At 74.5% G+C, this 115,343-nt stretch carries 86 protein-coding genes (1 of these 86 only partly in view); 42 read left to right on the top strand and 44 right to left on the bottom strand.

All coding sequences use genetic code 11. The annotated features are described in order from the left end of the window. The 7 genes from ACFVU7_RS28040 to ACFVU7_RS28010 form a co-directional block, all read right to left on the bottom strand. Window positions 1–195, bottom strand: partial view of a MobC family plasmid mobilization relaxosome protein gene (locus ACFVU7_RS28040; RefSeq protein ID WP_388047774.1) — the beginning only. The gene continues 231 nt to the left of window position 1, outside the view; 195 of the gene's 426 nt are visible here — the first part of the coding sequence; it begins with the start codon at window positions 193–195; its stop codon lies beyond the left edge, outside the window. 179 nt (window positions 196–374) lie between these two features. Next, window positions 375–662, bottom strand: coding sequence for a hypothetical protein (locus ACFVU7_RS28035; protein ID WP_388047772.1), 288 nt, complete (start codon window positions 660–662; stop codon window positions 375–377). 19 nt (window positions 663–681) lie between these two features. Further along, a complete protein-coding gene (locus ACFVU7_RS28030) occupies window positions 682–1,692 on the bottom strand; it encodes a DUF2637 domain-containing protein (protein WP_388047770.1) in 1,011 nt (336 codons plus the stop codon). Beyond that, a complete protein-coding gene (locus ACFVU7_RS28025) occupies window positions 1,689–2,261 on the bottom strand; it encodes a WhiB family transcriptional regulator (RefSeq protein ID WP_388047768.1) in 573 nt (190 codons plus the stop codon). The genes ACFVU7_RS28030 and ACFVU7_RS28025 overlap by 4 nt, the downstream gene beginning before the upstream one ends. Window positions 2,262–2,370: 109 nt before the next feature. Then, entirely contained in the window at window positions 2,371–3,072 is a 702-nt protein-coding gene (locus tag ACFVU7_RS28020; protein WP_388047766.1) for an ATP-binding protein, read from the bottom strand. Next, on the bottom strand, window positions 3,072–4,121 hold the full coding sequence (locus tag ACFVU7_RS28015) for a hypothetical protein (protein ID WP_388047765.1): 1,050 nt from the start codon (window positions 4,119–4,121) through the stop codon (window positions 3,072–3,074). The genes ACFVU7_RS28020 and ACFVU7_RS28015 overlap by 1 nt, the downstream gene beginning before the upstream one ends. A gap of 1 nt (window position 4,122) precedes the next feature. Next, complete coding sequence (locus ACFVU7_RS28010; protein ID WP_388047763.1) at window positions 4,123–4,446, bottom strand: transcriptional regulator; 324 nt, start codon at window positions 4,444–4,446, stop codon at window positions 4,123–4,125. Window positions 4,447–5,343: 897 nt separating this feature from the next. Here ACFVU7_RS28010 and ACFVU7_RS28005 point away from each other — a divergent pair. The 3 genes from ACFVU7_RS28005 (at window position 5,344) to ACFVU7_RS27995 (ending at window position 9,223) form a co-directional block, all read left to right on the top strand. Further along, on the top strand, window positions 5,344–6,291 hold the full coding sequence (locus ACFVU7_RS28005; protein WP_388047761.1) for a zinc-binding alcohol dehydrogenase family protein: 948 nt from the start codon (window positions 5,344–5,346) through the stop codon (window positions 6,289–6,291). Between the two features lie 109 nt (window positions 6,292–6,400). After that, window positions 6,401–7,255, top strand: coding sequence for an IclR family transcriptional regulator (locus tag ACFVU7_RS28000; RefSeq protein ID WP_388047760.1), 855 nt, complete (start codon window positions 6,401–6,403; stop codon window positions 7,253–7,255). An 834-nt stretch (window positions 7,256–8,089) separates the two neighbouring features. After that, the gene (locus ACFVU7_RS27995; protein WP_388047758.1) at window positions 8,090–9,223 is read left to right on the top strand and encodes a prolyl oligopeptidase family serine peptidase; all 1,134 of its coding nucleotides are present in this window, start codon (window positions 8,090–8,092) and stop codon (window positions 9,221–9,223) included. Here the strand turns inward: ACFVU7_RS27995 and ACFVU7_RS27990 are convergent. Next, complete coding sequence (locus tag ACFVU7_RS27990; protein ID WP_388047757.1) at window positions 9,201–10,535, bottom strand: helix-turn-helix domain-containing protein; 1,335 nt, start codon at window positions 10,533–10,535, stop codon at window positions 9,201–9,203. The genes ACFVU7_RS27995 and ACFVU7_RS27990 overlap by 23 nt on opposite strands. A gap of 410 nt (window positions 10,536–10,945) precedes the next feature. Between ACFVU7_RS27990 and queC the strand changes: the two genes are divergently transcribed. From queC to folE, 13 genes are all read left to right on the top strand, one after another. Beyond that, window positions 10,946–11,656: a 7-cyano-7-deazaguanine synthase QueC gene (queC, locus tag ACFVU7_RS27985; RefSeq protein WP_388047755.1), complete on the top strand. Its 711-nt coding sequence runs from the start codon at window positions 10,946–10,948 to the stop codon at window positions 11,654–11,656. Then, window positions 11,653–12,054, top strand: a complete 402-nt coding sequence (locus ACFVU7_RS27980; RefSeq protein WP_388047754.1) for a 6-pyruvoyl tetrahydropterin synthase family protein — start codon at window positions 11,653–11,655, stop codon at window positions 12,052–12,054. Before queC ends, ACFVU7_RS27980 begins: the two co-directional genes overlap by 4 nt. Window positions 12,055–12,056: 2 nt before the next feature. Further along, the gene (locus ACFVU7_RS27975) at window positions 12,057–12,764 is read left to right on the top strand and encodes a 7-carboxy-7-deazaguanine synthase QueE (protein ID WP_387828673.1); all 708 of its coding nucleotides are present in this window, start codon (window positions 12,057–12,059) and stop codon (window positions 12,762–12,764) included. Between the two features lie 160 nt (window positions 12,765–12,924). After that, window positions 12,925–13,707: an RNA-directed DNA polymerase gene (locus ACFVU7_RS27970; protein WP_387828675.1), complete on the top strand. Its 783-nt coding sequence runs from the start codon at window positions 12,925–12,927 to the stop codon at window positions 13,705–13,707. Window positions 13,708–13,717: 10 nt separating this feature from the next. Then, window positions 13,718–14,281 (top strand): formylglycine-generating enzyme family protein, encoded by a 564-nt coding sequence (locus tag ACFVU7_RS27965; RefSeq protein ID WP_387828677.1) that lies wholly within the window; start codon window positions 13,718–13,720, stop codon window positions 14,279–14,281. After that, window positions 14,278–14,721 carry a hypothetical protein gene (locus ACFVU7_RS27960; RefSeq protein WP_387828679.1) on the top strand — a complete coding sequence of 148 codons (444 nt, stop codon included), beginning with the start codon at window positions 14,278–14,280 and terminating at the stop codon, window positions 14,719–14,721. The genes ACFVU7_RS27965 and ACFVU7_RS27960 overlap by 4 nt, the downstream gene beginning before the upstream one ends. After that, window positions 14,721–15,758 (top strand): glycosyltransferase family 2 protein, encoded by a 1,038-nt coding sequence (locus tag ACFVU7_RS27955; RefSeq protein WP_388047752.1) that lies wholly within the window; start codon window positions 14,721–14,723, stop codon window positions 15,756–15,758. The genes ACFVU7_RS27960 and ACFVU7_RS27955 overlap by 1 nt, the downstream gene beginning before the upstream one ends. After that, complete coding sequence (locus ACFVU7_RS27950; RefSeq protein WP_388047751.1) at window positions 15,755–16,702, top strand: radical SAM protein; 948 nt, start codon at window positions 15,755–15,757, stop codon at window positions 16,700–16,702. Before ACFVU7_RS27955 ends, ACFVU7_RS27950 begins: the two co-directional genes overlap by 4 nt. Next, window positions 16,699–17,256, top strand: a complete 558-nt coding sequence (locus ACFVU7_RS27945) for a phosphoribosyltransferase (RefSeq protein WP_388047749.1) — start codon at window positions 16,699–16,701, stop codon at window positions 17,254–17,256. The genes ACFVU7_RS27950 and ACFVU7_RS27945 overlap by 4 nt, the downstream gene beginning before the upstream one ends. Continuing rightward, the gene (locus ACFVU7_RS27940) at window positions 17,238–18,386 is read left to right on the top strand and encodes a glycosyltransferase family 4 protein (RefSeq protein WP_387828687.1); all 1,149 of its coding nucleotides are present in this window, start codon (window positions 17,238–17,240) and stop codon (window positions 18,384–18,386) included. The genes ACFVU7_RS27945 and ACFVU7_RS27940 overlap by 19 nt, the downstream gene beginning before the upstream one ends. Continuing rightward, entirely contained in the window at window positions 18,386–19,249 is an 864-nt protein-coding gene (locus ACFVU7_RS27935) for a 5'-3' exonuclease H3TH domain-containing protein (protein ID WP_387828688.1), read from the top strand. Before ACFVU7_RS27940 ends, ACFVU7_RS27935 begins: the two co-directional genes overlap by 1 nt. Next, window positions 19,246–19,863, top strand: coding sequence for a PIG-L deacetylase family protein (locus ACFVU7_RS27930; RefSeq protein ID WP_387828690.1), 618 nt, complete (start codon window positions 19,246–19,248; stop codon window positions 19,861–19,863). Before ACFVU7_RS27935 ends, ACFVU7_RS27930 begins: the two co-directional genes overlap by 4 nt. A gap of 51 nt (window positions 19,864–19,914) precedes the next feature. Continuing rightward, the gene (gene folE, locus ACFVU7_RS27925; protein WP_074003092.1) at window positions 19,915–20,511 is read left to right on the top strand and encodes a GTP cyclohydrolase I; all 597 of its coding nucleotides are present in this window, start codon (window positions 19,915–19,917) and stop codon (window positions 20,509–20,511) included. A gap of 241 nt (window positions 20,512–20,752) precedes the next feature. Here the strand turns inward: folE and ACFVU7_RS27920 are convergent, their stop codons facing one another. Then, window positions 20,753–22,138, bottom strand: coding sequence for a rhodanese-like domain-containing protein (locus ACFVU7_RS27920; protein ID WP_387828692.1), 1,386 nt, complete (start codon window positions 22,136–22,138; stop codon window positions 20,753–20,755). A 238-nt stretch (window positions 22,139–22,376) separates the two neighbouring features. On the opposite strand from ACFVU7_RS27920, the gene ACFVU7_RS27915 reads away from it, so the two are divergent. Next, a complete protein-coding gene (locus tag ACFVU7_RS27915) occupies window positions 22,377–22,568 on the top strand; it encodes an AlpA family transcriptional regulator (RefSeq protein ID WP_074003094.1) in 192 nt (63 codons plus the stop codon). Window positions 22,569–22,618: 50 nt separating this feature from the next. Here the strand turns inward: ACFVU7_RS27915 and ACFVU7_RS27910 are convergent, their stop codons facing one another. Beyond that, window positions 22,619–23,773, bottom strand: coding sequence for a tyrosine-type recombinase/integrase (locus tag ACFVU7_RS27910; RefSeq protein WP_387828694.1), 1,155 nt, complete (start codon window positions 23,771–23,773; stop codon window positions 22,619–22,621). Between the two features lie 505 nt (window positions 23,774–24,278). Between ACFVU7_RS27910 and ACFVU7_RS27905 the strand changes: the two genes are divergently transcribed. The 5 genes from ACFVU7_RS27905 to ACFVU7_RS27885 all read left to right on the top strand — a co-directional run bounded on the left by ACFVU7_RS27905 (window position 24,279) and on the right by ACFVU7_RS27885 (window position 31,037). Next, complete coding sequence (locus tag ACFVU7_RS27905) at window positions 24,279–24,668, top strand: rhodanese-like domain-containing protein (protein ID WP_388047747.1); 390 nt, start codon at window positions 24,279–24,281, stop codon at window positions 24,666–24,668. Then, window positions 24,665–25,414: a sulfite exporter TauE/SafE family protein gene (locus ACFVU7_RS27900; RefSeq protein ID WP_074003096.1), complete on the top strand. Its 750-nt coding sequence runs from the start codon at window positions 24,665–24,667 to the stop codon at window positions 25,412–25,414. The genes ACFVU7_RS27905 and ACFVU7_RS27900 overlap by 4 nt, the downstream gene beginning before the upstream one ends. 103 nt (window positions 25,415–25,517) lie before the next feature. After that, window positions 25,518–26,084, top strand: coding sequence for a rhodanese-like domain-containing protein (locus ACFVU7_RS27895; RefSeq protein ID WP_388047745.1), 567 nt, complete (start codon window positions 25,518–25,520; stop codon window positions 26,082–26,084). Window positions 26,085–26,408: 324 nt separating this feature from the next. After that, window positions 26,409–28,844, top strand: a complete 2,436-nt coding sequence (locus tag ACFVU7_RS27890; protein WP_388047743.1) for a hypothetical protein — start codon at window positions 26,409–26,411, stop codon at window positions 28,842–28,844. Between the two features lie 108 nt (window positions 28,845–28,952). Beyond that, a complete protein-coding gene (locus ACFVU7_RS27885) occupies window positions 28,953–31,037 on the top strand; it encodes an alpha-galactosidase (protein WP_388047741.1) in 2,085 nt (694 codons plus the stop codon). Window positions 31,038–31,045: 8 nt separating this feature from the next. Here the strand turns inward: ACFVU7_RS27885 and ACFVU7_RS27880 are convergent, their stop codons facing one another. Further along, complete coding sequence (locus ACFVU7_RS27880) at window positions 31,046–31,495, bottom strand: hypothetical protein (RefSeq protein WP_388047739.1); 450 nt, start codon at window positions 31,493–31,495, stop codon at window positions 31,046–31,048. Between the two features lie 91 nt (window positions 31,496–31,586). On the opposite strand from ACFVU7_RS27880, the gene sigJ reads away from it, so the two are divergent. Continuing rightward, window positions 31,587–32,576: an RNA polymerase sigma factor SigJ gene (gene sigJ, locus ACFVU7_RS27875; RefSeq protein WP_388047737.1), complete on the top strand. Its 990-nt coding sequence runs from the start codon at window positions 31,587–31,589 to the stop codon at window positions 32,574–32,576. A gap of 31 nt (window positions 32,577–32,607) precedes the next feature. Here sigJ and ACFVU7_RS27870 read toward each other — a convergent pair whose 3' ends face one another. Together ACFVU7_RS27870 and ACFVU7_RS27865 are read right to left on the bottom strand one after the other, a co-directional pair. Continuing rightward, window positions 32,608–33,660 carry a S9 family peptidase gene (locus tag ACFVU7_RS27870; protein WP_049656514.1) on the bottom strand — a complete coding sequence of 351 codons (1,053 nt, stop codon included), beginning with the start codon at window positions 33,658–33,660 and terminating at the stop codon, window positions 32,608–32,610. A 94-nt stretch (window positions 33,661–33,754) separates the two neighbouring features. Continuing rightward, entirely contained in the window at window positions 33,755–34,975 is a 1,221-nt protein-coding gene (locus ACFVU7_RS27865; RefSeq protein WP_388047735.1) for an MFS transporter, read from the bottom strand. Between the two features lie 54 nt (window positions 34,976–35,029). Here ACFVU7_RS27865 and ACFVU7_RS27860 point away from each other — a divergent pair, with 54 nt between their 5' ends. Next, on the top strand, window positions 35,030–35,815 hold the full coding sequence (locus tag ACFVU7_RS27860; RefSeq protein WP_388047734.1) for an AraC family transcriptional regulator: 786 nt from the start codon (window positions 35,030–35,032) through the stop codon (window positions 35,813–35,815). A gap of 35 nt (window positions 35,816–35,850) precedes the next feature. Further along, window positions 35,851–36,594, top strand: a complete 744-nt coding sequence (locus ACFVU7_RS27855; RefSeq protein ID WP_388047733.1) for an SOS response-associated peptidase — start codon at window positions 35,851–35,853, stop codon at window positions 36,592–36,594. 189 nt (window positions 36,595–36,783) lie between these two features. Here the strand turns inward: ACFVU7_RS27855 and ACFVU7_RS27850 are convergent, their stop codons facing one another. Further along, entirely contained in the window at window positions 36,784–38,445 is a 1,662-nt protein-coding gene (locus ACFVU7_RS27850; RefSeq protein ID WP_388047731.1) for an MFS transporter, read from the bottom strand. A gap of 161 nt (window positions 38,446–38,606) precedes the next feature. Between ACFVU7_RS27850 and ACFVU7_RS27845 the strand changes: the two genes are divergently transcribed. Then, window positions 38,607–39,626, top strand: coding sequence for a helix-turn-helix transcriptional regulator (locus ACFVU7_RS27845; protein ID WP_388047729.1), 1,020 nt, complete (start codon window positions 38,607–38,609; stop codon window positions 39,624–39,626). An 89-nt stretch (window positions 39,627–39,715) separates the two neighbouring features. On the opposite strand, the gene ACFVU7_RS27840 is transcribed toward ACFVU7_RS27845, so the two are convergent. The 12 genes from ACFVU7_RS27840 to ACFVU7_RS27785 all read right to left on the bottom strand — a co-directional run bounded on the left by ACFVU7_RS27840 (window position 39,716) and on the right by ACFVU7_RS27785 (window position 56,654). Next, a complete protein-coding gene (locus tag ACFVU7_RS27840) occupies window positions 39,716–41,374 on the bottom strand; it encodes a thiopeptide-type bacteriocin biosynthesis protein (protein WP_388047727.1) in 1,659 nt (552 codons plus the stop codon). A 34-nt stretch (window positions 41,375–41,408) separates the two neighbouring features. After that, on the bottom strand, window positions 41,409–43,283 hold the full coding sequence (locus ACFVU7_RS27835) for a TOMM precursor leader peptide-binding protein (RefSeq protein ID WP_388047725.1): 1,875 nt from the start codon (window positions 43,281–43,283) through the stop codon (window positions 41,409–41,411). Next, a complete protein-coding gene (locus tag ACFVU7_RS27830; RefSeq protein ID WP_388047723.1) occupies window positions 43,280–44,953 on the bottom strand; it encodes a hypothetical protein in 1,674 nt (557 codons plus the stop codon). Before ACFVU7_RS27830 ends, ACFVU7_RS27835 begins: the two co-directional genes overlap by 4 nt. Further along, window positions 44,950–46,188 carry a hypothetical protein gene (locus ACFVU7_RS27825; RefSeq protein ID WP_388047721.1) on the bottom strand — a complete coding sequence of 413 codons (1,239 nt, stop codon included), beginning with the start codon at window positions 46,186–46,188 and terminating at the stop codon, window positions 44,950–44,952. The genes ACFVU7_RS27830 and ACFVU7_RS27825 overlap by 4 nt, the downstream gene beginning before the upstream one ends. Further along, window positions 46,181–48,880 (bottom strand): lantibiotic dehydratase, encoded by a 2,700-nt coding sequence (locus ACFVU7_RS27820; protein WP_388047719.1) that lies wholly within the window; start codon window positions 48,878–48,880, stop codon window positions 46,181–46,183. The genes ACFVU7_RS27825 and ACFVU7_RS27820 overlap by 8 nt, the downstream gene beginning before the upstream one ends. Window positions 48,881–49,103: 223 nt before the next feature. After that, the gene (locus tag ACFVU7_RS27815) at window positions 49,104–49,301 is read right to left on the bottom strand and encodes a thiazolylpeptide-type bacteriocin (RefSeq protein ID WP_049656540.1); all 198 of its coding nucleotides are present in this window, start codon (window positions 49,299–49,301) and stop codon (window positions 49,104–49,106) included. A gap of 581 nt (window positions 49,302–49,882) precedes the next feature. Next, the gene (gene lanL / locus ACFVU7_RS27810; RefSeq protein WP_388047717.1) at window positions 49,883–52,465 is read right to left on the bottom strand and encodes a class IV lanthionine synthetase LanL; all 2,583 of its coding nucleotides are present in this window, start codon (window positions 52,463–52,465) and stop codon (window positions 49,883–49,885) included. Between the two features lie 55 nt (window positions 52,466–52,520). Further along, entirely contained in the window at window positions 52,521–52,688 is a 168-nt protein-coding gene (locus ACFVU7_RS27805) for an SflA family class IV lanthipeptide (RefSeq protein WP_198959379.1), read from the bottom strand. 177 nt (window positions 52,689–52,865) lie between these two features. Then, the gene (locus tag ACFVU7_RS27800) at window positions 52,866–53,777 is read right to left on the bottom strand and encodes a squalene/phytoene synthase family protein (protein ID WP_388047715.1); all 912 of its coding nucleotides are present in this window, start codon (window positions 53,775–53,777) and stop codon (window positions 52,866–52,868) included. Window positions 53,778–53,914: 137 nt separating this feature from the next. Beyond that, window positions 53,915–54,439: a hypothetical protein gene (locus tag ACFVU7_RS27795; protein ID WP_375877635.1), complete on the bottom strand. Its 525-nt coding sequence runs from the start codon at window positions 54,437–54,439 to the stop codon at window positions 53,915–53,917. A gap of 154 nt (window positions 54,440–54,593) precedes the next feature. Then, window positions 54,594–55,832, bottom strand: coding sequence for a styrene monooxygenase/indole monooxygenase family protein (locus ACFVU7_RS27790; protein ID WP_380742151.1), 1,239 nt, complete (start codon window positions 55,830–55,832; stop codon window positions 54,594–54,596). 171 nt (window positions 55,833–56,003) lie between these two features. Continuing rightward, window positions 56,004–56,654, bottom strand: a complete 651-nt coding sequence (locus tag ACFVU7_RS27785; RefSeq protein ID WP_074003112.1) for a pyridoxamine 5'-phosphate oxidase family protein — start codon at window positions 56,652–56,654, stop codon at window positions 56,004–56,006. 199 nt (window positions 56,655–56,853) lie between these two features. Between ACFVU7_RS27785 and ACFVU7_RS27780 the strand changes: the two genes are divergently transcribed. Beyond that, window positions 56,854–57,642 (top strand): aminotransferase class IV, encoded by a 789-nt coding sequence (locus ACFVU7_RS27780; RefSeq protein WP_388047713.1) that lies wholly within the window; start codon window positions 56,854–56,856, stop codon window positions 57,640–57,642. A gap of 45 nt (window positions 57,643–57,687) precedes the next feature. On the opposite strand, the gene ACFVU7_RS27775 is transcribed toward ACFVU7_RS27780, so the two are convergent. Next, entirely contained in the window at window positions 57,688–58,860 is a 1,173-nt protein-coding gene (locus tag ACFVU7_RS27775) for an MFS transporter (RefSeq protein ID WP_388047711.1), read from the bottom strand. 221 nt (window positions 58,861–59,081) lie between these two features. Here ACFVU7_RS27775 and ACFVU7_RS27770 point away from each other — a divergent pair, with 221 nt between their 5' ends. Next, window positions 59,082–60,446 carry an FAD-dependent oxidoreductase gene (locus tag ACFVU7_RS27770; protein ID WP_388047709.1) on the top strand — a complete coding sequence of 455 codons (1,365 nt, stop codon included), beginning with the start codon at window positions 59,082–59,084 and terminating at the stop codon, window positions 60,444–60,446. A 154-nt stretch (window positions 60,447–60,600) separates the two neighbouring features. Here the strand turns inward: ACFVU7_RS27770 and ACFVU7_RS27765 are convergent, their stop codons facing one another. Next, window positions 60,601–61,218 (bottom strand): TetR-like C-terminal domain-containing protein, encoded by a 618-nt coding sequence (locus ACFVU7_RS27765; protein ID WP_049657543.1) that lies wholly within the window; start codon window positions 61,216–61,218, stop codon window positions 60,601–60,603. Between the two features lie 329 nt (window positions 61,219–61,547). Between ACFVU7_RS27765 and ACFVU7_RS27760 the strand changes: the two genes are divergently transcribed. Next, on the top strand, window positions 61,548–61,763 hold the full coding sequence (locus tag ACFVU7_RS27760; protein ID WP_380782290.1) for a hypothetical protein: 216 nt from the start codon (window positions 61,548–61,550) through the stop codon (window positions 61,761–61,763). Window positions 61,764–61,867: 104 nt separating this feature from the next. Here ACFVU7_RS27760 and ACFVU7_RS27755 read toward each other — a convergent pair whose 3' ends face one another. Beyond that, window positions 61,868–63,925: an ATP-binding protein gene (locus tag ACFVU7_RS27755; protein WP_388047707.1), complete on the bottom strand. Its 2,058-nt coding sequence runs from the start codon at window positions 63,923–63,925 to the stop codon at window positions 61,868–61,870. Between the two features lie 304 nt (window positions 63,926–64,229). Between ACFVU7_RS27755 and ACFVU7_RS27750 the strand changes: the two genes are divergently transcribed. From ACFVU7_RS27750 to ACFVU7_RS27735, 4 genes are all read left to right on the top strand, one after another. Then, window positions 64,230–64,622, top strand: a complete 393-nt coding sequence (locus ACFVU7_RS27750) for a DUF302 domain-containing protein (protein ID WP_375877642.1) — start codon at window positions 64,230–64,232, stop codon at window positions 64,620–64,622. Window positions 64,623–64,632: 10 nt separating this feature from the next. Continuing rightward, window positions 64,633–65,475 carry a universal stress protein gene (locus ACFVU7_RS27745; protein WP_074003118.1) on the top strand — a complete coding sequence of 281 codons (843 nt, stop codon included), beginning with the start codon at window positions 64,633–64,635 and terminating at the stop codon, window positions 65,473–65,475. A gap of 111 nt (window positions 65,476–65,586) precedes the next feature. Continuing rightward, on the top strand, window positions 65,587–66,363 hold the full coding sequence (locus ACFVU7_RS27740) for an NAD(P)-binding domain-containing protein (protein ID WP_388047705.1): 777 nt from the start codon (window positions 65,587–65,589) through the stop codon (window positions 66,361–66,363). A gap of 162 nt (window positions 66,364–66,525) precedes the next feature. Then, the gene (locus ACFVU7_RS27735; protein WP_049652417.1) at window positions 66,526–67,626 is read left to right on the top strand and encodes a branched-chain amino acid aminotransferase; all 1,101 of its coding nucleotides are present in this window, start codon (window positions 66,526–66,528) and stop codon (window positions 67,624–67,626) included. 86 nt (window positions 67,627–67,712) lie between these two features. Here ACFVU7_RS27735 and ACFVU7_RS27730 read toward each other — a convergent pair whose 3' ends face one another. The 8 genes from ACFVU7_RS27730 to ACFVU7_RS27695 all read right to left on the bottom strand — a co-directional run bounded on the left by ACFVU7_RS27730 (window position 67,713) and on the right by ACFVU7_RS27695 (window position 75,497). Beyond that, window positions 67,713–69,293 (bottom strand): long-chain fatty acid--CoA ligase, encoded by a 1,581-nt coding sequence (locus ACFVU7_RS27730; protein WP_388047704.1) that lies wholly within the window; start codon window positions 69,291–69,293, stop codon window positions 67,713–67,715. A 23-nt stretch (window positions 69,294–69,316) separates the two neighbouring features. Then, window positions 69,317–70,258: an alpha/beta fold hydrolase gene (locus tag ACFVU7_RS27725; RefSeq protein ID WP_388047702.1), complete on the bottom strand. Its 942-nt coding sequence runs from the start codon at window positions 70,256–70,258 to the stop codon at window positions 69,317–69,319. Then, window positions 70,255–71,214, bottom strand: coding sequence for a 3-oxoacyl-ACP synthase III family protein (locus tag ACFVU7_RS27720; protein ID WP_388047700.1), 960 nt, complete (start codon window positions 71,212–71,214; stop codon window positions 70,255–70,257). The genes ACFVU7_RS27725 and ACFVU7_RS27720 overlap by 4 nt, the downstream gene beginning before the upstream one ends. Further along, window positions 71,211–72,023: an enoyl-ACP reductase FabI gene (gene fabI, locus ACFVU7_RS27715; protein WP_388047698.1), complete on the bottom strand. Its 813-nt coding sequence runs from the start codon at window positions 72,021–72,023 to the stop codon at window positions 71,211–71,213. The genes ACFVU7_RS27720 and fabI overlap by 4 nt, the downstream gene beginning before the upstream one ends. Beyond that, window positions 72,023–73,273 carry a beta-ketoacyl-[acyl-carrier-protein] synthase family protein gene (locus ACFVU7_RS27710; protein WP_388047696.1) on the bottom strand — a complete coding sequence of 417 codons (1,251 nt, stop codon included), beginning with the start codon at window positions 73,271–73,273 and terminating at the stop codon, window positions 72,023–72,025. The genes fabI and ACFVU7_RS27710 overlap by 1 nt, the downstream gene beginning before the upstream one ends. Continuing rightward, complete coding sequence (locus tag ACFVU7_RS27705) at window positions 73,270–73,524, bottom strand: acyl carrier protein (protein WP_049652425.1); 255 nt, start codon at window positions 73,522–73,524, stop codon at window positions 73,270–73,272. The genes ACFVU7_RS27710 and ACFVU7_RS27705 overlap by 4 nt, the downstream gene beginning before the upstream one ends. A gap of 86 nt (window positions 73,525–73,610) precedes the next feature. Beyond that, entirely contained in the window at window positions 73,611–74,729 is a 1,119-nt protein-coding gene (locus tag ACFVU7_RS27700) for a radical SAM protein (RefSeq protein ID WP_388047694.1), read from the bottom strand. Between the two features lie 48 nt (window positions 74,730–74,777). Further along, on the bottom strand, window positions 74,778–75,497 hold the full coding sequence (locus ACFVU7_RS27695; protein WP_181970378.1) for a Phenylacetic acid catabolic protein: 720 nt from the start codon (window positions 75,495–75,497) through the stop codon (window positions 74,778–74,780). 398 nt (window positions 75,498–75,895) lie between these two features. Here ACFVU7_RS27695 and ACFVU7_RS27690 point away from each other — a divergent pair, with 398 nt between their 5' ends. The 5 genes from ACFVU7_RS27690 to ACFVU7_RS27670 all read left to right on the top strand — a co-directional run bounded on the left by ACFVU7_RS27690 (window position 75,896) and on the right by ACFVU7_RS27670 (window position 93,016). Beyond that, window positions 75,896–76,354 (top strand): PaaI family thioesterase, encoded by a 459-nt coding sequence (locus tag ACFVU7_RS27690; protein WP_388047692.1) that lies wholly within the window; start codon window positions 75,896–75,898, stop codon window positions 76,352–76,354. Between the two features lie 149 nt (window positions 76,355–76,503). After that, a complete protein-coding gene (locus ACFVU7_RS27685) occupies window positions 76,504–76,671 on the top strand; it encodes a hypothetical protein (protein WP_181970379.1) in 168 nt (55 codons plus the stop codon). A gap of 209 nt (window positions 76,672–76,880) precedes the next feature. Continuing rightward, window positions 76,881–78,143 carry an MFS transporter gene (locus tag ACFVU7_RS27680; protein ID WP_387828955.1) on the top strand — a complete coding sequence of 421 codons (1,263 nt, stop codon included), beginning with the start codon at window positions 76,881–76,883 and terminating at the stop codon, window positions 78,141–78,143. 192 nt (window positions 78,144–78,335) lie between these two features. Beyond that, the gene (locus tag ACFVU7_RS27675; protein WP_388047690.1) at window positions 78,336–91,526 is read left to right on the top strand and encodes a MupA/Atu3671 family FMN-dependent luciferase-like monooxygenase; all 13,191 of its coding nucleotides are present in this window, start codon (window positions 78,336–78,338) and stop codon (window positions 91,524–91,526) included. Further along, window positions 91,523–93,016, top strand: coding sequence for a condensation domain-containing protein (locus ACFVU7_RS27670; RefSeq protein WP_388047689.1), 1,494 nt, complete (start codon window positions 91,523–91,525; stop codon window positions 93,014–93,016). Before ACFVU7_RS27675 ends, ACFVU7_RS27670 begins: the two co-directional genes overlap by 4 nt. A gap of 72 nt (window positions 93,017–93,088) precedes the next feature. On the opposite strand, the gene ACFVU7_RS27665 is transcribed toward ACFVU7_RS27670, so the two are convergent. The 3 genes from ACFVU7_RS27665 to tgmA are packed head-to-tail and all read right to left on the bottom strand — an operon-like array spanning window position 93,089 to window position 95,474. Then, a complete protein-coding gene (locus ACFVU7_RS27665; RefSeq protein ID WP_388047687.1) occupies window positions 93,089–94,207 on the bottom strand; it encodes a methyltransferase domain-containing protein in 1,119 nt (372 codons plus the stop codon). Then, the gene (locus tag ACFVU7_RS27660; protein WP_388047685.1) at window positions 94,204–95,199 is read right to left on the bottom strand and encodes an MvdC/MvdD family ATP grasp protein; all 996 of its coding nucleotides are present in this window, start codon (window positions 95,197–95,199) and stop codon (window positions 94,204–94,206) included. The genes ACFVU7_RS27665 and ACFVU7_RS27660 overlap by 4 nt, the downstream gene beginning before the upstream one ends. Then, window positions 95,199–95,474: a putative ATP-grasp-modified RiPP gene (gene tgmA, locus ACFVU7_RS27655; protein WP_117485595.1), complete on the bottom strand. Its 276-nt coding sequence runs from the start codon at window positions 95,472–95,474 to the stop codon at window positions 95,199–95,201. The genes ACFVU7_RS27660 and tgmA overlap by 1 nt, the downstream gene beginning before the upstream one ends. 260 nt (window positions 95,475–95,734) lie before the next feature. On the opposite strand from tgmA, the gene ACFVU7_RS27650 reads away from it, so the two are divergent. Next, window positions 95,735–97,051 (top strand): helix-turn-helix domain-containing protein, encoded by a 1,317-nt coding sequence (locus ACFVU7_RS27650; protein WP_388047683.1) that lies wholly within the window; start codon window positions 95,735–95,737, stop codon window positions 97,049–97,051. Window positions 97,052–97,408: 357 nt separating this feature from the next. On the opposite strand, the gene ACFVU7_RS27645 is transcribed toward ACFVU7_RS27650, so the two are convergent. Next, complete coding sequence (locus ACFVU7_RS27645) at window positions 97,409–98,656, bottom strand: hypothetical protein (RefSeq protein ID WP_388047681.1); 1,248 nt, start codon at window positions 98,654–98,656, stop codon at window positions 97,409–97,411. A 269-nt stretch (window positions 98,657–98,925) separates the two neighbouring features. Here ACFVU7_RS27645 and ACFVU7_RS27640 point away from each other — a divergent pair, with 269 nt between their 5' ends. The 3 genes from ACFVU7_RS27640 to ACFVU7_RS27630 all read left to right on the top strand — a co-directional run bounded on the left by ACFVU7_RS27640 (window position 98,926) and on the right by ACFVU7_RS27630 (window position 103,389). Further along, entirely contained in the window at window positions 98,926–99,456 is a 531-nt protein-coding gene (locus ACFVU7_RS27640) for a GNAT family N-acetyltransferase (RefSeq protein WP_388047679.1), read from the top strand. After that, the gene (locus ACFVU7_RS27635) at window positions 99,453–100,163 is read left to right on the top strand and encodes a phosphotransferase family protein (protein ID WP_388047678.1); all 711 of its coding nucleotides are present in this window, start codon (window positions 99,453–99,455) and stop codon (window positions 100,161–100,163) included. The genes ACFVU7_RS27640 and ACFVU7_RS27635 overlap by 4 nt, the downstream gene beginning before the upstream one ends. Window positions 100,164–100,275: 112 nt before the next feature. Next, window positions 100,276–103,389, top strand: a complete 3,114-nt coding sequence (locus ACFVU7_RS27630; protein ID WP_388047821.1) for an AMP-binding protein — start codon at window positions 100,276–100,278, stop codon at window positions 103,387–103,389. Window positions 103,390–103,450: 61 nt separating this feature from the next. Here the strand turns inward: ACFVU7_RS27630 and ACFVU7_RS27625 are convergent, their stop codons facing one another. From ACFVU7_RS27625 to ACFVU7_RS27615, 3 genes are read right to left on the bottom strand one after another with little or no spacing between them, the layout of a single operon-like run. Beyond that, window positions 103,451–106,585 carry an amino acid adenylation domain-containing protein gene (locus tag ACFVU7_RS27625; RefSeq protein WP_388047676.1) on the bottom strand — a complete coding sequence of 1,045 codons (3,135 nt, stop codon included), beginning with the start codon at window positions 106,583–106,585 and terminating at the stop codon, window positions 103,451–103,453. Then, the gene (locus tag ACFVU7_RS27620) at window positions 106,582–112,113 is read right to left on the bottom strand and encodes an amino acid adenylation domain-containing protein (protein ID WP_388047674.1); all 5,532 of its coding nucleotides are present in this window, start codon (window positions 112,111–112,113) and stop codon (window positions 106,582–106,584) included. Before ACFVU7_RS27620 ends, ACFVU7_RS27625 begins: the two co-directional genes overlap by 4 nt. 55 nt (window positions 112,114–112,168) lie before the next feature. Further along, entirely contained in the window at window positions 112,169–115,240 is a 3,072-nt protein-coding gene (locus tag ACFVU7_RS27615) for an amino acid adenylation domain-containing protein (protein ID WP_388047672.1), read from the bottom strand. Window positions 115,241–115,343 lie beyond the last annotated feature (103 nt).

The raw sequence follows: 115,343 nt of genomic DNA, 5'->3' as shown, positions 1-115,343 counted from the left end.
GGCCACGGCGGCGGCAGCGGTGTAGCCGCCGGGGGCGAGGTCGGCTCGGGCGGCGGCGTGCTGGAGGAGGGACCACTCGGGGTCGCTGAATCGGGGGCAGATGCGGTTGGTGCGCGGCACGCTCTGGCGAAGGCGTCGGCGCGGGGCGGGGCGTGCGGCGGTCGGCTGCTGCTCGTCCTCCCCCTTGGTCGGCACCCCTGGGCCGACTCCCCGGTCGGCGGCAGGCCCCCCTGGGTCTGTCGCCGACCGGGGTGCCTGCGCTCCGTTCGGGGCGCAGGCGGGGTAAGGACTCCTTACCCCACAACTTGCTCCGCCAGGAGCCGTGTTGGGGTCATGCTTCTGTCCCTGCGTGGTGCTGTCCTGGCCTCGCTCGGTCATCGGCCGGCCTCGGTTTCGCGCTGGCGGATGTCGAGGAGGAGGTCCTCGATGAAGTCGAGGGCGAGGACGGGGTGGTGGAGGGTCCAGCGGACAGGGTGCCGACCTCGCTGAACGCTGCGAATGCCATCCGGGCCGGTTTCGACGCGGTGGAGGTGGCCTCGCTGGTGCAGGACGGCGAGCCAGGAGTCCGCCTCGGCCCAGGTGGCGGGGGTGGTGCGCATGATGGGGTGCTCCCGTTCGGCGGTGGCGCGGGTGGTGACCGCCAGGGTGACCTCATCGGTCACCCCGGCAGTCGGGTGTCGGTCAGTTCCGGCCGGCGGTGACCGGCTGACCGTGCTGTTCGCGCAGCTGGGCCATCAGGTGCGTCAGGGTCGCGCTGGACAGCGGTATCTGCTGACCTCGGATCGCCTCGGCGACCACCCGGCGGGTCAGCTTGTCCTCCTCCCTGACCGCCTGCCGGGCGATCTTCAGCAGGTCCTCGGTGTCCAGATCGGGGCGTCGGCCACCGTCCCGGTCGGTGACCGACGCAGCGGTGACCGGCTGACCGTTGGCCTCGGCGAGGCTGACCTGCGGGGCGGTGACCGGCAGCCGGTCGGCCGGTCGGTCAGTGACCGCCCGGGCGGTGTCCTGGTGACCGCTCAGGCCAGAGGGCTTGGTCAGGCTGACCGCGCTGACCGGGGTCAGCTGCGGCCTCGGGGTCGAGGCGGTGACCGGGCGGCTGACCGGCTGACCAAGAGCGGGGTCGCCGCCGCTGTCCTGGCCGACGGTCAGCGCGGCCCGCTGCTCGGTCAGTGTGGCCTCCCCGCTGGCGACCTGACCGGGGTCAGCCTCGACCCGCCGGTCGCCGTGACCGTCCCGGTCAGTGGGGCTGGCCGGTCCGCGGGCGATGAGGATGTAGAGGTGGACGGCGCCGGCCAGGGCGAGCGGGGCGATGGTGGACAGCACCGCGACCACCGTGTCGCCCAGCCGCAGCCCACCGGCTGCGGAGTAGAGATCGTTGAGCCGGACGGCGTGCAGGGCGTTGGCCCACAGGCTCGTCCCGGTGGCCGCGCCGAAGAGCGTCCAGACGTAGGCGCGGGCGCGCAGTGGTGCGGTGCGCAGGACGAGCAGGGCGCGGACGCCGTAGGCGATGAAGCCGTCGACGATGATCGGGAAGAGGTAGGTGAGGAGGCCCCTCACGTGGATGGCGATGGCCATCTGCTGCAGCGCGTCGTAGGAGAGCGCGCAGCCGGCGGCGCCAAGGGCGATGACGACGGCTCGGTCCCAGCCGGTGACGTGGGCCGCGGTCGGGGTGGTCGCGGTGGTGGTGCTCACGCGGCCGTCCCGAAGGCGTCGCGGACCAGCTGCTCGGTGCCGACGGCGCCGGTGACCGCCGAGGCGGTGCGGGCGGCCTCTTCGGCGATCTGCCGGTGGCGGATCACGCGGCGGGTTTCGCGGTAGAGCTTGAGGGCGTGCTCCGGGCTGATCTTGAGGAGCCAGGCGAGGCGTTCAACGGGTACGTCCTGGCGGTAGCCCGCGAGGACGACGGCGCGGCGCTCCGCCTTGGTGAGGTGGATGTCGCGTCCGGCGAGGGTGTCGTTGACGCGGCTGTGGTCGAGGCGGTCGTTGATTTTGGCGTGCAGGGGCTCGCGTTCCTCCTCGGTGAGGCCGCCGCGGATGCCGTGGGTGTCGCCGGTTTCGAGGGCGGCGTCCAGGCAGGCCCGGGCGACGGGGCACTGGGCGCACAGGGCCTTGGCGGTGGCGATCCTGTCGGCGTCCTCCGGCCCGGGGAAGAAGGTCTCCGGGTCGACGGGGTTGTACTCGGTCGGGGTGCAGACGGCCTGGTCCTGCCAGGTGTGGTCGCCGAGGGCACGGTGGCGGGCGGGACGGCTCGTGGTGGTCATGCGGGGTTGCTCCGATCGCTCTCCGCGCGAGGTCGGCGTCGGCGGGGAGGTGCGCTGGGTCGGTGAAGGTCGGGTGGCTCTCCGTGGGGCGGCCGGGCGCGGCAGCAGCTCAGGCGGCGCGCTGGAGCCGTCTGTGGTCGACCGGCTCGAAGGCGACCCGGGTGGTCATCTGGGCGAGCCGGGAGGTGACGCGGTCACCGAGGCAGGTGCGGAGGTCCTTGATCGGCAGGTTGGTGGTGATCAGGGTCGGGAGCAGGTTGTTGTAGCGGCGGTTGATCAGCCGGTAGGTCTGCTCCTCGACGAACTCCGAGCCCTTGGCGGCACCCAGGTCGTCGAGGATCAGCAGCGGCACCCGGCTGTAGGCCGCGAGCGTCCGCTCGGAGTCGGTTCCAGTGCTGGGGCGGAGTTCGGCGTAGAGGTCAGCGGCGGTGGTGGCGCGCCAGCGCACACCGATGCCGGCCTCGACCAGGCGGCGTACGGCGCCGTACGCCTCGTGGGTCTTGCCCGCGCCGACCACTCCGGCCATCAGCAGGCTGGGGCCGGTGGTGACCTGGCGGCGGGCGCCGAGGCTGGGGGCGACGGCCTGGGCGGCGACCTGCCGTACCCAGGCGAGGACCTGCGGGTTCGTGGCAACCGCGTCGCGGTAGCGCGGCGGCAGCCCTGCGGACAGGGCCTCCTCCGGCGAGTACGGCTCGTCCGGGAGGGCGTCAACCGCCTGCTGGTCGATGCCACGGGCGGCGAGGATGCGGGCCATCCGGTCGAGCACCGAAGGGGCGTCGGCGAGGGTCTGCGGGTCGCGGTGGGTGCGCATCACAGCTCCTCGGCGTAGGCGGCGACGGCGTCGACCGGGTTGGTCCACGCCTGGTGAGCGGGCACGTTAGGCCGGATTCCCGGCCGCGCCAAACCGGCGCCTCGTGCGTTCATGGCGTCGTTGACCAGGCTCGGCAGCCGGGAGGGGTGGCCCTGGATCTCCGCGAAGCGCCGCAGCCCGGCGCGGACGTGCTCGGCGGCGATGCCCTCGTCCAGCAGGGTCTTGACGACCTTGCCGAGGTGGCCGATCACGCTGCCCGGCGGACGCTCGGCGCAGACGGCGACGTACTCGCCGACCAACTGGCCGCCCGAGACCGTGTCCGCGTCGGGCGCCTGGCGCCCCGTAGGGAAAGAAGATCCAGGATCCAAGATCCTAGATCCAGGCGCCGAGCCCTCGTCGAGGCTTCGGCGAACCTTCGGGGAGGTTTCGCCGATTGCCGTCTGACCTGCGGTTTTACGGGGGGCCGGGACCGGCTTGCGCTCGGCGTCGATCGCCGGGTCCGTCGCCCCGGCAGCGACGGGAGCCGTCGGCATGGCGGATGCCGGGAAGGGTTCGTTCGGCTGCGGCAGGGCTGCGGGAGGGTTCGCCGAGGTTTCGGCGAACCCCCGGGGAGCGGTCGCGGCGTCCTCGGTGGTCGTTCCCGGAGTGCTCGCGAGGGTGGCCCGCTGAATGCAGGGGCCCTTGCAGACGCCGCACCGCTCCGGCTCGCAGTGCGGGCACGCGGACAGCCGGGACAGGCTCGGCTTGTCGATCTTCTGGTGCTTGCGCCAGGTCGGGTAGTGGAAGTACTTGCGGCCGTCGCAGCCGGTGTACCTGCAGATCGCGCCGACGGCGGCGAGTTGCTGGAGGTGGCCCTCGACCTCTGCGCGGTTGATCTCGTCGCGCATCGGCCAGATGAGGCCGTAGACGATTGCCGCGTTGTCGCGGTGGCGGCCGTGGTCGTCGGCGTGGTTGGTCATGCCGAGGAAGGTGACCATCGCCGGGATGGAGACCTCGGACAGCGTTTCGGAGACCCAGGTCTCCGGCTTGACGGACCGTATTCGTGCCACGTCAGCGCCCCCGGACCGGGCTGTCCGTGCGGACGGCGAGCTGCCCGTCAGCGAGGTCGAGGAGGTGCGGGCGCGTCCAGTCTGCGTCCGGGTGGGCCCGGACGATCCACCGCGCGACGATCCTTCTGGCGACGGGGCCCAGCCGGATCGGGCGGCCGGCGGCGTCGGTGGCGCGGGCGTAGGCGTGGGGCCATTGGGTCACCGGGTCGGTGAAGCCGACGGTGACCGCGGCAGCGCCCGGGATCATGTCCGCGAGCCTGGCGGCGAGGCGTGGGCGTGCGTCCGTGTCCGGGCCGGCCAGGGTTCCGCTGGGTGCGGCGGGCATGCAATACTCCCTGCTTCGTAGGAGCGCGCGCGGCGGTCCTCGTGCGAAGAAGTCCCGCTGCGCGCGTGGTAGTGAATCGACACCCTTCGGGGTGTCGGGTCCGGCGTCCAGGAGTTGGTAGCTCCAGGACGCCGGTCTCATGTGGGGCCGCAGGACCAGCGCTCAGCCGCCCGGCCTCCCCTGGCCGCCGGCTGACCGTGCGGCGGGAGCAGCACCATAGGGGCAACGCGGCCGACAGATCCATCCCGTTGTTCGGTACGCGGTCGAGGCTCCGGCAGAGCCTGCAACGAGGCGACATCCGCCCGTGACGGTCAGTGCCCGAAGCCGGTCGCCGTTCCCAGGCCTTCGACAGCCAGGGTCACCGTACGTAGGGAATGGGCGGGCGCCCGATCTCACTCGCGGTAACTCTGCCCTTGGCCGTGACACCCGGAAACATCGGCCGGCCCGGCTCAGAATCACAGCCGGACGAAGCTGAAGCTCCATTACCTAATTCCCCATCAAACAGGCGGACCGCGATTGCGGCGACAGGGAGACATTAAGTAGCGACCCGGATACAGGTCAACAAATCAAGGGTATCTACGCGGGAAGAACGAAGACTTTTTCGGAGACTGAGAAATGATCTTCCCGCAAGGAGCAAAGCAACGCTCCGCAAGCAGAGCACCCAGTTACGCGTAGCAAAATTCCCCCGCATTCTCACAGTGAGCAAGCACCCCGGGATCGCCACTCAGCGTCACGTGACGAATACCACTCGCAGATAACCTCCACTCCGACAGTGGACGTGACCCCTATATGCGCAAACAGAATCCGGCGTTCCATGGCGGGTATATTCGCTGTCCGAGCGACCCGCCAGCGGGAACTCAGCGACAATCCGACATGCAATACTTGGGGCTGATAAAGATGCGCGCAATAGCCGTCCGGGAGTTCGGAGGCCCGGAGGTCCTGGAGCCGACCGAACTGCCCGAGCCGGAGAGTCGCCCCGGACACCTTCGGCTCCGCATCCGGCTGGCCGGCGTCAACTACGCCGACGTCCACCTGCGCGAAGGCTCGTACCCCGCGCCCATGCCCGCCCCGTTCGTGCCGGGCAACGAGGTACTCGGCATCGCGGAGGACGGGCGCCGCTACATCGCGCTCAGCCGCGGTGGCGGCTACGCCGAGACCGCCGTCGTCCACCGGAAGCTCGCCTTCGAGGTGCCGGACGGCATTGCCGACCACGACGCCGTCGCCCTCACGCTCCAGGGCAACACCGCCTGGCACCTACTCTTCACCGACCTGAGGGTCACCGCCGGGGACACCGTCCTCGTCCCGGCCGCGGCGGGCGGCGTCGGCTCGCTCGCCGTCCAGCTCGCCAAGCACGTCGGCGCCAAGGTCGTCGCCATGGCCTCCAGCGCGGACAAGCGACGGATCGCCACGGGACTGGGCGCGGACGCCGTCGTCGACTCCTCCACCACCGAGGGCCTCACCGAGCGGATCCTCGACGCCGCCGGCGGCCACGTCACCGCCGCGATGGAGATGACCGGCGGCGACGTCGTCCACGCCACCCTCGCCGCCCTCACCCCGCGCGGACGCCTCGCCGTCTTCGGCTCGGTGACCGGCGCGAACGGCCTCGTCCCCATCACCAGCCTCCTCGCCGGGTCGAAGGCGGTCAGCGGCTTCTGGCTGCCGAACCTCTACCCCTCCCGCACCCACCTCAACGACTCGATGTCCGCGCTGTTCACAGCGGTCACCGAAGGCTGGATCAAGCCGCTCAACGGCCCGGTGTACAAGCTCGGCCAGGCCCGCCAGGCCCACCACGACCTCGCCGCCCGCCGCACCACCGGCAAGATCGTCCTTGACGTCGACCGCTGACCGGCCGCCCGCCCGGTCCTCCTTCCCTGCGCCCGCCTCCGGCGGGTTACCGCGGAACGTCCCCCTCGCGTCGTCGCCGGACGACGCGACGATCCCCCGGAAGCCGAACATGACGAGCACCACCACGCCCGCTCCCGACACGGTGTCCAAGCAGCGCCAGGAGGACGCACCGAGCAAGCCGCCGTCCTCGCTCGCGGCCCGCGCCTTCGCCGTCCAGCGGGCCTTCACCCAGCTCCCCGGCGAGGTGCACTCGTTGCGCGCCATCGCCGCCACCGCCGGGCTGGACGACGCCACCACCCACCGGATACTCAAGACCGGTGTCACTGACGGCGTCTTCGAGCAGATCGGCCGCGGCCGCTACCGCCTCGGGACCGGCACCGCCCGCGCCGGCGTCCAAGCCATGGCCCACTCCCCCAGCGCCGCGTCCACCCACACGATCCTCGAACGCCTCCACGCCGCCACCGGCGGCCTCGCCCTGCTCTATGTGCTCTCCCCCTTCGGCGGCGCCAAGCGCCTGTGCACCGACTACGTCATCGGCGACATCGACCCCGCCGAAGTCGGCATGTCCGCCGAGGACGTCGTCTCCGTCTCCCGCTCCCTGCGTACCGGCGCCTCCGGACGAGTCATCCTCGCCCACCTGCCCCAGACCATCCAGGACCTGGTGCTCGCCGAGGAGGTCCCGCCGACCGCCGGCCCCGGCGTGATCCGCGACAACGACGCGCTCAACGCGTCCCTCGACGAGATCCGCAGGCTCGGCTTCGGAGTCGGCCGCCAGGAGTGCATGCCCGGCTGGGACTCCGTCTCCGCCCCGGTCCTGTGGCACGACTCCATCATGGGCTCCGTCCTCCTACTCCGGCGCTCCGCCGAAATGCCCGCCGACCTGCGGCCGTTGATCTACCACACCCGCAAGGCCGCCGAGAGCATCAGCGAGCTGACCACGAGCCCGATCGCGGCCGCCATGTAGCCCACAGCCGCCGAGCCGACCCAGCGCTGCCACCCGTAAACGGAACCGGGCGGCAGCGCTGAGGTTCCCGGGAAGCCTCCCGGCCTCTCTCCGAAGTCAGACCGGGCGTCCCACCGACGTGTACCGGTCACATTGCGGCGGTGGCACTTACCGGCGTGATTCGGCAGGATCCCTTCCATGAGGTCTCAGGGCACAGGGCTGTCACCCGCGTGGGTCGCGCGGAAGGTCGTCGCGTACGACGAACTCCAGGCTGTGGCAGGCTCGCTGTGGTGGTTGCAGTCCGACCCCGATCACGGCGGGGTCCGGCGCGTGATGTGTTCGGAGGGCTCCGGCAACGCCTTCGCGGTGACGCCATCCGACTTCTCAGTCGGGGGTGAGCTCCACGCCTACGGCGGCGGCAGCTTCGCCGTGGTGGAGGACGCGGTGTGGTACGTCGGTGACGGCGGCTCCCTCTTCCGTCAACCGCTCGGCCGCGCGCCGGACAGGATCCTGCCCGTCCGTGGCTCCGAGCACTACGGCGACCTCACTCCTGGCCCGGACGGCAGCGTGTTCGCGGTCCGTGGTGACGGAGCTGCGGACGAGATCGTCGCGGTGACTCCGGCCGGAGACGTTCAGATCCTGGTTCGCTCCTCCGAGTTCCTCTCCTGTCCCCGGCTCGCCCGGGACGCCCTGGCGTACCTGGAGTGGAGCCGGAACCAGATGCCTTGGGACAGCTGCCGCCTCCTGCTGGCCGACATCCGTTCCGGCCGCCCCGGGGCGGGTGACGCCGTGGCGGGCAGTTCCTCGGAGTCCGTGGTCCAGCCGTCCTGGGGGCCGGACGGGTCGCTGTACTTCATGTCCGACCGAACGGGTTGGTGGAACCTTTACCGGCTTCGCGACGACACGGTGACGCCGGTCCTGCCCATCGATGCGGACTGCGCGCCGGCGCCCTGGGAAGCGGGCTATCAGTCCTACGGATTCGCCCCCGACGGCACCATCGTGCTGACCGTCCTGAACGGGTTCTCCGCCGAACTCGTCGCCGTCGATCCCTCCGGCGGTCGGCGCCGGCTCGGCCCGAACCTTACCTCGGTGAAGCCGTACATCGCGGTCGACGAAGGCCGGCTCGCCGTGATCGGCTCCTCCCCGTCGTCCGCCCCCGGGCTCTGGTCGCTCGACCTCGCAGCACAAGCCGACGCCCCGGCCATCCCGGTGGGCACCCGGTCAGGGGCCGTTCCGCCATGGGCGCCTGTCCCACCGTCGATCGACACTGCACGGGGTGCGGACGGGCCTGTGTATTTTCTGCTGCACCGGCCGGCGGGAATAGCGGCGCCAGTGCCGCTTCTGGTGCGGGCGCACCCCGGTCCGACAGACGATGTGCCCCTGCGGCTGGACTGGACGACCCAGTTCTTCGTCAGCCACGGCTTCGCCGTCGCCGAGGTCCTCTACCGGGGCAGCACCGGCCTGGGTCGCGCGTTCCGGCAGGTGCTGCACGGCCATTGGGGCGAGTACGACGTCGAGGACTGCGCCGCGGCGGCCGAGCACCTGCGTTCGACCGGCGTGGCACTGCCCGGGGCGATGTTCATCAGCGGCGCGAGCGCCGGCGGGTACACGGCTCTCCAGGCGGCGAGTCGTCCCGAGCCGTTCGCCGGCGCGACGGCCACCTCGGCGATCATCGACCCCGCTCGGTGGGAGCTGTCCGTCCCGGAGTTCCAGCGCCCCCACGCGGCCGCTCTTCGCGGGCCTGCGGGCTCGGCGACGCCGGAACGGATCCGTTGTCCCGTGCTGGTAATCCACGGCACCGCCGACACGATCACGTCCGCCGCGGAGGCGATGCAGTTCGCGCAGGACCTGGCCGCCCTCGGCGGTGACCACGACAGCCTGCTGCTGGAGGACGGCGACCACTACCTGTCGGCGCCCGCCGCTCGGGAACAGGCCCTCCGCGCCGAACTCGACTTCTACCGCCGCCTCATGACCCGCCCGAGAGCTTGACGGCCATGTCGTCGGCCTCGGGTAGCACGGCCCGGGCGAACTCGCACAGCTCCCGGGCCGGGGCGTAGTCGGCATGGACCCGCAGGTCGGCCAGGACGCCGGCCACCCGCTCGACGCACCGGCCTGACCCCGTCCTGGCCGCATAGGCGACGGCGTCCCGGCCTGCCGCGCACGCCCGGTCGAGGTCCCCGGTGCGCAACCAGGTGGCGGCGAGCAGAGCGGCGTCGATCGCCCGCCGGCGGACCCTGTCCTCCCCCACTCCGCTGAGCGCCTCGGCGAGTTGGTTCCTCGCGGCCGGGGCGCGACCGAGGTCGTGGAGGCAGTGGGCCACCTCGTCCGCGAGGTAGGCGTGGTTGAAGTAACGGATCCAGGTGGGCTCGTCCTGGTGGTCAACGGTGTCGAGCAGCTTCTCGGCCTGGATGATCAGCTCGGTCGCCTCGGCCTCGCGGCGCATCCTGGCGTTCGCGCGGGCCACGACGGCGGTGATGGCGGCCCGGGTTGCCGGGCTCGCGGCGGTCCCGGCCGCGGCCTGGGCCGAGGCTGCCCAGCGCAGGGCGGTCTCCGGCTCTCCGCAGTGGAGCGCGAGGTGCCCGAGGTTCACCGCCACGAGGTAGGCGCTGTACGCCTGATCGTTGGTCACGGCCGTCAGGGTGAGCGCGCGCCGGTAGTAGGCCTGGGCCTGGTCGGGGCTTCCGGTGTCGACGGCCTGGTATCCGGCGAGCTCGCAGAATCCTGCTGTGAGCCCCGCCCGCCGACGAGCGATCGACTCGTCCGCGACCGGGCGGCGGAGAAGTGCTTCGAGTTCGTTGTCGATGTAGCAGCTGACCTGTCGCTGGTACTGCCGAGCCCCGTGTGTGTGGTCGAGCTGACGGAACAGGTCGAGCATTCCCTCGGCGGCGCCGAGGTCGGATTCGGTCACCGGCAGCACCAACGTGGTCGCTTCGGTCGGTGAGCTGATGGAGAGCCAGTCGACGACCAGACCGCTCACCTGTGCCAAGGTCGACCGTACGGGCGTCACCTTCTGCTCGCCCCGGCTGTGTTGGTTCGCCGCTTGTGCTCGGCCGTCGCCCTTCTCCGGAACAGCGGCCGGCGCGCCGACCGCATCCGATCCTCCAGGGAGCAGGGAACGCAACTCGGTCGCGGAGACCTTCAGCAACCTCGCGAGCTTCGGCATCTGCCACGGTTGCGGCGTCGCCGTGCCCTTCTCCCAGCGGTGGACGGTTGTGCGGTCGACGTCCATCAGCGCGGCCAACTGCTCCTGGGTGTAGCCGGCGGCCCTGCGCTGCACGGCGAGCCGTCCCCATCGTGTCATCGCGCTCTCCCCGAGAGTTCCTGGTGCGCCAACTGTGCAGGTCATCAGCGCCTTTTCAACATCACTGCCGCACGTTGCCACAAGTCTGCACTGTTCCACCGGGCTTGGCAGGTGCTTCCGTATGAGCCCCCAAGGATTTCGCACCTTGGATCGGGGTCCTCCCTACGCACTGCCGCAGAGCCGGACGCACGTGGGCGTCGGCACGCTCTCCGGCCGTGCTCGGGTGGCGCCCTCGTCAAGCTCGACAGCTTTCCAGGCAAGGAAACCGATGACCACGACCGGTCTGAGCCCGTCCGTGAGTTGTCGGCCCGCTCGCCGGGCCCGTCACGGACGCACGGTGACCGGACGCACGGTGTCCCGGACTCACTCCGACCTCCGACAGCGGAGGACTACAAGAAAGACGTATGGAGATGACTGAACACGCTCCCCCGCAGCACGCGGTGGTGATCGCCTCCGGTGGGCTGGACAGCACCACCGTTGCCTACTGGCTCGCCGACAGCGGCAGCCGGCTCACGCTGCTCTCCTTCGACTACGGGCAGCGGCACCGGAAGGAACTCGATTTCGCGCGCCAGGCCGCCGACCGCCTGAACGCCCGCCACGAGGTGGTGGACCTGAGCGGTCTCGGCCGCCTGCTGTCGGGCTCGGCACTGACGGACCCGGCCGTCGAAGTGCCCGACGGCCACTACACCGCCGAGAGCATGCGCAGCACCGTGGTGCCGAACCGGAACGCGATCATGCTCTCGGTCGCGGTGGGTACGGCGGTCGCCGCGGGGGCGGACGCGGTGGCGTTCGGCGCCCACGCCGGCGACCACGCCGTCTACCCGGACTGCCGCAGCGAGTTCTTCGACGTGTTCGGCGAGGTCGCACGGGTCGGCAACGAGGGGTACATCGCCGAGGGCTTCCGGCTGCTGGCGCCGTTCATCGACCAGACGAAGGCGGACATTGTGCGGGTCGCCAGTCAGGTCGGTGTGCCGTTCGCGGACACCTGGTCGTGCTACCGCGGCGGCGAGCTTCATTGCGGGACGTGCGGGACGTGCACCGAGCGGATCGAGGCGTTCGCGCTCGCTGAGGTCGAGGACCCGACCGAGTACGCCGTCGCGCCCACCGGGGTGGCCCGATGAACGGGGTCGTCGTGCCCGGCCGACACCGGATCGGGAAGACGTTCCGGTTCGAGGCGGCCCACTCCCTGCCCGATCTGCCGGAGGGACACCAGTGCGCGCGGATGCACGGCCACTCCTACGCGGTGGAGTTCGTTCTCACCGCCGACCGGCTGGTGCCGCCCGGGTTCGTCACCGACTTCGGCGAGCTCGCCCCGGTGAAGAAGCTGATCGACAGCACGCTCGACCACCGGGTGCTGAACGACGTCCTGTCGGTCGCCCCGACGTCGGAGAACCTCGCCGCCTGGCTGGCCGGCTGGTTCGTGGAGCACGTGGAACCCTCGCTGCCGGGCCGGCTGGTGTCGGTGCGGGTGTCGGAAACGGCGAGCAGCTGGGCCGAGTTCGTGCTGGAGGAGCGGTGAGCGTGTCCGGGGGTGAGGTCGTCGGCGGCAGGGGTCTGCTGGTGGCGGAGTGCTTCGGGCCGACCTTCCAGGGCGAGGGTCCGAGCGTCGGGCAGCAGTCGCTGTTCGTCCGGTTGTCGCGGTGCAACCTCCACTGTCCGGGGTGCGACACCCCGGAGACGTGGGACTGGTCCCGGTTCGACCCGCGGGAGGTGTCCACGCGGCACGGCGTCGAGGATCTGGCGGCGTGGGTGATGGCCCGCTCGCCCCGGCTGGTGGTGGTCACCGGAGGTGAGCCGCTGCTCCAGCAGCCCCAGCTCATCGACCTGATGCAGTTGCTGTCGGGCCGCCGGGTGGAGGTGGAGACGAACGGCACCATCGTCCCGCGGCCGGAGCTGGTCGAGTCGGTCGCGGCGTTCAACGTGTCGCCGAAGCTGGAGGCCTTCGCCGCGCCTGGAGACCGGCGGATCGTCCCGGAGGCGCTGGAGGCATTGGCCGCCTGCGGGAAGGCCCGGTTCAAGTTCGTCGTGCACGAGGCCGGCCAGCTCGACGAAGTCGCCTCCTTGGTGGAGGAGTTCTCGCTTCCCGACGTGTGGGTCATGCCGGAGGGAGCGAACAGCGCGGTGGTCCTGCGCACGATGCGGGAGCTGGCGGACGAGGTTCTGGGGCGGGGCTGGAACCTGACGCCGCGGCTGCACACGCTGCTCTGGGAGGCCGAACGTGGCCGGTGAGAGCAGCGAAGCACCTGGACGGCGCGGTCGTTCCGGCTCCCCGAGGCCGCGCGTGTTGGGTAGCGGCCAAGTATGCGGTGCAGTGGGGAGCGGGATCCTGCATGCCGTCCAGGCACGACCTACTATAGCCAACTCCCGTCCCGCGCGCGCACATTCGCTGATGTCCTTCCTCATCGAACCCCGACACCTGAAGGCCGCCGCACGGGCCTGCATGCGCCGCGCGGGGTCGCCGGGCGCCGACGGGATGAGCTGGGCGCAGTTCCGGCAGGGCATGGACGGCCGGTTGGAAGCCCTGGCCGAGGAACTTCGGACGGGTTCCTGGCGGCCCGGTCCGCTGCGCGAGGTGGCGATCACCACCTACACCGGCAAGGCGATGCCCTCGGTGATCCCGACGGTGGCGGACCGGATCGTCCAGCGGGCGATGCGGTCCGCAATCGAGCCGGTGTTGGAGCAGCGGGCGTTCGCCGACTGGGTCTCGGGCTACCGGGCCGGGCGGAACCGGGTCACCGCTCTGCGCGACTCCGACCGGCACCTACGGGAGGGCTTCCGGTGGGTGGCGGACGTGGACGTGCGGCGGGTGTCGGAGGGGTCGTGCGCGGCCGAGGTCACCGACTGGCTGGCCGAGCACGTGGCGGACGGCTCGTTCCTGCGCCTGTTCGAGCGGGTGCTGGAGCCGTTGCCGTGGCCGCTCGTCCCGGGCACGGCGCTCGCGCCGCTGCTGATCAACCTGCGGCTGTCGCGGGCGGACGCGAGGCTCGCGGGGCTGCGCACGGTGCGGTTCGCCGACAACTACTGCGTCTTCTGCGGCGGCGCCGAGCAGGCCGGAGAGGCCCTCGAAGCCCTCACCGGCGCGCTGGCGCGCTGTGGGCTGCGGCCCAACCTCGCCAAGTCCAAGGTCTGGGCCGGCGTGAACGCCGAAGACCTGTTCCTGATCGCCGGATGAAGGGGCAGCGATGACGACGAACCTCATCGACCACAGGCTCGCCTGGGTGCCGGTGCCGGGCGGTGTCTGCCTGTTCGGCGACCGGAAGAAGCCGGTGAAGGTGGTCGACCTGGAGTGGACGGCGACCCCGGTCACCCCGGCCCAGCTCGGCCTCGCTCCGGACCACCGGCCGCTGGTCGGGGTGGCCCACGCGCAGGCGGCCCGGATCGCGGCAGACCTGGGCGGCCGGCTGCCGCTGTCGAAGGAGTGGGAGTGGGCGGCCTCCGGGCCCGAGCGCCGACGGTACCCGTGGGGAGTCGAGGAGCCGGCCGAGGGACGAGCGAACCTGCGCGACCTCTGCGGACGGCTCACCCCGGTCAACTCCCACCCCGGGGGCCGGACCCCGACCGGGCTGTGGGACATGGCGGGCAACTGCTGGGAGTGGACTGCTTCGAAGACGATCGGCGGCGGCTTTGTGATCCGCGGCGGTTCCTACAACTCCCTGCCGCTGTACGCCCGGTGCACGTTCCTGAACGCCGCTCCGGCCGAGCTCAGCTCGCCGGGCATCGGCTTCCGGGTGGTGAGGGCGGCGTGATCGGCGACCTGGTGATCGCGGGCTGTTCGCGCCGCAAGGCGCCGGACGTCGGCCTCCTGCCCGCCCTGGAGCGGTACGCCGGAGGCATCGCGCCGCAGTTGCACAGCCGCTTCGCCGATCACCCGCACGCGCGCAGCCGGATCCGCTTCCTGTCCGCGGCCTTCGGCCTGGTGCGTGCGGACGACCTGATCGCCTCGTACGACCAGCGCCTCGACTCCGACCGGGTCAAGGGGCTGCGCATGATCGTGAACGGGCAGCTGCGGCGCGACTTCGCCGCCCACGGCATCCCCCAACGGGTGCTGCTGGTCCTCGAACCCGACTACCTGGTCCTGCTCGCCGACCTCCTGGCCCTGCCGGAGCGCCCGGTCCTGCACTGGATCTCCGACCCCCGCGGCTGGCCCCAGGCCGCCGCCGTGCTCGACGAATGGAGGTGGCCGTGATGAACATCAGCCTCACGGACGCGCTCAAGACCCAGGCCAACGCCCACCGGTACTTCACCACCGGGTTCACCGAGCGCACCGGTCTGAACTGGCACCAGCCCACCCCCGCGCAGGCCGCCGCCGGCCGGACGATGTCGGTAGTGATCCCGGCCCGCAACACCGCCTACGCCCTGCCGACGGTGCTGAACGCGCTCGGCGCGCAGCAGCACGCGGCCGACGTGGAGGTGATCCTCGTGGACGATGCCTCCACGGACGCGACGTTCGAGATCGCCCGCCGGCACCCGGTGGTCACCACCGCGGTGCGCCTGGCCGAGCGACGCGGCTCGGCGGCGGCGCGCAACGCCGGTGTCCGCCTCACCCAGGCACCGACCGTCCTGTTCGTCGACGCGGACATGGTGCTGCCGCCGCACGTGTTCGCCGATGTCGCCGTGCGCGCCGCGGCCGACACCGTGCTGACCGGGTTCCGGCACAACGTCGCCTATCGTGCGTCGCCCTGCGGTGAGCCGTTGCTGCCCAAGGCACCCCCGCTCCTCGGTGCCGACCACCGCGTCACCTGGAAACCCCCGGTGGGCAAGGTCCTGCCGTACTCCGGCCTCACGCTCACCGACGCGCTGGATGGGCGCCCGCTGGATGCCACCAACGACTTCCAGGCCCTCGGGTACGGCCGGTCCTACTACGACTGGGATCTGCCGCGGATGGTCGTCACCGCGCTGCTGGCCGTTCCGCGCGAGCAGTTGGTCGGCGTCGGCGGATTCGACGAGGAGTTCGGGGTGCTGGGCTGGGGCATGGAGGACACCCACCTCGGCGCGGCCCTGATCGCCTCCGGCTGCCTCGTGGTCCCGCTGCGTCAGGCCGTGGGCTTCCACCTCGATCCGCCGGACGCCGCCGCCCAGTGGCAGGCCAAGCTCGCCTCCTGGCCCGCGACGCTCGCCCACTACCGCCACCTGCTGTCCCTTCCCGCCCCCGTCGACCGCGGCGACGCCTTTGTCGCCGCCGCTGACAAGCACCTGACCGACGCCGAGGTGATCACCCGATGATCCGCGCCTTCGCCGCCGCCACGTTCGACGGCACCACCGTCGTGCACGACCCCGCGGTCGGCACCAACCACCTGCCACCCCGGCCGTTGCCCGCCGGCTGCGTCGCCTTGGACGACCGGCAGGTGGCCGCCTGGCCCGAGGCCGACCCCTCCGTCCTGCCGCTCGACTTCCCGCTGAGCATGTGCTGGTCCCCGATCGTGCGCTGCAACCTGGACTGCCCGCAGTGCCTCGACGACAAGAGCGTGCGCGAGTCCACCGCGGCCGAGCGGCGCGTCCTCGCCGGCCACATCGCCGCCTCGGGGGTGCTGGGCGTGGACATCTCCGGCGGCGAGCCGCTGCTGCTGCGCGACCTGCCCGAGCTCGCCCGCGCCATTCGCCACCAGGGCACCAACGTGGTCAGCTGCACCACCAACGGGTGGCACCTCGCCCGCCGTGCCGAGGGACTCGCCGACTCCCTCGACGCGATCCGGGTCTCCCTCGACGGCGCCACCGAGGCCACCCACGACCGCTGGCGCGGCCAGGACAGCTACCGGCGCGCCGTCGCGGGCATCCGCGCCGCCGTCGACGAAGGCCTGTTCGTGCAGCTCCAGATGGTCCTCATGCGGTCCAACCAGCACGAGGCCCAGGAACTACTGGACCGCGCCGCCCAACTCGGTGCCGGCGGGGTGACCTTCCTCCAGATGCTCCCCATCGGCGAAGGCACCGCACTCGCCGCCGAGCAGATGCTCACCGACGAGCAGGCCCGGGAGATCGTCAGCCCGCTCGCCGTCCCCGACGGCGTCCGGGTCCGGCTGCGCACCCGCACCAGTGCGGGCGGCTTCACCGTCCTGCGCGCCGACGGCTACGCCTGGCGCAACACCCGGGGTGCCACCGGCATCTCCGCGTTCGTCCCCGTCACCGGCCCGGCCGACCTGCGCTTGCCCACGTCCGGGGGTTCCTCGTGACCAGTTCCTCGCGCACCGGCAGGCGGGTCTTCGCCCAGCGCGTCCCGTTCGCGCCGACGCACTACCAGTGCTTCGACGCGGCCCGCCTGATCGCCGAGTCCGTCGTCGGGATCGACCCGGACGTGACCTGCGTGATCGGCATCGCCTCCGGCGGGATCAAACCGGCCCGCCTCATGGCCGACTACCTCAAAGTGCCCTTCCACACCGTCGCTGCCAGGCACAACAAGAGCGACGCCCCGTTCCAGCAGGCCACGGGCGACGTCGCGGTCCGGCTCGCCAACTCCCTGCCCGGACGCCTGTCCGGGACAGTGCTCCTCGTGGACGACATCGCCGGCACCGGAGCGACGTTCACCGCCGTCAGCAATGCGCTGAACGACCGGCTCGACTACTCCGCCGAGATCATGACGGCGGCACTCTTCCGCAACCGCGGGTGCACGCAGATCCCCGACCGGTGGGCCTGGACCGTCGACGACTGGGTCGTCTTCCCCTGGGAGACACCGCACAGCGGCCAGACCCAACCCGTATCCGCCCTGAAGTGGGTGAGCGCCCGGTGATCACCCAGCCCTCCTCCCGCGGCGTCCTGCTGGTCCTCGTCTCCTGGACCCCTGACGCCCCGGCCGGCATCGAACGCGCGACGGCCGCGCTGGCCCTCGGCCTCGCCCGGAATGGCCACCGGCCCGTCATCGCCACCGCCGCACCCCAGCCCGAAGGCCCCGGCCTTCCCGGCGTCACCATCGCCCGATTGCGCCTCGACGACGTGCAGTTCCCGTGCGACGACGACGTGCTGCGCCGCGCCGTCACCTACCAGGACACCAGGCTGACCCGCCAGATCCGGGACCTGATCACCGAACACCGCATCGACACCGTCCTGTTCACCGACGCGCTGTGGGGCCTCGGCCGCCTGCGCGGCGACATCCCCGGCCACGTTCGCCGGGCCCTCGCCGCCCACGTCAAGCCGCACACCCTCGACGCCGGGCCCGCACTCGCCCGCGCCACCCGCGTCCTCGTGCCCTCCGCCGTCATGCGCGACGAGCTGGCCGGCTGGGGCCCGCGCAACCTCCGCGTCGTCCCCAACGCACTCATGCCCAACCCCATCGTGGCACCACCAGCGCCGGAGCTCCGCGAGCAGCTGCGCCGCAGCGGCCCGGTACGCGTCCTCGCACGGCTCGGGCCGGAGAAGGGCGCACTCGACCTGCTGGAGGCCGCCTCCGACTGGGACCGGCCCCTCGAAGTAGCCCTCGCCGAAGCGGGGTTCGAGGACAGTACGGGATCCCAGTCCGAACTCCTCGACGCCTGCAGGAAAGCAGCCGCCCGGACCCCGAACGTCCGTCTGCGCGGGGCGCTGGCCTGGGACGAGGTGCTTCCCTGGCTCTCCGGCGCGGCGGTGGTGATCGTGCCCAGCCACCAGGAGACCTTCGGCCTGGTCGCGCTGGAGGCGATGAGCGTCGGCACCCCGGTCGTCGCCTACCGGGTCGGCAACCTGCCCGCCCTGATCAGCCCGACCGGCGACGGCGACCACCTCCTCGTCGACCACGACGACGGCCCGACCGCTCTCCACAAGGCGGCCCAAACCCTGCTGGAAGATGACATACTGTACGCCGCGACTACACAGACCGTGTATCGGCAGGCGGCCCAGTTCGAGCCGCGCCGAATCGCTGACTTCTTCCTGGAGGCGGTGTCGTGATGCCCGAAACCCCAGCAACCCCTGCTCCGTTGCTGCTCGTCGACGGATTCAACCTTCTGTGGGCCGGCACCTTCGGCTTCCCTGCCCCGATCTTCTCCCGCGACAAGACCCGCGAACTGACCGGCCTGTTCGCCTTCTTCGCCCTGCTGCGCGCCACGGTCCGCGACGACCTCGACGTCGCACAGCCCGAGGTCCTGGTCGTCTTCGACGGCGAGCACGGCACGGCCGAGCGCGTCGCCGCCGACCAGGAGTACAAGGCGAACCGGGAGGCGACACCGGAGGCGCTCAAGCCGCTGCAGTTCCTCGCCCCGGTGAAGGACGGCCTGGACGCGTACGGGATCCGGTGGGTCGAGATCGAGAACGCCGAAGCCGACGACGTGATCGCCACCCTCGCCACCCGGGCCGCCGCCTCCCGGCCGGTCCTGGTGATGTCGCGGGACATGGACTTCTACCAGGTCCTAGACGACCGCGTTCGGGTCCTCAACCGCTCCCGGAAGTCCTCCCAGCGAATCATCACGACCGAAGAGGTCCTCGCCCGCTACGGCGTCACTCCCGCCCAGTGGCCGGCCTTCCGCGCCCTGACAGGCGACAAGTCCGACAACATCCCCGGCGTCCGCGGCGTCGGGCCGAAGGTCGCCGCCACCCTGCTGCGCGACGGCATGCGGCTGCATGACCTGTCCAGCTCCGGCCGGCTGACCGGCGCCAAGGGCGCGGCGATCACCACCGCCTGGGCCGACGTGCTGCGCTGGGAGGCGATGATCACGGTGCGCCGCGACCTGGACGTGCCCGTCGCCCTCCGCGGCGAGGCCAGCCCCCAGCTGCCGAAGCCCGCCGATGTCGTCGAGAAGCTGGGGCTGTGGTGAGCGATGCCGTGCCCGGCTCGGTCCTGGCCGCCTTCGCACACCCCGACGACGCCGAACTGTGGGCCGGCGCCACCCTCGCCCTCCACTCCCGGTGCGCCGCCGTCACCATCGTCGTCCCGTACCGCGACGAACTCCGCGACGCCGAGGCCCGCAAGGGCGCCGCCGTCCTCGGGGCCGAACTACGCCAAGTGCCCCGGCTCGACCACGCCACCATGCAGCAAGTGCTGCTGGAGGCAGAGCCGGACGTCGTCATCACCCACCCGCTCAACGACGTTCACCCTGAGCACCGGGCCGTCGCCGCCGCCGTGCTCGCGGCCGTGCCCGAGCCTCGGATCGCCACCGGCCGGCCGAGCCGCTTCTACACCTGCGACACCTACAACTCGCTCACTCTCGACGGCCCGGTGCGCGCCGACGTCATCGTGGACACCACCGCGACCTTCGACACCAAGATGGCCGCGCTGCGCGAGCACGTGAGCCAGCCGATCGAGCAGCACTTCGGGCCCATGGCCGAGAACCTCGGCCGGCTCTGGGGCGCCCGCATCGGAACCCGGTACGCCGAGGCGTTCACCGCTGTACCGATCCTCGGCTGTCTGCCGAGCGCCGCCCACCTCTGACACGCCGCACTTCGCGGCCCACCTACCGTCAACTCACCCCAAGGGATGACCATGACGTCCATACCCGTGCAAGCCCAGCGCCGCCGCCCGGTCGACCGCCCGCGCGTCGAAGAGCTGACCCGCGAGTTGCTGCTCGCCCTCGGCGAAGACCCCGACCGTGACGGTCTCAAGGACACGCCCCGCCGGTTCGCCGACTGGTGGGGCGAGTTCCTCGACCACGATCCCGGCAGGCTCGACACCAGCTTCGCCCAGGAGGGCCGGTTCGGCGACTTCGTCCTGCTGACCGGCATCGAGGCGTGGAGCGTCTGCGAGCACCATCTGCTCCCCTTCCGCCTCGACGTCTCCATCGCCTACGTGCCGGCCACCGCCGTCCTCGGCCTGTCCAAACTGGTGCGGCACCTGGAGGCCCACACCCACGCCCTCCAGCTCCAGGAACGCATCACCCGCGACGTCGCCCACGATCTCGCCAAGGCCGCCGCCACCGACGACGTCGCCGTCTTCACCACCGGCGAGCACCTGTGCATGAGCATGCGCGGCGTCAAGGCCACCTCGGTACGCACCACCACCATATGCCGGCTCGGCCGCACCGAAAGCGACCCCAACCTCGCTGCCCGCATCGAACGCCTCGCGCTGCCCGTCCGCCTGTAGCCGCCTCCCCCCTCGACGCATCAGGAACCCCGAACGTCGCGGGCTGCCCGAGGCTGCCGCCAGCTGGTACTCCGCCAGCAAGGACCAGTACCGGAACATCGCCAGCAGCCGGGATGTACAACGCCTGCACGCCCGACTGCTCGCGCTGCCGCAGCAGTGACCGACACTCACCTTTCCGAGCCCCACCACGGCCACGTCCCGCTTCCGTGGCCCGGACAAAGGTGAAGCGGGACGGCTGGGGTCAGGCCCGGGCGGGGTGGGTGAGGATGTGCCAGGCGGTGTAGCCGCCGAGGAGGTCGGAGACGTCGGGGTGGCCGTGGTGGCGCAGGAGGCTGGCGGCGATGGAGGAGCGGTGGCCGCTGGCGCAGTGCACGACCAGGGGGTGGTCGGTGGGGATCTCGTCGAGGCGGGCGGGGAGTTCGGTCAGGGGGATGTGGAGGGATCCTTCGATGGATCCCGTTTCGCGTTCGCCGCAGGTGCGGACGTCCAGGACGGTGGGGGGCTGTTCGGCGGTGAGGGTGGTGCGGAGTTGGTCGGCGGTGAGGCGGCTGGCGGGGGTGAGGTCGTCGGCGAGGGCGGGCAGGGCGTTGTCGGGGTTGCGCAGGTAGCCGGCGATGTGGTCGAAGCCGATGCGGGCGAGGCGGGTGACGACCTCGTCCTCGCGGTCCTGCGGGGCGATGATCGCGATGGTGCTGTCGGGGGTGAGGACGGTGCCGGCCTGTTCGGCGAAGCGGCCGTCGACGGGGACGCTGACGGCGCCGCGCAGGTGTCCCGCGCCGAAGTCCTGGGGGCTGCGGGCGTCAAGGACGACGGCACCCGCGGTACGGGCCTCCCTGAAGCCCTCGGGGCACAGGGGGCGGGTGGCGTTCGTGCGGTCGAGCAGCGGGCGGTCCTGCCGGTTGAGGGCGGCGTCGTGGCCGAAGTAGGCGGGGGCGGCGGACTGGCCGGCGGTGACGATGCGGACGAAGGTGTCCTGGTCCATCGGCTGGCAGGCGTAGTTGGTCAGTCGCTGCGCGCCGATGGTGGACTGGCGGTCGGTGGAGAGGTTCTTGCCGCAGGCCGAGCCGGCCCCGTGGGCGGGGAAGACGAGGGTCTCGTCGGGCAGGCCCATCAGCTTGCGGTGCACGCTGTCGTAGAGCATCGCGCCGAGCTCCTCGGCCGTGACGCCGACCGAGGCGAGCAGGTCGGGGCGGCCGACGTCGCCGATGAACAGCGCGTCGCCGGTGAGCACGCCGTACGGGACGGTGTCGTCGGGCTGCTCGAAGACCAGGATGCTGATCGACTCGGGCGTGTGCCCGGGGGTCTCCAGGATCTGCAGGGTGACGTCGCCGAGTTCGATCCGCTCGCCGTCGGCGAGCTTGCGGATTGGGTACTCGGTCTCGGCCCGGTGCCCGTACCCGATCCAGGCGCCGGTACGGTCGGCCAGTTCGAGGTGGCCGGCGAGGAAGTCGGCGTGGAAGTGGGTGTTGATGACGCCGACGACGGTCAGGCCGCGTGCCGTGGCGTCGGCGAGGTACTCGTCGACATCCCGGCGGGGGTCGACGATCACGGCCTGGCCGGTGCGCTCGTCGGCGATCAGGTACGAGGCCTGGGAGAGGCAGTCGAGGTAGTACTGGCTGAAGATCACGGGATTTCTCCTCGTCGGGTCTGACAGGCTGGCTCTATGTCGAGTGTACCCCCGGGGGTATTTTATCGACGCAATCGAGGCGCTCGCGATCTGCCGCGTGAACTCCGACGCCACTGCCCCAGGCCACTGGAAGCGGCCCTCCTTCGGGCGCTATCACGCGGCGACGGCGCGGCCAAACTGCTTTTCTCCATGGATAGTTCAGGCTCCGCGAGTTCGACCGATCACCCAGGAGGAGCCCGTGCCCGAGCACTTCATGAGCGTCAAGCAGACTGCCGAGTACCTGAACATGTCCGTAGCGTGGGTATACCGGGACGCTCCTCGGGTGGGACTCGTTCCCTACCGATTCGGTGGTGGGCGGAACGCGAAGCTGCAGTTCAAGGTGTCGGAGGTGCATGCCTGGGTGAGGCAGCAGCGGTTGTCCGGCGCCTGAGCCGGCGGTGCAAGTGCGGGCCTGCCCATGACGGGCAGACCCGCACTCGTTCACGCGGCCAGACCGAGGTCCAGGACCTGCGCCGCGCGGCTGATGGAGCCGGGCATGAGGTGGCGGTAGATCTTGAAGGTGATCTCGATGTTGCGGTGGCCCATCCACTCCGCGACGTCGGTGATCGGGATGTTGTTGCTGAGGCAGTTCGACGCGAAGAAGTGGCGCAGGCCGTAGAGGACCATGCCCTCGGGGATGTCGGCCTGCCCGGAGGCCCTGATCCTCTGCCACTGGTTGTGGATGACGTGGTGCGGCATGGCCAGACCGATGTCCTTGGGATTGCGCAGAAGGTAGCCGTCCACGGTCCCGTACGTGTCCGCGTACCGCTCGATGGCCTGCTTGGTGCGTGTCGGCAGCGGCACGTCGCGGTACTCGCCGACCTTGCGGTGCTTCAGGCGCGCGTAGGTCTTGGTCGCCTGGTTGACCTGCTCGGTGACGCGGTAGACGTCATCGGCGACGATGTTGTTGATGTTGACGGCGAATGCCTCGCCGTTGCGCAAGCCGCAGCCGCTCATGAGTTCCGCGACCAGGCGGAAGGCGTCGTCACCGGTGCTTCGAATCTCCTGTAGTTGAGCGAGGGAGGGGATCACCACCCGCTCCGGGTCGTACTGGGGAGGCTGGACACCGTTCATCGGGCTGTCCTCGTAGAGGCCCAGCCTGTGCGCGTCCAGCAGGATGGTCTTCAGCCTGACGAAGGCATTGGTCTGGGCGGCCAGGCCGACACCGTTCCGCTCCATGGTCTCGACGAACGCTTCCACGACCTTGTGGTCGAACGTGCCCATGCGGCGACTGCCGAATGCCGGGAGAAGGTGGTTCTTCAGGATGGAGTCGATGTTCCGCAGCGAGGTCGGGCTCTGGTGACGCTGACCCTTCAGCCACTCAGCGGTGTAGGCCGAGAAGTGCATCCCGCCGTACTTCTTGATGCGCTCCGCCTTGCGCTGGCTCTGCGGGGAGTTCTTCCGCGCGTGGTAGACCTCGGCAAGGCGGGCCTTCGCCTTCTCCTGGTTGACGAAGCCAGACTCCTCCGTCTGCCGCCCGGCCGCGTTGCGGTACCTGATCTTGTACTCGTGCGGGCACTTGCTCCAGCGGGACTCCGGATGCTCGCACTCCTTGAAGAAGCTGCCCATGCCGCGGGTGAGGCCTGTGGTCGCCATCTGCTGGTACCTCCCGGAATCCTGCTGACCTTTTGCTGACCCCGGATGGTCGATCATGCCCCTGAGCTGGGCGGAAACGTCAGACTCGTGATAACTGGGCGAAGTACACGGGGGACCTTCCTGGGCGGCATAGGACTGGGCGGCTCGGGGCCGGGCGGTGCGGGGGTGGGCGGCTCGTAGGCCTGGGCGGTGTCGGGCGCCGCAGCGCCGTTCTGATACCCCCCTCGGTATATTTGCGAGCATACGGCTGCCCGAGCCGATACGGGACGGGGTATCGCCGAGTGATTTCGATAATACCCCCGGGGGTACTATGGTGGGGCACCGAGGGGCCGGCCACCGCCGCCGAGCCAGGTACGGGCCAGGTGCCGGCGGGGCCGAGGACGCACCGGCCGTGCCACGCACCCGGCACACCACCCGCACCGGGCCACCGGGCCCGTACGGACGCCCGCGCCGCCCCCGACCCGCCGGACCACTGCGGTCCGGTCTGCACCACTGGAGACACCTCATGCCCTTGCTGCCGCACGCCCACCGGCCCGACGCCCACGGACCGGGCGCCCCCGGGCGGGCCACCCCCGCCGAGGCCCACGAGCTCGCCCGCACCGGCGCCGCCGTCCTGCTGGACGTCCGGGAGGCCGCCGAGTTCGCCGCCGGACACGCCCCCGGCGCGCTGCACCAGCCGCTGATCGGGCTGGCCGCCGGCGTCCCACTGCCGACCGGGGCGGCCGGGCGGACCGTGCTGGCGATCTGCCGCTCCGGCAACCGATCCGGGCGCGCGGCGGAACTGCTCGCGCGGCGCGGCGTCGAGGCACTGAACGTGGTCGGCGGCATGGGCGCTTGGGCGCTGGCCGGGCTGCCGGTCACCACGCCCGACGGCGGCGCCGGGCACGTGATATGACCACGCTGATCCTGGCGCTCGCCGCCGGTGCGGTGGTCGGGCTGGCCCTGGGCGGGCTGGGCGGTGGCGGCAGCATGCTCGCCGTCCCCGCCCTCGTCTACCTGCTGGGCTTCAGCCCGGCGCTGGCCACCACCGCCAGCCTGGTGATCGTCGCCGCGACCTCGCTGACCGGGCTGCTCGCCCACGCCCGGGCGGGCCGGGTCCGCTGGCGCACCGGCGCGCTGTTCGCCGCCGCCGGACTGCCCGCCGCCATGGCCGCCGGGGCGCTGTCCGCCCATCTGCCGGGCGCGCTGCTGACCGGTGCCTTCTCGGTACTGGCGGCGCTCGCGGCCTGGCGGATGCTGAAGCCGCCCGCGAAGAACGCGCAGGAACGTTCCGCCGCCGGAGTCGGCCGCTCCACGGCGGCGGGCGCCGGGCTCGGCGCCGTCACCGGACTGCTCGGCGTCGGCGGCGGCTTCCTCGCCGTACCGGCCCTGGTCTCGGTGCTCGCCTTCACCATGGCCGAGGCCGTCGGCACCAGCCTGCTGGTCATCACCGCCAACTCGCTCGCCGCCCTGCTGCCCCGCCTCGGCTCAGCCGGGGCGATCGACTGGGCCGTGGCCGCCCCCTTCACCGGGGCGGCGATCCTCGGCGCCTGGGACGGCAAGCGGCTGGCCGACAAGCTCAGCGGGCGCACCCTCCAGAAGGCCTTCGCCGTCGCCCTGCTGGCCGTCGCCGCGCTGATGCTCATCACCACGGTGAGCTGATCACGGCGGTGGGCTGATCACCACGGCGAGCCGCCCCCGAACCTCCCCCCACCTCCTCCCCGCACCACCACCGACACCCCCACCCGAGAGGACCCCCACCCCCATGACCACGCCGCTGACCGTCGAGCAGCTCCAGCCCCGCCTCAGCCTGCTCACCCTCATCGACGTCCGCTCCCCCGGCGAGTACGCCGCCGGCCACATCCCCGGCGCCCTGAACGTCCCGCTCGACCAGCTCGACCGCGCCCTGCCCGCGCTGCGCGAGGCCGCCGGGCAGGGCGAGATCGCCGTGGTCTGCGCCGCCGGGCCGCGCGCCGACAACGCCTGCCGCGTGCTGGCCGACGCCGGCATCCCGACCCTCACCCTGACCGGCGGCACCAACGCCTGGGCGGGCGCCGGGCGGCCGCTGGACCAGGTGGCCGGCGCCCGCCGGGTGTGGGCGCTGGACCGCCAGGTCCGCCTGGTGGCCGGCTCGCTGGTGCTGGCCGGCGTGCTGGTCGACCTCGCCCTGCCGGGCGCCCGCTGGGTCTCCGCCGCCGTCGGCGGCGGGCTGGCCTTCTCCGCGCTGACCAACACCTGCGCGATGGGCTCGATGCTCTCCAAGCTCCCGTACAACCGGCCCCGCCCCGGCACGCCGAGCCTGGACGAGACGCTCGCGACCCTGACGCGCTGAGCCCAGCCGAAGCGCTGAGCCCAAGCGGTCACTGAACCCCGCCGACCGCTGAGCCCGGTCGCGGTCCGGGCCCCGACCGTCACGGGGCCCGGACCGCAACCGTTCCCAGATCGTGAAGGCCACTGCCCACCCCCGTCGGGCAGGGGCCTTCACCTCTTCTCCCAGCTGTCTCCCGGAAGCCGTCACCGCGCATCCCGTTGACGTGGCCGAGCCCACCATGTGAAATGTCACCCATCACATGCGATGCATCGTAACGCACACCACCCATCCGATTTGAACGTTCAAACGCCATCGCCCCGCCACCCGACCGGAGGTAGCTCCGCCATGCCGCCCCGCCCCCGCGCCTTACCCACCGGTCTCGCCCTCCTGGCCGTCCTCGCCGCCCAGGCCCTCGGCGCCGCCCCGGCCCCGGCGGCCGCCGGAACGCCGCTCGTCGACGGCGGCGGCTACCTCCTCGGCTCCGCCCTGGACAGCAGCTGCCTCGGCCCGCAGTACGCCCAGCCCGCCCCCGGCACCCCGGTGGTCGGCGCCGCCTGCGGGCGGCTGCTCAGCCAGCGCTGGCAGCTGCGCCGCGCCGGCGCCGACTACCTGCTCGTGAACGCCGCCAGCGGCCGCTGCCTCACCCTCGCCGGCCCGGACCGCCGCCCCGCCACCGCCGACTGCGGCAGCTCCCCCGAGGCCGAGCGCTTCACCGTCTCCCGCGCGCCGCAGGGCACCTACACCCTCACCACCCGCGGCACCGGCGGCTGCCTGACCGCCGATCCGGCCCCGGTGGCCCACCACTGCGACAACCGCCCCGCCCACCGCTGGACGCTCACCCGCACCGAGCCGCTGGTCCTCGCCGACCCCGGCTTCGAGCAGAGCGACACGAGCGACACGAACGGGACGAACGGGACGAGCGGCACGAACGGCGCCGCCACCGCCGGCAGCACCTCCGGCGGCTGGACCTTCACCCCCCACACCGGCACCGCCACCAACAACCCGCACGGCGGCGCCCGCCTCGCCTACCTCGATGCCGGCCCCGGCTACGCGGTGAGCCAGCAGGTGACCGCCGTCACCGCGGGCAGCTACGACCTGTCCGCCTGGATCGCGACGGGCGGCGCCGGCGGCAGCCTCTCGGTGAGCGTCAACGGCACCGTGGTGCGCTCCCTCCCGCTGCCCGAGCAGTCCCTCTACGCGAAGTACACCCTCCCCCGGGTCCGGGTCGCCCCCGGCGACCGGCTGACCCTCACCATCGGCTCCTCCCCCACGGGTTGGATCAACGTGGACGACGCCGCCGTCGCCCCGGCCGCCCCCAACGACCCGGTGATCAGCTCCTCCGACCCCGAGGCCGTCGCCCTCTTCGACTGGGCCAAGGCCAAGGCCAACAGCTGGGTGCAGCAGGCCGGCGCCACCGGCGTGCTCGACCAGGACGAGAACCACCCCGGCGGCACCGGCACCACCACCTACGACGCCACCTACTGGGCCGGCTACCCGTTCCGCTCCGCCTTCTACAGCCGCGACTTCGCCCACCAGCTGGTCGGCGCCCACCTGCTCGGCCTGGACGCCGAGAACAAGACCATGCTGCGCGGCTTCGCGGCCTCCGCCACCGAGGTCAACAAGCTCTACCCGGTCTGGGCGCTCAACTTCGACGCCCGCAGCTACGGCGCCATCGACTACCGGAGCCCCGACCGCTTCGTCCGCGAGCTGCCCGCGCCGTTCGAACTCGTCCAGCAGGCCGGCGAGGCCTACCGCTGGACCGGCGACCGCGACTACGCCGAGGACCCGGGCCTGGGCCGGTACGTGCGCAACACGCTCGGCCCGTTCATCGCCGCCCGCCCCGGCCCGGTCGACAACGGCGGGGTGCCGATCCCGCAGGCCACCAGCCGCAGCATCTTCGCCGGCACCGCCAGCTACGCCGAGAACGCCACCCGCACCTACGCCGAGGCCGGGGACGCGGTCGGCGCCCAGTACCAGGCCTACCTCTCCGCCGCCGCGCTGGCCGACGCCCGGGGCGACGCCGCCTCCGCCGCCGGCTACCGGAAGGCCGCCGAGCAGCTGCGCACGTACGTCAACTCCACCTGGAGCGTGGACGGTTCGCAGCCCGGCGAGGTCGTCCACGGCTACGACACCGCCGGCAAGCCGATCACCGGCTGGGGCTACGAGGCGAGCGTACTGATGCCGGTCAAGGGGCTGCTCGACCCGGGCCCGCGCCGGGACGCCCAGCTCGCCGCCATCGACGCCGCCGACTCCGGCCCGGAGCGCTCGGCGAACCTGGAGGCCTACACCTACCTGCCGGACGCCTTCTTCGCCAACCACGACGGCAGCACCGCCTGGAAGTGGATGCGGCACGTCTACGAGAGCGTCGGCGAGCCGCACGTGAGCGGCGCGATGCTGAACGGCGACTACCCCGAGGTCCCGTTCACCCTGCTCGCCCAGACCGTCCAGGGCCTGCTCGGCGTCACCCCCGACGCCGCCGGCCACGCGCTCTCCACCACCCCGCAGCTGCCCGCCTCGATGGGCTGGCTCCAGGTCGCGGGCATCCCGGTGGGCGGCGGCACGGTGACCGTCCGCCACGACGGCGCGCAGCGCAGCACCGTCACCAACACCGGTACGGAGCCCGTCACTTGGGAGGCCCGCTTCCCCGGTCAGCTCGCCCGCGCCACCGTCGACGGCGAGCAGCGGGAGGCCCGCACCACGACCGTCGACGGCACGACCTACACCTCCATCACCGTGACCCTCGCGCCCGGACGCTCCGCGACCGCGACCGTCACCGACTGACCCCCACACAGCACAACCGCGGCCGGCCGGCCCCACCCGGCCGGCCGCACCCCCTCGCTTCCTGACGGTTCGTCATCTCACCATCCCCCACCCCTCAGGAGGGCGCTCATGCGCCGAACCCGCCGCCGTGTCGCGGCATCCCTGCTCTCCGTCGCCCTCGCGACCGCCGGCCTCGGAGCCGTCGGCCTCGGCACGGCCGCTCCCGCCACCGCCACCCCCACCCCCACCGCGATCGGCCCCGGCCTCGGCAACGGCAACGCCCCGACCCCGCCGATGGGCTGGAACTCCTGGAACTCCCTCGGCACCGAGGTCACCCAGGACCAGGTCGTCCAGACCATCGACTTCATGACCGCCAACGGCCTGGTCGCGGCCGGCTACGACACCGTCACCATCGACGACGGCTGGTCGCTCTGGCACCGCGACGGCCAGAGCTCCGACCTGGTCCGCAACGCCGACGGCGGCCTCCAGCTGTACGACAACGCCGGCAACCCGGTCAGCGGCACCGACGGCATCGGCAACGACCCCACCTCCGGCCACCTGGTCCCGCGCCCCGACCACTTCCCCGAGCGGACCGTCGACGGCCACACCGTCAACGGCATCGCGTACCTCGCCCAGTACGCGCACAGCAAGGGCATGAAGTTCGGCCTCTACGCCACCGACACCTACCTCACCTGCCAGATGCACCCCGGCAGCCTCGGCCACGAGTCCACCGACGCCGCCGACTTCGTCTCCTGGGGCGTCGACTTCGTCAAGTACGACGACTGCCCGTACGGCCCGCAGATCGTCGGCCCGGACGGGCACAACTACTACACCCAGGGCGAGGGCAAGGAGCTGACCCGCTCCATCTACGCCCGGGTGCAGACCTTCCAGCACGCCCTGGACGCCGCCTCCGCCGCCCAGGGGAAGCCCAAGGTCACCCTCAGCGTCTCCGCCCAGCCCGTCCACAGCGGGGTCCCGTACCTGCTCGCCGCCGACGACCCGGCCCGCACCGACCCGGTGGTCCAGGCCGCCGGGACGGCCCCCTTCCACGCCCCCGGCTACGCGCCCACCGGCATCTGGTGCGGCCAGGTCGCCAACCTCTGCCGGATCGGCGGCGACCGGGACAGCGAGCTCGACGGGGTGCTCTGGAACGGGCAGTTGCAGACCGCGCTGCAGTACCCGGGCAACGTCCGCCCGGGCAGCTGGAACGACCTGGACATGATGTTCACCGGCTGGCAGGACGTCTACGGCCTGTGGGGCACCACGGACACCTGCACCTGCCACAAGCCCTTCACCGACGACGAGTCGCGGACGGAGGCCTCGGTCCTCGCCATGCTCGCCGCGCCGATGATCTCCGGCGCCGACCTGCGCACCGCCGCACAGTCGCAGCACAGCGCGGACGGCTACACCTGGTCCACCGGGATCAACGACACCAGCCTGGCGATCCTGAAGAACAAGGAGGTCATCGCCGTCGACCAGGACGGCCTGGCGAAGCCCGCCACTCTGGTCGGCGCCAAGCCGGCCGACGGGCACGCCCCGGTGGTCCTCAAGCGGCAGCTCGCCAACGGCGACACCGCCGTGCTGCTGGTCAACCAGGACCCGTCGGCCGGCCGCACCGTCGCCACCAGCCTCGCCGAACTCGGCCTCGGCGGCTCCGGCTACCAGGCCAAGGAGCTGTGGACGGGCGCGGGTTCGACCGTCACCGGCCCGATCAGCGCCTCCCTCCCGCCGCACGGCGCGGCGCTCTACCGGCTCGCCAAGCAGGGCACCGGCGGGCCGTCCGGCGTGGTCGACGACGGTGCGTACCACTCCCTGAGCAGCGGCGGCCTCGCGCTGTCCCTGCTCGGCTCCTGCACCGCGCCACTCGGCTCGATCACCGACCTGGAGCCCGCGCGCCCCGGCGACCCGGCGCAGCAGTGGACCTTCGCCAGTAACCCCGACGGGACCGTCCGGATCAGCGACAACTGCGCCACCGGCACCCACCGGCACACCGTGCTCTCCGCCGGGGCCTCGGCCGGTGACAGCGCCTACCTGCTCGACCTGTCGCCCGGCAACCCCTGGCAGGAGTGGAAGCTGACCCAGGACCAGGCCACCGGTTCCGTCACCGTCACCAACGTCGCCACCGGCCTCGCCCTCGACGCGGGCGCCGGCACCGCCGGCACCCCCGTCACCACCCGCCCGGCCACCGGCCAGCGCTGGACCCTCGGGTCCTGAGGGCCCGCTCAGTCCCTCGTGCCGGCCGTCCGCTGCACAGAGCGGGCGGCCGGCATCCGGACCAGTACCGCCACACTCAACCCGAAGACGACCACGCCCAGCGGGACGTGGACCGACGGCACGTGCGCGACGCCCAGCACGACCTGCGCCGAGGCCAGCACCAGGAACCCGGTGGCGTACAGGACCGGACGGGGCGAGCCGCCGCCGGGCCGCCAGGCCAGGACGGCGGCGAGCAGGTACAGCATCGAGGACCCGTACATCACGCGCGCGCCGACGCTGTGCAGCGTCTCGCCGTAGGAGGTGGAGAGCAGCAGCCCGGCCGTTACCGCCTGGAAGAGGACCGCCACGGTCTGGAACGCCACGGAGACCCGGAGGAAGGTGTGGGCACGCAGCCCCGCCGCCGTGTCCGTGGTGCCCCTGGTGCCCGTGGTCGCCTCCGCCGTCGTCCCGATGGCCATGACGCGCTCCCCTCTTCTGCCTCGCGGCAGCTGATCGATAGTGTCCCGCTCATCCGACGACACAGGCCGGCGAAGTGTGAGGCGAAGGTCCATGACGGACGAGCAGACCCGGGGAGCGGCCCCGACCGCGGACACCCCCTCCGTACCGGACCCGGGCGTGGTCGTCGGCGAGCGGCGGCAGCTGATCAACCTGGCCTACCGGCTGCTCGGTTCGCTGGCCGAGGCCGAGGACGCGGTGCAGGAGACGTACGCCCGGTGGTACGCGCTGTCCCGGGAGCAGCAGGAGGCCATCGCCTCGCCGGGTGCCTGGCTGTCCACGGTGGCCGGCCGGGTCTGCCTGGACCAGCTCGGGTCGGCGCGGGCCCGGCGGGAGCGCTACGTCGGCGAGTGGCTGCCCGAGCCGCTGCCCGACCGCGGCGAGTGGGTCGGCGGCCCGGCCGGCGGCGGGCCGGCCGATCCCGCGGACTGGGTCACCCTGGACGAGTCGGTGACCATGGCCTTCCTGGTCGTCCTGGAGGCGATGACCCCGGCGGAGCGGGTGGCGTTCATCCTGCACGACGTCTTCCGCTACCCCTTCCCCGAGGTGGCCGGGATCGTCGGCCGCACCCCGGCCGCCTGCCGCCAGCTGGCCTCCTCCGCCCGCCGCCGGATCAGGGCCGCCCGGGCCCCGGCGACCCCGACGGGCGCGCAGGCCGGGCTGGTACGGGACTTCAAGCGGGCCTGGGAGGCCCGGGACATCGCGGCCCTGGTCGGCCTGCTCGCCCCCGACGCCACGATGACCGCCGACGGCGGCGGCCTGGCCGGCGCCGCCCTGCGCCCGGTGGTGGGCGGCGAGCGGATCGCCCGGTACCTGGTCCACTTCGCCGACCTCGCCCCCGGGCTCACCCTCCTCGAACGGACCGTCAACGGCCGCCCCGGCCTGGTCGCCCGGCTCGGCGGCCGCACCGCGACGGTGGCGGCCTTCGACCTGGCCGACGGCCGGATCACCCGCGTCTGGGCGGTCCGCAACCCGGAGAAGCTGCGCCCTTGGACGGAGCACGAGCCGGCGCGCGAGCCGGAGCGCGAACCGCACGGCCGCTGAGTGGTCCTACAGCTCCACGTTTCGTCGCGGGTCACCCCTTCGGGTGGTCGGGCGAGGCCGGGTCGAGCGAGGACAGGAAGTTCCGCATGCCGTCGAGGTAGCCGGGGGTGAACAGCGAGCGCGGTGCGGCGACGGCGAGGAAGGTGCTGCGCAGCTCGGAGTCCTCGACGTCCTTGGGCACCATGTTGTGGGTCGAGTCCGGGAAGCGCAGGACGTGGAGCAGGCCCGGGGTGGTGACGAGGCGGCGGTAGGCGGCCTCGGTGTCGTCGCTGTCGACGTTGACGTCCCGGCCGCCGAGGACGAGCTGCACCGGCACCCGGAGGGCGGCGAGGTCCTCGGTGGCGTCGGAGAGGTGGTTGCGCTTGTTGAACGCCCAGCGCTCGGGGGTCAGCCCGTCGACGTCGCCGCCCGCGGCCCGGTACTCCTCGAAGGTCGAACCGGCCCGCAGGGCGGCCAGGTTGCGGTCGCTGCGGGCGACGGCGGCCGCGGTCTCCGCGGGCGAGGCGTGCCGTTCCCCCAGCTCGGCGAGCAGGTTGTAGCGGCCCTGCTGGAGCCAGTTGACGGCGGTGCCGACGGCGATCACGAACCTGACGTCCGGGGACTGCCGGGCGGCCTTGGGCATCACCCAGCCGGCCTGGCTGGCGCCCCAGAGCCCGATCCGGTTCGGGTCGATGCCGGGCTGGGCCTTGGCCCAGCGGATCGCGGCGAGGGTCTCGTCGACGCGGTCCTGCATGCTCTGGTCCAGCCAGTCGCCGGGGGCGTTGTTGACGCCGGGCTTGTCCCAGGAGAGCGTCGCGTACCCGGCCTTCGCCATGGCCTCCCAGAGCGGCCGGTAGAAGGTGTCGTGGGTGGCGTCCACGGGCCCGTCGCCGTGGACGAAGACCACCAGTCCGTACGGCCCGTGGCCGCCGGTGGGGCGGGCCAGGACGCCCTGGAGCGGCTGCCTGCCGCCGGTGACGGTGACCCGCTCCTCCGTGAGGTCGTACTCGTTCTGGTAGACCACCCAGCCGCCCGCGCCGGCCAGCAGCACGGCCACGGACAGCAGTGAGCCCCAGAGCCACCGGCGCCTGCCGAACATCTTCATAGCGTTCACTCACCAATCGTTCGTTTCGAAAACGACCGTAGCAGATATGAACGCAATGAGGTGATCGTCTTTACCGCCGCCTACCCGGAGGCGGTCACCGCCCGACCGGCGCCGTCCCGGCCTCGGGAGCCACCCGCTCCGACACCACCGGCTCCGGGAGCGTCCGGAACAGCGCCCAGCTCAGCACCGGCATCAGCACCAGCGGCAGCAGCGCCGTACGCAGCGAGGTCGCGTCCGCGAGAGCCCCGATCACCGGGCTCGCCAGCCCGCCGACGCTCACCGTCAGCCCGAGGGTGATCCCGCTCGCCGTACCGATCCGCGACGGCAGGTAGTCCTGCCCCAGCGTGACCTGCAGGGAGAACGGCACGTACAGGCCCGCCGAGGTCAGCGCCACGAACAGGTACAGCGCCGGGCCCGGCACCAGCAGCACCCCGGCCACCGCGGCCGCCGCCACCAGGTACGACCAGCGGGCCACCGCCACCCGCCCCCACCGGTCCGCCAGCGCGCCGCCCAGCACCGAGCCCACCGCACCGCCCGCGTACAGCACCACCAGCGCCGCTGTGCCCGCCGCCGCACCGCCGCCCAGGCGCTGGGTGGTGAACAGCGAGAGGAAGGTGCTCAGCCCGACGAACGCGACCGAGCGGCAGACCACCGCCAACGACAACCGCACGAAGGCCGCCCGGTCGTCGGCCCCCGGAACCGGCTCGCGCGCCTCCCCGGCCGCCCGCCGCCGCTCCAGCTCGCGCAGCACCGGCAGGCAGAGGGCGGCGCCCGCGAGCGCGGGCAGCGCCAGCAGCGGGGTCAGCCGCAGCCCGCCCGTCCCCACCACGGCGGCGACCAGCAGCGGGGCGGCGGCGAAGCCCAGGTTGCCGCCCAGCGAGAACCAGGCCATCCCCCGGTGGGTGCCCAGGCCGCGCCGCCCGTCCCCCGCCCGCCGCGCCGCCAGCCGGGCCACCCGGGCCGACTCCGGATGGTAGGCCGCCACCCCGACCCCGGACAGCGCCACGAAGGCCAGCGTCAGCCCGTACGAGCCGCCCACCCCGCTGAGCGCGATGCCCGCGCCGCCCAGCAGCGTGCTGACCGGCAGCAGCCAGGGCAGCGGCCGGCGGTCGGTGAGCGCCCCGAACAGCGGCTGCGCCACCGAGGAGAGCAGCGAGGCGGCGAGCACCACCCCGGACACGGCGGCGTACCCGTAATGGCGCTCGGCCGCGAAGAACGGCACCAGGGCCGCCACCGCGCCCTGGTAGACGTCCACACAGGAGTGCCCGACGGAGAGCAGGAGGATCGACCTTCGGTCGGAGGATCGTTTCGGCATGCCGCCAGCCTCGGGCCCGCACCCGCTGTCGGACTTCCGATAACCTGCCATCCGATGCCGAGAATCCGCCACACTCCCGTCGCCTCGCGCCATACACCCGTCACCTCGCGCCACACTCCCGTCGCGTCGACCGAGGCCCGCCTGCTGCCCTCCGGCGGCGCCATCGACGCGCACCGGCACGACGACCACCAGATCGCCTACGCCGCCCGGGGCGTGGTCGGCATCACCACCGACGCCGGCTCCTGGGTCGCCCCCGGCGACCGCGCGCTGTGGATCCCGGCCGGCACCGTCCACGCCCACCAGGCCCACGGCGAACTCGAACTCCACCTGGTCGGCTTGCCCGCCGCCGACAACCCGCTCGGCCTGGACCGCCCGACCGTCCTCGCCGTCGGCCCGCTGCTGCGCGAACTGATCGTCGCCTACACCCGCACCCCCGACCAGGACACCCCCGAACGCGCCCGGCTCCGCGCCGTCCTGCTCGACCAGCTGCGCGCCTCCCCGCAGAGCCCGCTCCACCTCCCCACCCCCGCCACACCCCTGCTCCGCGCCCTGTGCGCGCTGCTGGAGGCCGACCCGGCCGACGGCCGTACGCTCGCCGAACTCGGCCACGCCGTCGGCGCCAGCGACCGCACCCTCTCCCGGCTGTTCCGCGCCGACCTCGGCATGGCCTTCCCCCAGTGGCGCACCCAGCTGCGGCTGCACCACGCCCTGGTACTGCTCGCCGAGGGCCTTCCCGTCACCACCGTGGCACACCGCTGCGGATGGGCCTCCGCCAGCGCCTTCATCGACGTGTACCGCCGCGCCTTCGGACACACCCCGGGCGGGCGCGCGCCGCGCTGAACGCCGTTGTCCGTACCGCGTGGCAGGCTGGGGGCATGTGCGGCCGCTTCGTCTCCACCACCACGCCCCAGGACCTCGTCTCCCTGCTCGGGGAGCTCCGGTGGGACCCGGCCGAGACCTTCGCGCCGAGCTGGAACGTCGCCCCGACCGACCCGGTCCCGGCCGTCCTGGAACGCGTCGACCGGGACACCGGCGAGCTGCTGCGCCAACTGCGCCCGCTGCGCTGGGGCCTGGTCCCGTCCTGGGCCAAGGACCCGTCCGGCGGCGCCCGCCTGATCAACGCCCGCTCGGAGACCGTCGACACCAAGCCCGCCTTCCGCAAGGCCTTCACCACCCGCCGCTGCGTGATCCCCGCCGACGGCTACTTCGAGTGGCGCGAAGTCCCCGCCGCCGCCGACCGGAAGAAGTACAAGCAGCCCTACTTCCTCAGCACCGGCGGCCTGATGCTGATGGCCGGCCTCTACGAGTTCTGGCGCGACCCCACCCTCCCCGAGGACGACCCGCTCGCCTGGCTGGCCACCGCCACCGTCATCACCACCGACGCCACCGACTCCGCCGGCCGCGTCCACGACCGGATGCCCCTCACCATCGCCCCCGACGACCTCGCCACCTGGCTCTCCCCCGCCCACACCGACCCCGCCGAACTCCACCACCTGCTGCACAGCCCCGCCGACGACACCCTGCGCGTCCGCGCCGTCCCCACCACCGTCAACAGCGTCCGCAACAACGGCCCCCACCTGCTGGACACCGCCCCGGACCCACTGGGCCTGGCGGACTGAGGAGCCTTCGGCAGCCCGCGAAGGTGGCGATTCCCCTGCCGACGCCGGTCCTCGCGCGCACGGAACGCGAAGACCTCGGCCACGAAGTCGCCGAGGTCCCCGCGAAGCCTTTCCACCTCGCCAAGTCCACAGGTTGCGGCGCAGCTCGCACCGCCACAACCCACACGATCAGATCAACCCGGCAACGTACTACCGGGCGTGGGTCCGGCCGGCGTTGATCCCGGCGTCCGGTGCCGCGTCGGCGGCGTTGCCCTCTCCCCACTGCTGGGCCCCCTGCTTGGGCCGGGGGATGAGGAAGGTCGCCAGCATGCCGAGGGCGAGCAGCGCGGCACAGGTGTAGCCGTCGATCTGGATCGCGTGGGACATGGCGTCGCGGGCGGCCTCGGCGGCGGACGCCGTCCGCGGGTTGTCGCCCAGCCCGGAGATCATCGCGCCGGCGCTGTCGGAGACCGCCGAGGACAGTTGGTCGGCGCCGGCCTCGGGCGTTCCCTGTTTGACCAGCCGGTCCGACAGGTCGGAGGCCAGTGCCGTGAAGAACGTCGAGGTCAGGACCGCGATTCCGAGTGCGGAGCCGAGCTGGCGCGCGGCGCTCTGGATTCCGGAGCCCTGGCCGGCCTGCTGCGGCGGCACGTCCGCCAGGACCACGTTGGTAACCTGGGCGGTGGCGAAGCCGACCCCCATGCCGTACAGGAACAGGGCGATGGCGATGACCCACCACTGGGAGTCGCTGCCGGCCAGCAGGCCGAACATCAGCAGGCCGGCGGCCTCCAAGACCAGGCCGATCCGGACCAGGCCGACCGGGCCGGTCTTCTCGGCCATGCCGAAGCTCGCGCCGCTCGCGACGAAGCTTCCGACCGCGACGACGAAGACCAGCAGTCCGGTCTGGACCGGGGAGTAGTCCAGGGCGTACTGGAGCCACAGCGGCAGCACGGCGAGCATGCCGAACTCGGCAAGGGCGATGACGAGCGTCGCGATGTTGCCCGTGCTGAAGGACTTGATGCCGAACAGCGAGGTGTCCATCAGCGGCGCCGTTCCGTTGCCCCTGGTGAGTCGCACCTGGAGGAACAGGAAGAGGGCGAGGCACACCACCGCGACGACCAGGGCGACCGGGATGACCGACAGGCCCGTACCGTCCCCGAAGGGACCGAGGTCCTTACGCGGTTCCCACCACCCGTAGGTGCGTCCCTCGATCAGCGCGAACGCGAGAAGTCCGAGGCCCAGCACCGACAGCACCGCGCCGACGGCGTCGATCCGTCCCGGCCGGCGGGGGGAGGGCCGGAGGAACCTCATGACGCCGACGAGGATCAGCGCGACAACCGCGATGTTGATGCCGAAGGCCCACCGCCAGGAGTAGTCGGCGAGCCAGCCGCCCAGCAGCGGTCCGACCGCGGCGGCCGCCCCGATCGTCGATCCCCAGATGGCGAACGCCTTGCCGCGGTCCGGGCCCCGGAAGGTCAGATTGAGCAGCGCCAGCGAGGTCGGCATGATGATCGCGCCACCGACACCCTGCGCGAACCGGCCGGCGATCAGCAGCTCCCCGGTGGGCGACACCGCCGCGGCGATGCTGGCCAGGCCGAAGATCACGGTCCCGACCATGAACAGCCTGCGCGCTCCCAGGATGTCCGAGAAGCGGCCCATCGCCAGCAGCAGGGCGGCCAGGATGATCGCGTAGGACTCCTGGATCCACTGAGCGCCGGAGGCCGAGATCTCCAGGTCGTCGATGATCGGCGGCATCACCACATTGACGATGGTGAAGTCCACGACCACCAGCGAGACACCGAGGGAGATGGCGACCAGGCCCAACCAGGCGTCCCGGTCGGTGGGTGAGGGCCGAGCCGGATTGTCGGACACAGCGTTCCTCCGTTCTGTTCGATGGGGGTGCACCCGGTTCGGTCGCCGAGGGCGAGGTACTGGGGGTGTCGGGGAGGCGTTCCGCCTCCGAGCCACTGGCACCGTGCCAGAGGAAGAGGACGTAATCTGACCTCTACTCACACAGATCCGGAGGGCAGTCCGTGACCGCCAACCGAACACTGGAGCTGCTCAGCGTGCTTCAGGCCCAGAAGGAGTGGACCGGCGCCGGTCTGGCCGAGCGGCTGGGGGTGTCCCCGCGGACGGTCCGGCGCGACATCAGCCGGCTGCGCGAACTGGGCTATCCCGTCACGGCGCGCAAGGGCCCCTCCGGCTTCTACCGGCTGTCCCGCGGAGCGCGGCTGCCCCCGCTGATAGTCGACGACGAGCAGGCCGTCGCCATCGCGCTGGCCCTGCAGACGGCTCCGGCCTCGGTGGCCGGCATGGGGGACGCCACGAAGCGGGCGCTGAACTCCATCAAGGAGCTCCTGCCTCCCCACCTGGCCCGCAGGCTGGCGACCTTCTCGATCGAGCAGATAGAGAACGCCTGGGAGCTGGCCCCGCCGCAGGTCGATCCCGCGCTGCTGGCTCAGCTGAGCGCCGCCGCGCAGCAACGCGAGCTGGTGCGGTTCGCCTACCGGTCCATCGACCGCGGGCCGGTGGAGGACGACGAGGTGCTGGCCGAACCCCATCGGCTCGTCGTCTGGTCCGGGCGCTGGTATCTGGTGGCGTACGACCAGCGCAGGAACTCCTGGCACACCTACCGGCTCGACCGCATCGGGCAACTGACCTCCACCGCCTGGCGGTTCGGTCCTCGGGACGTGCCGGAGGCGGACATCACCCGCTTCGTCCAGAGCCAGCCCGACCGGGGGGACACCGCGGACACCTGGCCGTGCTGGGGCACCGTCCTGATGGAGTGCCCGGCGACGCTGGTGGCGAAGTGGGCCCCGGGCGCGGCGAGCTTCGAAGCGATCGACGAGCGGATCACCCGGATCCGGATGGGGGCGTGGTCCTGGTCGGCACTCATCGGCTTCCTCATCACCTTCGACCGCCGTTTCACCGTCGAAGGCCCGCCAGAACTCGCCGAAGCGGCCCGCCAGGTGATCGGCCGCCTCGACGTCGCCGTACCCCTGCCCGACGAGCACGCGCCGGAGCCGGTCACTTCGGTCCGAGCCGGTACCTGAGACCGAAACGGACGGCCCGCGTTCCTGGCCCAGCTCCCGGGTACGGAAGCGCACCGCTCCCTTCGCGATCGGTCACGGGGCGGGGGCACTCACTCCGTGCCCGTCCGGGCGGTCCCCGGGCGGCCCAGGGGGAGGAGGTACTGGACGGGTTCGCCGAGGTCGTCGAGGGCGAGGAGTTCGTGGGCCAGGTCGTCCTGGAGGCCGCCGAGGGGGGTGGTGCCGAGGCCGAAGGCGGCGGCGGTCAGCAGGAGGTTCTGGGTCAGGTGGCCGGCTTCGAGGAGGCCGAGGCGCAGGGCGCGCAGGCCGTAGCGGCGGCGGAGGTGGGCGAGGTCGAGGTGGACGGCGAGGACGGCGGGGGCCTGGTCGATGCCGATGGCGTCCGGGTCGTCGGCCGGGCGGGAGAGGTAGGAGGAGAGGGCCTTGAGGTCGTCGAGGGCGGGGGCCGGGCCGATCGGGCGCAGGCTGCGGTGTTCGGGGAGGCACTGGTAGGTGCCGGCGGGCAGGCCGTCCACGGCGAGGGCGAGCAGGCGCAGCCGTACGGTGTGCAGGGCGCCCGCGCTGGGGTACGGGCGGTGGCCGGTGTCGGGGTTGGCGGCGTAGGCGGACCAGAGCAGTCCGCCGAGGGTGCCGGCGGTGAGCGGGCCGGTCAGCGGGCCGCGGGTGGAGTGGCGGGTGCGCAGGGCGTCGGCCAGGGTGACGGGCGGCAGCGGGTCGGCGGGCAGCGGGAGGTCGCCGGGGCGGGGGCGCGGGGCCGGGTGGTGCGGCAGGTCGCGCAGGGCGGTGTCCTCGGGGCGGCCGATCTGGAACTTGCTGCGTTCCAGGTACTGGTGGTCCGGGGCGTGGTGGTCGGCGGGGAAGAAGGTGAACGGCTGCCCGGTCTCCAGCAGGGTGCGGGCGGCGAGGCGGCAGACCGCCCGCTCCTCGTCGGGGCCGACGCCTAGCCGGTTGAACAGCATGTGCAGCTGGAAGGCCCAGACCCAGGAGAGGCGCTCCTCGGCGTCAGCTGAGGCGGGGACGGCCGCCCGCATCCGGGCGGCGGCCCCGGCGACCCGCGCCGCCCAGTCGGCCAGCCAGGGTGCGGCCGTGCCGGCGTCCAGCGCCGTGCGCAGGGCCCGGGCGCGGTGGGCCAGCGCGGTGCGCTGCCGGGCGAACACGGTGTTGACCCGGACGTGCACGGCGGCCCCGGGCAGCGGCTGGAACTCGGTGACCCACCGCCAGGAGGCGGCGTGGCGGCGCAGCCAGCGGGAGGCGGCGAGTTCGTCGAGGCCGAGGGCGTGGGCGGTGGTGTGGGCGAGGTCGAGGGCGAGCGGCAGCCGGTCCCCGGGGGCCGCGCGGAGGGCGTCCAGGGCGGCGAGGGCGGTGCGGGTGGAGTGGGTGAACACCTCCTCGGCGATCGGCAGCAGGGCCGCACCGCCGTAGCGCTCGGTCTCGGGCTGGTACGGGACCTCCGTGACCTCGCCGTGTCCGCCCGCGAAGGGGCCGTCGGGCGGGGTGCGGCGGGCGGCGCGGCGGGTGAGCTCGGTGGCCAGGTCGGCCAGGTGGGCGGGCGCCGGGCCCGGGCCGCGAAGGCGGATGCGCAGGTGGGGGCCGCCCTCGCCGTAGCGGATGAAGAACCAGTCGGTGCCGGCGTGCCCGGCCATCAGCGGGGCGAGGTCCTCGGTGAGGAAGGCGTCGGCGTCGGCGGCGGTCAGCGGCAGCGCGAGGTGCAGGCTGTGCCAGCGGGCGGCGGGCGGCGCTTGGGTGGTCATCGCGGTCCTTCCGGGCGGCTACGGGAACGGGCGGCTACGGGAACGGGTGCGGGTGGAGCGGGAGTTCGTCGTGCCGCAGGGGCGCCGGGGTGCGGCCGAGGCGGTACGGGACGTCCAGGAGGCGGGGCAGGCCCCGGGTGCGGCGGTTGGCGTGGCCGAAGGTCATCGGCAGGGTGCCGGGGACGACGACCTTGGCGCAGTGCAGGCCCAGCCGGTCGCGGACGCCGGGTTCGTCCTGGGTGACCGCCAGGACCTCCAGGCCCTCCCCCGCCAGCCGGGCGACGGTCCGCTCCAGCAGCGCGTTGAGGTCGCCGACCGGTGCGGGGGCGCCGGGCCACCGCTCGGTCCAGGGCACCGGGGGCGGGCCGACGAAGAGGAAGTCGAGGCGGGGCTGCGCCTCGGGCAGGGCGTTGAGGCCGACGTGGTCGTCCAGGGTGACGACCAGGTCGGGGCGGTCCAGCATCGGCCGCAGCCGCCGCGGGTCGCGCGGCCCGCCCGGGGCGGTGGCGCGGTGCGGCGCCTCCTGGACGTTGGTGACCACCTCGGCGACGGCGGAGCGGATCGCCGCGAGGGGGTCGTGGTGGGCTCCGGCTGCCAGGAAGGCGCGCGGGGCATCGGGGTGGTCGCCGCGGTGGCGGCAGAGGGCGAGCACGGCGGGGATGCCGAGGTCGTTGGTGGCGTCGAGCAGGGTCAGCCGGTAGCCGAACAACCGGGCGCGGTCGGCGAGTTCGGCGATCCGCGGGTCCTCGGTGGGGACGGCGACGCCGGGCAGCGGGGTGCGGGCGTACCAGGCCATCAGGAAGGCGTCGCGCTCGGCGACCTCGAACAGGCCGTAGAGCGCGGCCTCCTGGGGGCTGTTGCCGAGTCCGCAGCCGTTCGAGGACTCGTAGACCACCCGGGGGCGGTCGCGACCGGGCACGTCCCAGTAGGCGACGTGCTCCGGGACGGCAACCGGGTGCCGGTGGGTGAGCGACCAGCCGTGCACCCAGTCGAGTACCAGCTCGGGGGTGTACGGGACGGTGGCCACGGCGGGGTGCCCCGGCGGGGCGTCGTCGGGCAGGCCGAGCCGGGCCGGGTCGAGGACGGCCCCGGGCCCGCGCTCGGCGACCAGGTCGGCGTACGAGGCCCGCAGGGCGGTGCGGCGCCCGAGCGGCCGCATGCCCGCGTACCGCTCCACCGCCTCGAACAGCGCGACGCGTTCGCTGGCGCGGAAGTCCGCCGCCCGCCCGTAGCCGCCGTCGTCCAGCGCCCGGCCGTCCGTCACCCAGGCGGTGGTGAGGGCGAAGGCCGAGTCCTCGGTGCGGAACAGCCGGCGGACCGGGCCGAACCGCTCGTCGTACAGTTCGGCCCTCAACTGTCCTGTGCCCGTACGGTCGTTGGGGCCGCGCAGGACGGCCGGGTCGGGCAGGGGGCGGGGGGTGGCGGGCAGCCGGGCGGCCTCGGGGGTGTCGGCGGGCAGCGGGTGGCAGACCTCGCAGCCGCCGACCGGGCGGACCCGGTGGGTGGACCAGGAGGCCCGGCCGCCGTGCACCACGTGGACGGTGGCGACGGAATCGGCACTCTCGGCGGCCAGGTCGGCGGCGAGGGCGGTCACCGCCTCGGCGAAGGCCGGGGTGCCGGTGCCGCCGAGCGCCAGGGCCGGGCTCTGCCAGGGCACCCGGCCGCCGGCGGTGGCGAGCCGCTGGACCTCGGTGCAGCTCAGGCAGGCGGGCGCCCCGGGGTGGAGGACCGGCCCGACCACCGTCAGCGCGCCGTCCTCGCGCACCGGCACCAGGCGTACGGGGTGTGCCAGGGCGTGGCGGCTGAGCTGCTCGGCCAGACCGAGGGTCCACTCGGCGAGGTGGACGACGGCGGTGCCGCCGGTGGCGGCCAGGGCCTCGGCCGGGGTGAGCACCGGCAGCCCGTTCATGGGCGGCCCTCCCCGGTGACGAGGGCGGTGAACCCGCAGCCGTCCAGGGCGGCGGCGATCGGGCGGGCCCCGGGGGTGGCAGGCTGCCAGCGGGTCGTCCGCAGGCCGGTGAGCCGGACCAGGGCGGCGTGCAGGTCCGGTTCCCGGTCGGCGACGTCGGCGAGCCAGTGGTCGGCCCAGCCGGGGTCCGCCCAGGCGGCCGGGGTGCGCCCGGCGGCGGCGAGCGGGGCGGCGGCGCCGGAGAGCGCGGCGTGGTGGGCGGCGGCGAGGCCGCCGTCCCGGGCCAGCAGGCGGGTGAGGGCGGCGAGGGCGGCGTGGGCGACCGCGTCGGCGGGGGTCGCCTCGACCGCCCTGGCCCCCTCGGCCTGCGCCAGGTACACCTGCTCAGAGGCGAGTTGACGCACCGTCAGATCTGGTGCGCGGCCGAGTCGGCGGGCCAGGGCTCCGTACCAGTGCCCGGCCTGCGGGTGCTCCCGCCAGGCGGACTCCGGCACCGGGCGGTCGCCCCGGAGCGGCCGGCCGAGGACGGCCCAGCGCAGGGCCCGGCCGAGCGCGTGGGACGGGTCGACGCCGACCACCGGTACGGCTCCCCCGCCCACCGCCGCCAGATGCAGTTCGACGGACCGGCAGGCGGCGGCCAGCCGGGCGAGGTCCGTCCGCACCGCACCGGCCGCCAGCGGGCCGGACGGGGTGCCGCAGGAGACCAGGGCCACGGGCAGCTGCGGGAGCTCGCCCGGGGACGGCGCGTCCAGCACGCCCAGCCGGGCGTCCCCGAGGGCGTCCACCCGGCGCAGCGCCTCGGCGAGGTCCCCGGGCGGCGCGGCGACGGCCCCGGGGCCCGCCGCCCACGGGTGGTAATCGGCGCGCGGCGGGCGGGCCTCGGCGATCAGGACGGCGGGACGCCCGGCGAGCAGCCGGGGGTCCTCGGCCGGCTCGCCCGGGTCCGGCAGGCCGGCGACGGCGCAGAGCAGCCGCTGGGCACCGGCGGCGGCGAGCAGCGCGAGGAGCACCGGCGGGGGCTCGACACCGGGAGCGGTGGCGGCGGCGGGGCCCAGCCGGGCGGCGAGCGCCGTCGCGTCCGCCCGGACCCGGGCCGGATCGGCGGGCTCGGTGACGAAGCCGCCGTCCGCGCCGCACTGCACCGCGACCGCCACCGCACGGCCCGACGGACCGTCCGCCGCGGCCACCACCCGGCCGGGCGGTAGCCCGGGCTCGGCGACCACCGCCGGGGCCGCCGTCCCGCCCCGGGCGAGGGCGCGCGCCACCGCGCGGGCCGACGGGCCGTCCGGGTCGGCGGCCGCCACCACCGGACGGGCGGCCGCCAGGGCCGCCACCGCGCCGCCGGGATCGTCCGCCACCGAGCCGGGCCAGGGCGGCAGGCGCTCCCCGTCCGGGTGGTCCACGAGCAGGCCGTGCTCGCGCAGCCGGGCGGTGACGGTGGCCAGCGCGGCCGCCACCTTCGGCTCGACGGCGGCGTCGGCGGCCGCGCCGGCGGCCTCCGCGTCCGGCCCGAGCCGGGCGGCGAGCACCTGCCACAGCGCCGGGAGCACCCGGCTGCCCTCCAGGGTGAGGCTGGTGTCGCGGCCGCGCAGGTGCAGCCCCTCGCGCAGCGGGGTCACCGCCACCCCGGGGCGCAGCCGGGGCCGGTGGGTCTCCGGTTCGGCCGTCATGCCGCCCCCTCCATGTACGTCCCGTCGGTGCGAGTCCCGTTCATGCGCGTCCCGTCCGTGCCCGCCTGGCCGGTCCCGGCCCCGGCCCCGGCCGCCGCCGGGGGGCCGAGGAGCGCCTGCCAGCGGTGCCCGGTCAGCTCGGGCACGCTGCGCACCAGCAGGTGGGCGGCGAGGTAGCGCTCCAGCGGGCGGACGTCGCAGATGGCGAGCAGCCGGTACAGGCCGTTGGTGCCGGTCCGGTTGATCAGGTAGTCCGGTCGGTGCCACATCGCGCCGTCGGGGTCGCTGCGGTGCAGCAGCCGGTGGAACTCGCTGTAGCGGGTGCGCAGTTCGGCGTTCCAGCGTTCGGCGGTGGCCCGGTCGCCGAGGGCCTCGGCGCGCTCCCGGTACGCGGTGTGGCGGCCGCCGAGGTCGGCTCCGGCCGCCAGCCGCCGCTCGGCGAGGCTCCAGGCGTTCGCCGACCAGTGCGCCCAGTCCCGCTCCCAGTCACGCGCCCCGCCTTCGGTGATCCGGCCCACCAGCGCCGTGACCGCCCGGCCGGTGCGCTCCCAGCGGCGCTCGAAGCCGGCCCGCAGGCTGCCGTCCGGGTCCTCGTGGACCAGGAAGTCCTCCAGGTGCGAGAGCACCGAGTAGTGCGCGCCGACCAGCCCGTCCGGGTGCGCGGTGGCGTGCGCGGCGAGCGCCGTCACCACCAGCTGCACCCGCGCCTGCGGCGTGTCGCCGTGCGCGCCGAGGAAGTGGCAGGCCGAGTCCAGGGCGGGCAGGCCGGTCCGCAGCAACTCCTCACGCAGATCGGCGGATTCGGCGCCGATCAGGGACCGCAGGGCGTGTTCTGCGGACCGGTCGACGGGCGCCGCGACGACGGTGTTGTCCGGCACCAACGGCCCGTACGGCGGTGCGACCAGCTCGGCCCGTCCGGCGGCGGCGGCCTCGGCGAGCAGCTGCTCGTCCGAGCGGTCGGCGACGGAGGGGTGGGCGGCCGCCCACGCCCGCAGCGCCTCGGCGGACCGCCGCGCCGCCCCGGACACCCGCGCCTCGGGGCCGCGCAGCCGCAGCCGCAGGTGCGGACCGAACCGCCAGTGCCGCTCGACGTGGGCGGCCAGCCCCTCGGCCGCCGCCCGCCGGGCCAGCGGCAGGACGGCTTCGCGCAGCGCGCGGGCCTTGTCGGGCTGGTAGTGGTACAGGACCACGTCCCAGGCGGTCACGGCCCCCTGGCCGTCGGCCGGGTCACTCATCGGGCGCCTCCTCGGCGATGGCGGTACGGGCGGTCCGGACGGCTCGGGCGGGCCGGGCGGTACGGACGGAGTCGCGGGCAGCGGCCCCCGCCGCGCTGTCCCGGCCGGGCCGGTAGGTCTCCACCACGAGTTCCACGACCCGGGTCGGCTCCCGCTGCCCCGCGATGCCCGGCAGGGCCTCCTCCAGCACCGCGCCGCGCGGGTGCCGGGTGAGCCACTTGGCGAGGTGGCGCAGGTGCAGCGGGTTGCCGAGGTCGACGGGCTGCGGCTTGGGGGCGCGCAGGTGGGCGACGAAGGCGTCGGCGGGTGTGCCCGTGCCGTCGGCGGTGGCCGGTGCGGGGTGGAGGAAGAGCTGTTCGGGCAGGCCGAGCCGGGCCCGCCAGCGGGCGACGGTCGCGGCCGGGACCCCGTCGGGGCCCGGGTCGGCGGCGAGTTCGGCCCGCAGGGCGTCGAGCACCCCGGCCGGTAGCTGCCAGCGGCGGCGGGCGAGGACGACGTGCCGGTGGCGCAGCCGCGGGGTGCGCAGCACGCTGCCGCCGGGCGCGGCCAGGGTGGTGCGCGGCAGCAGCGGGCGGAAGTCGACGACCCCGTTGGGGTGGTCGGCGAGCAGTGGGCCGAGCCGCCGGGGCAGCATGACCGGCGCGAGGAAGCCCAGGTAGAGGACGTCGAGCAGTTCGCCGGTGCCGCGCAGCCGCAGCCGGAGCTGGTCGTCGGCCGGGTCGTGGACGAGGTCGAGGTCGGCCTCGGCGAGGCTGGTCCACCGCCGGTCGGGGCCGATCTCGTCGGCGAGCAGCCGGGGGTGGAGGTTGGCGTTGAAGCCGCCGACCGGCCGGACCTGGGCGGCGCGGGCACCGGCCCCGAGCCCGGAGCGGAGCTGCCGGGCGACCTCGGCGGCGGCCCGCGGGGGCAGGCCGTCGAGGAACCGGCTGGTGAAGCGCCCCCAGCCGCCGTAGACATGGTTGACGCACACCAGGCCGTCCCCGGGGTCGCGTTGGAGGAACCAGGAGTAGCTGAGCGGCCGGGCCGCGGTCCAGTGGGGCAGCCGGGCGGCCAGGGCGCGGACCCGCTCGGCGGGGAGCACGAGTTCGCCGTCCAGCTCCGGGAGGTGGGCGAACTCCTGTCGTAGCAGAGCCAGTTCGTCCGGCAGGCCGGTATCCGCCCAGGCGTCCGCCGCGTCGGCGCCGAAGTCCCAGGGCGCGTCGCACACCCCGCCGACCCCGTAGCGGGCGACGAAGCGGTCCCGGGCGGCCCGGCGCATCAGGTGACCATGGTCGAACAGCTCGGCGAGCGCGGTGAGTTCGGCGAGCACCGTACGGTCGGCCGCGCTCAGTCGGGGGCGCGGCGCGGCCGGCGTGTGGACGTCCTCGCTGAGGACGCTGAGCGGCGCGGCCTCGTCCGGCACCGGCCGTCCGGCGTCGGCCAGCAGTCGCCGCCAGTGGTCGGCGAGGGAGGCCAGCAGGGCGGGGCGGTGCTCGCCCGGGGTCGCCACCAACGAGCCTGTTGCCAGGTCGAGTCGGTCGAGCCGTTCAGCCAGTGCGGCGTCCTCCGGCCACTGCCGCAGCCAGTCGGCCAGGCTGCGGAGCGGCCGCCGGTCCTGCGGGTCGACCGGCTCGGCGGGCACCAGCAGCCGGGCCGTCAGGAGCCGGCCCACGAAGCGGTGCGCGGCCGGGTCGTTACCGGGGCGGCCGAGGGCCTCGGCGAGCCGGGCGGCGAGGCGGTCCGGCCGGTCCGGGGTGGCCGCGAGCGAGGCGAGCAGGGCCAGTTCGGGCCGGGCCGCGAGCTCGACCTCCTCCTCCCGGGTGACGAGGTAGCGCCCGCCCGCGAACACCACCTCGGCGCGCGCGTAGCGGGCGCGGCCGTCGGCGACCCGGGCGGCGCTGGTCATCCGGTGCGGCAGCGTACGGCTGCGGCGGGGGTCGTCGAGCAGGGCCTGGACGAGCGCGGCGACCAGCGCCCGGTTCTCCCGGACGACCGCGCGCGGGCCGTCCGCCGCTTCCTCTGCCTCCGCGTCCTCCGCCGTCACGTCGGAGGTCCAGCCGACGGCGGTGAACCAGGACAGCGGGCTGGTCTTGGCGGTGGCCCGCAGGGCGTGCCGCAGGACGGCCGCCTCCTCCTTCCGGGCCCGGCCGCGCGGCTCCCCGGTCGCGCCCGCCGTGTGGGCCACCGCGCGCAGCAGGTCGGCGCTGGTGAGGGCGACGGCCCGGGTGAAGGCCGGCTCCCGGCAGATGCCCGCGAGGGAGACCCGTTCGGCGGCCAGGGCGCGCGGGACGGCATCGGCGAGCGCGGCCAGCAGCCGGGCCCGCAGCCGTCGCAGCTCCAGCCACTCGGCGAGTCGGGGGACGCGGCGCGGCAGGTCGCCGAGCCGGTCGAGCAGCGCCGCCCGCGGCGGGCGCCCGTTGTGCAGGTCGCGGCGGAGCGGCAACACAACGCGGCGGTGGAACTCCTCGTCGTGCCCGGCCCGGCTGGCGTACAGGTCGTCGCAGAGGGCCGGCCGCAGGGCTTCGGCCGCGGCCTCGGCGGCGGTGAGGCCGCCCAGCAGCGCCCGGGCGCCCGCCGAGTCGGCGGACTGGGCGGGCCGGGCGAGGACGGTGGAGCGCACCAGGGCGTGGCGCGCGGTGTACGCGGCCGGGGCCGTTGCGGGCGAGGGCGCGGGCACGCGGTCGTCCCGGGGCAGGGCGGTTCGGTTGGGCATGGCGGTTCCCTCCGACGGGGCCTGGCGGCGCGTCTCGTGGGACTGGTCGGACGGGCCGCGGCGTCGACGTCGCGGGCCCGGCCGGGATCCGCACGGCACGCCCTGGGTACGCGGGACGAACCCGACGCGTCCGGGTGGACGCGCCGGGTTCCGTCCTGATGCGCTGGCACCGGCCCCGTAAGGCCTGGCCGGCAGGCCCGGCGTACAACCGGACCCTAGGACGTCAGGCGGTCGGCACGTCCGGCAGCTGCGGCTGCGCGCAGGAGGACGAGCCCTGGCAGGAGCAGGAGCCCCAGGACGCGCCGTTCTCCGGCAGCGCGACGGTGTCGCGCAGCGAGGTGACGGTCAGCTCGCTGAGGTCGAGGTCCTGAAGGTCGAGGCCCTCGGTGGCAGCGGTACGGGACGTGGTGGTGTCGGACATGGCGAACTCCCTCGGATGGGCAGGCGTGCCGGTCGGACCGGAAAGGTGTGCCTGCGAGCGGGTGCTGCGGAATGTGCCGGGTCCCCCGTGGGTGCGCCGCACTCGGGCCGCTCGGACCCGGGCTTCGCGCCGCCCGAGAACGAATCTAGGCACCCGGCGGCGCCCGGCGGTACGGCCGATCGGCACCTTGGCCGGGAGCCCGTACCCCGTCGGCTCAAGACCGGTCCGGCTCAAGCGGCACTCCAGCGGCCCCCCACGGGCCCCCGACCACGGCCCGGCCCGGGCGCGACCGGCGCCGGATCCGCGCGCCGCCCGCCCGTCCTGTTGCCGGTCCGTGAACTCGTCGGCGGGGCTCGCCGGGGAGGACCGGCCGTGCGACGGCACGGGTGGGATCAACGGCCCTCGGCACGATCGACACCCGTGGTCGGGGCGTGCTCGTACGCAACCCGGCCCAGGACGTCCTGCGGGGCTTCTCGACCGGTCCTGGATCCCACGTCGAGCAGCACCCGTTCAACGGCATGCGGAAGCCCGGCCGGGGACGGGACGTGGGCCTGCCTTCGGACTCGCGCCCCCGGGACCGCTCAGTGCAGCGGCAGCAGCCCCGGGACCGGGCCGCCCCGCCGGGCCAGGCGGCGCAGGAAGGTCGTGACGCCGGGGGTGCCGACCGCCCAGGCCCGGGCCTCCGTGTCCGGCCGGCGGCCGGGCAGCAGTGGCCGGTTCGGCGCGCCGCCCGCCCGGGTGAGGACCAGCTCCGCCACCTCCTGGGCGGCGGCCCAGTGCCGGGCCTCGCCGGTGGCCACCGCGAGGTCGACGCAGAGGTCCCCGACGCCCGCGAGGCCGCAGCAGCGGAAGACCTGCGCGGTCCTCGGGGCGAGCGTCCGGCAGGTGTCGGCGGCGTCGGCGGCCAGCGCCGTCAGCGCGTCGTCGCCGTACTGCCGGCCGGCCTGGACCAGCAGGGTGCCGAGCCCGGCCAGCCCCCGGCACCAGGAGAGGTAGCGGCGGGTCGCCCCGGGTGCGCGGGCGGCGGCGATGATGCCGGGGAGGTCGGCCGCGAGGCCGTCCACGATCTCCCGGGCGGTGCGCCGGGACGCCTCGTCGGGCATCGCGAGCAGGAAGTGGGCGACGCCCGCGCGGCCGTGCGCGAAGCCCTCCGCGAGGGCGGCGGTGCCGGGGTTGGGCTCCTCCCCGAGGTCGTCCAGCGGACGGCCGACCAGTTCGGCGGCGCAGTCGGCCGCCGCCGCCCGGTGCGCTCCCGTCTCCGGGCCGAGCCCGGCGAGCAGCAGGTGCCCGGTGCCGATCCCGGCCGTCCCCGCGATCTGGTCGACGCCCGTGCCCTCGTACCGGCGGGGCGCCGGGGGCTGGGTGCCCAGCGCGGCGGCCGCCTCGGCGAGGAACAGGTCGACGCCCGTACGGCCCTGGTGGAGCGAGCCGTCCAGGTGGTCGAGGGCCGGGTGGGCGGCCGTCCAGGCGGCCAGGTCGGCGGCGGCGGAGCGGGCGTCCGGGCGGTCCGGGTGCTGGAGGAGTTCGAGGCCGAGGCCGGCGGCGCCGTCGTACAGCGAGAGCAGGGTCCGGGGCCGCTCGACGCCCGGGTCGGCGGCGAGCAGCTCGCGGGCCATCCGGACGCAGGTGGTGACGGTGTGGTCGAGCGCGCCGTCCAGGACGCTCCGCCGGGTCTCCGCGGTCCACCGGGTGTGGCGGGCCCGCCGGGTCGGCACCGTCCCCTCCCGCAGCCGGGCCGCCGTGGCCGCACGCCGCGCCGGGTCGAGGCTCAGCAGGCCCTCGACGAGTTCCGCGGCCGGGTGCCCGGGCTCCGGGAGGGCGGCGCGCAGGCAGGCCAGGGTGCGGTCGCGGTTGGTCGCCGGGTCGGGGTCGATCACCACCGGGTCGAGGCCGGTGAGGGCGTGGTGCAGGGTGGCGCCCAGCGCGTAGTGGTCCTCGGTGGGGTCCTCTCCGGTGGCGCCGGGCAGGCCGTACCCGGCGGTGGCGCCCGGCGGGCGGTCGCCGTCCAGGGCGCTCACACCGAAGTCGACCAGCGCGGGCCGGCCGTCCCGGTCGAGCACGACGTTCGCGGGCTTGAGGTCGCAGACCACCACGCCGCGCGCGTGCACCGCGTCCAGCACCCGCAGCAACGCGCGCGCCAGCGTCCACCAGTCCCGCCCGCCCGGGCCGCCAGCGGAACCCGCGCCGCCCGCGTCTCCCGCCTCGGCGTCGTACGGGCCGCGGGTGAGCACCTCGCGGCGCAGGTCGGTCCGCCCGCAGGCGGTGCTGACCAGGTACTCGTCGGTGCCGTGCCGGAAGTAGTCGACCAGCGCGGGCACTCCGGGGACCCCGGCCAGCGCGTCGAGCACCCGGCGCTCGTGCCGCAGCCGGCCGCGCGCGTCGACACCCGCGCCGTCCTCGGCGACGAAGGCCCGGGCCTGCTTGACCACCACCTCGCGCCCGGTGGCTAGGTGGACCGCGCGGTAGACGTGGCCGCTCGGCGCGCGGGTGATGCCGGCGGTGATCCGGTAGCGGCCGTCGCCGACCCGGGTGGTCGCCGGGCGGGCGGGGGCGCCGGGCGCCTCGAACGGGTCGCTCGCCCAGGGCGGTCGGCGGTAGCGGGCCTCGGCGAGGCCGGGGAACAGCGCGCCGTCCGGGCCGGCCATGCCGGCCTGGGCCTCGTCGTCGGTGACCCGGAACGGGCCGTAGCGGTAGTGCACCGGGGCGTCCGGCCGGACCCGGCGGTCGCTGACCACGGCGGGGCCTTCCCGGCCGGCCAGCGCCTGCGCCAACTCCAGCCCCAGGGCGCGGACTTCCTCGGGCCAGGGGTAGACCGTGACGGCCTTGCCCACGGCGGCGGCGCCGTGCCGGCCGCTGTTGAGCTCCCACAGCGCGGCCGTGCTCACCGCGAACTTCACGTCGCAGACCCGGCCGAGCAGGATCGGGAGCGCCGTGTCCAGCAGCGCTTCGAAGCCGTCCGGGCGGGCGGAGAGGTGCAGCTTCCAGCCGTGGGCGAGCTCCGGCATGCGCGGGTCCCGGAGGTACCACCACTGGCCGTCGGTGCGCAGCGGACGGTGCGGGCCGGGCGCGCGGGCGGCCAACTGCTCGGCCCTGCTGCCCAGTTGCTCCCGCAGTGCGTCCTCGTGCGCGGCCTCGGCGGAGCCGGGGTCGGGCGGTGCGTTCATGGTTCCGTCCTCCCCCGGTCCGCCGTGGTCAGCCGTTCCTTCGGATCCGGGTGGATCAGGCGTTGAACTCACAGGGGAAGCGGGTCGGGACGTAGGTCACCCACGGCTCGCCCAGGCAGGCGGCGGGCGCGAGGTCGGCGTCGAACTCGTCCTCGAAGACGATGGCGTCCTCGTCGATCTCCAGCGGGCCGGCGTCGCGGATGTCGGTCAGCAGGGCACTCATGGGGGTCCTCCCAATCATTCAGGTGGTTGGGTCCTGCGTGCTGAGCGCGCTCATGCTAGCCAGGCCACCCGACCCGGGACAGGGAGCTGACGGACCCGCCGGATCGACTACGACAAAGGGAGGTTCCGTTTGTGGACGCCGGCTCCCGAGCGCGCCCACCGGGACGACACGAGCCGGTCAGCCGCGCAGGCGGCGGGCCCGGAGGTACTCGCGGGCCAGCAGGCGCAGCGCGGCGGGCTTGGCCGGGCCCGCCGAGCGGCGCAGCAGGGCGCCGAGGTCGGCGCGGGCGGCGGCGCTGGTGAGCTCCTCCACGCCGACGATGCAGCGGACCATCGGGCGGTGGGCGGGCGGCACCCGGTCGATGACGGCCCGGCCCTCGGCGAGGCTGCGGTCGGCCCGGTCGAGCAGGGCGGCGAGCAGGGCCCGTACGGCGGGCAGGTCGCGGGCCTGTTCCAGGTCGGCGCGGGTGACGCCGTGCTCCCGGAGGGTCTGCTCGGGGATGGTCAGCCGGCCCTCGGCGAGGTCCTCGGCGAGGTCGTTGACGAAGTCGAGCCGCTGGCTGCCGTCGATGAAGGTGCGGCAGGCGGCGCGGTAGTCGCCCTGGTCCCCGTCGGGGCCGAGCAGCGCGGCGACAACCATGAAGCCGGGCAGCGAGTACCCGTCGATGTAGGCCTGGTGGTCCTCCTCGGTGGCGAACCCGGTGAAGTCCAGGTCGGCCCCGGTCGCGGCGAGGAAGTCCAGCACCCGGTCCCGCAGCACGGGGTGGGCGGCGACGCTGTTCAGCAGCGGGCGCAGCTCGGGGTCGTCGGTGCGGCCCGCGACGAGGCTGTCGGTGACCTGCCGCTGCCAGCGGGCGGAGGCCGCCCGGCGTTCGGCGAGCGGGCCGCTGTCGAGCAGGGTGTCGGTGCGGTGCATGAAGGCGGCGGCGGCGATCACGTGCGGGACCGTCCGGGCGGGCAGCAGCAGGTCGGCGGCGAGCGCGACCTCCCGCTTGTACCGGGCGACCTGCTCCCGCTGCCGGCCGTAGTCGGCCCGCAGCCCGGCCTCCCGCACCCCGGCCGCGTCCAGCGCCCGCTCCCACCTGCCCACTCGGTCCACCCCATCGTTTGTTCGACGGGGGTCGAGCGTAGCCGGTGGGAGCGGGAGGACCTATTCGGGCTCCCGGGACCGTGCGGTCCCGGACCGCGGCTCCCGCGGCGCCGGACCGTAGGGCCCCGGGGCGCCGGTCAGCGCTGGCGGATCGCGGAGAACCCGCAGGCCGGGGTGCAGAGGGTGACGATGCCGCTGTAGCGGTGGGTGGTACGGCCCCGGGTGACGCTGTGCACGGTGTGCTTCTCGCGCAGGTTGAGCTCCCGGCAGCGCGGGCAGGCGGCGCCGACCGGCTGGCCCCACGGGCGGTTCGGGTTGAGCTTGGCGATCGAGACGACCATCAGGACGGCGGCCACGCCCGCGCCGCCGAAGCCGACCACCCGCCACACGCCGTTCCCGGACTCCCGACGGTCGATCATCTCGTCGTACGAGTAGGTGCCCCCGCCGCCGCGGCTGGACCATATCCGGCACTCGCTGTGCCGGGTCATGGTCTTGCCGTCGCAGGTCGGCGGGGTGTCCGGGTCCGCCTTGCCGACCACCAGGGCCAGGAAGAAGCCGAGTGCGATCAGCAGGCCGAACAGGACCACGGCGACGGTCCGGCTGCGCCCGGTGTGCAGCCGTTTGCGCTCGTTGTACGCCGTATCGATCACTGTCTGGGCCATGTTGCCCCCGTCGACCGCCACTGGCTCTCCTCCTGGTGTCCGCTTCGCCCGCCCGGCCCGTGGTGCCGGGCCGGAGGCGCCCCTCGGGTGGGGGCGAGAAGAACCCACCACGAAGGGCGTTTGCTTGTACGGAACTTGGGAAGAACTTGACCTTTCAGTCCTCCGCCGCGACCGAGGCCAGGTAGGCCTCCGCCCTGGCCGGGTCGAAGTACCACTCCTCCAGGTCCGCCGGGTCGTTGAAGGCGTTGGCGAACCGGTGGGCCACGGCGGGCAGCGAACCGCCCGCCCCGAGGATCCGGAGGACGTGCGGGGGCGGCGGGGCGAGCAGCTCGTTGCTCCAGGTGGTGGAGGGGGCGGCGGTTCGCCAGAACCCGTCGAAGGCCGCCTGCTGGAAGGCCCGGTCGAAGGGCCTGTCGCCGTGGGCGAGGATCGCCGCCAGGTAGCCGGCGGCGCACTTGGCGGCGTTGTTGGAGCCCTGGCCCGCGATCGGGTCGTTGAGGACGACCACGTCCGCGACGCCCAGCACCGTGCCACCGCCGGGCAGTTCGCCGATCGGACGGCGCACCCCCGGGGCGAAGCGCCCGGCCAGCGTCGCTCCGGCGTCGGTGAGTTCGACGCCGGCGCGGGTGCGGTCGTACTCCCAAGGCGTGAAGGCCTTCATCAACTCCAGCGTCACCCGCAGGTGTTCGGCGGGATCGCGGATCCCGTCGAAGGCGTCCGCCGGGCCGCCGGGAATCGCCTCCCAGACCATGGCGTCGCACGGACCGGCCTCGGTCAGCGCCGGCACCAGGAAGAGCTCGCCGACACCCGGCACCAGGTTGCAGCGCACCGCCGGGTAGTCGTGCTCGGGGCGCGGACCGAGCCCGTGCACATAGCTGGCCGCCAGCGCCCGCTGCGGCCGCTCGTACGGGGAGCGCTCGTGGTCGCGCTCGAACAGCGAGGCCAGCGCGCCCTTTCCGGAGGCGACCAGCACCAGGTCGTACGAGCCGACCAGGTTCTGCAGGTCTGCCGCGGTCACCTGGCGCAGCTCCACCCGGCCGCCGCGCTCGGCGAACAGCTCCAGCCAGGTGGACATCTTCAGCCGCTGGTCGACGGACTGCGCGTAGGCGTCCAGCCGCCCGACCCAGTCGACCGCCCGCTCCGCCTCCGGCCCGGCGACCGACACCCCGAGGCCCTCGATCCGGGGCGCCCGGTCGGCCCACAGGTCCAGGCCGAGGGCCCGCTCGGTGCGCAGCGCGGAGTCGAACATGCACTGACTGGACATCACCCGGCCGCCGCGCACCTCCTCCGGGCCGCGGTCGGTCAGCACGGTCACGTCGTAGCCGTGCGCCTGTAGCCCCAGGGCCAGTTGGAGTCCGGCCTGCCCTGCGCCGACGATCAGAACTCTGCGCATCGCCCCTGCTCTCCTGGTGGTACGTCCCGGACGGCGGCCCGGACGGACCGGCCGTCTCCGGTCTGCTTACCAGTCATCGGGGCCGCCCGTCCACGGGCCGTACCGGCCTTCGCTCCCGACCCGTACGGACGCTCGCCCACGACCCGGACCGGCGCCCGGTCCCGCCCCGCCTCACCCCGTGACCAGCCGTCGGCCGCTGACCTCCTCCGGGCGGATCCGCACCCAGCGCGGCCGCACCCCGCCCGCCCAGGGGGCCGCGCCGGGCAGCCCGGCCAGCCGGTCGAGCTCGGCGGGGTCGTCCACGTAGTGCGCCGGGCCGAGGGCGAGCACGCTCCAGCCGCGCCCGAGGTACTCGTCGATGTGGTCGACCTGGAAGGAGACCGCGGCCCCCTCCACCGGGGCGGCGGCGTCGTGCTCGCCGGTGCGGTAGGCGAAGGAGCCCTGGTCCACCACGTAGTTGACCGGCAGCACCACCGGCCCCGGCTCGACCGGCAGGGCGATCCGGCCGATGCCGTGGCCGCCGACCAGCTGCCAGCACTCCGGCTCGGTGAGGTCGAGCAGCCGGGGGCGCGGGCCGGGGCCGCCCTGGCCGGGCGCGGCGTCGGCACGGCCGGACCGCAGCTCGCCCGGGGTGGTGTCGAGGGCGGCGGCGATCCGGACGAAGCCCGCCGGGTCGAAGCCGGGCCCCGCCTCCAGCAGGCACCGCAGGTAGCGGGGGGCCATCGCGGCCCGGTTGGCCAGGGCCTCCTCGCTGAGGCCCAGCTGCTCGCGCCGTTCGGCGATCCGACGGGCGACGGCGGCGGGGTCGGGGGTGTCGTTCACGGTGGTGACTCCTCGGCTGGCCGGGGGCCGTCTGGCCGCGTCCGGGCGTTGACCAGGGCGGATCCATCCAAGCGCCCGGCCCCCGGCAAGTCGAGCAACGGCCCGGCCCCGTGCGTGTCGGTCCGCGCCCCCGGGCCGCCGGTGCCCCCGGAGCGGAAACCCGGGGCCGGACGGGCCCCGCTGTGGAAGCATGGCGCGGGTGCTGACCATAGAGATCAACGGCCGCCGGGCGGACGCGGAGAGCGTGTACCGGGTGGCGACGCGGAACTTCGGGCACTTCACCTCGATGCAGGTGCGCGACGGGGCGGTCCGCGGCCTGGACCTGCACCTGGAGCGGCTGGAGACGGCGTCGCGCGCGCTGTTCGGCGAGGGGATCGCGTGCGACGGCGGAACGCTCCGGGGGCTGATCGGGCGGGCGCTCGGCGCGGACCGTGACGCGTCGGCCCGGGTGACCGTCACCGCGCGGCTCGACGACCCGGCCTCGCCCGACGTCATGGTGGCCGTCACCGACCCCGTCCCCGACGCGCCGCAACCCGCGCCGCGCGTCCGCACGGTGACGTACGAACGCGAACTGCCGCACGTCAAGCACCTCGCGACGATGGGCCTGAGCTACCAGCCCCTCCAGGCCCGGGCCGCGGGCTTCGACGACGTCCTGTTCGTCGGGCGGGACGGGCGCCTGAGCGAGGGATCGATCTGGAACGTCGCCTTCTGGGACGGCCGGCAGGTCGTCTGGCCGGAGGCGGACGTACTGCCCGGCATCACGATGCAGCTGCTGCGGCGCGGTCTGACCCGGCTCGGGCTGCCCTGGGAGGTCCGGCCCCTGACCGCCGACGACCTGCCGGGCCTGGGCGCCGCCGCGGCGACCAACTCGATCTGCCCCTGCCAGCCGCTGGCCGCCATCGACGGCACGGCCTTCCCCGCCGACGGGGACGCCCTGGCCGAAGCCCTCGCCGCCGCCTGGGCCGTGATCCCCTGGGAAGCGGTCTGAACGCACCGGCCCGTCCGGCCCCGCGGGAGTGAGGTCCGGGACCGGCTACCCCTTGGTCCTCCGGTCGCGCCAGGCCGGGGCGAGCGCGGCGAGCATCACCGCCGCGGTGAGCACGAACGCCCACGGGTAGCCCGTCGCGCCCGCGACCGCGCCGAAGGCGACGGCGCCGACGCCCATGCCCCCGTCGAAGGCGACGTTCCACAGGGCCGTCACGGTGCCGTACCCGGCGGGCGGCACCCGGGCGTACATCAGCGTCAGCGTCGCGTTCTGCGCGACGCCGAAGCCCGCGCCGAACACCGTGGCCCCGGCCACCACGGCGACCGGGCTGCCCGTCGAGGCCAGCAGCAGCACCCCGCCGGCGCAGACCAGCAGGGCGGGCAGCACCAGCCCGGACGCGCCCCGGCGGTCCCCGTACCGCCCGGCCAGCCAGCGGGTCGCCGTCGCGGCCGCGGGCTGGACCAGCAGCGCCGCCGCGACGGCGGCGGCGGACGGCACGGCGAGCGGCAGGAAGGTGACCAGGATCCCGGCCGCCAGCGCCGTCGCGCCGAACACCACGGCCGGGCGCAGCAGCGCGCCGCTGCGCAGCCCCTCCCGCAGGCCCAGCGTCGGCCCGTCGGCCCGGGTGCGGTCCGGCAGCGCCGGGACGGAGACGACGCCGGCCAGCGGCGCCGCCGCGCCGATCGCGAACACCCAGCCCCAGCCGACGTGCTGGGCCAGCCAGACACCGAGCGGCTGACCGGCCAGGGCGGTCAGCCCGGAGACCAGCCCGACCAGGGCGAGCCCCTCGCCGCGCCGTTCGGCCGGGATCAGCGCGGCGGTCAGCGCCCCGCCCGCGACCAGCGCGACGGCGAAGCCGAGCCCGCGCAGCAGGCAGACCGCGACCACGGCCGCCATGCCGCCGGTCCAGGCGAGCGCCAGGGTGGGCGCGCCCAGCAGCACCAGCCCGGCCGCCAGCGCCCAGCGGTGGCCGAACCTCGCGGTCAGCGACGGGGTGGCCAGCTCGCCGACCACGGTGGCGAACATCAGCGCGCCGGTGGCCAGACCCGCCGCGTGCTCGCCGCCGCCGGACTCCTGGGCGTACAACGGGACGGCGGAGAGCAGCAGGTTGAACCCGGTGGTGCAGCCGAAGAGGGAGACGAGGCGCACCAGCAGCGCCCACGTCACCAGCGGCGGCCGGGCGCGGCCGGAGCCCGCCGCGGAGGCGGTGGTGGTGGTCACCCGGCGACGCTACCGGCCCGCACGGGCCGCCGGTAGGCCCCACCGAAGCCACCGCGACACCGCCGGGACGCCGTCGGAGCCCCGGTCGGACCCGCGCCGAGGCCATAGGCCAGCCCTATGACCTCATAGATCATCACCACCTACTTCCCAGGTCATCCGTAGGGTTTGCTACAAAGGTTCAGACCACGTTTGCATCGCGCCCGACCGGAGGACCACTCGTCATGCCCCGCCCGATCCGAGTCGCGATCGTCGGAGCCGGCCCCGCCGGCATCTACGCCGCGGATGCCCTGCTGAAGTCCGACGCCGCCCAGGACCCCGGTGTCTCCATCGACCTGTTCGAGCGGATGCCCGCCCCGTTCGGTCTGATCCGCTACGGGGTCGCCCCCGACCACCCGCGCATCAAGGGCATCGTCACCGCCCTGCACCAGGTGCTCGACAAGCCCCAGGTCCGGCTGTTCGGCAACGTCGACTACCCGAACGACCTCGCCCTGGACGACCTGCACCGCTTCTACGACGCCGTGGTCTTCTCCACCGGCGCGATGGCCGACCGCGCCCTGGACATACCCGGCATCCACCTCGACGGCTCCTACGGCGCGGCCGACTTCGTCTCCTGGTACGACGGCCACCCGGACGTGCCCCGGACCTGGCCGCTGGAGGCCGAGAAGGTCGCCGTGCTCGGCGTCGGCAACGTCGCCCTGGACGTCGCCCGGGTCCTCGCCAAGACCGCCGACGAGCTGCTGCCCACCGAGATCCCGCCGAACGTCTACGAGGGCCTGCGGCGCAACCGGGCCGTCGAGGTGCACGTCTTCGGCCGCCGCGGCCCCGCCCAGGCCAAGTTCAGCCCGATGGAACTGCGCGAGCTGGACCACTCCCCCACCATCGAGGTGATCGTCGCCCCCGAGGACATCGAGTACGACGACGGCTCGATCGCCGAGCGCCGCGCGGTCAAGCACGTCGACCTGGTCGCCTCGACGCTGGAGAACTGGGCGATCCGCGACGTCGGCGACCGCCCGCACCGGGTGTACCTGCACTTCTTCGAGTCCCCGGTCGAGGTGCTCGGCGAGGACGGCAAGGTGGTCGGCCTGCGCACCGAGCGCACCGAGCTGGACGGCACCGGCAACGTGCGCGGCACCGGCGCCTTCACCGACTGGGACGTCCAGTCGGTCTACCGCGCGGTCGGCTACTACTCCGACGAGCTGCCCAAGCTGCCCTTCGACCCGGCCTCGGGCACCGTCCCGCACCAGGCCGGACGGGTCCTGGACGGCGACGGCTCGCACCGCACCGCCACGTACGTCACCGGCTGGATCAAGCGCGGCCCGGTCGGCCTGATCGGCCACACCAAGGGCGACGCCAACGAGACCGTCGCCTGCCTGCTGGACGACCACGCGGCCGACCGCCTGCCCGGCGCCGTCGAGCCGGACCCGGCGGCCGTCGAGGAGCACCTGCGCGCGCAGGGCGTCCGCTTCACCACCTGGGACGGCTGGAAGCTGCTGGACGCCCACGAGCGCGCGCTCGGCGAGGCCGAGCAGCGCGAGCGGGTCAAGGTCGTCGAGCGCGAGTCCATGCTCCGCCACAGCGGGGCCTGAGCCACGGCGGGCCCGGGCGCCTGAGCCCGGGCCCGACACGGACCGCCACCGCCGTCGCCGAATCCCACGGGAATTCCCTCCGGAACACAGGAACACACCCGTGGGGTTCCGGCGGCGGCGCGCGGATTTCCCGGCGTACCCGGGAGCACCCCCGTCAGGGGCGGACGATCGGCAGCAGCAGCTCGTCCACGATCTCCGCCGGATCGAGCTGCGTCGCCTCCCCGCCGCACATCTTGATCCGGTACAGCATCAGCGCCGGCACCAGGTCGGTGACCAGCGGGGTGACCGCCCCGGGGCGGACCTCGCCGCGCGTGGTGCCGCGGTCCAGCACCTCGGCGAGCAGCGCCGTCGTCGGCTCGACCACCCGCTCCAGCACGATCTCCACGAAGGCGTGCGCCCGCTGGTGGTCGAGTTCGCTCATGATGGCCCGCACCGCGGCGCCCAGCTCGCTGACCATCGCCGCCCGCAGCCGGGTCACCACCTCCAGCAGGTCCCCGCGCAGGCTGCCGGTGTCGGGGGCCGGACCGGAGGGCGGCAGGCTGGCCCGCAGCGCGTCCATGACCAGCTCCTCCTTGGAGGACCAGCGGCGGTAGAGCGCGGCCTTGCCGGTCTGGGCGGCGGCGGCCACCCCCTCCATGGTGAGCCGGGCGTAGCCGTCGGTGGTGAGCTGTTGGAGGACCGCCTCGTAGATGGCGCTCTCCAGCGCCTCGCCGCGCCGCCGCAGCGGGGCGCCCGTCACCGGTCCGTGTCCGGTATCCGTCTCAGCGGTCATGGTTGCGCACCTTCTTCAATCGCCTTTCCTCGATCCCCGTCGCTCCCCGCATTCGCCCGCGGATCTCCGGGAAATCCCTGGTCGGCCGCGCGCACGGTGAAGCATTTCGTATATCACGGACATCGCGGGGGGCCACTGTCGATGTTAGTGAACGAACCCGTTCCCGCCGACGCCGCATAACAGAATTTCGATCATGCGTTCGATCCGGTGGAGTTCCCGCACGTCGGGACCGGGACAGGACCGTGGCCTCATGCGGCTGGGGCGGGACGGGCGGTGGCATGGGGGTGCGGGTTGAAGCGGACCGCCTGCGGAACCCCGTGGAGGACCCCATGACCGACAGAACGGCCAACACCGCGCTGATGGCCGCCGGCGTCGCCGCGGTCTTCGCCGCGGTGAGCATCGCCGCCGCCCTCCGGGCGTGCAAGTGCCCGGTCCGGGGCGGCGAGAGCGCCTCGGAGGCGGGACGGAGCCACCGTCCCGGCCCCGGCAGCAGCTCTTCCCCCGGCAGCCACCCCCACGGCTGCACTCCCCCCAACTGCCATTGACCCCCTCGTCCTCCCCATCCTCGGAAGCACCGATCCCGCCCCCGGCCGTCACCCGTCGCGCCGGGGGCCTCTTCGTTGGCCCCGGGCCGGGAAGGACCAGCCCCTCAGCCGCTCGCGGGCCTGCGCGGGAGCACCGCGTGCACCCGGGTGCCGCGCCGCAGGGCGTCCACGGTGCAGCTGCCGCCGATCTCCGCGGCCCGCTCCGACATCGACTGCAGCCCCACCCCCGGGTGCACCGCGAGCCCGTGGTCCGGGCCCCGCCCGTCGTCCTCGACCTCGAGTTCCAGGTGCCCGGCGTCCACCCGCACGGACACCGTGGCGCTGCTCGCCCGGGCGTGGCGCACCACGTTGTTGAGCGCCTCCGCGGTGATCCGGTAGACCGCGACCTCGACGGCGGCGGGCAGCCCCGGCAGCGGGTCGGGCTCCAGCCGGGTGGCGACGGCGAGGTCCGGGCCGCTGAAGGTCTCGGCGAGCCGGCCGAGCGCAGTGGACAGGCCGTAGTCGCCCAGCGCCGTGGGCCCGAGCCGGTCGGTGATCCGCCGGACCTCCCGGACCGCCGTGGCGAGGTCGTCCGCGACCCGGTCCAGCACGCCGGAGAAGAGCGCCGGGTCGTCCACCGCGGCGGCGGCCTGGAGGCGCAGCCGCAGCCCGGCCAGCAGCGGGCCGAGGCCGTCGTGGATGTCCCGGCGCAGCTGGCGCCGCTCCTCCTCGCGGGCGGCGACGATCCGCTCGCGGCTGGCCCGCAGGTCCGCCATCAGCTGGAGCGAGGCGACGGCGGGCGCGGCCTGGTCGGCGAGCGAGCGCAGGATGTCGCGGTCGCTGTCGTCGAGCGCCCGCTGCCCCGGGCGCGGGGCGACGGCGAGCCGTCCGATCCGCTCCCCGCGGTGCACCAGCGGGAAGCCCTCGCCGCCGCCGGAGAGCTCCCCGACGGCCGCCAGCGACCGTTCGCCGCTCCGCGTGGATACGGTCAACTCCACGCCGGGGAGCAGCAGTTCCTCACTGACGGTGCGGCACAGCACGGCCGGCACCTCCTGCGGGTCGACGGTCTGGCTGACCCTCCCGGCGAGGCTGCGCAGCACCTGGTACGGCTGGGCGCGCGAGCCGTAGTACCAGCGGTCGACGACGCCGGAGGCCCAGCGCACGCCCCGGGGCAGGCCGGTCGCGAGCAGGAAGACCGCGGCGACCACCACCAGCGCCCCGAGGCCGGTCCCGGGCATCAGCATGGTGGAGAGCAGGCAGGCCACCACCACGAAGGCCACGGCCAGCCCGGCGGCCACCAGCAGGCCGGTCAGCACCCGCCGGGCGGCCCGGTCGAGCCGCCAGGACCCGTCCCGGACCACCACGGCGGCCAGGGTGAGCGTCCACAGCGCCGAGGTGACCGCGAACGCGGTGTACGCGGCCGTGCCCTGGTCGAAGTAGTAGCCGAGTTCGGCCCCGCCCCACAGCAGGTACACCCCGAGGCCGATCAGGACGTTCTGCCGGCGCCGCCGGGACGCCCCGCGGATCCGCGCGAGCGGGACGAGCACCACCAGGACGGTCAGCGCGACGTACACGACGAGCTGGGTGTCGAGCATCCGGTCGTTGAAGCCCTGCAGCAGGTGCGCGAGGCCGCTGCCCGCGAACGGGTTGGGCCGGCCGAACACGGTCGGCTCGGAGACGTAGTAGCTCGCCGGGGGCAGCCGCCACAGGGCCACGGCGCCGATCGCGAACCACCACCGCCTGCTCGGCAGCGTCCCGAACGGCAGCCACAGCGGCAGCGCGTGCCACAGGGCTCCGCTGACGGTGTCGCACAGCGACGACAGCACCACCACCGCCCCGACCATGCGCGGGTCGCCCCCCTCGACCCAGATCGGGGCCTCGGCCGCGACTGGGAGGATCGTCGCCGCCCCGTACACGAGCAGCACCCAGCCGAGCTGGTTCCCCGGCCGGTGGGCGTGCAGCAGTACTCCACCGGCGACGGCGGCGAGGCCGTACCCGAGCACCGCCAGGTCGTGGGTGGGCACCGAGACCCCGGGCGCGCCGAGGTGGCTCAGCACGTACCCGACCCACAGCCCGCCGGCCACCACGCAGACGAGCGCGCACAGCCCGGCCGCGGCCAGTTGTCGCTCCGCAGGACCGGACCGAGGCCGCCACCAGGCTCTTCGCACGCTCTCCGCAGCCATGAGTCCGCCCCTTCGTCGTCGGGCTCCCGCATATCCCTGAAGTCTGCTCCACCCGTTGTCCCGGGTGCATGAGGCAGCGGCCCCCCGCCGGCCCCCGTGACAGCCGGAGGGCCTCGGCGGCGTCCGCCTGACGGACCGTGCGCGGGCCCGGCGGTCCTGCCGACCCGCGCCGCCACCGCCCGGCGGTCCTCGCCGTACGTCACCACCGGCACCGCCGCGGCTCGGCCCCGGGAGGCGGCGGGCGCGGCGCCCGCCGATACTGGGGCCGCGACCTCCCAGGCCACCCGACACCCCCGGAGGAACCATGGACTACGGTCTCGGCGTACGGCTCGACCGGCCGTTCGCGCAGGCGGTGGAGGCGGTCACCGCCGCGCTCAAGGAGCAGGGCTTCGGCGTCCTGACCACCATCGACGTCCGGACGACGCTGCGCGAGAAGATCGGCGCGGAGGTCGAGGACTACCTGATCCTCGGCGCCTGCAACCCCGCCCTCGCCCACCGCGCGCTCCAGGCCGACCGCCGGATCGGGCTGCTGCTGCCCTGCAACGTGGTGGTCCGGACGGACGGCGACGCCACGGTGGTGGAGGCCGTCGACCCGCAGACGATGGTCGCCCTGGCCGGGTCCGGGGGCGGGCTGGGCGAGGTCGCGGACGAGGCGGCGCGGCGGCTGAACGCCGCCCTGGACACGCTGCGCGGATGAGGAGCAGACCATGACCGCACCCGTCGTCGCCGGATTCGACGGCTCGCCCGAGAGCCTCGCCGCCACCGAGTGGGCCGCCCGGGAGGCGCGGCGCCGCGGCTGCCCGCTGGACCTCCTGGAGGCCTGGCCCTGGCCGCACCGGGACGTGGTCGGCAGCGAGGAGACGTACCGCGACGCCCTGGACCGGCTGGAGCTGCGGGCGCGGGAGCTGCGCCCGCTGGCCGGCGACGGGCCGGTCACCTCGGCGATCGTCCCGACCGACCCGGCCGAGGCGCTGGAGGCCGTCGGCAAGTCGGCCGCCCTGCTCGTCCTGGGCTCGCGCGGGCTGGGCGCGGTGCGCGGCTTCCTGGTCGGCTCGGTGAGCCAGGAGGTGCTGCGCCGGGCGGGCTGCCCGGTGGTGCTGGTCCGGGCCGAGGCGGAGGAGTCGGAGGGCCCGGTGCTGGTGGGCCTGGACCTCGCCCATCCGATGGACGACGTGCTGGCCTTCGCCTTCGACGCGGCCGCCCGGCGCCGGGCTCCGCTGCGGGTGGTGCACGTCTGGTCACCGCCGGTCTCCAGCCAGTACACGGCACTCGAGGCCGTCGGCGGGCTGGGCGAACTCGCCTCCGTCGACCGGGCCCGGTTCGCCGAGCAGGTGACCCCCTGGCGGGAGCGCCACCCCGAGGTGTCGGTGACCGCCGACCTGATCCAGGGCAGCGCCTCCGTCGCCCTGGTGGACGCGGCGGCCGGGGCCCGGCTGCTCGTCGTCGGCCGCCGCGTCCGCCGCACCCTCCTCGGCGCCCACCTCGGCCCGGTCGCCCACGCCGCGATCCACCACGTCCGGTGCCCGGTCGCCCTCGTCCCGCACGGCTGACCGGGGCCCCTGGCCACCGGGTGCCGCGGCGGTCAGACTGCTGCGGAGAATATCGCGACGGGCATGACAAGGTGCTCCGTCCGACCATCACCGACGACGGAGGCAGTCACCGTGCAGCGCATCGGCATCATCGGAGTGGGCGAGATCGGCCGGGCCATCGTGATGGGCCTGCGCCACGGGGAGGAGCCCGGGCCGGAGGTCCTGCTCTCCCCGCGGGGTGCCCGCACCGCCGCCGAGCTGGCGGAGCGCTACGACGGCGTGCGGGTGTGCGCCGACAACCAGGAGGTGGTGGACGGCTCCGACCTGGTGATCGTCGCCCTGCGCCGCCAGGACTGGCGGGCGGCCCTGGCCGGGCTGGTCGTCCCTGACGACCGGGTCGTGGTCAACGTGATCCCGGGCGTCGCCTCCGAGGAGTTGCGCCGGGTGCTGGCCACCGGCGCCGCGCTGACCCACGCGATCCCGCTGCCCACCGTCCGGGAGCGCCGCTGCCTCACCGTCGTCCAGCCCTCCCACCCGGACGCGGACGCCCTGTTCGAGCTGTTGGGCGGGGCGCTGCCGGTCGCGGACGAGGCGGCCCTCAACGTCCTGTCCGCGGTCACCTCGACCCAGACCACCCACTACGCGTTCCTCGCCACGCTCGTCTCCTGGGCCACCGGCCAGGGCATCCCCGCGGCGGACGCCGACCGCTTCGTCCGCGGCCTCTACCAGGACGTCGGCCGCTCCCTGGCCGACGGGACCCGCTCGCTGGAGCGGCTCGCGGCCGAGCACGAGACCCCGGGCGGGAGCAACGAGCGGGTGCGCACCACCTGGTTCGACCAGGCGAACTCCGGGGCCCTGCGCGGCACCCTGGACGGCCTGGTCGGCGACCTCCACGGCGGCCACCGGTAGGGCGGGAATTCCGGAGCCGCGGGCTCCGGGGAGGGCCACAGTTCCGGACCCGACCGGACCGCGCCGTATCACGTCCGGCTGACGACCGTTAGCATGACGGGTATGACGCCGGTCGTTGGCGTCGGTTCGCACAGAATCCACAGCGGTGTTGAGGAGTTGACGATGAGTCGCGCTTTCCCTCTGTCCCGGACGACCGGTCCCGTTTCCGAGGAGGAGCGACGCACAATCCTCGCCGCGCCGGGCTTCGGCAAGTTCTTCACCGACCACATGGCCTCGGCCACCTGGACGCCCGCCGAGGGCTGGCACGACCACAAGGTCACCGCCCTGGCGCCGTACTCGCTGCACCCGAGCGCCGCCGTGCTGCACTACGCCCAGGAGATCTTCGAGGGGCTGAAGGCCTACCGGCACGCCGACGGCAGCGTCTGGCTGTTCCGCCCGGAGTTCAACGCCCGCCGCTTCGCCCGCTCCGCCGAGCGGCTCGCCCTGCCGGTGCTGCCGGAGGAGGACTTCCTCACCAGCGTCGAGGAGCTGGTCCGCGCGGACGAGGCGTGGGTGCCCAGCTCCCCGGACGAGAAGAGCCTCTACCTGCGGCCGTTCATGTTCGCCTCGGAGGCCTTCCTCGGGGTCCGGCCCGCCGAGCAGATCGCCTACTCGGTCATCGCCAGCCCGGCCGGCCCGTACTTCGCGGGCGGGGTCACCGGCATCACGCTCTGGGTGAGCAGCAACTACACCCGCGCCGGGCGGGGCGGCACCGGCGCCGCCAAGTGCGGCGGCAACTACGCCTCCAGCCTGGCCGCGCAGATCGAGTCTCGGAAGAACGGCTGCGACCAGGTGCTGTTCCTGGACGACACCGGCGGCGAGGGGGACCTGGAGGAGTCCGGCACGATGAACCTGTGCCTGGTCACCTCGGCCGGCGAGCTGGTCACCCCCGCCCTCGGCAACATCCTCGACGGGGTGACCAGGGACTCGATCCTGTCCCTGGCGGGCGAGTTCGGGCTGACGCCGGTGGAGCGCCCGATCACCCTCTCCGAGCTGCGCTCCGGTGCCGCCGACGGCACGGTCACCGAGGTGTTCGCCGCCGGGACGGCCGCGGTGGTCACCCCGATCGTCGGCTTCAAGGGCGAGTCCAAGGGCGAGGGCTACGCGTTCACCATCGGCACCGGCACGCCCGGCAAGCAGACCCTCGCGATCCGCGAGCACATGCTGGACATCCAGTACGGGCGTGCCGAGGACGTCCACGGCTGGATGCGCCGGGTGGTCTGACCTCCCGGTGGGCGGCCCCGACCGGGCCGCCCACCCCGCCGGGGCCGCTCGGCTCCAGCGGGCCCGACCAGCCAAGGCGGGCCCGATCAGCTCCCGGGCCGGCCCGGCTCGGCGGCGGGCACCACGACCTCGCGCTTGAGGATCTTCCCGGTCGGCCCCTTGGGCAGCGCGTCGACCGTCCACACCAGCCGCGGGTACTTGTACGGGGCCACCCGCTCCCGGACGAAGCCCCGGATCTCCTCCGGGGTCGCCGCGGCGCCCTCGCGCAGCACCACGGCGGCGGCCACCTCCTGGCCGTGGGTGGGGTGGGGGACGCCGATCACCGTGGCCTCGGCCACCGCCGGGTGCTCGTACAGCACGTCCTCCACCTCCCTCGGGTAGACGTTGAAGCCGCCGCGGATGATGACGTCCTTGCGGCGGTCGACGATCCGGAAGTCGCCCCGCTCGTCGCGGGTGCCGAGGTCCCCGGTGTGCAACCAGCCGTCCCGGACGGTCCGCGCGGTGGTGTCCGGCCGGCCCCAGTAGCCCTTCATCACGTTGTGGCCCCGGATCACCACCTCGCCGACCGTGCCGTCCGGCACCTCCCGGCCGGACTCGTCGACGATCCGCATCCGCACCCCCTCGACCGGGATGCCGATGGTGCCCGCGATCCGCTCCCGGTCGCTGCGGTTGGCGCAGGCCAGCGGCGAGGACTCGGACAGCCCGTAGCCCTCCAGCACCACGCAGTCGAAGTCGGTCTCGAAGCCGCGCAGCACCTCCGGCGGCATCGGCGCGCCGCCGCCCAGGCACACCCGCAGCGAGGAGACGTCGTGCCCGGCGCGTCGCGGGTGGGTCAGCATCAGGGTGTACATGGTCGGCACGCCGAGGAAGACGCTCACCCGGTCGCGCTGGATCACCGCGAGGGCGGCCAGCGGGTCGAAGCGCCGCACCAGGGTCAGGCAGGCCCCGACGGCCACCGCGCAGTTGAGGCCGATCACCTGGCCGAAGGAGTGGAACAGCGGCAGCCCGCCGAAGATCACGTCCCGTTCGACCAGGCCCAGCACCTGGATACCGGCCCGCACGTTGCACACGATGTTGCGGTGGGTCAGCTCGGCGCCCTTGGGCGCCCCGGTGGTGCCGGAGGTGTAGAGGATGACCGCGGTGTCCTCTCCCCCGCGGCCCCCGGCGGCGGTCGGCGGGTGGGCCGGCTGCTCCGCGAGCGCCGCCGCCAGGGCGGCCGGCTCGACGGCGACCAGCCGGGTGCCGGTGCGCCGCGCGCCCTCGGCCGCCTCCTCGTCGCCCGTGTGCCAGGCGAGCAGCACGGCGGGCCGGGCGTCGCCGAGGCAGTGCTCGATCTCCCGGGCCTTCAGCAGCGGGTTCATCGGGACGACCACCGCCCCGGCGCGCAGGATGCCGTAGTACAGCACCGCGAACTCCGGCACGTTGGGCAGCAGGACGGCCACCCGGTCGCCGGGCGCGACGCCGAGCGCGGCCAGCCAGTGCGCGGCCCGGGCGCTGCGCGCCTCCAGGTCGGCGAAGCTCAGCACCTCCTCGTCGAGCCGCAGGACGGGGTGGGCCGGGCAGCGCGCGGCGGTCGCGGTGAGCAGGTCGGGGATGCCGTGCGGAAGGCCGGGCGCGCCGGGCGGCAGGTCGGCGCTGCGGTCGGACGGGGCGGGGACGACGGACATGCGGGCACTCCTCGGTCTGGTCCCTATACGGTCGGGCGGACGCCGCCGTGCGGAGCCGCGTCCGCTCCGGCTTCGGCGGGCGCAGCGCCGCCCGCGGCCTCGGCGGCGGCGAGCATCCACGGGGCGATCCGCTCCACCAGGCCCCGGTTGTGCCGGATCCAGCGGAAGTGGTCCAGCGCCCGGCCGTCCGCCTGCTCGGCGGTGTAGCTCCAGCGCTCCACCCGGGCCGAGGGAAGCTTGGCGCACAGGTGGTCGACGGCCCGCGGCGGGGCGAGCTCGTCGCCCTGCACGTCCACCGCCAGCACCGGCAGGTCGACCCGGGCCAGCGCCCGTTCGTAGTCGGTGACCGCGCCGCGCACCCGGTAGCGGCCGGTGCGCATCTGCCGCGCCCAGTCCCGCATCAGCCGGGGCGACTCCCGGCCGCCGAAGCCGAACCGCTCGCCCGGCCAGTGGCCGACCACGGCCGAGGCGACGATCGAGAACTGGCTCAGCGCCAGCCGCCGCAGGCCCGCCCGTACGCCGAAGGTCCGGTACCAGGCCGATCCGCTGGCCACCAGCACCGCGCCGGCCAGCCGGGGCCGGAACACCCCGCAGTGCACCAGGCCCAGTTGCCCGCCCAGGCTGTGCCCGAGCAGCAGGCGCGGCGCGCCCGGGAAGGCCCCGGCCACCGCGTCGAGCACCGCCCCGAAGTCCTGTTCCACCAGCTCGCGGAAGCCGAAGGCGACCCCGTGCCGGGGCACCGGCCGGCTCTCGCCGTGGCCGCGCAGGTCGCAGGTGGCCACGCTGAGCCCGGCCGCGTGCAGGGCGCGGACCAGCGGGGTGTAGTGCCGGGCGGCCGTCCCCATCGCCGGCAGGACGACCACCACCGGGGCGGCCGGCTCCGGCCGGGCCAGCGCCCGGACGGTGATCCGGGCCCCGTCCGGCGCGGCGATCTCGGCGATCACGGGGAACCGGGGGGTCTTCACGCCTCCGCCTCCCCGCCGGCGCCGGGCCGCCAGCCGATCACCCCGGCGCCCCAGGTGATGCCCGCCCCGAACGCGGCCAGGCCGAGCAGCTTCGGGCCGTCCAGCAGGCCCTCCTCGCGGGCGTGGGTCAGGCCCAGCGGGATCGAGGCCGCCGAGGTGTTGGCGACCCGGTGGACGTTCAGGTAGAGCCGCTCCGGGGGCAGTCCGACCTCCTTGCCGACCGCGCGCACGATCCGGGCGTTGGCCTGGTGGGCGACGAACAGGTCGAGGTCCTCGCAGGTCAGGCCGCGCCGGGTGAGCACCTCCCGGGTGGCCTCCGACATCTTCTCCACCGCGTGGTCGAACACCTCCCGGCCGTCCATCCGCAGCTTGCGGTCGTCCCGGTCGGCGTAGAGCAGCGGGATCTGCTCGCCGTCGCTGCCGAGCGAGAAGCACGGGTCGGGGGCGCCGGGCACGTCGGCGACCACCGCGGCGCCGGCGCCGTCGGCGAGCAGCACCGCGGTGCCGCGGTCCTCGTGGTCGGTGATCCGGGTCAGCGCGTCGGCGCCGCAGACCAGCACCGCCCCGGCCCGGCCGGTCTCGATCAGCGCGGCGGCGTGGTCCAGGCCGTAGACGAACCCGGCGCAGGCCGCGTGCAGGTCGAAGGCGGTGGCCTGCGGCATGCCGAGCCGGGCGGCGACCTCCACCGACACCCCGGGGGTGACCCGGTCGGGGGTGATGGTGGCGACCACGACGTGCCGGATGCTCGCCGCGGTGCGCCCGGAGCTGCGCAGCGCCTGCTCGGCGGCGGCCACCACGAGGTCGGCGAGCCGGCCGTCCGGCGGGAGGAAGCGGCGCTCCTCGATGCCGGTCCGTTTGACGATCCACTCCGGGGAGGCGCCGATCCGCTCGAAGTAGGCGTTGGGGACGACGCGTTCGGGCAGGGCGGCGCCCACCCCGACGATGGCGGGCGTCATGCCGCGCCTCCTTTCGCGAAGGCCGGTCCGGTGCCCATCCGGACGGCGTGCATCCCGCCGTCGGCGTGCAGGATCTCCCCGCTGACGGTGGCGGCGAGGTCGGAGAGCAGGAACAGCACCGGTCCGACCACCACGGCGGGGTCGGTGCGGTCCCAGCCGAGCGGGGCCTCGGCCTGCCAGCGGTCGGCGATCCGGTCGAAGGTGCTGATCGCCTGCCCGGCGACGGTCTCCACCGGGCCGGCCGCCACCAGGTTGACCCGGATGCCGGACGGGCCGAGGTACATCGCCAGGTACCGGCAGACCGCGCCGAGCGCCGCCTTGCTGACGCCCATCCAGTCGTAGCCGGCCCAGGCGCCGCTGGCGTCGAAGTCCAGTCCGACGACGCTGCCGCGCCGCCCGTCCGCGCTGAGCAGCGGGGCGAGCGCGGTGGCCAGCGAGTGCAGGGAGACGGCGGCGGTGCGCAGCGCGAGGCCGGCGGCCTCCGGCGGGGTGGTGAGGAAGTTGCCGCTCAGCGCCGTCTGCTGGGCGGCGGCGACGGCGTGCAGCACGCCGTCGACCCCGCCCCAGCGCTGCTCCAGCTCCTTGGCCAGCCGGGCGAAGTCCTCGGGCCGGGTGACGTCCAGCTCCAGCACCTCGGCGGGGCGGGGCAGGACGTCCGCGGCCAGTTCGGTGATCCGCCGGGCCCGGCCGAAGCCGGTGAGCAGGACCTCGGCGCCCGCTTCCTGGAGCGCCCTGGCGGTGTGCCAGGCGATGGAGTCCTCGTTGAGCACCCCGGTGATCAGATAGCGGCGTCCGTGGAAGCCGAGCATCACTCCTGGCCTTTCGTCGTACCGGTCGTACCGGGTGCGTCGGCCGCCGCCAGCACCAGGGCCGCGTTGTGTCCGCCGAACCCGAAGGAGGTGGAGAGCCCGGCCCGCCGGCCGCCGGGCAGGGCGGGGGCGGCGAGCGGGGTGGCGTGGCGGATCAGGTTCAGCGGGCCGAGCTTCTCGTCGGGCTCGCGCAGCCCGACGGTGGGCGGGGCGGTGGCGTGGCGCAGCGCCTGCAGGGTGGCGATGGCCTCCACGGCGCCGGCCGCGCCGAAGAGGTGGCCGGTGCAGGACTTGGTGGAGGAGAGCGGGACGGCGTCCAGGGCCGGTCCGAGCGCCAGGCGCAGCGCCTCGCACTCGGAGCTGTCGTTGAGGACGGTCCCGGTGCCGTGGGCGTTGAGGTAGCCGAGCTGCCCGGGGGCGACGCCGGCCGCTTCGAGCGCCAGGGTGACGGCGCGGGCCGCGGGCCCGCCGGTCGGGTCCGGGGCGGTGAGGTGGTGGGCGTCGCAGGTGGAGCCGTAGCCGAGCACCTCGCCGAGCACGGTGGCGCCGCGGGCGGCGGCGCCGGCCTCGGTCTCCAGGACCAGGATTCCGGCGCCCTCCCCGATCAGCAGGCCGTCCCGGTCGCGGTCGAAGGGCACCGAGCGGCCGCTCTCGGAGAGCGCCCCGGCGGTGCGGAAGGCGGCCCGCACCAGTTCGGAGGTGGAGGCCTCGGCGCCGCCGACCACCACGGCGTCGGCGGCTCCGGCGGCGAGCAGCAGCAGGGCGGTGCCGATCGCCTGGGTGGCGCTGCTGCACGCCGAGGCCAGGCAGAGCGCCTCGCCCCGCAGGCCGTGGCGCTGGGCGATCTGCGAGGCCGCGGCGTTGGCCATCATGGCGGGCACCATGAGCGGGGAGACGAACTCCCCGCCCTGCTGCCGGAGCACCTCGGCCTGCGTCTCGAAGCTCGCCGTCCCGCCGAGCGCGCAGCCCACCACGCAGGCGACCCGCTCGGCGGGGTAGGGCGGCGGGCCGTCCGTCCATCCCGCCTGGGCCAGGGCCTCGGCGGCGGCCACGAGCGCGAGCTGGGTGAAGCGGTCGGTGCGGCGGATCTGCTGGCGCGACAGGTGGTCGGCGGGCCGGAAGTCCCGGCACAGTCCGAGCCCGTCGGCGAGCCCGCTCTCGCCGGCCACCGCCCGCCGGTGCAGCTCGTCGGCGCCCACGCCCAGCGGGGTCACCGCGCCCAGGCCCGTGACGACGGCCCGGGGCCTCACTCCAGCCCGGCCTTCCGGCGGCACAGGTCGAGCACCTCGCCGACGGTGTACAGCTGGTCGAAGTCCTTGGGCTTCACCGGGATGCCCAGCTGCTTGCGGATGGACTGGCTGAGCTCGACCATGTCGAGCGAGTCGATCTCCAGCTCGTCCAGGGCGGCGTCGTCGACGATGCCCTCGCGTTCGACGCCGAGGTCGACGAGGGCGTCGACGACGAAGTTCTCGATGGCGGTGCGGTCCAGTGTGTCGGGCATGGCTCTCCTCGTCCGCGCGGGGCGGCGGTGGCGGTGCGGGGGACGTACGGGCGGTGCCGTACGGGCGGCGGGCAGGGGGGGCGGGCTCAGAGCGCCGGGCCCGCCTTGCTGGCGTGGTACGGGGACCAGTGCCACTGCTGCCAGTAGCTCTCGGCGATGTCCAGCCACTGCTCCAGCCGGGCGGCGTCGTCCAGGAAGCGGTTGGCGCTGACCACCAGCCAGCTGTAGACGGCCTGGCTGTCCCGGCAGCCGCCGCAGTCGCCGGAGGTGCAGCAGAACTGGAGCGACTCGTAGTCGGCGCCCCAGACGTTGAAGCCGGGGATGACCGGGTTGCCGTTGGCGACGCGGTCCTCGTGCTCGGGGGCGTCGACGCTGAGGCTCGGGCAGACGTCGTAGCCGAACCGGCCGCCCCAGTGCGTCCGGCCGGTGACCAGGGTCCGGATGAAGTACGGGTGGCTCACCACCGCCTGCGGGTACAGGTCCTTGACCCGCTGCGCCTCGTCCAGCACCCGCTGCTCGTTGGCGATCTTCAGCGGGGTCTCGGTGCCGTGCTCGCTGTAGAAGTTGAAGGTGACGATGTTGCCGTTCTCGGCGATCTTCCGCACGGTGGGCTCGATGTGCTCGACCCCGGCCTCGGAGAGCGCGTAGATGAACAGCACCCGCTGGTCGTCGCGGTAGTGCTTGAGCGCGGTGTCGAACAGGCCGGTGAACTTGGAGCCGTTGACCCGGATCGCGCGCAGGTCGTCGTCGAGCGGGCCGCCGCCGAAGATGCTGACCGCGATGGCGATCTTCTCGAAGCCCTGCTTGGGCATCGGGCGCAGGCCGTTGGTGGAGATGGTGATGTACGGCAGCTGTTCGACGAAGGCCTCGACCCGGCGCGGGACGAGGGTGGGCTCGCCGCCGATCAGGGTGGCCTGGTTGACGCCGTCGTCCGCCAGCTTGCGGGCGAAGGCCCGGATGCGGTCCAGGTCGGACAGCTCCTTGACGGCCGTGTCGAAGCCGCCCTCGAAGTACCAGCAGCCCTTGCAGCGGATGTTGCAGGTGTTGGTGAGGTGGACCTCGCAGGAGCGGACCTCGCGCCCCAGCCGGCGCAGCCGGTGCAGGCGTTCGGCCAGGTCGGGCCGGTCGGCGATGAGTTCGGCGGTGCGCGCCTTGGCCTCGCGTCGGCTCAGCGGGCGTTGTTCGATGGTGACGGGTGTTGCCATGGCGATGGGCTCCTCGGGAGTGGCGGGATCGGCGTGCTGCTGTTCCCGCTACTCCGGGAGGCGCAGTCCCAGGTTCTTGATGCGCGGGGTGACCTTCTCCCGCCACAGGTCGCAGGCCTCGCCGTTGGTGGTCTGCCGCAGGCCGAAGCGGACGGCCAGCCTGGCGCGCTCGGAGCGCGGGCTGCCGAAGATCCGGATGAACGTCGGCCACAGCCGGTCCAGGGCCTGCTGGAGCTGCTCGCGGCCGTCGTCGGTGGCGGCGAGGTTGCGGCACACCCGGGCGCCGTGGGCGATGTGCACCTTCTCGTCGAGGATGATCGTGCGCACCGCGTCGGCCCAGGGCCGGTAGCTGCTCTGCGCGAACTCGGAGATCATCACCATCGCGGTCTCCTCGCCGATGTAGGAGAAGATCCCGCGCTCGGCCCAGGTGGTGCAGGTGTGGAACTCCTGGGCGCGGAACAGGTTCCGGTCGGCCAGGGTCTGCTTCTCCATGTAGGTGGTGTCCACGCCGACCTCCGCGAGGACCCGCTTGCCGATCTTGTAGTGGTCGTACTCCTCGGCGGCGCGCTCCGCGCAGACCTGCCGCTCCTCCGCGTCGGGGGCCAGCGGCAGAAAGACCTGCACGTAGTCGTCGCCGCCGGAGAGCTCGCCCTCGGTGTTGACCACCATGCCGCGGATGGCGATCTCCCGGTACTCCTCCGGCATCGCCAGGAACTCGTCGGGAGTACGGACCACCACCGCCTCGTCGTCCAGAATGGAAATACCCATGGCGCAACACCCCGTCTCTGAAGCAGGACTCTGAAGCAGGACATGGTCGGGCATGAACGGGTGGGGGCCCGTTTTCCACCGAGGCCCCTGACGACCACAAGGAAAATGACGCCGCCCCCCAGCGGCCGGCGGAGTTCCGCATCGGCTCCGCTGAACTTCCTCGGAGAGTAGGTGCTGCATTTTGGGCCGAACAAGGTCCCTTACGAATCGTGCCGAGCGGATTCGGCCACCGGACGGCACCGGAGCGGCCGGTTCCGGCCGTCACGACACCGCCAGGACATGCGCAATTATCATGGCCGCAACGGATCTTGGCGGTTGACCACGGCAAACGAAGCTGGCCGGAAGCGGGCCTGGACCGCCCCGGGCGCACCACCGGGCAGACGGTTACGCTGAGCCCCATGACCACCGACTCGAACACGGCGGTCGCCACCGTCGACGTCCTCCTGGGCCCCGATCAGCTCAATGACCTGATCACCGGCCAGTTCCCCGACTACGCCGCCTGCCGGGTGACCGGGGTGGACGGCCGGACCCTCACCATGGCCGTGGACGGCGACCGGCTGCGCACCCGCCCGGGCGGCACCGTCTCGGGCCCGGAGCAGGCCGGCCTGTGCGACCTGGCCGCGTTCCTCCTGATCAACGCCCGGCTCGGGCCCACCCTGATGGCGCTGACCAGTTCGCTGCAGATCAGCTTCCTCAACCGGCCGCGGCCCGGGGCGCTGCGCGTGCACGCCAGGACGGCCAAGTTCGGGCGCCGGCTGTGCGTGGTGCTGGCCGAACTGCTGGACGCCGACGAGGTCCTGGTGGCCAGCGCCACGCTGACCTACGCGATCCCGCCGGCCCGCCCCGAGACGGCCTGACGGCCCCCTTCCCTCCGCTCCCCGCACCACGGCTTCGCCCTGCCGCCGCTCCGACCCCGGCGGCCGGACGAATCCGACATCACGAATACGGGGTGGGGTATATTGGCGGCATGGCTCCGCCCCTGGGAGCCCGGAGAACGGAGCACGACATGTGCCGACGAGTCGCCTGCCGCACCTGCGGGAAGCCGGGCTTCGCCGGGTGCGGAATGCACGTGGAGCAGGTCCTGGCCGGGGTGCCGAAGTCCGCCCGGTGCGACTGCGCCGAGCAGGGCCGCAAGGGCAAGGGCTGGCTCGGCAGGCTGTTCGGCCGCAGCTGATCCCACCCCGCGCCCGCCCCCACCCGGAGCGCACTCCCGTCCGTACGCCAACAACTGGCCAGCGTGGCGTAAAAGGTGACAGTAAGTCGGCCGAGTTCACGATCTTTCGGACAGGAGACGATCTCGGTATTGATCTACGGACCGGTCACCTCTAGGTTGCGGTGCAATGTCACACTGAGCCGCCCTACGGCGTCCCCGGGGGGAATACCGTGCCGGACACCGCACTGGATGCACCGCAACTCGCCACGACCAAGCTGCCCCGGCCCTTCTACCGGCTGGCCGCGGGCGATGCCCTGAACACCTACGGCAGCCAGCTCGACCTCGTCGCGCTGAGTCTGTTCGCCTACGAGGCCTCCGGGAACGCGCTCGGCACGGCCGGGTACCTCGTCCTGCGACTGTCCGGCGGCCTCGCCGGCGGGCTGGTCGCCGGACGGCTGGTGGCCCGGCTGGACCGCCGGCGGCTGATGACGGGCTGCGCCCTGGCCCAGGCGCTGGCGCTGGTCGTCGTCGCCCTCGTCCCGGCCTCGCTGCGCATCCCCGTCCTCTACCCGCTCGCCGTGGTCCTCGGCGGCGCCGCCGCCGTGGCCGCCGTCGCCCTGCGGACCAGCATCCCCGAGATGGTCGGCGCCGAACGCCGCGCCCGCGCCAACAGCCTGATGGCGAGCTGCCGTTCCACCGCGATGGTGCTCGGCTTCGCCTCCGCGGGCGTGGTGGTGGCCTGGGCCGGCTTCCGGGCCGCGCTGCTCATCGACGCGACCAGCTTCGTCCTGTTCGGGGCGCTGGTGGTCCGGCTGCCGCTGCCCACCCGGGCCGCGAAGGCGGAGGAGCCCGCGACCCCGCCGGAGGATCCCGCCCCGACAACCGGCAAGCGCCGCCCCCGCTGGCAGGCCCTGGTCGTCCTGCGGGCCGCCCCCGTGGTGGGCGCCATGGCGGGGATCCGGCTGCTGGACGCCTTCGGCTCCTCCGCCCACAACATCAGCCTGCCGGTCTTCGCCAACCAGTCGTCGCCCGACAACCCGGCCGCCCTGCTCGGCACCTTCTGGGCCACCTGGGCGATCGGCAACCTCGGCGCCCAGCAGCTGGTCTCCCGGTTCATGCTGCGCCGGGGCATCGAGCCCGGCGAGCGCGGCTTCGCGCTGGGCACCTGTCTGATGTCCGCCTGCTTCATCCTGGTCTTCACCGACCTGCCGACCCCGCTCTTCCTGCTGGTCGCGATCGGCGCCGGCCTCGGCGACGGCTTCACCGAGATCTCCTACACCACCCGGATCCAGGCCCTCGCCGACGAGCGGCGCGGCGAGGCCTTCGGCATCCTGACCTCCGCCGAGAACGTCGGCATGGGCACCGGGATGCTGCTGAGCGGCTCGCTGCTCGCGGTGCTCAGCCCGCTCACCGTGGTCGGCGTCTCACACGCCGTCCCGATCGTGCTGGCGCTCGCCTTCCTGGTGATGGTCGCCCGCGCCCGCCGCCGCTGAGCAGACGGCACACTTCCACCCGCCACCGCACACCACCGCACGTCCGCGGACACCTCCGCGCACCCGCGTACCCGCACACCTCCGCACACCCGGCGCCCCCGCGCCGTACGCGCCACTCACCTCCGCTCCCCCTCCCTGACCCGGGGCGGCCCACACCCGCGCCCCGGCACCGATCCGAAAGGTGCCGAAATCATGAGTCCCACCGGTCCCGACCACGGCCGGCTGCGCACCCTGGAAGCCCGGCTGCTGCTACGCCCCGAGATCGCCGACTGCGCGCTGCTGCCCGTCGAGCACGAGAACGGCCGCCCCGGCCTGCTGGCCTACCTGGTCCCCGCCGTCGACGGCGATCCCGAGGCCCTGCGCCGCCGGGCCGCCGCGGCGCTGCTGGACGCCGACCCGAGCGCCGAAGTACACCTCCTGGACGGCATCGTCCGCACCCCCGAGGGCGAACCGGACGCCGCCGCCCTGGCCGCGGCGCTCACCCGGCCGCCCACCGCCCCCGGCCCCGCCCTGCGCCACCTGCGCGAACTCACCGACCGCTGGCGCCCGTTCGGGGAGGGCCCGGCGACGGCCGGCGCCTCCCCGGCGCGGCCCACGGCCGCCCCCGGGGAGGCCGACTCCGAGCGCCCCGGCGCCGAGGACCCCGGGACGGAGGCCGTCGGCGCCCCGCTGCCCGCCCCCGGGCCGGACGCGCCCCGGACACTGCCCGAGGCACTGCTGCGCGCCGCCGAGCTGCACCCCGACCGCGGACTGCACCTGATCCGGGCGGGCGGCGAGGCCACCAGGATCACGTACCGTCAACTCCTCGGCCGCTCCCGCGAGATCCTCGCCGTGCTGGCCGCCGCCGGGCTACGGGCCGGGGACCGGGTGATCCTCCAGGTCCCGGAGCCCGAGTACTACTTCCCCACCCTGTGGGCCTGCTTCCTGGGCGGGATGCAGCCGGTGACGGTCGCCCGCCCGCCGGACTACCACGAGCGCAACCCCGTGCTGGAGAAGCTCTGGCACGCCTGGCAGACCCTGGAGGAGCCGCCGGTGCTCGTCTGCGGGCCCGCGGTGGCGGGCCTGGAGCGGCTCGGGGAGCTGTACCCGGCGCCCGGCCTGCGGGTGATCGCGGTCGACCGGCCCGCCGAGGGCGGGCTGCCGGACGGCCCCGCCCCCGAGCACGCCCCCGTCCCCGCCGACGTCGCGATGCTCCAGCTCTCCTCCGGCAGCACCGGACGCTCCAAGGCGGTGCAGATCACCCACCGCGGCATCCTGGAGTACGTGGCGGGGGCCGTCGCCCAGGGCACCGAGCCGGGCGACGGCACGGTCAACTGGCTGCCCCTGGACCACGTCGCCGGACTGCTGATGTTCCACCTGCGCGACGTGGTACTGGCCGCCGACCAGGTGCAGATCCCCACCGAACTCGTGCTCGCCGACCCGCTGGTCTGGCTGGACGCGCTGGAGCGCTACCGGGCGGCGCACTCCTGGTCGCCCAACTTCGGCTTCCGGCTGGTCGCCGAGGCCGTCCGGGCCGCCGGGCCGGACCGCCGCTGGGACCTGTCCTCGGTCAAGTCGCTGATCAACGCCGGGGAGCAGTGCACCGAGGCGGTGATCGACGAGTTCCTGGCCGCCACCGCCCCGTTCGGCATCCGCCCCGGCCACGTGCTGCTGGCCTGGGGCATGGCCGAGACCTGCACGGCGATCACCTACAAGCGCTACGACGAGGACGGCGCCCGCCGCCTGGTGCGCACCGACTCGCTGACCGGCCGGCTGGAGCCCGCGGACCCGGCCTCCGCGGAGCGCGGCACCGCCTTCCTCAGCATGGGCCGGCCCGCGCCCGGCACCCGGATGCGGGTGGCCGACGACGCCGGACGGGCGCTGCCCGAGCTCCGCGTCGGCCGACTCCAGGTCCACTCCGGCCGGGTGACGCCGGGGTACCTGAACAACCCGCCGGCCAACCAGGAGGCCTTCGTCGGCGACGACTGGTTCGACACCGGGGACCTGGCCTTCCTGGTCGACGGCGAGGTGGTGCTCACCGGCCGTCGCAAGGAGATCATCATCGTCAACGGCGTGCACTACTTCTGCCACGAGCTGGAGGACGTGGTGGCCTCCGTGGCGGGGGTGCGCTCCGGGCACGTCGCGGCCTTCGGGGTGCCGGACGAACGCACCGGCACCGAGCAGCTGGTGATCGCCTACGTCCAGAGCGACCCGGACGCGCCCTCGGCGCCGGTCGCCGCCGAGGTGCGGCAGCTGCTGGCGGCCCGCCGGCAGCCGGCCCCCGCCCTGGTGCTGCCCGTCCCGGCGGCCGACTTCCCGCGCACCACCAGCGGCAAGATCCAGCGCACCGCGCTGCGCGGGAGGCTGCTGGACGGCGAACTCGACGACCACATCGTCGCGTTGGACCTGGCCGAGGCCAACTCCCGGACGCTGCCGGACTGCGTGCGGCAGCTCGGCTGGGAGGCCCGCCCGGTGGCGGCGTCCCCTGCCTCTTCGGCGGCCTCTCTGGCCGAGGAAACGATCCTGCTGCTCGGCCCGTCCGGCCCCGGCACCCTCACCGAGGCCCTGTCCGCCGCCCTGCCGAACGCCCTGGTGGTGGACCACCCACCGACCGCCGACCCCGAGGACTGGCTGCGGGCCCTCGGCGACCGGACCGCCGACCGGCTGGTCTACCTGTGGAGCGCGACGGCCGACACCTCCGACCAGGCGCCGGACGAGGCGCTGCTCGCCCTGCTACGGGCGCTGCCGACGCGGGTCCCGGTCCGCGAACTGGTCTCCGTCAGCGCCGGGCTGCACGCCGTGCTCCCCGGTGAACTCCCAATCCCCCGAAGCGCGTTGACCGCCGCACTGACCGCCGGCGCACGGGCCGAGCAGCTGGTGCCCGCCGCCCGGCACCTCGACCTGCCGGGCGGGGCGCCGGTCGCGGAGCAGGCCGCCGCGCTGCTCGCCCTGCTCGCCGACCCCCGCCCCGAGCCCGAGTCCGCCTGGCGCGCCGGCCGCCCCTGGGCCCCCCGGCTGGCACCGGCCGAGGCCGCCCCCGAACCGGCCGGGGACGGCTGCTCACTGCTCACCCCCGGCGCCCGCTACCTCGTCACCGGCGGCCTCGGTGGGATCGCCGCCGAGCTGCTGCCCGGGCTGCTGCGCGAGTACGGCTCCCGGCTGCTGATCGTCGGCCGCAGCGACCTGGACGCCCCGACCGCCGAGGCGGCCGAACGCCGGGCCGCGCTGCGCCGACTGGCCGCCCAGGGTGGTCAGGTCACCTACCGCCAGGCCGATGTGACGAACCGTCAGCAACTGGCGGAGGTGCTCGCCGAGGCCGAGCGGGAGTGGCAGGCACCGCTGGACGGCGTGCTCCACCTGGCCGGCGGCTACCGGCTCACGCTCCTCGCCGACACCGGCACCGAGGACTGGCGCGAGGCAGTCCGGACCAAGGCCGAGGGCACCGACCACCTCATCGAGCTGGTCCGGCAGCGCCCCGGCGCCCAGTTCGTCGCCTTCTCCTCGATGATCGGCCTCCAGGAGGCGGTCGGCTCCACCGGGTACGCCGCCGCCAACCGCTACCTGGAGAGCACCGTCGAGCGGCTGCGCCGGGAGACCGGCACCCCGGCCTGGACGATCTCCTGGGGCCTGTGGAGCGGGGTCGGCATGAACCGCGACACCGAGAACGAGCAGGCCGCCGCCGGCCGGGGCATCGCCGTGCTGAGCGCCGCGCACGGCCGCCGGCTGGCCGCCCTGCTGCTGGCCGGCGCCCCGGGCCACCGGTACGCCGGTCCGGACCCGAGCTCCCCCGCCGCCCGGCGCCGCCTGCTCGCCACCGCGCCCCGCCCGGTGGCCGCCGCCGCGCCGACGCCGGTCACCGCCGAGCCGGCCGCCCGGCCCGCCACGGCACCCGGCCCCGGGCACACCGCCCCGTCCGGGCTGCGCCGACTGGTCCTGGACGCCTTCGAGTCCGTCCTCGACACCCCGCTGGACCCGGGCCGCCCGCTCGCCGAACTCGGCATCGGATCCCTCCAGTTGATGCGGGTGCACGGCGCGCTCAGCGCCGCGCTGCCCACGCCCCCGGCGCCCACCGAGCTGTTCCGCCACCCCACCGTGGACGCCCTGATCGCCCACCTGTCCGCCGAGCCGGCCACGCCCACCACCGCGGCCGCCGCCCCCGTCGCCGGGCCGGGCGACGACCGCCGGGTGGCGATCGTCGGCCTGGCGATGCGCCTGCCGGGCGCCGACACCCCCGAGCAGTACTGGCGGAACATCGTCGAGGGCGTCCGGAGCACCACCCGGTTCACCGAGGAGGAGCTGGCGGCGGCCGGACTGCGCCCGGAGGAGTACCGCCACCCCGACTTCGTCCCGGTCACCGGCGCGCTCACCGGCACCGACGAGTTCGACGCCGAGGCCTTCGGCATCAGCGGCACCGAGGCGGCCCTGATGGACCCGCAGCAGCGCCTGCTGCTGGAGATCTGCCGCCAGGCCCTGGAGGACGGCGGCTACGACGCGCCGGACCCGGAGCGCCGGGTCGGGGTCTTCGCCGGCACCGGGATGACCCTCTACGCGCTGCGCACCTACTACCAGCACACCCTGGCCACCACCGCCGACCCGTCCGAGCCGGTCGCCGCCCTGCAGACCGCGATCGGCAACCAGGCCGACTTCGCCGCCACCCGGGTCGCCTACCGGCTGGGCCTCACCGGCCCGGCGATCGGCGTGCAGACGGCCTGCTCCACCTCGCTGGTCGCGGTGCACCTGGCCGTCCAGTCGCTGCTCTCCGGTGACTGCGAACTGGCCCTGGCCGGGGCCGCCGCCCTGCACATCCCGCAGGCGGCCGGCTACCGCTACGAGGAGGGGTCGATCCTCTCCCCCGACGGCGCCTGCCGGGCCTTCGACGCCGACGCGGGCGGCACCGTCGGCGGCAACGGCGTCGCCGCCGTGCTGCTCAAGCGCCTCGACCGGGCGCTGGCCGACGGCGACACCGTGCACGGGGTGATCCTCGGCTCGGCCGTCAACAACGACGGCGGCCGGAAGGTCGGCTACACCGCGCCCAGCGTCGACGGGCAGGCGGCCGTGGTCGGCCGGGCCCTGGACCTGGCGGGCGTGCCGGCCGACAGCATCGGCTACATCGAGGCCCACGGCACCGGCACCCCGCTCGGCGACCCGATCGAGTTCCGGGCACTGGCCCAGGCGTTCCGCGCCCGCACCGAGGCCGCCGGGTTCTGCTCGCTCGGCTCGGTCAAGCCCAACATCGGCCACCTGGACACCTGCGCCGGGATGGCGGGCCTGATCAAGGCCCTGCTGGTGCTGCGGCACGGCACCATCCCCCCGCTGGTGAACTTCACCAGCCCCAACCCCGCGCTGGAACTGGCCGACAGCCCGTTCCGGCTCGCCGCCGAGCGCCGCGACTGGCCGGACGGCCCCACCCCGCGCCGGGCCGGCGTCAGCGCGCTGGGCGTCGGCGGCACCAACGCCCACCTCGTGCTGGAGCAGGCGCCCGCGGCCCCGGCCGTCGAACCGCGACCGGCGCCGACCGTGCTGCCGCTGTCCGCCCGCACCGCCCAGGGCCTGACCGAACTGGCCGGGCTGCTCCGCGACCGGCTGGACGCCGAACCCGCCCTCGCGCCCGGCGACCTGCCGCTCACCCTCGGCGCCGGTCGGCGCGCGCTGCGCCACCGGCTGGCCGTCACCGGCCCCGACCCGGCCGCCCTGCGCAAGGGCCTGGACGCCTTCCTGGCGGGCCGGACCACCGCCGGCGCGGCCCACCGCGAGGTGGGGCGCGGCGAGGTCCTGCCGGTGCTGCTCTTCACCGGCCAGGGCGCCCAGTACCGGGGCATGGCCGCCGAGCTGTACCGGGCCTTCCCGGCCTTCCGCGCCGTCCTGGACGAGTGCGACCGGCTGCACCGCGAGAACTGGGGCGAGCCGCTGCTGCCGCTGCTGCTCGACCCCGCGCCGCAGGGCACCGAGGACAGCTGGACCACCGAGGCGGCGCAGCCCGCGCTGTTCGCCCTCCAGGCGGCCTACCTGCGGCTCTGGCAGGAGCTCGGGCTCCGTCCCGCCGCCGTCGCCGGGCACAGCGCCGGGGAGTACGCGGCCTTCCACGCGGCCGGCGCGCTCGACCTGGCCGACGGGATGTTCCTGACCGCGCTGCGCGGCCGGCTGATGCACCGGCTGACCGAACCGGGCGCCATGACGGTGGTCTCGGCCGGCCTGGACCGGCTGGCCGGGCTCGGCGACTGGCTGCCCGGCGTGGACCTGGCCGTGGTCAACGGCCGGGGCCAGTGCGTGCTGGCCGGACCGCCCCGCGAGATCGCCGCCGCCGAGGCCGTGCTGGCCGCCGACGGGGTGACCACCGAACGGCTGGCCAGCGACCGGGCGTTCCACTCCCGCCTGCTCGACCCGATGCTCGACCCCTTCCGCGACCAGCTGGCCCGGCTGCGCCTGCGGCCGCTGGCCGTGCCGCTGGTCAGCAACCTCGGCGGCGAGGTGCTGGCCCCCGGGACCGTCCCGACGCCCGAGTACTTCCTCCGGCAGACCCGGGAGACCGCCCGGTTCGACCAGGTCCTCGCCGCACTGGACGGGCAGGGCCACGAGCTCTTCCTGGAGATCGGCCCGCACCCGACGCTGACCGGCATGGGCCGCCGGGAGCTGCCGGAGCGCCACTTCGTCGCCGGCGGCCGGCGCGGCGCCTCCCCGGAGCAGCAGTTCGACGCCGCCGCGGCCGCGCTCTGGTCGTACGGCGTCCCGCTCGACTGGGCCGGCTTCGCCGCCGCCCGGGACTGGCCGGACGGACCGGCCCGCCGCGTCCCGCTGCCCACCACCGTCTTCCAACGCCGCCGCCACTGGTTCACCGCCCCCGACCGGCCGACCACCGAGGACCCCGCCATGCGCCAGGACCCACCCCAGCAGACCGCTCCGGCCGCTGAACCGGCCGCCGCACTCGCCGCCTCACCTGCTGCTACACCCGCTGCTTCACCGACGCCGAGCCCCGAGGAGCTGGCCGGGCAGGCCGTGCTGCGGGAGGTCGTCGAGCAGACGGCCCGCCAGCTCGGCTACGACGAGGCCTCGGTCGGCACGGACGAGCCCTTCTTCGACCTGGGCGCCGACTCGCTGTCGATGATCAACATGATCCGGGACCTGGAGCGCGCGTTCCGGGTGCGGGTGTCGATGCGCGAGCTGTTCGAGGACGCCGACACCCCGGCCCGGCTGGCCGGGCTGATCGCCTCCCGGCTGGAGCCGGCCGTGCTGGCCACGCTGCTGCCGGCCGCCGAGCCGGAGCCCGTGGCGGTGCCCGAGCCGGTGGCAGCGCCGGTGGCGGCTCCCGCCCCGGTCGTCCAGGCCGCCCCGGCCCCGGCCGTTCAGGCCCCGGTTGTACAAGCACCGGCCGCCCAGGCGCCGCTCGTCCAGGCCCCGGCTCCGCAGCCCGTACCCGCCGCGCCCGCACCCATGCCCGCCGCCCCGCAGGCCCCCGCCGCACTGCCCCCGGTCACCGACGGCACCGGCCTGATCGAGCGCCAGCTCGCGCTGCTCGGCCAGTTCTCCGACCTGATGCGCGACCAGCTCGGCCTGCTGGCCGGCGGCGCGCCCGCGCTCCCCCCGGCGCCCGTGCCCGCGGCCCTGCCCCCGGCCGCCGTACCGGCCGCCGCGCAGGTCCCGACGCCCGCCGCCGCATCCACTGCCGTCGCTCCCGCCGCCGAGGCACCCGCCACCGAGAGCCCGGCCCCGGCCGCCGCGCAGGTGCACGGCCCCCGGGTGACGGTCTCCCGCGAGTCCGGCATGGCCGCCGGCGGCCTGACCGACCAGCAGCGCGCCCACGTGGACGAGCTGGTCGCCCGCTTCACCGCCCGCACCACCGCCTCCAAGGCGATCACCCGCCGCCACCGCCGCACCCTGGCGGACAGCCGCGCCGTGGTCGGCTTCCGCTCCGGCACCAAGGAGATGCTCTACCCGCTGGCCGCCCGCCGGGCCCGGGGCTCCCGGCTGGAGGACGTCGACGGCAACCCGTACGTCGACATCACCATGGGCTTCGGCGTCCTGCTCTTCGGCCACGACCCGGAGTTCGTCTCCGAGGCCGTCCGCGAGCACCTGTCCTCGGGCCTGCGGCTGGGCCCGCGCGGCCCGGAGACCGGCGAGGCCGCCGAGCTGCTGGCCGAGCTGACCGGCACCGAGCGGGTCGCCTTCGCCAACTCCGGCACCGAGGCGAACGCCGGGGCGATCCGGCTGGCCCGCGCGCACACCGGCCGGGACAAGATCGTCATGTTCGAGGGCTCCTACCACGGCCACTCCGACCAGACCCTGGGCCGGACGCTGGGCCGCGGTGCCGACCGGGAGACCGTCCCGGTGTCCATCGGCATCCCGGGCAGCGCGGTCGCCGACCTGCTGGTGCTGCGGTACGGCGACCCGGAGAGCCTCAAGGTCATCGAGGAGCACGGCGACCGGATCGCCGCCGTCCTGGTCGAGCCGGTGCAGAGCCGCCACCCCGGCCGCCAGCCCGTCGACTTCGTCCGCTCGCTGCGCGAACTGACCACCCGGCTCGGCATCGTGCTGGTCTTCGACCAGATGCTCACCGGCTTCCGCCCGCACCTGCGCGGCGCCGAGGGCTTCTGGGGCGTCACCCCGGACATGTCCACCTACGGCAAGGTGCTGGGCGGCGGCTACCCGATCGGCGCGATCGCCGGACGGGCCGACATCATGGACGGGATCGACGGCGGCCACTGGGACTACGGGGACGACAGCTACCCGCCCAAGGACACCACCTTCTTCGGCGGCACCTACATCCAGCACCCGCTGGCGATGACCGCCGCGGGCGCGGTGCTGCGCCACCTCAAGGAGGCCGGCCCCGGCCTCCAGGAGCGGCTGAACGCCCGCACCGACGAGCTGGCCACCACCCTGAACACCTTCTTCGAGGAGGAGGAGTTCCCGCTGCGGCTGGCCCACTTCGGCTCGCTCTTCCGGTTCGAGCCCCGGGCCGACATGGAGCTGCTCTTCCCGCACCTGCTGACCCGCGGGGTCTACGTGTGGGAGTGGCGCAACTTCTTCCTCTCCACCGCCCACACCGACGGCGACCTGGAGTTCGTGGCCGACGCGGTCCGCGAGTCGCTGCGCGACCTGCGGCGCGGCGGCTTCTTCCCGGCCTCGCCCGGCGTCCGCCTGCCGGCCCCGCGGCCGGCCGCCGAACTCCCGGCGCCCGCCGCGACCGTGCCCGCCGAGACGGTGGGCGGCGCCCCCGCCCCGGCCCTCCCGTACGAGCCGGTCAGCGACCCGCAGCGGCCGGTGGACTTCAGCCTCTACTTCTTCGGCGACTACCCGCTGGACTCCCCGGACGACGAGAAGTACCGCATCGTCCTGGAGAGCGCCCGCTTCGCCGACCGGCACGACTTCCACTCCGTCTGGCTGCCGGAGCGCCACTTCCACTCCTTCGGCGGCATCTTCCCCAACCCGTCGGTGCTGGCCGCCGCCCTGGCCCGGGAGACCAACCGGATCCGGCTGAACGCGGGCTGCGCCGTGCTGCCGCTGCACCACCCGGTGCGGGTGGCCGAGGAGTGGTCGGTGGTCGACAACCTGTCCGGCGGCCGGGTCGGCCTGGGGTGCGCGAGCGGCTGGCACCCCAACGACTTCCTGTTCTTCCCCGAGCGCTACGGCAGCCACAAGGAGCTGATGCACCGGCAGATCGACACCGTCCGGTCGCTGTGGCGCGGCGAGCCGTACCAGGGCCGCAACGGCAACGGTGAGCCGATCGAGGTGACCCTCCACCCGCGCCCGCTGCAGGACCTGCCGCCGATGTTCACCGCGATCGTCGGCAACCCGGACAGCTTCCGCGAGGCGGCCCGGCACGACCTCGGCGTCATCACCAACCTGATGACCCAGGACGTCGCCCAGCTGGCCGAGAACATCGCCGTCTACCGGCGCACCCGCGCCGAGCACGGCCTCGACCCCGAGGCCGGCCGGGTGGTCGTGCTGGTGCACACCTACCTGGGCACCGACCTGGCGACCGCGCGCGAGCAGGCCTACCGGCCGTTCTGCCACTACCTGCGCTCCTCACTCTCGCTGTTCGGGCAGATGGCCAACAGCCTGGGCCTGACCCTGGACTTCGCGAACGCCCGCGAGGAGGACCTGGAGTACGTGCTGGAGCGCGCGTACGAGCGGTACTGCGCCTCCCGCGCGCTGATCGGCACGCCGGAGAGCGTCCAGGGGGTGCTGTCCGAGCTGCGGGCGGCCGGCGCCGACGAGATCGCCGCCTTCGTGGACTTCGGGCTCTCCCCCGAACTGGTGGCGACCGGGCTGCCGCAGCTCGACGTCCTGCGCCGGGACACCCTGCGCGGCGCCCAACTGTCGTACGCCCAGCAGCGGATGTGGTTCCTGCACCGGATGCTGCCCGACGGCGGCCAGTACAACGAGGTCAAGGCGATCGCCCTGGACGGCCCGCTCGACCCCCAGGCACTGGACACCGCGCTGCGCCGGCTGGTCGAACGCCACGTGGCGCTGCGCACCGTCTTCCGGGAGCAGGACGGCGAACCGTTCCAGCAGGTGCTGGCGCCGCCCGCCGGCCCGGTCCTTCAGCGGATCACGGCCGACCCGGCCGCCGAGGACGCCGTCGCCGACCTGGTCGCCGCCGAGGGCGCGCACCGCTTCGACCTGGCCGAGGGCCCGCTGTTCCGGGCCCTGCTGCTGGAGCAGGCGGCCGAGCGGCACGTGCTGGTCCTGTCGATGCACCACATCGTGATCGACACCCTGTCCACCGTGGTGATCACCCGCGAGCTGGGCGAGCTGTACCTGGCCGCCCAGGAGGGCCGGGCCGCCCACCTGCCGGTACTGACCACCGGTCCGGCCGCCGAGGCCGCCCGGGAGCGGGCCCGGGTCGCCGAGGGCGAGTACGACGAGAGCCTCGCCCACTGGCGCAAGGTGTTCGGCGGCGGCGACCTGCCGGTGCTGGCCCTGCCCACCGACCGGCCGCGCCCCGCGGTGCCGGACGGTCGCGGCCGCTCCTTCGTCCACCACCTGCCCGCCGAACTCTCCGACGGCCTGCGGGAGTTGGCCCGTTCCAAGCGCTCGACCCTGTTCATGGTGCTGCTGACCGGCTTCGCCGGCGTCCTGCAGCGCTACGCCGGCCAGGACGAGATCGTGCTGGGCACCCCGGTGGCCAACCGGGCCGAGGGCACCGAGGACCTGGTCGGGTTCTTCGTCAACACGCTGGCGCTGCGCCTGGACCTGTCCGGCGAGCCGGCCTTCGCCGAGGCGCTGGGCCGGGTCCGCTCCACCGCGCTGGACGCCTACGAGCACCAGCAGCTGCCCTTCGAGGTGCTGGTGCAGGAGCTGAACCCGCAGCGCGACACCAGCCGCAACCCGCTGTTCCAGGTCATGGTCGAGTTCGAGAACCACATGGTCTTCGAGCTGGACCTGCCCGGGGTGACGGCCCGACCGCTGGACCACGTCGCCGACCGCGCCGCCTTCGACCTGACGCTCTTCCTGACCAGCCTGCCCGACGGCATCCGCTGCCACGTGGAGTACGCCGACACCCTGTTCGACCGGGCCACCGTCGACCGGCTGCTCGGCGCCTTCGAGCGGCTGCTCACGGCCGCCGTCGCCGACCCGGAGCGCCCGCTCGCCGAACTGGCCGTGGCGCCCGCCGACACCGCCCTGGAGTGCGGGCCGGCCGCCGCCCAGGACCCCGAGCACCCGCTGGCCACCATCTCCGCGACCGCGGCCGAGCGGCCCGAACAGACCGCGGTGGTCGCCGCCGACGGCAGCGAGACGGACTACCGGACGCTGCTGGCCCGCTCCGAGGACCTGGCCGGCCGGCTGCTCGCGGCCGGCGTCCGCGAGGGCAGCCGGGTGGGCGTGCTGCTCCCCCGCTCGCTGGACCTGGTGGCCGGGCTGCTCGCCATCCTGCGCCTCGGCGCCGTCCACGTCCCGGTCGACGTCCTGCAGGGCCCCGAGCGCTGCCGGCTGATCGTCCAGGACAGCGCACCGGTCGTCCTGCTCACCACCACGGACGACGCCCCGAAGGAGCTCGGCCTGACCGTGCCGACGGTGCTCACCGGCACCGCCCCGGCCGACGCCGCCCCCGCCGCGCTGCCCCCGCTGCCCGCCCCCTCGGCGCAGGCGCCCGCGTACCTGCTGTACACCTCCGGGTCCACCGGCCGCCCCAAGGGCGTGCTGATGCACTCGCTGGCCCTGGCCCACTTCGTGGCCTGGAACGTCGCCGACCACCCCGCGGCCCGCACCCTCCAGTACGCCTCCTGCGGGTTCGACGTCAGCGTCCAGGAGATCCTCACCACGCTGGCCGGCGGCGGCACCCTGCTGCTGATCGAAGAGGAGACCCGCTACGACGTGACGGCGCTGGCCGCCGTCGTCCGGGCCACCCGGGCCGAACGGGTCCACCTGCCGTACACCCCGCTGGCCGCACTGGCCGACGCGCTCGGCGAGGAGCCGGTGCCGCACCTGCGGGAGCTGATCTCAGGCGGCGAGCAGGTGCTGCTCACCCCCGGGCTGCGGGCCTTCCTGGGCCGCAACCCCGGCTGCCGGCTGGTCAACCACTACGGCCCGACCGAGACCCACGCGCTGACGGCCGGTGAGATCGAACCGGACGGCCCGGAGTACGCGTCGATCGGCCGCCCGACCCCGGGCAGCCGGATCGTGCTGCTCGACGCCTCCGGACGCCGGGTGCCGCCCGGCGCGGTCGGCGAGATCCACGCCCTCGGCGTCCAGGTCGGCATCGGCTACATCGGCCGCGACGAGGAGAGCGCCGCCGTCTTCACCGACACCCCCGACGGCCGAAGCTACCGCACCGGCGACCTCGGCCGCTGGCGCCCGGACGGCCGCCTGGAGTACCTCGGCCGGGCCGACCGCCAGGTCAAGGTGCGCGGCTACCGGGTCGAGCCGGGCGAGATCGAGACCGTGCTGCTGGGCCTGCCCGGCGTGCACGCCGCCGCCGTGACGGCACGCCGCACCCCGGCGGGCACCGTGCTCGCCGGGTACGTCGGATGCGCGGCCGCCGACCTGCCCGGGATCGCCGACCGCCTGGCCGACCTGCTGCCCGACTACATGGTCCCGAGCCTCTGGGCCACCGTCGACACCCTGCCGTTCACCCCGCACGGCAAGCTGGACACCGCCGCCCTGCCCGAGCCGCGCCCGCTCGGCGCGGACGAGCCGCAGGCCGCCCCGGCCACCGGGCTGGAGCGCACGCTGCAGCAGCTCTGGGAGGAGGAGCTCGGCCGCCCCGCCGGGGTGGAGACCTCCTTCTTCGACCTCGGCGGGCACTCCCTGGCCGCCACCCGGCTGCTGAACCGGGTCCGCGAGGAGACCGGCGTGCGGATCGGCGTCCTGGACTTCTTCCGCCGCCCGACCATCCGCGCGATGGCCGCCCACCAGCCGGCCGCCGAGCAGGCCCCGGCCCCGGCCTTCGAGGAGGGCACCCTGTGAGCACACCGGACATGAGCACGGCGGAGGAGACGGACGAAGGGTGGGCGCGGCTCCTCAAGCTGCTCGACGAGCGCGAGATCGTGCTGCGCACCACCGGTGAGAAGCTCGGCTACCTGGCCCCCGCGGGGGCGATGGACGAGGAGGTCACCGGCCTCGTCCGGGCCCACCGCGACCGGCTGCTGACCACCCTCACCGGCGATGGGGCGGCGCTGTCCGCCGCCCCCGCCGGGGTGACCCAGTGGCGGCTGCGCAAGGCCCACCGCGCGGCGGCCGATCCGGCGGTGTGGAACATCACCCACCGGATCACCCTGCGCGGGCCGCTGGAGCCCGAGCGGCTGGCCGCCGCGCTGACGGCGGTGACCGAGCGGCACGAGAGCCTGCGGACCCGGTTCCTGGAGACCGAGCTCGGGGGGCTCCAGCAGGTGCTCCCGAACACCCCGCTGGACGTCCCGGTCGACGACCTGCGCGGGCTCGCGCCCGCCGAACGGGACGCGGCCCTCGCCGCGGCCCTGGAGGCCGAGGTCGCCCGCCCGTTCGACCTGACCGCGCCCCCGCTGCTGCGCGCCCGGCTGCTGCGCCCGGCGGCGGAGGAGTGGGTGCTGCTGCTGACCATCCACCACATCGCGGTGGACGGCTGGTCGCTGGCCACCGTCCTGGCCGACCTGAGCGCGCTCTACCGTACGGGCGGGCCGCTGCCCGGGGAGGCCGGCCGGATGACCGACCACGCCTGCTGGGAGCGGACGGTGGTCAACCGGGCCTCCATGGCGGCGGCCGCCGACCACTGGGCCGAGGTCCTCGGCGGCGCCTCGCTCGCGGCGGACCTGCCCACCGACCGGCCGCGTCCCGAGCAGCGCTCCGGGCTCGGCGAGACGGCCGAGTTCCGGGTCCCGGCGGCGGTGGCCGAGGCGGTCGGGCGCTACGCCGCCGCCCGTTCCACCACCGCCTCGGCCGTCGTCGTCGCCGCCTTCGCCCGGCTGCTCGGCTCGCTCAGCGGCGCGTCGGAGACGCTGATCCTGCTCTCCAACGCCAACCGCAGGCGGCCGGCCGACGAACGGGTGGTCGGCCTGCTCACCAGCAGCATGCCGATCCTGGTGCCCACCCGGAGCGAGAGCGGCTTCGGGGCCCTGGTGGACCACGCCGCCGAGGCGATCGCCTCCGCCCTCGACCACTCCCTGATGCCGTTCGGCCTGCTGGTCGAACCGCTGCGGGAGCGCGGCGTCCCCATGCCCGTCGGCTACCCGCAGGTCGTGCTCGCCGTCCAGAGCACCCCGCCGATCGGCCTCGACCTCCCCGGCCTGACCGCCGAGATCGAGGACATCCCCGGCCACTCCGCCCGCGCCGACTGCGCGTTCTCGCTCACCCCGGACGCCGACGGCTACCTCGGGCAGGTCGAGTACGACGCCGACCTGTTCGACCCGGGCACCGTCCGGGGCTGGCTGGACGCCCTGGTCGCGGACCTGGCCCGGCAGTTGGAGGTCCCGCTCGGGTGACCCGACGGGCCCGGAGGCCCCGGTGGGCGGCGTACCGCCCACCGGGGCCTCCGGGCGTTCGGGGAATGCCAGTCAGCACCCCGGGTTCAGCGGCCAGTACGGCCCGTCGGGCCGGTCGAGCCACACCCGCTGCCCGCTGCTGGTGATGCTGAACCCGTAACGCTCGCGGGCCGGGCGGCCGTTCGCGGCGTACAGGCGGTGGGCTGCTTCGAGCTCGGACCATAGGAGGCGCGGCCCGGCCTCGGCCACGGAGCCGTCGGGCCGCAGCTCTGCGATCGATCCCGCGCCGTCCCACAGGCAGGCGCCGACCGGCCGCCCGTCGTTCAGGTCGTAGTTCCATCCGAGCGGGCCGAGGGCGATGCTCACCAGGAACCGGAAGTGCTCGTCCACGACGACGTCGGGGCCGAGTTCCGACGGGCGTGCGCCGACAGCGGGCAGGGCCGGGCGGCGGATGACGCCGCTGCCCCCGACCGTGCGCAACGGAATGAAGTAGGCGCCGGTCGGCAGGAACCGGCCGCCGGCCTCGGTGGCACCGCTCTTCTCCGCGCGGACGACGCCCGCGCCGAGCGGAGCGACGATCACACCGCCCCCCGCGAGCGCCTGCAGCCACGTCGTCGGAATGTGGTCGAGCCCGCAGGTGGCGATGATCGCGCCGAACGGGCCACCCGCATCGGTGAGGGTGGCCCCGTCGGCGGTGACCACGGTCGGCCGATAGGGCGTCGAGTCGAGCCGGCGCCGGGCCTCGGCCGTCACGTCCGGGTCGACGTCGACGGTCACGACCCGATCGGAGCCGTAGCGGTGGGCGAGCAGTGCGGCGTTGTAACCGGTGCCGGTACCGATCTCCTTCACCGGGCCGTCGACATCGTCGCCGAGCGCCTGCAGCATCGCGGCCATCAGCGACGGTTGTGTGGACGACGACGCGGCGTTCCCGCCGATCAGGTGGGTGACGAGGGGCCGGTTCGCGTAGACGGCCCGCAGCCACCCGGCGGCGTGGTCGGGGTCGTCGCCGGCAATCCGCTGCTGCCGGCCGTCAGGGCCCTGCCGGTAGAAGTACGGCACGAACAAGTGGCGGGGGACGTCGCGGAACGCGCGCTGCCACGCGGGGTCGGCCAGGGAGCCGTCGGCGGTGAGCGCGTCGACCAGTGCGGCACGCAGGGCGTCGGCAGTCGGCTCGGCGGTGGTGGTGGTCACAGAGTGCCCTTCTGGAGCAGGTCGGCCAAGGCGGTGGTGATGGCATCGCGGGTGCAGTCGATCCACGCCCACTGCCCACCCGGATTCACGTCGACCAGCCAGTGCGTTCCGACCTGGTCCACGATCAGGTCGACGGCGGCATAGACGAGTCCGAGGCGCCACAGCATGTCCAGGATGCCCGTCCGGATGGGCACGGGGAGGCAGATCGGGGAGTATGCGAGGCGCTTGGAGTCGGTGCGCCAGTCGAGCCGCCCGGGGCCGTCCGGGGCGTCGATCCTGACGGGGAACAGTCGGCCGGCCACGCAGGTCACGCGGACTTCGTAAGCCTTGTCGGTGATCTCCTGCTGGTACAGGTGCGCGGTGAGGGCCACCCGCGGGTCGTCCCACCGGTCGGCGGGAACGCGGGTGGTGTAGATCTGCCCGCGCTGCCCGTTCTCGGTGTGGACAATCCCGCCGAGCACCTTCGTGACGATCCGGCCCCGGCACCGGTCCGCGAAGTCCCGCACCGCGCCGGGGTCATTGGTCACCAAGGTCGCCGGGACCTGCAGGCCGGACTCCGCGGCGGCGGTGAGCTGTGCGGGCTTCGTACAGTCGGCGTTGCGCTCGGGACGGTTGACCCACAACACCTGCGGCAGGGAGCCGAGGACGCCGACGAACCCGCGCTTCGCCTGCCCTGCGGCGAACCGCTGTTCCGGGCCGGACATGCTGTCGGGAAACCGGAACGTGGTGGGCTTGCGCCACCACACGGAGGTGAGCTCGGACAGGTCGATCCCTCGCAGGGGCCCGACGACGGCGCCGCCCCACGCGCCGTCGGGCCGCAGCTCGGCACGCATGGTGATGCGCTGCGGGAAGTCCGCCACATCGGTGCGCCAGAACGGAACGCCTCGGGCGTTGAGCTCACGCAGGACGTAGTCGGCGGTGGGGTCGAGATCGTGGGTGATGACGAGCACGCGGGGCGGGACGCCCCGCGTGCTCCCGGTGCCGTGGGTCATCAGTCGTCGTTCTGGTCGAAGTCGACGCTGATCACGGTCTGGCCGTCGCTCTCGGTCTGGCACCCCGACCCTTCCATGGTCGGCATGTCCAGGGCCACGCGACCGTCGATCAGGGACAGCTGCGTGTGCGGGTCGACGGTGACGTGGGGCAGCGGCATGACGGTCACGGGGTTGGTGACGGCGTCGAGCCCGAACGGTCGGGTGGCGAGCGGGCCGGACGGCTCGGTGTCGATGCCCATGTTCAGGGTGGGCAGTCGGTCGGTCAGGACGGACATGGTGGCGCTCCCTCGTTCTCGTTCGGACCGGTCCTCCCAGGGGGCGAGGATCGGTGGTGGTGCCGACGGCCGCACACGGGACGCCTGTCCGTGGACCGGGCTCCCCTCCCTGCGGACAACATCCGCACTGCTCTGAGTGACGCAACGAAATCGTACGGTGACGACTCGTGGGTGAGGGGGACACCCTGTCCCCCTCACCCACCGTGTACCGGCGTTCACCCGCAGCGGAGCCTGGTGCCCCAACTGCCCGCCGCCCTACCGTGGAACGGCTGTCGCCACCGGGTGTTCGTCCGGTTGAGGCAATTTCCCGGTGGCGGCGCCCAGCCGAGGAGATGCACATGTCCGATCTGCCCGAGGAACTCACCCCCGGTGAGCGCATCCGCATCATGCGCGAGCGTCGCGGGATGACGCGCCCCGTGCCCGCCGGCCTGGTCGGCCGCAGCACTGATTGGCTCAAGAAGATCGAGAGCGGAGAACGCGCGATCAGCAGTCACGCGATACTGCTCAAACTTGCGTTCGCACTCGACGTGACCGATCTGTCAGTGCTGACCGGACCGGCCGGGGCCGCGCAGCCGGTCAGCACCGGCCGGCTGTTCCACCCCGCGTCGACAGCCATCTGGTCGACCCTCCTCGAACGCGGAACCCGGCCGCCGGCACCGGTCCCGGCGGGGATGACCTCCGCGACCTACGCCGCCGATGTCGACGCCGGGTGGCGCCTGTGGCACCAGGCGGCGAACAACCGGACCGCCGTCGGGAACATCGCCCCGGACCTGATCCGGCACGGGGAGGCGCTGGCCCGCTCGGCCGGCGGCGACGACCGCCGCACCGCACTGGTGGGGCTCGCCTCCGCGTACCGGCTCGCGCAGCAGGTGATTGCGTACATCGGCCCGGCAGAGGCCGTGTGGATGCTCGGCGACCGTGCCATGGCAGCCGCCGCCGACGCCGACGACCCGGCCGCCATGGGCGCCGCCGCATGGAACCTCGCGAACACCATGCGCGCCGTCGGTGAGCACGAAGGCGCCATGCTGATGGTGACCACGGCAGCCGACCGGCTGCGCCCGCACCTCGCCGACGGACCGCAGCACTGGCGGGGCCTGTACGGGGCGCTGCACCTGCACGCGGCGATCACCGAGGCGCGGGACGGCCGGGACGGGATGGCGTGGAACCACTGGGACACGGCCGACAAGGTCGCGAAGTCACTGCCGGCCGGGTACACCGAGCTGTCGACGGTGTTCGGGCGGGCGAACGTCGACCTTCACGCGGTCAGCATCTCCACCGAGCTGCGGAGCTCAGGCAAGGCACTGTCGCTGGCGGACGAGATCGACCCGGACTCGATCCCGTCGACGGAGCGCCGAACCAGGCTGTGGGTGGATGCGGCCCGGTCGCACATGCATCGGGGCGACCGGACCGCCGCGCTGCACGTGATGGGGATCGCGCTGCGGATCAGCCCGGAGACGGTCCGGTTCACACCCCAGGCTCGTTCGGTCGCGGCCGAGTTGTGGCGGAAGTCGCCGCGCGCGATGCGAGCGGAGACGTTGGAGCTCGCCGAGGCGGTGGGGATCACGACCGGCGTGTGACCCGAGGCGCAGCCCCAACCCCGGAAGGTGACAACCGACCCCATCGCGCAGGGAGATCGGATAGCCAACTGGAAGAGATCTGGAACTTCCGGTTCGACGAGCAGACTTGAGCAAGGGGATCCAGTCGCGATGATCGAGGCGAACACGCGACGAGGCCACAGGCGTCGGACCCGCGGCGAGCCGGTCGCGCGCACCGGGGCGCCGGATGAGGCCGTCGCCCTCCCAGAGGGCCTCGGCCCGACGACCTGAGGCGACGGACGCGGAGGACCGCTATCAGCACAACGGGCTTCCGCTGCATGGGAAGTCGGACCGGCCGACTTCCCATGCAGCGGGTGGGCTCCGTGGGCCACGCCGGCGTCAGGAGCGTCGGCGGCCGTTCCGGCGGGCGAGACGGAACACGGCGACACCGGCGCCCACGCAGAGCAGGGCGCTCATCAGCAGGGCCGGTGTGCCGCTCCCGGTCTCGGGGAGCTGGCCCCCACCGTGGCCGGGCACCGGACCGGGCGAGTGGTGGTGGCTCGGGCCGCCCGTGGGCGACGGGCCGTGGGACGCCGAGTGGCTCGGACCGGTCGTCGGGGACGCCGAGTGGGTGGGAGAAGCCGTCGGGGACGGCGAGTGGGTGGGAGAGGTAGTCGGGGACGGCGAGGGGGAGGGCGAGGAGGACGAGGACGAGGACGAGGACGGGGACGGCGAGGGGGAGGCGCAGGCGACCTCCTCGATCACGACCTCCCCGTTGCCGCTGCGCGCTCCGGTGGTGAAGGTCGCGGCGGCCGGGCCGAGGCTGGAGCCGCCGCCTCCCCCGCCGCCGTCGAGCGTGGTCGCCGTGGAGGAGCCGCCGGCGCCGCCCCCGTGGGCCCCGCCGCCGCCTCCGCCGCCGGCGCCCATGTGGGGGTCGCCGATGTTGACGGCCGCGTCGCCGCCCTTGGTGCCGGTGGCGCTGCCGCCCGCGAAGCCGTCGCGGTCGAACTCGGTTGTGGCGGTTCCACCCGCGCCACCCGCTCCCCCGCTTCCGCCGGACTTGCCGCCCTTGCCCGCCGCGCTCTGCCCGGTGTCGGCCCCGTCGGTTCCGGCCTGCCCGCCGGCGCCGCCGGACGCGGTTCCGTCGTTGGTGAAACTGCCGGCACCTCCGCCGCCGCCACCCGCGATGATCAGCGCGCTGCCACCCGTCGTCACGGTGGTGGCGCCTCCGCCGCCGGCACCGATGGCGCCGTTGCCGGGCCGGTGCTCCGTGTTGGAGGAGCCGCCCTGGCCGCCGCCGCCGTACCCGCCGTAGGCCAGGCTGCCGGGGACGGAGAGGTCTCCTCCGCTGCCCGCCTGCCCCACGTCGACGGTCAGCACCTGACCGCTCGTGACCTGGACCGTGGCTCGGACCTGACCGCCCTTCCCGCCGGGCGACCCGTAGACGGCGTCCCCTCCCGCACCGCCGGAGGCCCGCACCACCAGCTCGCAGATCCCTTCGGGGACGACGTACTGCTCGGGCGCGCCCTTGTAGTCGAACGTGTGGATTCCGGGGGCCGCAGACGCCTGGTGCGGGGCGCAGACGAGAAGGGCCGCCAGGGCGGCCGAGGCGGCGATTCCACCGGTTCCGTAGTGGATGTTTCTCATACAAACCTTGTAATCGAGCCGCGTTCCTCCCGAGGGACAACACACGGCGCCGTCCGGGTGAACCATGCGGGGCGGGAGCACGCCACCGTCGATTGGGAATCATCAACCCGTCCCGAGGGAACGGGAGTTGGCGGCCCCCACCGCTCGGTCCACCTGACCGGCCGTCGGCCCGGCCTCGCGATCCCGGAGGGGGTTTCCGGCCCCGGCAACCCGGTCGGCACCGCAAAACCCGTTGGATGCGACAGTCCCGCCGATGGTAAACATGTGACATGTTACAAGGCAGCCGCATCACCCTCCGGGCCCGTCACGACGCCGACCTCCCGGTCCTCCTGGCCGAGTTGTACGACGACGTGGCGACCCGCGCCCGGGCCGACACCCGGCCCTGGCGGCCCATCCCGCCCGGCTCGGCGGACTCCCCGTACGTCGTTCCCGGGCCGTCCGACGAGGCCGCCTGCTTCTCCGTGGTCGAGACGGCCTCCGGGGAGCTGGCCGGTGAGGCCCTGCTGTGGGGCATCGACGCCCACAACCGCAGCGCCCACCTGGGCCTCGCCCTGCTGCCGGGCCACCGGGGGCGCGGGCTCGCCCCGGACGTCCTGCGGGTGCTCTGCCACTACGCCTTCCCGGTGCTCGGCCTGCGCCGCCTCCAACTGGAGACCCTGGCGGACAACACCCCGATGCTCCGGGCCGCCGCCACGGCCGGCTTCACCGTCGAGGGGCGGCTGCGCCAAGCCGCCTGGGCGTACGGGGAGTTCGTGGACCAGCTGGTACTCGGGCTGCTGGCCGAGGAGTGGCAGGGGTGAGCGACGGCCCGTCCGGGCTGCGGCCCCTCCCCCACGGCTACACCAACCGCACCGCGGGCGATGGCACGGTCGTCGTGAAACGGTACGAGGGGCCGGACGCCGAGGAGCGGCGCCGGCGCGAGCACCGGCTGCTGACCCTGCTGCACGGGCTGCTGCCGGTTCCCCCGGTGCTCGGTACCGAGCCGGGCGCCATCACGCTCGGCCACCTTCCCGGAGTGCCCGCGCAGGACCTGCTGGACGCCGGGCACGGCGCGCAGGTCCTGGCCGCCTGCGGGCGGGTGCTGCGACGGCTCCAGGCTGTCGACCCCGGCGTGGCCGGCGACGGTCCGGCGCCCCCGGGTTCGGTGCTGGCGCACGGGGACTTCGGGCCCAACAACCTGCTGCTGGACCCGGCGACCTTCGCCGTCACCGGCCTGCTGGACTGGGAGTTCGCCCATCTCGGCGAGCCGGTGGAGGACCTGGCCTGGTGCGAGTGGATCGTCCGCATGCACCACCCGGCCCGGGCGGGCGCCCTGAACCACCTCTTCGACGCGTACGGGCAGCCGGTGCCGCCCTGGCCGCGGCGCCGGACCGCCATGCTCGCCCGGTGCGCCCGGCTGGAGGAGTTCTGCCGCCGGGGCGACCCGGGCGGGCCGGGGGTACGGCAGTGGCAGGAGCGCGGGCGCCTGACGGCGGGCTGGCCGGAGCAGCCGGGACCGCCCTCCTGACGGCGGCGGGGCGGGCGCTCCGGGCGCGCGCACAGCGGGTCGTGACGATCTGTGAGACGGATCTGGCGCACGCCTCGACCAGTCCGATACGGTCTGGACCAATCAGCGGGCGATCTTCCTGTGGCATCGTTCCGCCACGCTCCGAACGCCTCCGGGAGTCGTCATCAGCGCCCGACCCGCCTCCGTTCCGCTCACCCTCCCGGCGCTCCTGGACCACCGGGCGGCGCTCCATCCCGAACGCACCGCGCTGCTGGTACCCGGCGGCGGGAGCCTCACCTACGGCCGGTGGCGCGAGCGGGCGGTGCGGGCCGCGCACGGGCTGGCCGGGGCCGGCGTGCGGCCCGGGGACACGGTGGCGCTGCTGTTCACCAACCGGGAGTGGGACGCGTACGCCGTGGCGTTCCTGGCCGCCCACTACGCGGGCGCGGCCGGGCTGGTGATCCGCGAGGACTTGGCCCCGGCCGATGTGGAGCGGCTGGTCGAGGCGGCCGGGGCTCGCTGGGCGGTCGCCGGGAACGGCCCGCGCACCGCGCTGCCCACCTTCGCGCTCGACGGCCTCGACGGCCTCGGCGGTCTCGACACGCCGGACGAGCCGCCGCACCGGGTCGCCCCCGGGGACCTGGCCCAGGTCATCGGGACCTCGGGCACGACCGGCACCCCGAAGGGCGTCCGGGCCGCGCACGCGAGCCTGACCGCCGGGCTGGTCCTCGACCCCCGCCCCCGCCCGTACGCGCACTCGCGGCACGCGGTGCACGCCTTCCCGATCGGGACCAACGCCGCCCAGGCGGTGCTGGTGAACGCGCTGACCGCGCAGCCCACGACGATCTGCCTGCCGCGCTTCGACGCCGAGGAGTTCGGGCGGGTGGTCGAGGAGTCCGGTGCGGGCACGGTCTTCCTGGTGCCGTCGATGGCGGTGGAACTGCTGAACTCCGGGGTCGCCGACCGCCGGGACCTCGGCAGCGTCCGGCTGGTCGGGTCCACCGCCGCCGCGCTCCCACCCGCCGTCGCCGCCGGGCTGTCCGCCGCCCTGCCGAAGGCGACGGTCGTCAACACCTACACCTCGGCCGAGGCCGCCCCCGCGCAGATCTCCGCGGTGGTGGACCCGGGCCGTCCGGGTTCGCTGGGCCGCCCGACCGACCCGGCCGACCTGCGGATCCTGGACGAGGCCGGGGAGCCGGTGCCGCCCGGCGGGACCGGCGAGATCTGGCTGCGCCAGCCCGGCCCGCCGCGCGGGTACGCCGGGGCGGCCTCCGACACCGTCTTCCGCGACGGCTGGGTGCGGATGGGCGACCTCGGCCGACTGGACGGGGACGGCTACCTCCACCTCGTCGACCGGGAGAGCGACATCGTCAAGTCCGGTGCGCTGAAGGTCTCCACGCTGCGGATCGAGGCCGTGCTGCACGAGCACCCGCAGGTCGCCGACGCGGCCGCGCTCGGCCTGCCGCACCCGGTGATGGGACAGGTGCCGGTCGCCGCGGTGGTCCCGCGACCGGACGGGATCGACCTCGACGGCCTGCGGCTGTTCCTGAGCGAGCGGCTCGCCAGGCCCGAACTGCCGGTACGCGTCCTGGTGTTGGACTCCCTGCCGCGCAACCCGAGCGGCAAGGTGCTCAAGCACGAGCTGCGGGCCGCGTTCGAGGAACCCGCCCCGACGACCGGACGGGCCCCGGAGACGGAACGCGAGCTCGCCCTGGCCGGCCTGTGGCGGGCCGTGCTGGGCCGGCCGGTCCAAGCGGTGGAGGAGGAGTTCTTCGCCCTCGGCGGGGACTCGTTCCGCGCCGTCCAGCTGGCCGCCGCGATCTCCGCCGAGTTCGGCGTGGCGGCCCGTACGGCGCTGGTCTTCGAGCGCCCCTCGCTGCGCGCCCAGGCGGCCTGGCTGGAACGGGCCGACGTCGCCCCGGCCGAGCCGGCGGAGCGGTCCGGGGCCGAGGTGTCGGACTTCCTCCGCTCGCTGCGCGCGCAGCCGCACGACCTGCCGCTCACCTCCCAACAGGAGAACTTCCTGCGCTGGATGGCCGAGGCCCCGGGCCGCAACGTCGGCGCGGTGGCGGTGATGTTCCGGGTGACGGAGGGCCTGCGGACGGACGTCCTCGCCGACGCCCTGCACGAGGCGATCCGCCGCCATCCCGCGCTGCGGACCAGGTTCGTCCCGGTGCCCGGCGCCGAACCGGGGGTGCTGCGGGCCGTCCTGGACGACGAGCCGCACGCGGACGTGGTGCTGGTGGAGGCGCCCGGCGCGAGCGACGACGAGGTGTCGGCGCGGCTGGTCGCCGTGCGCGACCGGCTGACGGACGTCGCCTCGGGGCCGATGACCAGGCTGGCCGTGGTGAGCCGCGGGCCGGCGGACCACGTCGTCCTGCTGGCCGTCCACCACCTCGTCAGCGACGGCTGGTCGCTGGGGGTGCTCCTGCGCGAGCTGGGGGTGGCGTACTCGGCGCTGTGCCACGGGCGCCGGGTGCCGGCCGCCCGGCCCGGCCCGGAGTACGGCGAGCTGGTGGAGTGGTCGAACGCCCACTGGCCGGCGTCCCGGACGCACTTCGGGACGGCGCTCGCGCACGCGCCCGCCGCGGTCGACCCCTTCCCGGGGCGCCGGCACACCGAGGTGGTGCTGAGCGCCGCCCACGCGTTCACGGTGCCCCCGGCGGCGGCGGACGCGCTGCGGGCCAGGGCGGCGGAGCTGGGGGCCACGCCGTTCCTCGCGGTGGCGGCGGTCTGGAGCGGCCTGCTGGCCGCCCGCAGCGGACAGCCGGACCTCGTCCTCATGACGCCGGTGCCCGGGCGGACCAGGCCGGAGGCGGAGCGGGCGGTCGGCTGTTTCGTGCAGTCGCTGCTGGTGCGGGTGGACGTGTCGGGCGCGCCGGGGTTCGCCGAACTGCTCGACCGGGTCCGGTCCGCCGCCACCACGGCGCTCGACCACCAGCTGTACCCGTTCGCGGAGTTCAGCCCGCTGGTGCCGTTCGCGGCCTGGCTGCGGTACGAGAACTGGAGCGCGCCGGCCCAGCTGCCGGGGGTGGCCTGCGCGGCCTGGGAGCTGCCCCGCAACGCCACCGTGCCGTATCCGCTGCCGGGCGGTGACCGGCACGTCCCCGAACTGGCGGTCACCGAGCAGCCGGACGGCGCGCTGCGGTGCTGGCTGCGGTACAACGAGCACGCCTTCGAGGCGGCGACGGTGTCGGCGCTGGCCGACGACCTCGCCGCGGCGCTGGCCGGGGCGGCCGGCATCTGACACGAGGCAAGCGGGGGTGCGGCCGTCACCGGCCGCACCCCCGGACCATTCGGCCGCCCGCTCAGCCGGAGAGGCGCCCGGCCGCCTCCTCCTCGCTGAGCGCGTCGATCTCGGCGATCAGCAGCGCCTCGATCCGGGCCGCGAGGGCGGCCGGTGTGCTGCTCTCGAACACCTCGCGGATGGGGATGTCGAGTCCGATCCCGGCCCGGATCCGCGCGGCGACCCGGGTGACCAGGAGCGAGTCCCCGCCCAGCGCGAGGAAGTCGTCGAACACCCCGACCCGCGGCACGCCGAGGACCTCCTGCCACAGCTCGGTGACCAGCTGCTCGGCGTCGGTGCGCGGCGCGACGTAACCCGACCCGGCGGCCGGCCCGGGGTCGGGCAGGGCCGCGAGGTCGGGCTTGCCGTTCGGGGTCAGCGGCAGCCGGGCCAGCGTGACGACGGCGTCCGGGACCATGTAGGCGGGAAGCCGTACGGCGAGGTGCTCGCGCAGCTCGGCCGGCCCGGGCTCGGCCCCCGGGCGCGGGACGGCGTACGCCAGCAGCCGACGGCCGTCGCGGACCAGCACGGCGGCCTGCGCGACGCCCGGGTGCGCGGTCAGCGCGGACTCGATCTCGGCGGGCTCGATCCGGTAGCCGCGGAGCTTCAGCTGCGCGTCGCCGCGCCCCAGGAACTCCAGCCGGCCGTCCGCCCGCCACCGGGCCCGGTCTCCGGTGCGGTACATCACGCCGCCGGCGAAGGGGTCGGGCACGAAGGCCGTCGCGGTCAGGTCGGGCCGGCCCAGGTAGCCCCGGGCCAGGCCGCTGCCGCCGATGTACAGCTCGCCCTCGGAGCCCCGGGGCAGCAGTCCGCCGTGCTCGTCCAGCACGTGGAGCCTGACGCCGGGCAGCGGGCGGCCCAGCGAGGGCCGGCGGTCGGCGTCGGCGGCCGTCAGCTCGGCCGCGGTGACGATCACGGTGGCCTCGGTGGGGCCGTAGGTGTTGACGAGCCGGACCGCGTCCCCGTGCCGCCGGCGCCACCGGGCGACCGTACCGGCGCGCGCCTCGGAACCGCCGATGACCACCAGGCGCAGCGCGTCCGGCCAGCTGGTCCCGTCGTCCAGGCCGACGAGTTCCTCCCAGTACGCGGTCGGCAGGTCGAGCACGGTGACGGTCCGGCCGGCCGGACCGGCCAGCAGGTCGGGCAGGGTCCGGCCGCCGCCGGGCAGGAGCACCACGCACGCCCCGGCCGCGAGGGCCGGCCAGAGTTCCTCCACGTGGGTGTCGAAGCCGAGGGAGGCGAACTGGACGATCCGGTCGTCGGGGCCCAGCGCGTAGCCGTCCGGGCCCGCCATCCAGTCGACCCGGGCGGAGACCGCCGGGTGGTCGACCGCGACGGCCTTCGGCGCCCCGGTGGACCCGGAGGTGTAGAGGACGTAGGCGAGGGCCCGCGGGTCGGGCGGGGCGAGGTCGGCGGTCCCCGCCCCCGGCAGGTCCGTGCCGGTGAGGGTGAGGACGGCGTCGGCCTCCCGGACCATCAGGGCGCGGCGCTCCTCGGGGTGGGCCGGGTCGAGCGGGAGGTAGGCGGCACCGGCCTTCCAGACCGCCGTCAGGGCCACCACCAGGTCGAAGGAGGGCGCCATCGACACCGCGACCACCCGGCCGGCCACCGGGCCGAGCCGGCGGGCCAGGTCGGTGGACCGCCGGTCGAGTTCGGCGTAGGACAGCGTCCGTCCGTCGCACTCCAGGGCCGGCGCGTCCGGTCGGGCGGCGGCCTGGTCGGCGAACCGCTCCAGCACCGTCCGTACGGCGGCCGGAGCGGCCGGGCCCGCCCCGAGGGCGAGCAGCGCCGCCCGCTCCTCGGCGCCGACGAACCAGTCGCCGTGCAGGGGGAGTTCCGGGTCCTCGACGATCCGCGCGTACAGCTCGCGGCACCGGTCGCCGAGCGCCTCGACGGTCCCCCGGTCGAACAGCTCGCGGTCGTAGCAGAAGGAGAGCGTGATCCCGCCGTCGGGGGTGCGCCAGCTGTCGAGCAGCAGGTCCGTCTTGGCCTGGTCGAAGCCGGAGTCCATGCCGGTCGTCCGGACGCCCTCGGGCAGGGCCGGCTCGCCGGAGCCGACCGCCAGGTCGTTCTGGCTCTGGTGGACGAAGACGGCCTGGTAGAGCGGTCCGGCTCCGGTGTCCGCGGGCAGGCCGAGGTGGGCGGCGAGCCGCTCGGCCGGGGCGTCGGGACGGCTCAGCGCGGCCAGTGCGGCGGACCTGGTCCGCTTCAGCACGGTGCGGAAGCCGGGCTCGCCGGTGAGGTCCGACCTGATCACCGCGGTGCGGTTGAAGTAGCCGAGCAGCGCCTCGTGCGCCGCCTCGGTACGGCCCGCCAGCGGGGTGCCGACCACGAAGTCCCGGCAGCCGGTCCAGCGCGCGAGCACGCTCTGGTAGCCGGCCAGCAGCACCATGAACGGGGTGCACCGCTCCTGCCGGGCCGTCCGGTCGAGGGCGGCGGTCAGCTCGGGGCCGAGGTCGACGGTGACGAAACCGGCGGGTCTGGTGGGGCTGGACGGTCTCGGCCGGTCGAACGGGAGGCGCAGCGCTCCGGTGCCGGCGAGCCGGTCCGCCCAGAACCGGAAGGCCTCCTCGCCCGCCTCCCCGCCCGTCCTGGCGCGTTCGGCGCGGGCGAAGTCGCCGTACTGCAGGGCGAGTTCCGGCAGTTCCGCGGGTGCCTCGCCGATCGCCTCGCGGTAGAGGGCGAGCAGTTCGCGCCACATCGTGCGGAAGGACCAGCCGTCGGCGACGATGTGGTGGACCACCACGCTGACCGCGTGTTCCCGCTCGCCGGCGCTGATCAGGGTCGCGCGCAGCGGCGGCGCGGCGGCGAGGTCGAACGGGGCGTTGACGTACGGGCGGCAGGCGTCGGTGAAGTCCTGCTCGGTCGCGCCCTCGGGCAGGCGGATCGTGACCAGGTCGGTCGCGGCCGGGGGCTGGACCAGTTGGACGGGCTCGGCCTCGTCGGGTCCTTCGGGCGCGAAGCGGGTGCGGAGGATCTCGTGCCGGGCGGTCAGCCGGTCCAGCGCGGTACGCAGGGCCCGGGGGTCGATCGGCCCGGTCCAGCGCCGGTTGAGGTACATGTTGAAGCCGGCGTCGTCCGGGTGGACCTGCTGGAGGAACCAGAGCCGGCGCTGTTCGGCGGTCAGCGGGTGGATGGCGGTGGCGGTGGTGGTCACCGGACGGTCACCTCGGTCTCGGAGCGGTGCGGGAGGGTGGGCGCGGCGGCGTCGGCGGCCCGGTCCTGGATGGTCTGGAGGCCGACCAGGTCGTCGGGCTCGGCGTCGGGGACGTCCCGGTCGAAGTGGCGCAGCACGGGCACGGCCAGGCAGACCAGCGCGAGGGCCGCCATGGCGAGGCCGAACAGCAGGTAGAGCAGTCCGATGCCGCGGCCGTCGCCGGTGCCGATGAGCCGCCCGACGCTGCCGGCGAGGGCGCCGTCGTGGTCCATCAGCGGCTGGAGGAGTCCGGGGCCGAACGGGGCGACCACGGCGAAGCCGACCGGCAGGGTCGACCAGGCGACCATGGTGTTCACGGCGATCACCCGGCCGTGGAAGCGCAGCGGCACCTTGGTCTGCACGATGGTCGCGTAGGCGCCGTTGAGCAGGGCGAGCGCGAAGGTCATGCCGAACGCGCCGAGGGCGACCGTCCAGATCGACGGGCGCAGCCCGGTGAGCAGGCAGGCCGCGGCGACCACCAGGGTGGCGAGCAGCACCCCGCGCAGCTTCCGGCGGCGCGGTCCGCCCCAGGCCACCAGCGTGATCCCGCCGAGCACGGCGCCGAGGCCGGCGGCCGTCGACACCCAGCCGGCCGCCGAGAGCGGGGCGAAGGAGAGCACGAGCGGGGTGGTGAGCAGGAACAGCGGGGAGAGGAAGACGTTCAGGACGGCGAAGTACAGCAGCATCGCGCGGAAGTGCCTGCTGCCCAGGGCCCGGCGGAAGCCTTCGCGGATCTCCGCGGCGATGCTCTCCCGGCGGGTGGAGCCCATCAGGTCGGGGAACCGGACGGCCAGGGTGACGGTGACCGCGACGGCGTAGCCGGCCACGTCGAGGGCGAGGATGCCGCCGAGTCCGATCGCGGCGAGCAGCCCGACGGCGAACAGCGGGACGAGGAACTGGGCGAGGCCGAAGGCCATCTGGACCACGCCGTTGGCGCGGCCGAGGTAGCGCTTGGGGACGAGCTGCGGCACCGCCGCGTTCCAGGCGAGCCGTTGGAAGGAGAGGGCGGCGGACAGCACGGCGATGAGCGCGTAGGCGTGCCAGACCTGGAGGCCGCCGGTGGCGTACAGCAGGAGCAGGAGGGCCTGGGTGAGTCCGGCGGCGAGGTCGCCGAGGAGCATGGTCCGGCGCCGGTCCCCCCGGTCGACGACCGCGCCGGCGAGCGGGGCGGCGAGGATGCCGGGGACCAGGCCGCAGGCGGCCAGCAGTCCGAACTGGGCCAGGGAGCCGGTGCGCAGGTAGATCCAGACCGGGAGGGCGAACTCGGTGAGCGCCGATCCGATCATCGACACCTGCTGCCCGGAGGCGACGGTGAGGAAGCGGCGCATGGTGGGGCGGACGGATGCCGGGCCCCCGTCCGCGGCCGGCCGTTCGGCGTCCCGGGAGAGCCCGGCCAGCCACCAGGTCGCGCTGTCCGTGCGGCGGTGTCGGTCCTCCTCCCCCGCGGCGATCGACCGGTGGACGCCGGTGACGACGGCAGCGAGTTCGGCGGCCCGGTACTTGAGGTAGAAGTGGCCGGCCTCGTCGAGGACGACGACCGCGGTGGTGTCGGCGATCCGGTGCCACTCGCGGAAGCGCTCCTGGTAGAACTCGGTGGCCGGGTCGCGGTCGCCGCAGACCGCGATCACCGGGGCCTTGATCCGGCCGCCCTCGGTCGCGAACATCCGGGTGAAGTACCGTTCGACGTCCTTGGTGCCGGTACGGCGGTTGCGGACGATGAGCCGCAGCTGCTCCGGGTCCAGTTCGTCGGTGTCCAGGCCGGCGGCGGCCAGCCCGTTGATCATGTCCTGGTCGCTGCGCAGCCGGTCGAGGAGTTCGGCCCACCGCTCCCCGACCGCCGCGCCGCGGCCCTTGGGCCGGGCGAAGGGGAAGATGCCGCCGAGGTGGACGGCGTCGATGTCGCGGCCGGCGGCCTCGACCCGGCGGGCGATCTCGACGGCGAGGCGCACGCCGACCCCGCAGTGCCCGTACAGCACGATCCGGCCCTCGACGTTCTCGAGGATCTCGCGGGCGCAGCGGTCGGCGACCTCGTCGACGTCCATCGGCTGCTCGCCGAGTTCGTGTCCGGGGACGGCGACGGAGTGCAGTGCCCAGTCCTCGGGCAGGGCGTCGGCGAGCGGTTTGTAGATGAGGGCGCTGCCGCCGCCGTAGGGCGTGCAGACGACGCTTCCGGTGGTGCGGCGCCGCTCGGGGGTGAGGCGGTGCAGCAGGCCCCGCGGCCCCCGGTCGGCGGCCGGGTCGGCGACGAGCGCGGCGAGTTGGCGGACGGTCGGGAAGCGGAAGAGGTCCATCACGCCGACGGGTGTCGGCAGGTCGGGGAAGGCGCGGCGCAGCCGGGCGACGACCTGGGTGGCGAGCAGCGAGTGCCCGCCGATCTCGAAGAAGTCGTCCAGGGCGCCGACCGTCGCGACGTCGAGCACCTCGGCCCAGATCGCGGCGATCAGCGTCTCGGTCTCGCCCTCGGGCTCCACCCGGCCGACGGCCGGGGCGGCGTCCTCGGGTTCGGGCAGGGCCTTGCGGTCGACCTTGCCGTGGGCCAGCAGCGGCAGCCGGTCGAGGACGACGAACCGGGCGGGGACCATGTAGTCCGGCAGGACGGCGCCGAGCTCCGCGCGCAGTTCGGCGGGGGCGGGGGCGGTTCCGCCGCCCGGGCGTTCGAGGTAGGCGACGAGGTTCTGCCTGATCCCCTCGCCCCGGACGGTCACGAAGGCCTGGGTCACGCCGGGCAGCGCGGTGAGGGCGGCCTCGATCTCGCCGGGCTCGACCCGGTAGCCGCGGACCTTGATCTGGTCGTCGGCGCGTCCGAGGTACTCCAGCGTGCCGTCCGTCCGCCAGCGGGCCAGGTCGCCGGTGCGGTACATCCGGCCGCCGGTCGCGGCGAACGGGTCGTCGAGGAAGCGTTCCGCGGTCAGGTCGGGGCGGCCCAGGTAGCCGCGGGCGAGCCGGTGCCCCCCGAGGTGGAGCTCCCCGGTCACGCCGGGCGGCACCGGCCGCCGGGCGGCGTCCAGTACGTAGCAGCGCGCGCCCGCGAGCGGGGTGCCGATCGGCGTGTTCCCCGGGCCGTGGTCCTCCGGGTGGACCTCGTGGACGGTGACGCCGACCGTCGCCTCGGTGGGGCCGTAGTGGTTGAACACCGCGCACCGGCCGAGGCCGGCCAGGTCGGCGGCCCAGGCCCGGGACGAGGCCTCGCCGCCGAGCACCAGGGCCCGGTGCGGCAGCAGGCGCTCGAGCGGGGCGTCGGCGGACAGCGCGGCCAGGTGGGAGGGCGTCATCTTGAGGTAGTCGAGCCGCGACGCCTCGATGTGCCCGGCGAGTTCGGCGCCGGCGATGCGGCGGGGCAGCAGGTGGACCTGGCCGCCGGTGGTGAGCGCCAGGTAGAGCATCGTGATGCTGAAGTCGAAGGACAGGGACTGCAGCAGGCCGTAGCGGGCACCAGGTTCGATCCGCAGCCGGTCCCGCACGCCGGCCAGGTAGTTGAGGATCTCGCGGTGCTGCACCGCGACGCCCTTGGGCTGCCCGGTGGAGCCGGAGGTGTAGATGACGTACGCGAGGTCGTCGGGGCCGGAGGCCTCCGGGAGCGGGGCGTCGTCCGGGGCGCCGTCCGGCGCCGGTGCGGCGTGGTCCACGAGCAGCTCCGCGCCTCCGTACGCGGGGAAGCGTTCCCGCAGCGCCGAGTCCGTCACCAGGACGCGCGCGTCGGCGTCCGCCACCAGGTGGGACAGCCGGGCGGGCGGCTGCTCCGGGTCCAGTGGCAGGTAGCAGCCGCCGGCCTTCAGGACGGCGACCAACGCGACCGCCAGGTCCGGCGACTGCTCCAGGCACACCGCCACCCGGTCGTCCGGCCGGACGCCCAGCGCCCGCAGCCGCCGGGCCAGGGCCGTCGCCCTGGTGTCGAGTTCGCGGTGGGTGACGGTGGCGTCCTCGAAGACCAGGGCCGGGCGGTCGCCCGCCTGCCGGGCCGCGGCGGCGAGCAGCGCGGTCAGCGTCCGGGGCCCGCCGTCGGGGAGGTCCGGGCCGGCCGCCCAGTGGTCGAGCACGTCGGCGCGCTCGGTCGCGGTCAGCAGCGGCAGGTCCTCGACGGGCCGGTCCGGATCGGCGGCGGCCGCGGTGAGCAGGACCTCGAAGCGCTCGGTGAGCCGGCGCACGGTGTCGGCGTCGAACAGGTCGGTGCGGTAGGTGATCAGGCCGAAGAGCCCGCCGTCCTTCTTCTCCCGGAGGTAGAACGCGAGGTCGGCGTGGCTGGTGGTGGCCGCGTGCCCGAATCCCTCCGCGGTGGCGGCGGGTGCGGCGGAGGCCGCGCGGTCGCCGTAGTTCTGGAAGGCGAAGGTCACCTGGAACACCGCCGAGCGGCTGACGTCCCGCTCGATGTCCAGGTCCGCGACCATCTGCTCGAACGGCACCTCCTGGTGGGTGTAGGCGTTCAGCGTCGTCTCCCGCACCCGGCCGACGAGCTGCCCGAAGGTGAGACCCTCCTCCAGCCGCGCCCGGATCGGCAGCATGTTGACGAACGCGCCGACCACGCCCTCCAGTTCGCGGTGGAGCCGGCCGGCCACGGCCGAGCCGACCGCGAAGTCCCGCTGTCCGGTGTGCCGGCCGAGCAGTGCCTGGAGCCCGGCCATCAGCACCATGTACGTCGACGCCCCGCGGGCGCGGGCGCACTCCGCGAGGGCCTGCACGAGCTCCGGGCTCCAGTGCAGTTCGACGGCCGCGCCGTCGTAGCCGAGCAGCGGCGGCCGGGGTCGGTCGGCGGGCAGCTCCAGGGCGGGGACGTCGGCGAGTTCGGTGCGCCAGTAGGCGCGGGAGTCGGCCAGGGCGCCGCTGTCCAGCCGGTCGCGCTGCCAGCGCGCGTAGTCCCCGAACTGCACCGGGAGCGGCGGGAGTCCGGCGTCGGTGCCGTGGGCGTGCCGGGCGTAGAGCGCGTCCAGTTCGCGGTTGAGGATGTCGATCGACCAGCCGTCGCCGACGATGTGGTGCATGACCAGGGCGAGGACGTGGTCCTCGTCGGCGAGCCGGACCAGCAGGGCCCGCAGCAGGGGGCCGCTCGCGAGGTCGAAGGGTCTGGCGGCGAGCGCGCCGATCTCGTCCGCGGCTCTTCGTCCCGGGTCGGGGTCGTCGGAGGCGTCCACGAACCCGGCGGGGAACGGGCCCGGTTCGGCGACCAGGACCTCGGCCCTGCCGTCCTCCGTGACCGGGAAGGTCATCCGCAGCCCCTCGTGGCGCTCCACCAGGGCGGCCAGGGCGGCGTCCAGCGCCGGGCGGTCCAGCGGCCCGCGCAGCCGCCGGGCCGGGGCGAGCGTGTACGCGGTCGCGCCGGGCGTGAACTGGTCCATGAACCAGAGCCGTTCCTGTCCGCTGGACAGTGGCGGCGCGCTGTCCGCCGGGCGGGGCTCGACCACCCGCACCGGGGCCGCGGCGCCCCGCAGGCGCTGGGCGAGGAGGGATCGTTTGGCGGCGGACCAGTCTGCGGGCAGGTCCCGGGTGTCGGTCATCGGCAGTCCATTCGGGCGTGGAGCGGGGCGGTCGCGGAAGGGCGGTCGGCGGCGGTCAACGCCGCTCTCGCACGACGGCGGCCAGGGCGGCCGGGGTGGAGGCGTCGAAGAACAGGTCGAAGTCGAGTTCGACCCCGAACGCGGCGCGGATCCGGGCGGTGATCTGGATGATCGTCAGCGAGTGTCCGCCGAGGTCGAAGAGGTCGTCCTCCGGGCCGATGCCGGAGGCGCCCAGGACCTCCTCCCAGATCGCCAGGACGCCCGCGGTGACCTCGTCGGCCTCCACGGGACCGGCCGCGGCGGTGCGCGGCGGGGCGGGCAGGGCGCGCCGGTCGAGCTTGCCGCTCGCCGTGAGCGGCAGGCGGTCGAGGGCCACGAACTGCCGGGGCACCATGACCGCGGGGAGGGTGCGCAGCAGGTGGTCCCGCAGGTCCGCGTCGGACGGCGGTTCGCCGCCGGGTGCGGCCACCCGGTAGCCGACGAGCGCGGGGTCCCCCTCGGCCTGCCCGCACACGGCGACGGCGGCCGCGGCGACCGCCGGGTGGTCGAGCAGCGCGGCCTCGATCTCGCCCAGTTCGATCCGGTGGCCGCGGATCTTCACCTGGTCGTCGATCCGGCCGTGGAACTCCAGTTCGCCGTCCGGCGTCCACGCCGCGAGGTCACCGGTGCGGTACATCCGGCCGCCGGTTCCGGCGAACGGGTCCTCGACGAAACGTTCCGCCGTCAGCTCGGGGCGGCCCCGGTAGCCGTCCGCGACGCCGTCGCCGCCCAGGTGGAGCTCGCCGGGGATCCCGATCGGCAGCGGCCGGCCGTCCGCGTCCAGGACGTACGCCCGGGTGTTGGCGACCGGCCCGCCGATCACCACGGCCTCCGGTCCGGCCGGGACCTCGGCGCAGGTCGCGTAGATCGTCGCCTCGGTCGGGCCGTACCCGTTGATCAACCGCCCGAGGGAGCCGCGGAGTTCGCGGGCCAGCGGCAGCGGCAGGGCCTCCCCGCCGACGATCCCGGTCAGCCCGGCCGGCAGCGGCCCGGCGCTGAGCAGCACGCGCCAGCCCGCGGGGGTCGCCTGGAGGTGGGTCACGCCCTCGCGCCGGACCAGCCCGACCGTGCCGGGCGCGTCCAGGGCGGCGCCCTCCGGTGCGAGGACCAGCCGACCGCCGGTGACCAGTGGCAGCAGGATCTCCAGCCCGGATATGTCGAAGGAGAGCGAGGTCAGGCCGAGCCAGACGTCCCCGGGCCCCGAGCCCAGCCGTTCGGCGAAGGAGGTCAGCAGGTTCACCAGCGCCCGGTGCCCGATCTCCACTCCCTTGGGCCGCCCGGTCGAGCCGGAGGTGTACAGCACGTAGGCGAGGTCGCCGGGCGGGGTGGGCGCCGCCGCGGACCCCGGCTCGGCGCGGGCGCTCCCGAGCCGGAGGACGGCCGGTGCCGCCGCCACCACGTCGGGGGCGGGCTCCCGGTCGGCGACCAGCAGGGCCGCACCGGAGTCGGCGAGCACGAAGGCGAGCCGCTCGGCGGGGTGCCCGGGGTCGAGCGGCAGGTAGGCGGCCCCGGCGGCGTGCACCGCGAGCAGGACGGCGGGCAGGTCGGCGGAGCGCTCCAGGTGCAGGGCGACGACGTCGCCCCGGCCGACCCCGGCCCCGCGCAGGACGGCGGCCAGTTCCTCGGTCCGCGCCACCAGCGCCCGGTAGGTCAGCCTCGCGGCGCCCGCGCTGACGGCGGGGGCGTCCGGCGTCTCGGCGGCCCGCTCCCGCACCAGGTCCAGCACGGTGCGCTCGCGCGGGTAGGAGCGGGCGGTGGCGTTCCACCCGTCCGTCACCAGGTACCGCTCCTCCGCGCCCAGCACCGGCAGGGCGCTCAGCGGTGCCTCGGGCGTGGCCGTCGCGGCTTCCAGCAGGGCCGTGTAGTGCCCGGCGACGCGGTCCGCGGCGTCCGGCGACAGGACCGCCGGGGCGTACTGGAGCGAGAACGCGAGCCCGTCGGCGGTGTCGACCGCCTGGAGGTGCAGGGTGTTGCGGGCGGCGCCGTTGAACACCGTGCGGTCCACCCGGACGGTGCTCCCCGGGAACACCGGGTCCACGGCGCGGGCGCGCCGGTAGCCGAACGACACGGGGGCCAGCCCGGCGCGCGGCGTGAGGCCGCCGACGGCCGCGCCGAAGGGCACGGGGCGGAACGGGTACCCGCCGCGGGCCTCGGCGCGCACGGCCCGGGCGTACTCGGCGAAGGACGTCCCGGTGCCCACCCCGGCCGGGGCGTGCACCGGCAGCTCGTTGACGAACAGCCCGATCTCCCCGGCCTGCTCGGGCGTCCGGACGGACAGCGGCACGGAGACCGGGACGGCCTCGCCGCCGTAGCGCAGCAGCAGTGCGTGCAGTGCGGCGAGCAGGAACTCGAAGACGGTGACGCCGCAACGCTCCGCGGCCTCGGCCACGGCGGCCCGGCCGCGCGCGTCCGTCCGCCACGTGCCGCAGGCTCCGGAGGCCGGGGCGGTGACGGCGTGCGGCAGCCCCGGGAGGACGGGCTCGGTCGCCGCGGCCCACCGCGGGCCGTACCGGTCCGCCGCCCGGCGGACGAGGTCGGGGTCGAGCGGGGCCGGGGGCGTGGACGGGGGCGTGGACGGGGGCGTGGACGGGCTCCGGTCGGCGGCCGGGGCGGGCCCGCCCAGGGCCTGCGCGTAGGCCGCGGCGAGGTCCGCCACCAGGACGTCCTTCGACTCCCCGTCGAAGACCGCGTGGTGCACGACGGCGAGCAGCTCCGCCGCCTCACCGCGGCCGCGGTAGAGGGTGAACCGCGCCAACGGGCCCGCCTGGAGGTCCAACGGGCGTGCCGCGTCCTCGGCCAGCCGCTTCTCCCGGCTCTGCGCGCAGTCCTCGGAGGCGTCGACCACGTCGAGGACCGGGGCGGTGCCGGGCTCCGCGACGAGGCTCCCGCCGCGCTCCACGAACACCTGGGACAGCACGGGGTGTCGTGCCGTCACCGTCGAGACGGCACGGGCGAGGGCGTCGGCGTCGACCCGGTCGAAGGAGAGCAGGACGGGCATGTGGAACACCCCGTGGTGGCCGCCGAGGCGCTCGGTGACCCAGATGCCCCGCTGGAAGGGCGAGGCGTGCGGGGGGAGGGAGTGTGGCATGTGCGGCTCGATTCGGCAGTCGGTGAATGGTGCGTTCCCCGTGGCCGGGCGCCGACGTGGCCGACGCCGCGGATGCTCTGGCGACGCGGCCGACGGGCCGCCC

The sequence above is a fragment of the Kitasatospora sp. NPDC058046 genome, assembly GCF_042885595.1.
GTDB lineage: Bacteria > Actinomycetota > Actinomycetes > Streptomycetales > Streptomycetaceae > Kitasatospora.
The sequence above is the reverse complement of the archived record's forward strand: the minus strand, read 5'-3'. Positions and strand labels throughout refer to the sequence as shown.

What these genes read in the sequence shown, in the direction of transcription:
- ACFVU7_RS28025 (WP_388047768.1), bottom strand. Translation starts at nt 2,261, where the DNA reads ATGACCACCACGAGCCGTCCCGCCCGCCACCGTGCCCTCGGCGACCAC.
- ACFVU7_RS28020 (WP_388047766.1), bottom strand. Translation starts at nt 3,072, where the DNA reads ATGCGCACCCACCGCGACCCGCAGACCCTCGCCGACGCCCCTTCGGTG.
- ACFVU7_RS28010 (WP_388047763.1), bottom strand. Translation starts at nt 4,446, where the DNA reads ATGCCCGCCGCACCCAGCGGAACCCTGGCCGGCCCGGACACGGACGCA.
- ACFVU7_RS28005 (WP_388047761.1), top strand. Translation starts at nt 5,344, where the DNA reads ATGCGCGCAATAGCCGTCCGGGAGTTCGGAGGCCCGGAGGTCCTGGAG.
- ACFVU7_RS28000 (WP_388047760.1), top strand. Translation starts at nt 6,401, where the DNA reads ATGACGAGCACCACCACGCCCGCTCCCGACACGGTGTCCAAGCAGCGC.
- ACFVU7_RS27995 (WP_388047758.1), top strand. Translation starts at nt 8,090, where the DNA reads ATGTCCGACCGAACGGGTTGGTGGAACCTTTACCGGCTTCGCGACGAC.
- ACFVU7_RS27990 (WP_388047757.1), bottom strand. Translation starts at nt 10,535, where the DNA reads ATGACACGATGGGGACGGCTCGCCGTGCAGCGCAGGGCCGCCGGCTAC.
- queC (WP_388047755.1), top strand. Translation starts at nt 10,946, where the DNA reads ATGACTGAACACGCTCCCCCGCAGCACGCGGTGGTGATCGCCTCCGGT.
- ACFVU7_RS27980 (WP_388047754.1), top strand. Translation starts at nt 11,653, where the DNA reads ATGAACGGGGTCGTCGTGCCCGGCCGACACCGGATCGGGAAGACGTTC.
- ACFVU7_RS27970 (WP_387828675.1), top strand. Translation starts at nt 12,925, where the DNA reads ATGTCCTTCCTCATCGAACCCCGACACCTGAAGGCCGCCGCACGGGCC.
- ACFVU7_RS27965 (WP_387828677.1), top strand. Translation starts at nt 13,718, where the DNA reads ATGACGACGAACCTCATCGACCACAGGCTCGCCTGGGTGCCGGTGCCG.
- ACFVU7_RS27955 (WP_388047752.1), top strand. Translation starts at nt 14,721, where the DNA reads ATGAACATCAGCCTCACGGACGCGCTCAAGACCCAGGCCAACGCCCAC.
- ACFVU7_RS27950 (WP_388047751.1), top strand. Translation starts at nt 15,755, where the DNA reads ATGATCCGCGCCTTCGCCGCCGCCACGTTCGACGGCACCACCGTCGTG.
- ACFVU7_RS27935 (WP_387828688.1), top strand. Translation starts at nt 18,386, where the DNA reads ATGCCCGAAACCCCAGCAACCCCTGCTCCGTTGCTGCTCGTCGACGGA.
- folE (WP_074003092.1), top strand. Translation starts at nt 19,915, where the DNA reads ATGACGTCCATACCCGTGCAAGCCCAGCGCCGCCGCCCGGTCGACCGC.
- ACFVU7_RS27910 (WP_387828694.1), bottom strand. Translation starts at nt 23,773, where the DNA reads ATGGCGACCACAGGCCTCACCCGCGGCATGGGCAGCTTCTTCAAGGAG.
- ACFVU7_RS27905 (WP_388047747.1), top strand. Translation starts at nt 24,279, where the DNA reads ATGCCCTTGCTGCCGCACGCCCACCGGCCCGACGCCCACGGACCGGGC.
- ACFVU7_RS27900 (WP_074003096.1), top strand. Translation starts at nt 24,665, where the DNA reads ATGACCACGCTGATCCTGGCGCTCGCCGCCGGTGCGGTGGTCGGGCTG.
- ACFVU7_RS27895 (WP_388047745.1), top strand. Translation starts at nt 25,518, where the DNA reads ATGACCACGCCGCTGACCGTCGAGCAGCTCCAGCCCCGCCTCAGCCTG.
- ACFVU7_RS27890 (WP_388047743.1), top strand. Translation starts at nt 26,409, where the DNA reads ATGCCGCCCCGCCCCCGCGCCTTACCCACCGGTCTCGCCCTCCTGGCC.
- ACFVU7_RS27885 (WP_388047741.1), top strand. Translation starts at nt 28,953, where the DNA reads ATGCGCCGAACCCGCCGCCGTGTCGCGGCATCCCTGCTCTCCGTCGCC.
- ACFVU7_RS27880 (WP_388047739.1), bottom strand. Translation starts at nt 31,495, where the DNA reads ATGGCCATCGGGACGACGGCGGAGGCGACCACGGGCACCAGGGGCACC.
- sigJ (WP_388047737.1), top strand. Translation starts at nt 31,587, where the DNA reads ATGACGGACGAGCAGACCCGGGGAGCGGCCCCGACCGCGGACACCCCC.
- ACFVU7_RS27870 (WP_049656514.1), bottom strand. Translation starts at nt 33,660, where the DNA reads ATGAAGATGTTCGGCAGGCGCCGGTGGCTCTGGGGCTCACTGCTGTCC.
- ACFVU7_RS27865 (WP_388047735.1), bottom strand. Translation starts at nt 34,975, where the DNA reads ATGCCGAAACGATCCTCCGACCGAAGGTCGATCCTCCTGCTCTCCGTC.
- ACFVU7_RS27860 (WP_388047734.1), top strand. Translation starts at nt 35,030, where the DNA reads ATGCCGAGAATCCGCCACACTCCCGTCGCCTCGCGCCATACACCCGTC.
- ACFVU7_RS27855 (WP_388047733.1), top strand. Translation starts at nt 35,851, where the DNA reads ATGTGCGGCCGCTTCGTCTCCACCACCACGCCCCAGGACCTCGTCTCC.
- ACFVU7_RS27840 (WP_388047727.1), bottom strand. Translation starts at nt 41,374, where the DNA reads ATGACCACCCAAGCGCCGCCCGCCGCCCGCTGGCACAGCCTGCACCTC.
- ACFVU7_RS27835 (WP_388047725.1), bottom strand. Translation starts at nt 43,283, where the DNA reads ATGAACGGGCTGCCGGTGCTCACCCCGGCCGAGGCCCTGGCCGCCACC.
- ACFVU7_RS27830 (WP_388047723.1), bottom strand. Translation starts at nt 44,953, where the DNA reads ATGACGGCCGAACCGGAGACCCACCGGCCCCGGCTGCGCCCCGGGGTG.
- ACFVU7_RS27825 (WP_388047721.1), bottom strand. Translation starts at nt 46,188, where the DNA reads ATGAGTGACCCGGCCGACGGCCAGGGGGCCGTGACCGCCTGGGACGTG.
- ACFVU7_RS27820 (WP_388047719.1), bottom strand. Translation starts at nt 48,880, where the DNA reads ATGCCCAACCGAACCGCCCTGCCCCGGGACGACCGCGTGCCCGCGCCC.
- ACFVU7_RS27815 (WP_049656540.1), bottom strand. Translation starts at nt 49,301, where the DNA reads ATGTCCGACACCACCACGTCCCGTACCGCTGCCACCGAGGGCCTCGAC.
- lanL (WP_388047717.1), bottom strand. Translation starts at nt 52,465, where the DNA reads ATGAACGCACCGCCCGACCCCGGCTCCGCCGAGGCCGCGCACGAGGAC.
- ACFVU7_RS27805 (WP_198959379.1), bottom strand. Translation starts at nt 52,688, where the DNA reads ATGAGTGCCCTGCTGACCGACATCCGCGACGCCGGCCCGCTGGAGATC.
- ACFVU7_RS27795 (WP_375877635.1), bottom strand. Translation starts at nt 54,439, where the DNA reads ATGGCCCAGACAGTGATCGATACGGCGTACAACGAGCGCAAACGGCTG.
- ACFVU7_RS27790 (WP_380742151.1), bottom strand. Translation starts at nt 55,832, where the DNA reads ATGCGCAGAGTTCTGATCGTCGGCGCAGGGCAGGCCGGACTCCAACTG.
- ACFVU7_RS27770 (WP_388047709.1), top strand. Translation starts at nt 59,082, where the DNA reads ATGCCCCGCCCGATCCGAGTCGCGATCGTCGGAGCCGGCCCCGCCGGC.
- ACFVU7_RS27765 (WP_049657543.1), bottom strand. Translation starts at nt 61,218, where the DNA reads ATGACCGCTGAGACGGATACCGGACACGGACCGGTGACGGGCGCCCCG.
- ACFVU7_RS27760 (WP_380782290.1), top strand. Translation starts at nt 61,548, where the DNA reads ATGACCGACAGAACGGCCAACACCGCGCTGATGGCCGCCGGCGTCGCC.
- ACFVU7_RS27755 (WP_388047707.1), bottom strand. Translation starts at nt 63,925, where the DNA reads ATGGCTGCGGAGAGCGTGCGAAGAGCCTGGTGGCGGCCTCGGTCCGGT.
- ACFVU7_RS27750 (WP_375877642.1), top strand. Translation starts at nt 64,230, where the DNA reads ATGGACTACGGTCTCGGCGTACGGCTCGACCGGCCGTTCGCGCAGGCG.
- ACFVU7_RS27745 (WP_074003118.1), top strand. Translation starts at nt 64,633, where the DNA reads ATGACCGCACCCGTCGTCGCCGGATTCGACGGCTCGCCCGAGAGCCTC.
- ACFVU7_RS27735 (WP_049652417.1), top strand. Translation starts at nt 66,526, where the DNA reads ATGAGTCGCGCTTTCCCTCTGTCCCGGACGACCGGTCCCGTTTCCGAG.
- ACFVU7_RS27730 (WP_388047704.1), bottom strand. Translation starts at nt 69,293, where the DNA reads ATGTCCGTCGTCCCCGCCCCGTCCGACCGCAGCGCCGACCTGCCGCCC.
- ACFVU7_RS27720 (WP_388047700.1), bottom strand. Translation starts at nt 71,214, where the DNA reads ATGACGCCCGCCATCGTCGGGGTGGGCGCCGCCCTGCCCGAACGCGTC.
- fabI (WP_388047698.1), bottom strand. Translation starts at nt 72,023, where the DNA reads ATGCTCGGCTTCCACGGACGCCGCTATCTGATCACCGGGGTGCTCAAC.
- ACFVU7_RS27705 (WP_049652425.1), bottom strand. Translation starts at nt 73,524, where the DNA reads ATGCCCGACACACTGGACCGCACCGCCATCGAGAACTTCGTCGTCGAC.
- ACFVU7_RS27700 (WP_388047694.1), bottom strand. Translation starts at nt 74,729, where the DNA reads ATGGCAACACCCGTCACCATCGAACAACGCCCGCTGAGCCGACGCGAG.
- ACFVU7_RS27695 (WP_181970378.1), bottom strand. Translation starts at nt 75,497, where the DNA reads ATGGGTATTTCCATTCTGGACGACGAGGCGGTGGTGGTCCGTACTCCC.
- ACFVU7_RS27690 (WP_388047692.1), top strand. Translation starts at nt 75,896, where the DNA reads ATGACCACCGACTCGAACACGGCGGTCGCCACCGTCGACGTCCTCCTG.
- ACFVU7_RS27685 (WP_181970379.1), top strand. Translation starts at nt 76,504, where the DNA reads ATGTGCCGACGAGTCGCCTGCCGCACCTGCGGGAAGCCGGGCTTCGCC.
- ACFVU7_RS27675 (WP_388047690.1), top strand. Translation starts at nt 78,336, where the DNA reads ATGAGTCCCACCGGTCCCGACCACGGCCGGCTGCGCACCCTGGAAGCC.
- ACFVU7_RS27660 (WP_388047685.1), bottom strand. Translation starts at nt 95,199, where the DNA reads ATGACCCACGGCACCGGGAGCACGCGGGGCGTCCCGCCCCGCGTGCTC.
- tgmA (WP_117485595.1), bottom strand. Translation starts at nt 95,474, where the DNA reads ATGTCCGTCCTGACCGACCGACTGCCCACCCTGAACATGGGCATCGAC.
- ACFVU7_RS27645 (WP_388047681.1), bottom strand. Translation starts at nt 98,656, where the DNA reads ATGAGAAACATCCACTACGGAACCGGTGGAATCGCCGCCTCGGCCGCC.
- ACFVU7_RS27640 (WP_388047679.1), top strand. Translation starts at nt 98,926, where the DNA reads ATGTTACAAGGCAGCCGCATCACCCTCCGGGCCCGTCACGACGCCGAC.
- ACFVU7_RS27620 (WP_388047674.1), bottom strand. Translation starts at nt 112,113, where the DNA reads ATGACCGACACCCGGGACCTGCCCGCAGACTGGTCCGCCGCCAAACGA.
- ACFVU7_RS27615 (WP_388047672.1), bottom strand. Translation starts at nt 115,240, where the DNA reads ATGCCACACTCCCTCCCCCCGCACGCCTCGCCCTTCCAGCGGGGCATC.